Origin of the sequence: Paenochrobactrum pullorum (genome assembly GCF_041929845.1) — a bacterium.
GTDB lineage: Bacteria > Pseudomonadota > Alphaproteobacteria > Rhizobiales > Rhizobiaceae > Paenochrobactrum > Paenochrobactrum pullorum.
Window position 1 is genome coordinate 130023 of sequence record NZ_JBHEEH010000002.1, and the last position, 115343, is coordinate 245365.

Genomic DNA, 115343 nt, shown 5'->3' on the forward strand with positions numbered 1-115343 from the left:
GCGCGCAGCCTTTCGGCATTGGCGGTAAGAACGCCATTATCTTCCATCTTTCCGCTATGTGGCTTCACATCAATGCCTTCATAGCGCGGAATAATATGGAAGTGCAGGTGATAGACGGTTTGGCCAGCAGCTGGCTCATTAAACTGCATGATAGTGATGCCGTCTGCTTCAAAAGCTTTTTGAACGGCTTTTGCCACATGCTGCACTGCCACCATCAAAGAGCCCAGCGTTTCAGGCGCAGCATCCAGCAGATTGCGCGATGGCTTTTTCGGGATCACTAATGTGTGTCCGTTGCTCTGTGGCATTACATCCATAAATGCCACAACATCATCATTTTCATAAACACGATGTGCTGGAATTTCACCGCGCAGAATTTTTGCAAAAATATTATTATCGTCATAGACGGCAGTCATCGGGTCTTCTCCGTTTTATGGGTCAAGGACAGGAAGTTTGCGAAATGGCAATTGCTCTTGCAGCATTGCAGCCATGCGCATCACATCTTGACGCTCGATATCAAGGTAATCGGCCACAGCATCACGCAAACCATGATGGGTAATATAATGTGCGGAATGGGTAAGGACAGGTTGATAGCCGCGCGCAATTTTATGGTCACCTTGCGCGCCTGCTTCAACCTTATCGAGTTTGTGCTTTATCGCAAATTCGATAGCCTGATGGTAGCAGACTTCAAAATGCAAAAACGGGTGGTCTTCGATACAGCCCCAATGGCGGCCAAACAGCGTATCGGAGCCAATAAAATTGATCGCACCGGCAATGTAGCGGCCATCGCGTTTTGCCATCACCAGCAGAATATCATCGGCCATGGTTTTGCCGATCAGCGTATAAAACTCACGGGTTAAATAAGGGCGGCCCCATTTGCGGCTGCCGGTATCCATATAGAATGCAAAAAACTGATCAAGAATGTCAGGCGTTATTTCATCGCCTTGCAGCCATTCGATCGTGATGCCGTTGCTTAATGCTTCTTTACGTTCTTTTTTGATGAGTTTTCTTTTGCGGGATGAAAGCTCGCTTAAAAAATCATCATATTGCAAAAAGCCATTGTTTATAAAGTGAAATTGCAAATCGATTCTGCGAAGGAAGCCTGCCGTTTTCAAGGGGCTTAACTGCGCTTCATCGACAAAAGTGACATGGGCTGACGAGATGCCGAGCTGGTCGGTCAGTTGTTGCAGTCCGAGTGCCAGTGCCTGCCGGATGGCGGCTGGCTCATAGTCACGGTTGTGCAAAAGCCGAGAACCAGTCGCAGGCGTAAAGGGCACGCAAGACTGTAGTTTTGGATAATAGCGCCCGCCTGCGCGCTCATAGGCATCTGCCCAGCCATGATCGAAAACATATTCACCCTGGCTATGGCTTTTCAAATAGGCGGGTACTGCGCCCAGCAAAATGCCGTCAGACGTTTCAAGCCGCAAGTGATATGGCCGCCAGCCATTGGCAGCACTTGCGCTTTCCGATTTTTCGAGCGCGTTTAAAAAATGATAGGACAGGAACGGATTGTAATTTATATACTCTTTGGAAGTGCCAGCAAGGGAAGACCATTCTTCGGCCGTGAATTCATCAAATTGTCTGACGACACGGAGCTGAAATTCAGGGCTTTGATCTTCATCGTCCAACACCTTGCAGCCATCCTCCTCAAAGACTTTTTTGCTCGAAGCTCATCAAGCCAGCGCTGTTGCTTGTCCTGTTTGGCTGGTGCTTGTCCTGTTTGAATGTGAATTATCAGGCAAGCTGAGCGCGCGGGTCAAACCCCTCAAAGGTAATCTGGTCGGCATTCAGATCGCTGTGGGCTTTGGTCGCCTGATTTTTCACCGTCCATGTAATCACCGGCATATGCAGTTTTTCACGCACAAAGCTGATGAACGGATTTGGCAATTCATGCACATTATAGGACACAAAATCGATGCCGTGTGCCAGCATGGAAAAATGCGCTTCCATTGCATCGCGGTTCATGCCTTCAGCGGTCAGACCTGCCGGAATGCCCGGTGCATCGGAAGCAAATTGCCGAATGATGTGATGGTCAAAGGACATGATCGCGGCATGTCCCTGATAGTTTTTTAGCGCTTCGGCGGTTTTTTTGACGAGGCCGTCATCATGACCCAGTGTGCCCTTTACTTCGATAATAAGGGGCACACGACCATCAACGAGATTAAGCAGTTCCCGCAAAGATGGAATATGGTCTTGGGTGGTGCCGATGGTGAGCGCTTGCGCCTCTGCCAGTGTCAGTTTGTAAATATGCCCGGCGCGCCCTGCAACCCGTTTGAGTGTGGGGTCGTGAAATACGACAACTTCACCGTCTTTGGTGAGGTGAACATCACATTCAATGGAAAAACCTTGGGCGACGGCTGCTTGTGCAGCCGAAAGCGAGTTTTCCCAGCACTCATGGTTCAAGTCGTGCAAACCACGATGTGCAATAGGGGTTTCAGTTAACCAACGGGCAAATGACATCAGGCGACCTCAAAAATCGCTTCTACTTCCACAGGTGCATTAAACGGGAGGGCTGCTACACCAACAGCGGAGCGGGCATGTTTACCGGCATCGCCAAGTACATTGACGAGGAAATCCGATGCGCCGTTACCGACAACGTGCTGTTCGGTGAAGCCTGGCGCAGATGCCACAAAAATTGTGATCTTCACCAGACGCTTAATGCGGTTTAAATCGCCGAGCGCTGCTTTGGCCTGTGCCAGAACCTGAATTGCACACTGGCGTGCGGTTTCCTGTCCTTTGGCAATGTCGATTTCAGCGCCCAGAAGGCCGGTATGGATCAGTTTGCCCTGATCCATCGGCAGTTGGCCGGAGGTGAACAATAACTGGCCTGCCTGCATGTAAGGCAGGTAATTTGCAGCCGGTGCTGCAGAAGCTGGAATGGTTACACCCAGAGCGGCAAGACGGCTATCAATTGTATCAGTCATATTCAGATCCTTAATTCTTTTAGTGTTGTGTCGTGCAATTATAACAAGAGCAAGACAGAATCGGTGGAAAATATCGCAAGGTTGCGACTTTTGTCTCGATTCCGCCACGAGTTTTTTTATCATACTGCTTCTGCAGGGAGATATAGCATGCATTTTATGAAAAAGGCCATTTGCCAAACATGGTTAGAGGCAGGGTTCCGGTCAGGGGTCTGCTTAGGGCAAAGGCCTTTGCTTTCAGGCACTCTGGCAGGAATTTCCGGTGGCTTGATGGTTGCAGTTTTTGCATTGGAATCCGTGCCGGCGATGGCTGCACCTTCAGTGATGCTGGCACCGCATCGTGCAGTTTATGATCTCCAGCTTGATAAAGCGGATGACAAAACGGGAATCAGCGGTCTTAAGGGTCGTATGGTCTATGAATTCAATGGCTCCGCCTGTGAAGGCTATACAACTAATTTTCGCTTTGTGACGCAGATCGATATGGAAGAACAGCCGCAGCGGCTTACCGATCAGCAGACGACGACTTTTGAAGCGGCTGACGGCAAAGAGTTCAGTTTTGTCAACAAAACATTTGTGGATAAAGACCTGATCAAGGAAGTACGCGGCAGTGCCGAGCTGCAAGCCAAAAATTTGCAGGTCAAATTAAGTCAGCCGGAAAAGGCCGATATTGAACTGGGTAAAACCAATTTCCCAACCAAACACCTGACCGAAATTATCGGTAAGGCAGAAAAGGGCGAGAAATTTTACCAGACCACAATTTTTGATGGGTCGGAAGATGCCAATCGCGTGGTTTCTACCACCGTAATGCTGGGTAAAGAACAGGCGGCCAAAGATGATGAATATAAATCTTTGGGCACTATGGGCAAAGACAAATATTGGCCGGTCACGATTGCTTATTTTGATGACAAGGAAAATCAGGACGGTTTGCCGATTTACCGCATCAATTTCAAATTATACCGCAATGGCGTGACGCGTGATCTGTTTATGGATTACGGTGATTTTTCCATGCGTGGAAAACTGGTCAAGCTTGATCTCTATAACAGCCAGCCTGCGGATGCAAAATGTGACTAAAAGCATTCGAGCCAAAAGTGCGATGCGTATTTGCAGGGAAACAAGTTCACTGGACTGATTTCTTTTTTGGCTGTGATATGCGGGGCAATGCGCATGAAGAGATCATTTTCGGCACGGATAAACGGGCAGGGGTTGCATTTCTGTCCATCATCCGTTAAGTGCCGGAACATTCCACACACGGGCTAGTGGTTAATATCGGGAGAAATCCGATATGACCTCCGGTGGCGGTTCTTCCGCCTCTGTCCGTGGAGGTTAAACCGGAAAAGGAAAATTGAAATGGCATTGCCAGAATTCAGCATGCGCCAGCTTCTCGAAGCTGGTATCCACTTTGGTCACCAGACACACCGCTGGAACCCAAAGATGGCTCCATACATCTATGGCTCCCGCAACAACATCCACATCATGGATTTGGCTCAGACCGTTCCTCTGCTGCACAATGCGCTGAAGGTTGTATCTGACACTGTTGCCCGTGGCGGCCGCGTTCTGTTCGTTGGTACCAAGCGTCAGGCTTCTGACATTGTTGCTGATGCTGCAAACCGTTCAGCACAGTACTATGTCAATGCACGCTGGCTCGGCGGCATGATGACCAACTGGAAAACCATCTCCAACTCCATTCAGCGTCTGCGCAAGCTGGACGAACTGTTGGCAGGCGATGCACAGGGCTACTCCAAGAAGGAACGCCTGAACCTGGAACGCGAACGTGAAAAACTCGATCGCGCACTGGGCGGCATCAAGGATATGGGTTCGGTTCCTGACCTGATGTTCATCATCGACACCAACAAAGAATCAATTGCTATTCAGGAAGCCAAGCGCCTTGGTATCCCTGTTGTTGCAGTTATCGATAGTAACTGTGATCCAGACCAGATCGATTACCCAATTCCAGGTAACGATGATGCTGCACGCGCAATCTCGCTTTATTGCGATCTGATCGCCCGCGCTGCAATTGATGGTATTGCCCGTCAGCAGGGTGCACTCGGCATTGATATCGGCGCTCAGGTTGAAGCTCCGGTTGAGCCAGCACTCGAAGCTCCGGCAGAAGGCGCTTAAGCGCTGTAATAATTCATCCACCCGTTACAAAGCGGGTGGATAATTAATTTCGTTCCTATGTGATAACTCTCCAGAGTGCGTCACCACATAGGGGTCTAAAGTTGGCACACCCTTTGGTGTGCCTTCGCTTTCATGAAAGGCGACAATATGAGCGTTTCCGCATCACAGGTAAAACAGCTGCGCGACCTTACCGGCGCAGGCATGATGGATTGTAAAGCAGCATTGGCTGAAACCAATGGCGACATTGAAGCCGCTGTTGACTGGCTGCGTGCAAAGGGTATCGCAAAGGCCGACAAGAAAGCCGGCCGTACCGCTGCTGAAGGTCTCGTTGCAGTCGCTTCAGAAGGCAACAAGGCAGTTGTTGTTGAAGTGAACTCCGAAACAGACTTCGTTGCACGTAACGATGCCTTCCAGGAAATCGTTCGCAATGTTGCTCAGGTTGCTCTGACAACCGATGGTTCGACTGAAGCTGTTGCTGCTGCTATCTATCCTGGCGCAGACAAGAGCGTTACCGAAGTTATCAAGGACGCTGTCGGCACCATCGGTGAAAACATGAGCTTCCGTCGTTCGGCTGGTCTGAGCGTTAACAACGGTACTGTTGCAACATACATTCACAACGGCGTTTCCGACGGTCTCGGCAAACTGGGTGTTTTGGTTGCTATCGAAACCGATGGTGACAAAGAAGCTGCAAACGCATTCGGCCGTCAGGTTGCAATGCACGTTGCTGCGATCAACCCGCTGGCACTGACCAACGAAGAAGTTGATGCTTCTGCAGTTGAACGTGAAAAAGCAATCTTCATCGAACAGGCCCGCGAATCGGGCAAGCCGGACGCAATCATCGAAAAGATGATTGATGGCCGTATGCGCAAGTTCTTTGAAGAAGTTGTTCTTCTGTCCCAGTCTTTCGTTATCAATCCTGACCTGACTGTTGCTGCAGCTCTTAAAGAAGCTGAAAAGACAATCGGTGCTCCTGCAAAAATTACTGCTTTTGTACGTTTTGCACTCGGCGAAGGTATTGAGAAAGAAGAAACAGACTTCGCAGCTGAAGTTGCTGCAGCAGTTAAGAGCTAAATTTTTGCTCTAAACAGCCTGAACGGGGCTATAGGCAGTTATTTTGACTGTATGTGGCGCCTAAGGGCATGTTTGGCAAAAATATGATGACTTATGCTCTAAAAGCTTTTGATTATGGAGGGCATCGCGTGACAACGCGGTGCCCTTCGTGTATCGAACATCAGATTCATATGATCGTAACACAAGAGGGTATCATGACCGGAACGCCTGTATATAAGCGCATCATTTTAAAAGCATCCGGTGAAGCTTTAATGGGCGGGCAGGGCTTTGGTATTGATGTATCGGTTGCAGATCGTATTGCAAGCGACGTCAAACAAGCGCGTGCCCTAGGTGTTGAAGTTGGTATCGTCATCGGCGGCGGCAATATTTTCCGCGGCGTTGCGGTCGCTTCCAAGGGTGGTGATCGTATTACCGGCGACCATATGGGCATGTTGGCTACTGTCATCAATTCGCTGGCGCTGCGCACATCGCTCAATAAAGCGGGTGTCGATGCGGTTGTGCTTTCCGCAATTGCCATGCCGGAAATTTGCGAAAGCTTCACGCAGCGCAAAGCCACCGCTTATATGAATGCCGGCAAAGTCGTGATTTTTGCCGGTGGTACCGGCAACCCGTTCTTTACTACTGATTCTGCCGCAGCTTTGCGCGCGGCTGAAATCGGTGCGGATGCTTTGTTGAAAGGCACGCAGGTAGACGGTATCTATTCTGCCGATCCGAAGAAAGATCCGAATGCCACCCGTTTTGACCGGTTGACCCATAAGGAAGTGCTTGATCGTGGCCTGGCGGTGATGGATACCGCTGCTGTCGCGCTTGCACGCGAGAACAACATTCCGATAATAGTATATTCGATCCATGAAAATGGCGGATTGGCTGATATTTTGCAAGGTAAAGGGCGCAGCACAATCGTGTCGGATTCTTGACGTCTGCGCTGCCCGATTCTTAAATCTTCGCGCCAAGGAGAAAATCTATGAGCGATGTTTTTGACATCAACGACCTGAAGCGCCGCATGGACGGCGCGATCTCTTCGTTTAAACATGACTTAGGCGGTTTACGTACCGGTCGGGCATCGGCAAGCTTGCTGGAGCCGATCGTTGTGCAGGCTTACGGTTCAAGTATGCCGATCAATCAGGTGGCCAACATCACTGTACCGGAATCACGTATGCTGGCGGTTTCCGTCTGGGATAAGTCAATGGTTGGTGCAGTTGAACGTGCTATCCGTGAATCTGGTCTTGGTCTGAACCCGATTACAGATGGCACAAATCTGCGTATTCCTCTGCCGGAGCTTAATGAACAGCGCCGTAAAGAGCTGGTTAAAATTGCCAACCAATATGCTGAACAGGCACGTGTGGCTGCCCGTCACGTTCGCCGTGATGGTATGGATCAGTTGAAGAAACTGGAAAAAGACAGCCTTATGAGCCAGGATGACAGCCGTGTGATGTCGGACAAGGTTCAGAAGTTTACTGATGAAACCATTGCCGAGATCGACAAGCTCTTTGCATCTAAAGAAGTGGAGATCATGCAGGTTTAAGGCTTGTATGATTTTAGCATAATTTTTTGCTGAATGCAGATTGAAGAGGTAGCAACACGCATGTCGGATCCGCGCCACATCGCCATCATTATGGATGGAAACGGTCGTTGGGCAACCGCGCGTGGGCTGCCTCGCAGTGCAGGGCACAGGGCAGGCGTTGAAAGTCTGCGTTCAGTCGTCCATCATGCCGGTACTATCGGTATTGAATGGCTGACATTCTTTGCTTTTTCTTCCGAGAACTGGTCCCGTCCAGACGGGGAAGTGCGTGAACTTCTGACATTGTTGAAAATGTTTATCCGGCGAGACCTTGCTGATCTGCATCGCAAAAATGTGCATATCAGTATTATCGGCGAACGCGAAAATCTGTCGCCTGATGTACGTGCACTGTTGGTCGAGGCGGAAAGCCTGACCCGTGGCAATACCGGTCTCAATCTGGTGATTGCATTTAATTACGGCTCACGTGATGAAATTACCCGTGTGATGCGCAGTCTTGCCGCCGATGTGGCGGCAGGCAGACTTGACCCGCAATCCATTTCAGCCGATCTGATTTCGGCTAATCTTGATACATCCGGCATGCCGGATCCGGATTTGATCATCCGTACAAGCGGTGAGATGCGGCTTTCCAATTTCTTGCTTTGGCAGGCAGCTTACGCGGAGCTTTTGTTTTTGCCGTGTCTTTGGCCTGACTTTTCGCCGGAGGTTTTCGAGGAGGCGATTGCAACCTATCGCAATCGTGAACGCCGTTTTGGTGGCATCAAGTCACAAGCATCTTGCAATGAGAGCGTTGAACGAATGCCGGTTGCTGTGGCTTCCGACGGTGTTGCATCCTGAGATTTAGAACAAGTAGCCAGCCTTTGCGCACTTGGCAGATAATAAAAATGAAGGCCGAGAGGTGAGTATGTCAAATCTTCAAACCCGCATTATCACAGCGATTGTGCTGGGCGGTTTAACTTTGTGGCTGACATATATCGGCGGTCTTGGTTTCAGCTTGTTGATGATTGCCATGGGATTGGCGATTTTTTATGAGTGGACGACACTCAGCGCGTCGCGCCAAAGTGCCTTTACGAAGATTTTGGGCTGGCTGTGGCTGATCGGTACTTTTGCATTGCTGATCTGGGATGAGAATGCACTTTGGACGATCGGCTTTTTGGCAATCGGTTTTGTCGTATTGTTGGTTCTTGGCTGGAAAACCGGCAAAGCTTGGCCTGCCGCCGGGTTGCTTTATGCAGGTTTTCCGACGATTTCGCTGGCACTTTTACGCGGTGACGAGCCATTTGGCTTTACTGCAATCATTTTTCTTTTCGCCATTGTATGGTCAACCGATATTGCAGCTTATTTTACCGGCCGTTCATTGGGCGGGCCAAAGCTTGCGCCGAAGTTTTCGCCAAATAAAACATGGTCGGGCGCAATCGGCGGTATTGCTGCGGCTGTTGCAGGAGCCATTTTTGTGGCATCTCTTGTGGCAGAGTCCGGCAGTTTCATCGTGCCATTATTGGCGGTTCTGTTGTCGATTGTTTCGCAGATTGGTGACCTGGTCGAATCTTGGGTCAAGCGCCGCTTTGGTGCTAAGGATTCGGGCTGGTTATTGCCGGGGCATGGCGGGGTCATGGATCGCGTTGATGGTCTCATTGCTGCTGGCGCTTTGCTTTATATTATCGGCGCAATCATGGCTGATCCGGATGTGCCATCTGCGATATTTTTTAATCTTTAAGGTCGTCGAAATTTAAATATTATTTTGGCGGTCTCATAAGGCGGGTTACACTCAATTTGTCATCCGTCCCCATCAGGAGTTTTGTTTTGTCCGATATTTTCTCGCATCTGTTTGGGAGCAATAGTCTGCTGGTGGGAACGTTGATACCGTTCGTCTGTGTCCTTAGTGTTGTCGTTTTCGTCCACGAGATGGGGCATTATCTGGTCGGTCGCTGGTGCGGAATTGGTGTACAGGCATTTTCGATCGGTTTCGGCCCTGAATTGATCGGCTATACGGCAAAATCCGGCACACGCTGGAAACTGTCGGCTATTCCGCTCGGCGGTTATGTGAAATTTGCCGGTGATGAAAGCGTGACAAGCTCGCCTGTCGGAATCGATCACGTGCAAATGAGCGAAGATTACCGCAAAACTGCTTTTCACACCCAACCGGTATGGAAGCGTGCAGCAACAGTTTTTGCAGGGCCTGCTTTCAATATTTTGCTCACCATTGCGATTTTGAGCGTCTTCTTCAATATGTATGGCCGCACCATTGCTGACCCTTTGGTTGCAGAAGTAACCATCGGCAGCCCGGCGGAAGTGGCAGGCTTTCAGGCCGGTGACCGTTTCATCAGTGTTGAAGGCTCGAAAGTTACGACCTTTGCCGATGTGCAGCGCATCGTATCAGGGCGCACCGGTGATGCTTTGAAATTCGTTGTTGAGCGTGACGGGCGTGAGCTTGAGCTGGAAGCAATGCCGGTTGCCTCTGAGCAAACTGATGCGCTGGGCAACCAGATCAAGATCGGTGTTATTGGTGTTAAAACAACCAACGAAGTCGCGCAATTTCGTAAAGTTGAGTATGGGCCACTAGAATCAGTCGGGCAGGCGGTGAAGGAAACCGGTCATATTATTGCTCGTACGGGTGAATTTTTCTCGCGATTCTTTGCCGGACGCGAAGATAAGTGTCAGCTGGGCGGGCCGGTTAAAATTGCCAATATGGCAGGACAGGCTGCAAGTTTGGGTTTTGAATGGCTAGTGCAGCTCACTGCAATGCTCTCAATAGGCATTGGCTTGCTCAATTTATTCCCGTTACCGCCGCTGGATGGCGGACATTTGGTGTTTTATGCGGCAGAAGCGGTATTAGGACGACCGGTTTCGGTGAGAGCACAGGAGCTTTTCTATAAATTAGGCTTTTTGCTTGTTATGGGCTTTATGGCTTTTGTACTTTTCAATGATGTCTTTGCCTGCTAACAGTAAAATTGAATTTTGACGTCGATAAGACGGAAAATAAGAGGCGTTGGACTGGATAAGTAATATAATTTGTTTACCATAATCATGGATTCGCGTGGCATGTGTGCCACGGTTGACGATGAAGTAAACAGATTTTAACTGTCGTACTTGCTTGTATGTAAAAACAAGCTATGACGGTAATATGTGAATTTTCTGGGAAACGCGCCCGGGGATAGAAATAAACGAAGGTTTTGAAAGCCCATGACGGCAAGTTCTAAATTCTTTGGCGCCGCATCTGCGATCGCCATGTCCGTGGCTCTGGCAGCCTCAGGTTCTGCGGTTGTGTCACTGGCATCCGTTGCAAGTGCACAGGCAGCTGTTGCGAGCCGTATTGATGTTCGCGGCAATCAGCGCGTCGACGCGCAGACTATCCGTGATAATGTCAATATCCGTCCGGGTAAGGCATATACCAGTGCAGATGTGGACGAAGCTGTTAAACGCCTGTTCGGCATGGGATTGTTCTCCGATGTGAGAATCACCCAGTCCGGTGGCGCGCTTGTTGTTCATGTCAGTGAATATTCTGTCGTAAACAACGTTCTCTTCCAGGGAAACAAGAAGGTCAAAGATGCGCAGCTGGAACGTGCCGTTCAGTTGAAACCGCGCAGCACTTTTGATCCGGCCATCATGGAAGGTGACCGCGAAGCCATTAAGGCGGCCTATGGCCATGTTGGTCGTAGCGATGTGACGGTCAATGCCAGAACGGTTGATCTGGGTAGTGGACGCGTTAACGTCGTTTATGAAATCGGCGAAGGTACCCGCACGAAAATCGCTAATATCAATTTCGTCGGTAATAATGCTTATGGCGAACGTCGTCTGCGTGACGTGATCTCCACCAAGCGGTCTAATCCTTTGTCATGGCTGACACGCAGCGATATTTATGATGAAGGCCGCTTGCAGGCTGATGAAGAAGCGTTGCGTCGTTTCTATTACAACCGCGGCTATGCTGATTTCCGTGTCTTATCTTCAGAAGCAGTTCTGGACGAAGCCACGAATGAATACACCATCACAATTAATGTTGATGAAGGTCAGCGTTATACTTTCGGTGATGTGCAGATTGAAAGCAGTGTTGAAGGTATCGAGCCTGAAGCACTCAACAATTTGATCGCGACACGTTCAGGCCGTAATTACAGTGCCAAAGACGTTGAAAAAACTGTAGAGGCGATTACTGATCGCGTCGCCAGTAACGGTTATGCTTTTGCAAAAGTTGAACCACGCGGTGACCGTAACTTTGACGATCACACAATCTCTGTGGTTTACAATGTCGAGCAGGGGCCGCGCGCTTATGTAGAGCGCATTGAAATCCGCGGTAATGATAAGACACGTGATTATGTTATCCGCCGTGAATTTGATCTGAATGAAGGCGATGCTTTCAATCAGGCAATGATCCAACGTGCAAAACGTCGTCTTGAAGGTTTGGATTTCTTCCAGTCCGTCAATATTTCTACCGCACAGGGTTCGGAAGCGGATCAGGTTGTGCTTATTGTTGACGTGATGGAAAAATCAACCGGTGAATTCTCCATCGGTGCCGGTTATGCGACCGGTGGCGGTACGCCGGGTGCTTCTGTTGAAGGTTCTGTAACCGAGCGCAACTTCTTGGGTCGTGGTCAGTATATCCGTTTTGGTGCCGGTATCGGTCAGAACGATATGCGTAACTACAACTTCTCTTTCACAGAGCCTTATTTCCTCGGCAACCGTATTTCTGCAGGCTTTGATCTTTTCCGCCGCAGCCACCGCGTCGACCGTGATTATGATGTGACTCAGACCGGTGGTTCGATCCGCTTTGGCCTGCCTGTTACAGATAATTTCTCGGCCGGTATTTCCTATAATCTGGTTCAGGAAAAATATAAGCTTGATAAAGACAAAGTTGAAGCTGATTATGCTCCGGCTCTTTGGGAAGCTGCAAAGCTTAGCCCATGGGTGCGTTCTTCGATCAGCTATTCGCTTGTTTATGATAGCATCGATAATAGGCAGAACCCGCGTGATGGACTGTTTGCCCGCTTTACGCAGGAATTTGCAGGTCTTGGTGGTGATGCCAAGTTCTTGAAAACAACCTTTGACGGTAAATATTATCAGACGTTGCATGAAGATGCAGATCTGATCGGTTTGCTTGGCATCGGTGGTGGTTACATCCATGCCTTTAATGACGATGGCGTGCGTATGTTTGACCTGTTCAAGAACGATCAGGATCTGATCCGTGGCTTCAAATATAACAGCATGGGCCCTTATCAGGATGCAGGCAATGGTGATCGTTACTGGCTGGGTGGTACAACCTACCTGAAGGCAACGGCTGAATTGCAGTTCCCGATGCCGGTGATCCCTGAAAGCTTTGGTATCCGTGGTGCCGTGTTTGCTGATGCAGCAATGCTCTATGGTTCGAAAGAATCAGGTGTACTTGGTGATGACAAGAAGGTTCGTTCTTCTGTCGGTCTCAGCTTGATGTGGGCTTCACCGTTTGGTCCATTGCGTTTCGACTATGCTGTACCAACATCCAAAGCATCTACGGATAAAGTACAGAACTTCAACTTTGGTATTTCGAGCAAGTTCTGATCGATTTGCCTTCTCCCGGAGCCATATGGAGCCGGGAGAGAAAGTGTTTTGATGGCAGATCCTGTTTTTTTCTCGCTTGATCGTCCCGTAACTATCGGGGACGCTGCTGAATTAACCGGTGCCAAACTGCATGATATGCAGTTGGCATCGCGTTTTTTTGTGCGCCTTGCATCCATTGAAAATGCTTCGGCTGATACTGTTGTTTTTGTTGAAGGCAACAAAAACATTGGTTTGCTAAAAAATCTGCATGTTGCAGGTGTTTTTTGTACCGAGGAGATGGTTTCTTCAGTGCCTTCAGGCATTGCAGCTTTGGTTATCAAGCATCCGCACCGTGCTTTTGCCCTTCTGGGCCGCAAGCTTTTTCCAGCTGCTGCTTTTCCCGAAGTCTGGATGGGGGAAGAGGGGGTATCACCCAACGCAAATATTCACCAAACAGCAGTGATTGAAGAGGGCGCGACTGTAGAAGCAGGCGCGGTGGTCGGTAAAGGCGTAACCATCGGATCGGGCAGCAGAATTTGCGCCGGTGCGGTTATTGGTGCACATTGCCAGATTGGCCGGCACAGTTACATTGCTCCGCATGTTTCAGTGCAATATGCATTTATCGGCAATCATGTGATTTTGCATCCCGGTGTTTGCATCGGGCAAGATGGTTTTGGATATTTACCGGGGCCTGCCGGCCTTGAAAAAGTACCGCAATTGGGTCGCGTGATTATTCAGGATCACGTGGAAGTGGGTGCTAATACCACGATTGATCGCGGTTCTTTGAGCGATACAATTCTTGGCGAAGGCACCAAGATCGATAATCTGGTGCAGATTGCCCATAATGTCAAAATTGGACGTTACTGTGTTGTCGCCGCTCATTGCGGGATTTCCGGTAGCGTGACAATCGGTGACATGACCATGCTGGGCGGACGTGTCGGCCTGGCTGACCATCTGACTATCGGATCAAATGTGCAGATTGCTGCGGCAAGTGGCGTGATGCGCGATATACCGGATGGCGAAAAATGGGGAGGTTTCCCCGCCCGACCTATCAAGCAGTGGTTCCGTGAAGTAGCAACCCTGCGCAGCTTTGGACAACCTAAGAAGGAGCAATCCTCTGATGACTGAGATCAACGAGGTTAAGCTTGAAGCGGCAGACATTCACCAATTGTTGAGTGCACTGCCGCATCGTTATCCGTTTTTAATGATTGATCGCATTATTAATATTAATGGTGACCAGTCGGCGACCGGCGTTAAAAATGTGACTATTAACGAGCCGCATTTTATGGGGCATTTCCCCGAAAAGCCTGTAATGCCCGGCGTTTTGATCATTGAAGCAATGGCACAGACAGCTGGCGCGATCGTGCTTTTCGAGAGCGGAAAGGGCTGTCCGGGGTTGGTTTATTTCATGACCATTGATAATGCCAAGTTCCGTAAGCCTGTTGTTCCGGGTGATCAATTATTATTGCACGTCAACAAGTTGAAACAGCGCGGTAATATCTCTAAATACCAGTGCGTTGCTGAAGTTGACGGAGTCAAGGTTGCAGAAGCAGAAGTTTCTGCCATGACCCATGTCCCAGAAGGGAAAGAGTAAATAATTATGGCTGAGACCATTATTCACCCAACCGCATTGGTTGAAGACGGGGTGCAGCTTGGCGCAGGCGTTTCAGTCGGTGCTTTCTGCCACATTCAATCGGGCGCGGTAATCGGTGATGGTTCTCAATTGATGAGTCACGTTGTCGTGACCGGTGCGACAAGACTTGGTGCTCATGCGCAAGTCTTTCCGCATGCTGTGCTTGGATGTGAACCGCAAAACGGTAAGCATACCGGTGGGCCGACAACATTGGAAATCGGCACCCATTGCACCATCCGCGAAGGCGTGACCATGCATTGCGGGTCAGATACCAGCCGTGGCCGTACGATTGTTGGAAATCATTGTACATTTCTGGCCTATGCACATGTTGCACATGATTGCATCATTGAAGATCATGTAACTTTTGCCAATAATGTAATGGTGGGGGGCCACTGTGAAATCGGCCATCGGGCGATTTTGGGTGGCGGTTCTGCTGTGCATCAGTTCACCCGTATAGGTCACCATGCTTTTGTGGGTGGTATGGCAGCCGTTGCCGGTGATGTTATACCATTCGGCATGGTGATTGGTGTTCATGCCTATTTGGGTGGTTTGAACATTATCGGCATGAAACGTTCAGGCATTGAAAGAAAAGAGATCCATGCGCTACGTCACGCTTATCGCATGTTGTTTGATCGCACTAAACCGGTGCAGCAACGTGCCAAAGATGTAACGGAGGCTTATGCAGGCTCCCATGCAGTTGCCGATTTGATTGCATTCGTCACGAGTGATTCAAAACGTGCTTTCTGCACGCCGTTGATTAAATCGGCAAAAGGAATTCATGAGGATAATGGTGACGAGCAATAATCGTTTGCCCGTTACCGATCAGTCCGTTTCCCCGCGTACAGCGATTATCGCGGGAAACGGATTATTGCCGATTGAAGTTGCAAAATCTTTGTCTGCCAATGGCAATCCGCCATTTATCTTTGCCTTGCGAGGCGAGGCAGCGCCCGAGCTTTATCAGTTCGAGCATCAGGAACTTTCAATCGTTGAGTTTGCGAAATTTATTAAGGGCATGAAGTCGCGCAATATCAGCCAAGTCATTTTGGCTGGCGGGGTGCTTAATCGTCCGCATTTGTCTGATTTGCGCTTTGATATGCCGACATTACGTGCTTTGCCGAAAGTTATCGGTGCTTTGGGCAAAGGCGATGATGCTTTACTGCGCGCTTTTATCCGTTTGCTTGAAGGTTATGATATAAAAGTGATCGGGGCGCATGAAATTGTGCCTGATTTACTCTCGCCAACGCCGTCGCAATGTTTAACAATTGCTCATCCAGACAAGCGCGAACAGGAAAATATCCGCCTCGGTGCAGAGGCAGCACGCCTGCTTGGCGATCTTGATGTCGGGCAGGGCGGTGTGGCTGTTGGTGGTCGTGTGGTAGCGCTTGAGGGGGCGGAAGGCACGGATTTGATGTTGCTGCGTGTGGCAGAACTGCGTGCTTCGGGTCGTATTCCTCCGCGTGGCGGCGTATTGGTCAAATGTGCCAAGCCATCACAGGAAGAACGTGCGGATTTGCCGGCCATTGGTGTGATGACAGTTGTCAATGCTGATAAAGCCGGTTTGGCAGGAATTGCAGTTGAAGCAGGGCGCAGTTTTGTGCTTGGTTATCAGGAAACGATTAACGAGGCAAATAAGCGCGGCCTTTTTATTGAGACTTTTGTACGAACACCAGCTGAATGAGGTCTGACTTTGATGAGTAAGCAGGTGATAACACGTCCGCAATCGCAACTTGCTCCTCTCAAAATTGCACTTGTTGCAGGTGAAGAGTCCGGCGATTTGCTTGGCGCTGATTTGATTGATGCCTTGCGTCTGCAAACTGACAGGCTCGTTGAAATTGTCGGTGTCGGTGGTGCGCATTTACAGGAGCGCGGATTGAAGACTTTATTCAATCCGCATGAAATCTCGCTGATGGGTTTAGGCTCTGTTTTAAAAAACCTGCCAAAGCTGATTTTGCGTATCCGTCAAACAGCCAAGGCCATTGTTGCTGAAAAACCTGATTGTCTGGTGATCATCGATAGTCCGGACTTTACTCATCGTGTGGCGAAAAAAGTACGCCTTGCAGATCCTTCCATTCCGATTGTCAAATATATCGCGCCAACAGTTTGGGCATGGCGGCCGCGCCGTGCCAAAGAAATGCGCGATTATATTGACCACGTTTTGACAATTTTGCCGTTTGAAGTGGATGTGCTTAAGCAATTACACGGACCGGATGCGACTTATGTCGGGCACAGACTTGCCGGTTTGCAGCCGATATTGGAAGCACGTGCCAAACAAAAGAAACGCGCTGCGTTAAGTGATGCTGCTGCACCACGTCAAATTTTGATTTTGCCAGGTTCACGTCGTTCTGAAATCCAAGGTTTGATGCCGGTTTTTGGGGAAGCCTTAAAAGAGCTTGCACTGCGTTTTGAAACTGTCGAGGCTGTTTTGCCTACTTTGCCGCATCTGGAAACAATGGTGCGTGAGCAGTCTAAAAACTGGGCGGTGAAACCAAAAATCGTTGTTGGTGATGAAGCTAAATATCTGGCTTTTTCAGAAAGCGATGCTGCGCTGGCGGCTTCCGGTACTGTTTCACTGGAATTGGCCTTGGCGCAGGTGCCAACAGTCTTGGCTTATAAAACCGACTGGTTTGCACGTCAGTTTTTGTTGCCGCGCATTACCATTTGGAGTGCGGCACTGCCTAATATTATCACCGACGAGCCGATTTTGCCGGAATATTTTGATTATTATATGCGCCCGGGTGCCTTGGCGCGCCAATTGCAGCGCTTGTTGATTGAAGGGCCGGTTAGGGAGGCACAAATTAAAGGCTTTGAGGAGGTTGCAGAGCTAATGGCAACGGATCAGTCATCCGGTGAACTGGCGGCCTCTGTGGTGCTTAAATTAGCTTCTGCTCCACGTTAAAAAAATAAACAATAACAAAAGCCGCACATATCATGTACGGCTTTTTTATTTTCTGTCAGGCTCCGTCGGCAGGGGCGGCATTTAGCAAGCCGTAACGTTCTTCGCCAATTTTGCCGAGCAATTCCAGCTGGGTTTCAAGAAAGTCGATATGACCTTCCTCATCCTTGAGAAGCTCATCAAAAAGCTGTTTGGTCACATAGTCACCAAGCTGATCGCAGATTTCACGTGATTTTTTATAGGATGTGCGGGCATCAATTTCACCTTGCAAATCACATTCCAGCACTTCTTTTACATTCTGGCCGATGCGCAGCGGCGCAACGGACTGAAGGTTCGGGTGGCCTTCGAGGAAAATAATACGCTCGATAATACGATCGGCATGCTGCATTTCTTCAATGGATTCTTCGCGCTCTTTTTTTGCAAGACGCGCATAGCCCCAGTCGTCAAGCAGACGATAATGCAACCAATATTGATTGACGGCACCTAATTCGAGAAAGAGTGCTTCGTTAAGCCGCTCGATGACCTGTGGTTCGCCCTTCATGCTTTATTCTCCCAAATTTTTCACGTAGAGATCTGACCTGATCAATGAACAAGATCACATTCTCATCATTTTGATTATGACGAAGATGATATTCTTCAGTGACTTTTATGATCGTTTCAACAACATTTGGGAAGCAGCCGCTGCAACGGCCGCGGCGTGATAAAGCATGATAAATTGTTGCCGGCACAATCAATCTCCAGCAATCTTCATCAAGAAGTTCAATAATAGTGTCTTCAATTTGTTTTTGCGTAATAAAGTTGCAATGGCATACCAGCATATCAAAGTACTCCTGCCGTAAATGCCACATGTTTCCTAAGGAAATATGATCCAGATGCTATTTGCAATGAGAAAATAATATTTACAAAAGCAAAGCATTTTAATGCGTTACTTATTTTTCTATTATGAGTATTTAATTTAAACTTAGAACCAGTCATTGGTTCCTCCAATAGATCAGGGTAAAGGCCTGAATATTAAAGGTTTCATCTGTAATTTGGCTTATATGCGGAATTTTTATAAAACTTGTCAAATACAATGATTTGGAATTGTTCTAAAAAACAAAGACTTAGAATAAATCTAAACTTGAATTAAATGCCCATATTAACGTCATAAATCGGCATTCTTTGCCATCAAAAGGGGGCAAAAGATTTAAAAATTACTCATGTGGTATTTTGCCTCATATGCCTGTTTTTTCGAAAATGAGGCCGATATTCTTTATTCATGAAACAAGATAAGCCGACATTCTGTCTTTTTAGTCAGTCTGTTCAGACTGAGGTGATTCATCTTCCGGCGGGAATTCGTCCTCCTGCATATCTGGAATTGGACTACCACAGCGGCGGTACATCAAATCGGTTAGTGCGTTTTTTAAACCATTAGCGACTGGGAGTTGATAATGGGAAATCTCATCCACACCCATGCACCATTTTATCTGCTCTTCATTGAGGCCGTAATTGGTTTCAAGAAAAGCGATCACATAAGAAACACCTTCCTCGCAATTTTCTGTTTCACAAAAGCCGCCTTCTTTCGCCAGCAGTTTCAGCGAGTTTAACCCAAGTGTTTCTACATAAGGGCGCATGATAAAAGGAGTAGCGCCCAAGAGGGCAATAATAATCAGGCCGCCGATGGTCCATTTGACAGGTCTTTGCATCAGTGCATCTTTCATGGCATGCAGAAAAAAGGGAAGATGATGTGGCTTGGGCTGCATCGGGTATAATTATAGTGGCACCTTATCGTAATTTATCAAAAAAATTTTAACCGGTGCAAGTTTTCAAAATTGAAGTTCATTTTGATTGATTTAATTTGACTATTACGTAAAAGGAAGTTTTGCTTCTTCTATATCAGTTGGTAAATCCAGCTATTGGTATTTTCAGGCGAAAGGTCAAGCTTTGCGGCGCGAGTATTATACGATTACCGAATTAACGCGCGAATTTGGTATTTCGACACGAACCTTGCGCTTTTATGAGGATGAAGGCTTATTGCAGCCGGAAAGGCGTGGTCGTACGCGTTTATTTCGCCCTGCTGACAGGCATTTGCTGCGTCAGATTTTGCGCGGCAAAAGGCTTGGTTTTTCGATTGCCGAAATTCGCGATATTATTCGCATGTATAGCGAGCCGCCATCAGATACCGAGCAGCTGAAATTGCTGGTTCGTCATGTCAATGACAAGCGTGAAGAGCTGGTGCAGAAAAAACGCGATATTGAAGAAACGCTGAGTGAATTGGAACGAATTGAAGAAATCTGTATCGAGCGGATTGCCGAGCTTGGTGTTTCGACTTAATCCTCTATTGAAGTGCAGGGAAAGTTTTTGCTGAGCATAATTGCGCACTTTCCTGCAAAGATTGGCTCATCTCCTCTGTCGCCTGACCATTATAAATCTGCTTGGCGATATTTTTCTGATTGATATTTTCCGTCACACAGGTGCAGAACTTGGCACATAATTCTGGTGTGCCTTGTTGGGTGCAATTGCTTTGACATGCTTGTAAAAATGCGCGTTCAGGGCCGGCAGGTGGCAAGATGAAGGTGAGTGCGTAGATTATTGCCATCAACACCGGTTGGTGGATCAGGTAAAAAGCCAGACTATGTTTGCCGATAAAAGTGAGCGGCTTTGAAATTTGTACTTCTTTATCGGAGCTTTTAAGCCAGACATTGAGGTTATATGTCTGGCAGATTTTCGCCAGAGCAATACCGGTCAATACCGCGCTGAACCATGGAAACAGTGGCACATAATCATTGGATGTGGGGGGGATGGTGCCAAGACCGACAAATTTGAGCAGCGGTGCATTAAAGACATCAGATTTTGCATAATCGGGTGCAATGAAAAACAGCAATGCAAAAAGCAGAATGAGCAATGCAGGCAGACGCAAGAAGAGCAGGCCCAGCACGCTTGCCAATGCGATTTGATGCAAAATGCCAAAAAAGATAAATGAATTTGGTGATGTATAATATGTCAGGCCGCTAATTGCTGCAGCAGCAATGACAATCATAGTGAGGCGCTTGCCAAAAGAATGCCAGCGAATGGCTTTGCCATGGGCCAGATAAAGGCTGAAGCCAACCAGAATGAGAAAGCTGCTGGCAATAAGACGGGCAAAGAGTTTCCAGCCGCCATGTGATGCGGTGCCGGGTTCCATATAGCCAAAGAATTCCAGATCCCAGCCTGTATGATAAATCGCCATTGCAATGAGGGCGAGGCCGCGCGCAATATCAATGCGATTGAGGCGTGAGGGGGAGGTTGTGGCACTCATGGTGTAATTAAAACCGCCTTGGCAAGCTGCTGGAATATGAATGATTATTCGTAGCACGACACTATGTTGCAGATAAAGAGCGCAACCAGGAGCTTGCAATTACCATGATGAATTTTAAGTGAGACACGTAAAAAAGCCCCGGAAACTATCCGGGGCTTTTTTATTTTCAAACTTATTTGCGTTTTGCCACTGGCACGTAATCGCGTTCTGCTTCGCCGGTGTAAAGCTGACGCGGACGACCGATTTTCTGCTGGGGATCTTCGATCATTTCCTTCCATTGTGCGACCCAGCCAACAGTACGGGCAAGGGCGAACAGCACGGTGAACATTTCGGTCGGGAAGCCAAGAGCCTTCAGCGTAATACCGGAGTAGAAGTCGATATTCGGGTAGAGCTTCTTCTCGATGAAATATTCGTCGGTCAGCGCGATGCGTTCCAGTTCCATGGCTACGTCGAGCAACGGATCATCTTTGATGCCGAGCTCGGCCAGCACTTCATGCGTGGTTTTCTGCATGATTTTAGCGCGTGGATCGTAGTTCTTGTAGACACGGTGACCAAAGCCCATCAGACGGAACGGATCGTTCTTGTCTTTTGCTTTCGCAATATATTCAGGGATGCGGTCAACAGAGCCGATTTCAGCAAGCATGTTCAATGCTGCTTCGTTGGCGCCGCCATGTGCAGGGCCCCAGAGGCAGGCAACACCAGCTGCGATACATGCAAAAGGATTGGCGCCTGAAGAACCGGCCAGACGAACTGTTGAGGTCGATGCGTTCTGTTCGTGATCGGCGTGCAGAATGAAAATGCGATCCATTGCACGGGCAAGTACTGGGTTGACCTTGTATTCTTCACAAGGAACAGCAAAGCACATGTGCAGGAAGTTAGATGCGAAATCGAGATCGTTTTTCGGATAAACGAATGGCTGACCGATGTGGTATTTATAAGCCATTGCTGCCAATGTCGGCATTTTTGCGATCAGGCGGATGGAAGCAACCATGCGCTGATGCGGGTCGGTAATGTCTGTTGAATCGTGGTAGAAGGCGGACATTGCGCCGACGCAACCGACCATTACGGCCATTGGGTGGGCATCACGGCGGAAGCCGGTGAAGAAGCGTGTCATCTGCTCGTGGAGCATGGTGTGACGGGTCACACGGTAGTCGAAGTCGGCTTTTTGAGCCTGTGTCGGCAGTTCGCCGTAAAGAAGAAGATAGCAGGTTTCTAAGAAATCGCCATTTTCGGCTAATTGTTCAATCGGATAGCCCCGATAGAGAAGAACGCCTTCATCACCATCAATATAGGTGATTTTGGATTCACATGATGCGGTTGACGTAAAACCCGGATCGTATGTGAAGGAATTGGCATTCTTGTACAACGGACCGATATCGACAACATTTGGACCAACGGTGCCCGCTCGCACCGGCAGCTCAAAGGTTTTTCCGTCGAGGGTAAAACTAGCTGTCTTGTCAGACATCGGTATTCCTTTCATGTCCTCATTGCTTATGTCGCCGCTTGGGTGCGGCTCTTATTCAAGCAGATAAAGTGCATGTTTGTCCAATTATCACTTAGTCTGCTTCGTGAATAACTGGCCGCCAAACTATCCCAAAGAACCAATGTTGCAATGCTAAAAAGCTTCAACTTCAGCAAGTTTTCGTGTTTGGCGGCCATTTTTTCAAACTTAAACGATTTGATCGCGAATTCGTCCCAGAGCTTCCTCACGACCGAGCACTTCCAGCACATCAAAAACGCCGGGAGATGTCGATTTTCCCACTAGGGCTGCACGTAAAGGTTGTGCAACCTTGCCAAGTTTGAGGTTTTTTGCTTCAGAAAATGCGCGCGCAGTAGAATCAAGTGCTGCGGCAGTCCATTCTGTTGTTGCTTCCAGAGCCGGCAAAACATCTTTGAGAAGGGCACGACCTTCATCATTGAGAATGGCTGATGCTTTTTCATCTAATGCGAGCGGGCGCTGAGCAAACAAGAACTGCGCGCCTTCCATCAATTCGACCAATGTTTTGGCGCGATCTTTCAGGCCCGGCATAGCAGCTAAAAGCTGCACACGTTTTTGCTCATCAAGAGCGGCAAGCATTGTTTCACCACCTTCAAAATAAGGCAGATTTTCAATCAGTGTGTTGGTCAGCTCTTCACTGTCGCGGGCACGGATATATTGTCCGTTGATGGCTTCCAGTTTCTGGAAGTCAAAGCGCGCTGCCCCTTTATTAATGTCGACAATATCAAACCATTCGATCATCTGCGCGATCGACATGATTTCATCGTCGCCATGGCTCCAGCCAAGACGGGCGAGGTAATTGCAAAGCGCATCCGGCAGATAACCCATCGCGCGATAAGCATCGACACCCAAAGCGCCATGACGCTTGGAAAGCTTGGCACCATCCGCACCGTGAATAAGCGGGATATGCGACATGGACGGAACATCCCAGCCCATGGCATTGTAAATGACAGTCTGGCGGGCTGCGTTGGTGAGATGGTCGTCACCACGAATAATATGGGTGACGCCCATATCATGGTCATCGACAACCACTGCATGCATATAGGTTGGCGTGCCGTCGGAACGTAAAATAATGAAATCATCGAGATCTTTGTTCGGGAAGCGCACTTCGCCCTGAACCGCATCATCGACAACGGTTTCACCTGTTTGCGGTGCTTTAATACGGATAACCGGCTTGATGCCTTCAGGAGCCTCATCGGCCGAGCGATCTCTCCAACGACCATCATAACGAGGCGGGCGGCCTTCGGAGCGTGCCAGTTCGCGCATCGCATCCAGCTCTTCCGGTGTGGCATAACAATAATAAGCCTTGCCACTGGCAACCAGCTCTTCTGCGACTTCACGGTGACGGGGCGCGCGTTCAAATTGGGAAATAGCTTCGCCTTCCCATGTCAGACCAAGCCATGTCAAACCGTCCAGAATAGCGGTGGTGGCAGCATCGGTTGAACGTTCACGGTCGGTGTCTTCAATACGCAGCAACATTTTGCCGCCGCGGTTTTTGGCATAGAGCCAGTTGAAGAGTGCAGTGCGTGCACCACCGATGTGAAGATAACCGGTCGGGGATGGTGCAAAGCGGGTAATAACAGGCTTGGACATGACAGCTCCGCTGTAATTTTTTATCAACAGATAGCATAATCGCTCGCAATCTGCTGCATGGTAATTTGATTTTTTGTAAAACGCAGACCCAAATATCAGCGCTGGTCAAAGCGCATATAAGAATAGGCTTCGGTTTTATATAAAGCTCATGTAGCATAGGTAGCATCGTGCGCAAGGGCGTGCGGCTAAGTTTTTCTATAATCGTGCATGATATAGCGGAGGCAGATTAAGGGGAGGAAAGGGGCTGGGCCGGGGGGCAAATACGAACCAAAATGAGACGGTTGCGCCTGCTATTGATGAGCGTGCGTTATTAAAAGAGCTGCGCGGAAATCTTTCTTATTCGCCTTTTTTGCCCGATCCTGCCATTCACGATTATCCGCTTGAAGGGCCACCCGCTGAGCCATTTGAAAATCTGGATGAAACCGGGTTTCGGGTTCGTATCCAATTATATATTGTCCAACTGCAATCGGCTTTGCAGGCCGAGCGTGAGCGGGGCACCGGTTTTTTACTGTTGCCGGTCAGTGCCGGTGCGGGTGTAATCACCTATTTTACCCAAGCACAGGAAACCAGCTGGTTGTCGCTTATACTGCCATTGTGTTTATTGGTGGCGATGCGCTGGTGGGTGCGGGAGCGGTATTATTGGTCATCCATCCTGTTGTTGGCGATTTTTTTCCAGATTGGAATGTTTTGCGGCAAGCTGGAAACCTGGCGTTATTCCACGGCAATGGTTGGCTCGGATGTTACGACGCGGTTGACTGGGCGTGTTGTCGGCTTGGAAGCGCAATATACCGGTGGCTGGCGGTTGACGATAGACGTCTTGTCAACCGAGCGACCCGTTTTACGCTATGCACCGGAGAGATTGCGAATGACAGCACGCGATATCCCCGCGCAAACGGAAATCGGCTCCACACTTACCGGACTTGTACGCTTGCGTCCCCATTCCGGGCCAGTACGACCGGGTAATTACGACTTTGCCTTTAATGGTTATTTTAAAGGTAATGGTGGCAATGGTTTTTACATGGGCACGCCTGTTTTGGCGAAGACTGCTTCATTAAGTTGGGTGGGGGATACATTTTCTTATGCTATTGCCACACTTCGCCATATTGTCGGCACCCGTGTCACCAGTGTGGTGAGCGGGGAAGACGGCGCCATTGCTGCTGCATTGATTTCGGGGCAGCGCGACGGCATTAGCGAGCATACAAATGAAACTTTGCGCAATTCCGGCTTAGCACATGTTTTGTCAATTTCGGGTTTGCATCTGGCCTTGGCCGCAGGTGTTGTCATTATCGGTTTTCGCAGCGTTGCAGGCTTGTTCCCATCCTTTGCTGCAAGGCATCCGATTAAAAAATATGCAGCCGCCGCAGCATTGTTTAGCTCTGCGTTTTATTTGGCGCTATCGGGCTCTGATGTAGCGGCGCAGCGCAGTTTTGTGATGATTATGGTGATGCTTGTAGCTTTGCTTTTTGATCGCGCGGCACTCAGCATTCGCAATCTTGCAATCGCAGCACTCATTGCCTTTATCAGCTCGCCGCATGAAGTGCTGGGGCCAAGTTTTCAAATGTCTTTTTCAGCAACAGCTGGTTTGGTAGCGGCCTTTGCGTGGTGGAGTGATAGAAAATCAGCACTCCATAATCAGGGCAAGATCGCTAAAAGACAAAAGAACTCGAAGCTCAAAAAATGGTTCGTGCCAATTGTTGCAACTGCCGCCACATCAATTGTCGCTGGTATTGCAAGCGGCATTTACTCAGCCTATCACTTTAATAATACAGCACCTTTTGGTTTACTCGGCAATATATTGGCGATGCCGGTGATTTCCATCATTATCATGCCTTTTGCGGTTTTAAGCTTGTTGTTGATGCCGCTGCAGTTGGATTGGTTGCCGTTGCAGATCATGGGGCTTGGCGTTTGGGGCATGCGACAGATCGCCGAGTTGGTTTCATCAATCGCACCGGCAGGAAATCCCGGAATTATATCATCGGGGGCAATTATCAGCTGGACAATTGCGGTGGTGATTGCAGTCATCTGCACGACGCGCTTGCGCAATCTTTCGTTATTATTAGTGGCTATCGGCTTTTTCTTTTATTTCGTGGAGAATGATCCCGATATAATGATTTCCGAGGATGCCAAACTGGTGGCGGTTGGCCTTGCCGATGGACGACTTGCTGTCAACCGTTCGCGTCCGTCGCGTTTCACAATTCAAAATTGGGCAAAAGCTTATGATGTGAGCGAGATTGTTCCACCGGTAATAGCTGGTTCAAAGAAAAATGGCACTTATCAGGAAAATGCATTTTATTGTGAAGAAAACATCTGTTCAATCACACTCGCTGACGGGCGTATGCTGAGCTATACCGAAACACTAAGTGCAGTCGAAACGGCGTGTCATATTGGGGATGTGGTTATATTGGCAGTGGCGGGTAAAAAACCGGAATGCATGGCTGCAGATAAGCTCGTGATTACGCGGCGGGAGTTAGCTTTGAAGGGGGCGCTTGAGATCAGGCTTGGCGATCCAGTTATTCAAGAGGTTAATGCCAAAAATAATGTTTCGGCAGGTATGGGATTACATCCGGTCTTTGAAGACGAGAATGATGCTGACACTTTTGAGAGTGAGCTTGATGAACCAGAACCATATGATGCTATCACAAATGTGGCTGCTACTGACCTGCAATCTCAACAATCTGTTAGTAAGAATTTAGAAAATGATAATAAATTACTGAAATATAATGATAAATTGACATATTCGGTTGGTGATCCGCAACGCCCGTGGCATCTATATCGTCTATACTCCCGCGCGGGGCGTGGCCTTGCCGATTATGTGGCTCCAAAGGCAAAAGCTAATCAGAAAAATTCACCTATCAATGATGATAATTGATCATCCTGCATTATCGCTTACGGCTGTATTTATTCAAGAAAACCAAATTTCGATGAAGCTGTTATGATCCTAAAATTATGGCAATAATTTACGATCTCAATAGACGCTGAAAAACAAAGATGCCCATGAGCTTAATAATAAGATAACCGTTCGGCAGGCGTAAACTTTAGATCATATATGATTGCGTCTCGGTTTCATAAGCCACACAAATGTTATGAAAGGAACCAAACCAATTATCATTGTGACATAACGGTTTGGTTCGCATCGGGTTTAATAATTGCACTGGCCGGATTAGTAGCGGCGTATCAATCCGACCAGCTTGCCCTGAACCTGTACGCGGTCGGGGCCAAAAATTCTGGTTTCATAAGCAGGGTTGGCAGCTTCGAGTGCGATGGATGCGCCTTTGCGGCGGAAGCGTTTTAAGGTTGCTTCTTCGTCATCGACAAGGGCAACGACGATTTCTCCCGGATTGGCGTTATTGCCGCGGCGGATCACAACCGTGTCACCTTCAAAAATTCCGGCTTCGATCATCGAGTCGCCTTTCACTTCGAGTGCGTAATGCTCGCCAGAGCCGATCATATCCATCGGTAAAGTGATGGTACGTGTCTGGTTCTGAATGGCGGAAATGGGGACGCCGGCAGCAATGCGCCCCATGACAGGCACAGAAATTGTATCGCTGTTTTCAAAAGCAGCATCCACTGGTGCGGTTTCGGGTTTTGCTGGTGCAGCAGGTTTGCCCAGACTTCCTTCAATCACGCTTGGGGAGAACTTTTTTTGGGAGTTTAACCCCGGGGCAATGGAATCGGGCAGGCGGATGACTTCCAATGCGCGGGCGCGATTGGGAAGGCGGCGAATGAAGCCGCGCTCTTCCAATGCGGTGATCAGACGATGAATACCGGACTTGGAGGCCAAATCCAAAGCATCCTTCATTTCATCAAAAGAGGGCGGGATGCCGACTTCTTTCAGACGTTCGTGTATGAAAAGAAGTAATTCATGCTGCTTGCGGGTTAACATAAGCTAAAGCCCCCCAGAGTTAAGAATCAAATTTAAAAACAAATGCAGAACAAACACTATCTGTTCTTTGCTTGTTCTGCAAGTGTCTCTTAATCATATTTTAAGGTGGTAAAAAATGGATACTTGCCGCGAAGATTTTTTTGCATTAGAACAAAGTAGGAACTTAAAATTAAGTGGCATATCTCTTGTGGAAACAGGCTATAATTGCTGACATCTGCCGCAGGATGGATGTGCTAAATCATTGGCGGCTGTTATCTGTAGCAGTTAACCAAAGTTAAAAGATAAGGTGGAGTTAAGCGCATGGCAGGTAGTGTCAACAAGGTTATACTGGTCGGCAATCTTGGTGCGGATCCGGAAGTCAGACGGCTAAGCTCCGGTGACCCTGTCGTTAATTTGCGTATTGCGACTTCTGAAAGCTGGCGCGACCGCCAGTCCGGTGAGCGCCGCGAAAAGACCGAATGGCACAGTGTTGTGATTTTCAATGAAAATCTGGCCAAAGTCGCTGAACAATACTTGAAAAAAGGCGCGAAAGTTTATCTGGAAGGCGCTTTGCAGACCCGTAAATGGCAGGATCAGAACGGCAATGAACGCTATACGACTGAAATCGTGTTGCAGAAATTCCGTGGTGAATTGCAGATGCTCGACAGTCGCGGTGAAGGCGGCGGACAGGGCCGTTCTTTTGACGGTGGCGGTCGTTCGCAGATGTCTGATTATTCCGGTGGCGGTTCATCGGGCGGCTCTGATTTTGGTAGCTCAGGTCCATCATCCGGCGGCGGTTTCTCACGCGATCTGGACGATGAAATTCCATTTTAATGAAAGAAACCGATAAAAATGAGCATTTAATTGCAAAATTTTGATCGGTTTTTGCATGAAATTTAAGGAATATGCGCGAGTTTTGATAAAAACTCGCGCATTTTTTATATGTGTGGTTTATCTTTTCCAGCCGCTATGCTCGATATGACGACCGCTTTAAAAAAATTAAAAAACTTTAATCTGTTTGCTATTCGTCAATGTTCTGGGGTTAAAATCATTTTGGATGAATGGCGTTTATCGATTCCGTAACAAGTGTATAAGCACTTGCAAATGAGCCGGAAAGCCTGTGCGCTGAGGGAAGTTTGATGATTAAGAAAGTGATGATCGTTGAGGATAATGAGCTGAACATGAAGCTCTTTCGCGATCTCATAGAAGCCCATGGCTATGAAACTATCCGCACCCGCAACGGGCTTGAAGCGCTTGACTTGGCGCGCGAGCATCGCCCGAACCTGATTTTGATGGATATTCAGTTGCCGGAAGTCTCTGGTCTTGAAGTCACCAAATGGCTGAAGGATGATGAAGAACTGAAAGTTATCCCTGTTATCGCTGTCACTGCATTTGCGATGAAGGGTGACGAAGAGCGCATCAGGCAGGGCGGGTGTGAAGCTTATATTTCAAAACCGATTTCAGTACCGCGTTTTATCGAGACAATTAAATCTTATCTGGGTGATGCTTAAAGTGTATTTCGAAAAGTGTGAAGCGGTTTTCGGATGAGATACGCGGAAAAAATAAAATGTCAGAGCATTTCTAACGATTTAACTTAATTCGGAAATGCTCTGAAATCTAACGCAAAACCAGAATTTGGCAGTTTGCTCCGGCATCAATGGCCGGTGCATTGGCTTCTCTGATTATGAGAGCATTGGCGCGCGCCAACATTCCCAGCATGGACGAATCCTGTACGGGCAAAGGCTGCACGATTAAATCGCCTTGATCGTCAAGGATATATTCCGCACGTACATAATCACGGCGATGATCATTTTCCGGCATATGGATTGAGAGTGTCGCCTTGCGGATATCGGCGCGATAGCTGTGGCCGGTTAATTTGGCAATCAGCGGCAGCAAAAATAAATATCCGCAAACCATGCTGGAAACCGGATTTCCCGGCAGGCCGAGCACATGAATGATGCGGCCATTGGCGGCGGTCAGGCTGCCATGCATAAGTGGTTTGCCCGGACGCATAGCGATTTTCCAGAAATCCAGTTCCATGCCGCAGGCGGTGAGTGCTTTATGCACCAGATCATGATCGCCGACAGAGGCGCCGCCAAGTGTTACCAGCACATCGACATTATCATCCATCGCCCGCTTGATAGCAGCAATGATTAAATCTGTCTGATCCGGCACAATGCCTAAATCTATCGCTGTTGCATCTTGTGCACGCACCAGTTCGGCAATGCCGCTGGAATTGGACGAAATGATCTGGTCTTCTGCCGGAATTTTCCCCGGTGCGACAAGCTCGTCACCGGTTGCCAGAATAGCAACGCGTGGGCGGCGGGTGACTTGCAGCTCTGCATTGCCGCTGGCGGCGGCAAGCGCCAAGGCAGCTGCATCAAGTTTGCGCCCAGCTGGTAATAGTTCTTCGCCGAGTTTGAAATCCAGACCGGCGCGGCGGATATGTTTGTGTTTGATGATCTCGCCGCAGACTTCGATCATATCCCCATTGCGGGTGACATTTTCCTGAATAACCACGCTATCGGCGTCAGCCGGTACCGGTGCGCCGGTGAAAATGCGGATGGCTTCGCCTTTAGCAATTTGCCCAAGATAACGTTTTCCTGCAGCTGCTTCACCGATCACACGAAACTGACTGGGATAGCTGCCATCTTTGTTGGCGCGTACCGCATAGCCATCCATGGCGGAAGCATCAAAAGGGGATTGCAAGTAATGGGCGACCATAGGCGCGGCGAGGGTGCGCCCGCCTGCCTGATGGATGGAAACTGTTTCACTCAGGCCCGCTTGGACATTTTCAGTCAGACGCTTTAACGCCTCATCAACGGGTAAAAGTGCCATTTTTATTTATCCTTGGAGGATGTAAACCAATCGCCGGATTTACCGCCGTGCTTTTCAATCAAATGGATGTTTTGAATAGTCATGCCTTTATCAACGGCTTTCGCCATATCGTAAATGGTGAGGCATGTGACGGATGCTGCGGTGAGGGCTTCCATTTCAACGCCGGTGCGGCCTTTCAGGCGCGCATTCGCGGTGACTTTAAAACCTGGCAGATTTTCATCCGGCTCGATCTCGATACCAACTTTAGTGAGCATCAACGGATGGCAAAGCGGAATGAGATCAGCGGTTTTTTTGGCAGCCATAATGCCGGCAATGCGTGCAGTTGCCAGTACATCACCTTTGGCGGCATTGCCGGAGAGAATAAGAGCAAGCGTTTCAGGTCGCATGACAATCGAAGCTTCGGCGACAGCTAAACGCTCGGTTTCCTGCTTGTCGCCAACATCGACCATATGGGCCTGTCCGGATTGATCAAGATGGCTCAGCTTGCTCATAGGCTTCAACCTCAGGCTGTCTGACCGGTCAGAAGGGTGTGGGTTGCAGAACGCACATCCTGTTGACGCATCAAGCTTTCACCGATCAGGAAAGTTTCGATGCCGGATTTTTGTAAACGCAGGCAATCGTCATGGGTGAAGATACCGCTTTCGCCAACCAGTAGATAATCATCCGGAACCATTTTGGAAAGACGTTCACTGACGGCCAGATCCACTTCGAAATTGCGCAAGTTGCGGTTGTTAACGCCGAGCATTTTCGACTGCAATTTGAGCGCACGTTCCATTTCAGCTTCGTCATGCACCTCAATCAATGCATCCATGCCGAGCGAGAAAGCGGCCTGTTCAAGCTCTGCAGCCAGCTGATCATCAACACTTGCCATGATGATGAGGATGCAATCAGCACCCCAACTGCGTGCTTCATAAACCTGATAGATGTCAAAGAGGAAATCTTTGCGCAAAGCTGGCAGGGAACAGGCGTTGCGCGCGGTTGTCAAAAACTCCGGCGCACCCTGAAATGAAGGTGTGTCGGTGAGAACGGACAAGCAAGCCGCGCCACCTTCTTCATAGGCTTTGGCCAGCAATGGCGGGTCAAAATCCGGACGGATCAGTCCTTTGGACGGGCTGGCTTTTTTAATTTCGGCAATCAGGCCAAATTGTTTATTGGCTTTCTTTTGCAGCAAAGCATTGAAAAAACCGCGTGTCGGCAGCTGATCGGCAATTTTTGCCTCAAGCTCTGCAAGCGAGACTTTGGTTTTAGCTGCCGCAATTTCTTCCCGCTTATAGGCTTCAATTTTTTTCAAGATATCAGTGCTCATACCATATCCTTATTCCGCTTGCTCATTGGAAACCTGAACGAGCTTATTCAAGACATTGAGTGCTGCACCGCTGTCGATGGAAAGGGCAGCTTGCTCTACACCTTCTTTCAAAGTTGAGGCATGGCCGGCAATCAAAAGGGCTGCACCTGCATTCATCAGCACAATATCACGATAGGCATTTTGTGCGCCATTGAGCACGTCTCTCAACGCTTCAGCATTATATGCACCGTCGCCGCCTTTAAGTTCAGCCGGTTCTGCACGGCGAATGCCGACATCTTCAGGGCTGATTTCAAAGCTGCGGACTGTGCCATTTTCCAAGGCGCTGACATGGGTGACGCCGGTGGTGGTAATTTCATCAAGGCCGTCACCATAAACAACCCATGCGGCTTCAGAGCCTAGTTCTTTCAGCACATGTGCTAAAGGCTCCACCCATTCGCGCGCATAAACGCCGACAAGCTGACGCTTTACATGGGCAGGGTTGGAGAGGGGGCCGAGCAGGTTGAAAATTGTACGTGTGCCAAGTTCCACCCGTGACGGGCCGACATGGCGCATGGAGGAATGATGGTTGGGCGCAAACATAAAGCCCAAGCCCGCCTCATAGATGCAGCGGCTGATCAGATCGGCATCGGCTTCAATATTGACACCAAGTGCAAAAAGCGCATCGGCAGCACCGGAACGAGATGACAATGCACGATTGCCGTGTTTTGCCACCGGAATGCCAGCACCTGCCACCACAAATGCCGAGCAGGAGGAAACATTGTAGGAGCCTGATTGATCACCGCCGGTGCCGACAATATCAATGGCATTGGCAGGGGCTTTGACTTCCGTGACGCGGGACATCATCGAGGCGACAGCGCCGCTGATTTCAGGCACGGTTTCACCGCGTACGCGCAGAGCCATCAAAAAGGCGCCGATTTGAGAGGGCGTCGCGCGCCCTGTCATCATGATATCAAAAGCTTGTTTTGCTTCTTGCACATTGAGCTGCGTTCCGAGCGCAACTTTTGCAATGAAATCTTTAAAATCAACCATACTCACCTCTAAAATGCCATCGCATTGTTGATCGCGGTTTGATTGATTTTAACCGGATATTGTTTCTGCAATTCGGCAATGAGCTGTGTCAGAAGGTCATCAGACAAGCCATTGGCAGCAGCTTTGCGGCGATCTTCTGTGATTGATTCTGCACTGATACCGGCAGGTTCAACCACATCGGTGACTTTAAACAGGATTTGCGCATCATTGTTTGGTGTCGCGGCCGTGTCGACATGGCCGTTGGCACCACGGAAGATCGCAGCAACAGCGGCAGAGCCAAGCTCAATATCGTTGGCTGCACGGGTAACCCCACGTTTGGTGTTTTTTGTGACGCTCAGTTCTTCTGCCAGTGCATCGAGTGATGTACCGTCCTGAATTTTCTTTTTCATATCGTCAGTTTTAGCAATCAGATTTTTAATTGCTTCATCGGCCTTCCACGCCTCGACAACTGTATCTTTCACTTCATCAAGCGTGCGGTCACGGGCAGGAATGATATCATCGGCCTGATACCAGAGGAAACCATTGGTGCCCAACGAAAGCGGGTCATTATCAATGCCTTTGTCGGTTTGGAACAGATTTGCGACGAGCTGAGCCTGAGCAGGAAGGTTTTCAACCGGCTTTTCATTCATATCGTTGCCTTCGGCATCAATGGCATCAATGGTAATCGATTTCAAACCAGCCTTGGTTGCAGCTTCAGCCAGAGGCACCCCATTGGAAATGTCCTCTTCAAACTGATCGCGCACATTGGCAATGGCGGTCGCTGCAATGGTGGTTGCAAGGCTTAAGCGAATTTCTTCTTCAACTTCGGCAAGCGGCTTAGTGTGTGCGGCATCTATTTCGGTTACTCGGATAATCACAGGGCCAAACGCACCTTTGACAACTTCACTTGCCTGATTGTGGGGCAGGGCAAATGCTGCTTCTGCGAGTACCGGATCCGGCAGTGCGGTTTTTTCAAACGTACCGAGTTTGATGTCTTCAGCCGACTTGTTGAGTTCTTTGGCCAGATCATCGAAGCTCATGCCGGTTTTAATTTTTTCGGCAGCAGCATTGGCAGCTGCTTCATCAGTAAAGCTTAACTGTTCGATTGTGCGCTTTTCAGTGGTTGAATAGCGACTCTGGTTTTTTTCATAATAGTCGCTGACTTCTTCAGGTGTAATCTGGCTTGGATCAGCAATATCGGCTGGCTCCAGCTTGACATAAGTAAGCTTGCGATATTCAGGTGCTGCATATTGCGACTTATTGGTTTCAAAATAGGTTTTAAGCGCATCTTCGGAAGGGGCAGCAATATCGGCAACCTTTTCCGGCTGGATGGTGATGTAATCAACTGTGCGGCTTTCGCCTTCATAAAGTGCAAGTGCTTTCAGCAATGTATCAGGAACGCTGATGCCATCGGTGACAGCTTCAACAATTTGCTGACGGCGGGCTACTTGCGTGCGGCTGTCGAGATAATCCTGCGCACGAATATTGGCCTGACGCATCACGGCATCGAATTGTGCTGGGCTGAAACGGCCGGACACATCATGGAAGGACGGATCTTCGGCCACCAGACGGGCGATTCCGTCTTTAGTGATTCCCAGGTTCATCTGACGTGCTTCTTCATCAAGTACAACGCCGGCTGCCAGCTGTGAGAGCACCTGACTTTCCACACCCAATGCCTGAGCCTGTTCTTTGGTCAGGCGCTGCTGGAATTGTTGGGACAGACGCATCATCTGCTGTTCATAAGCAAAACGGTACTCAACCGCGCTAACTTCGGACTTTCCGGCGCTCAAAGCAGCCGAACTGGTCATGTTTTCACGGAAAATATCGGCGATACCCCAAGCGGCAAAGCTTAAGACGAGCATACCAAGCAATAGTTTTGCAATCCAGGTCTGAGTGGCGGCGCGCAAGCTGTCGAGCATGGAAGTACCTTTTATAAATTGAAAGCTTTGGTTCCAGAACTATGGGAATAGCCTTAAGCATAGGCGTGATGCAAGGCTCAATGACAGGAAAACTGCTTTCTTGACCCGTTAATGTGCACTCTTTAAGTGTTGCATTCGTGTGTGAATTTGTTAGTCAGGTGCAAATTCATGAAAACCGTCCGCCTGCGTTCCTAAAATAAAGCGCGACGACACGGTGGTAGAGCATTGCGAGGAGAAGCGCATGACACCGGGAATTCGCCCTTTGGTTGCGGGCAATTGGAAGATGAACGGCACAGGGGAATCCCTGACCGAATTACGTGCGATTGCTGCGGGCCTGAGCTCTGATTACGGCCGTAAACTGGATGCAGTCATCTGCGTTCCTGCAACTTTGCTTTCACGCGCTGCAGAAACGCTCGAAGGTGAAAACGTGGGGCTGGGCGGTGAAGATTGCCATATGGCGCAATCGGGTGCTCATACAGGTGATGTTTCAGCGCTTATGCTGAAAGATGCCGGTGCATCTCATGTGATTGTCGGTCATTCGGAGCGCCGCACCGATCACCGTGAAACCAATGAAATGGTGAAGGCAAAAGTGCTGGCTGCATGGCAGGCAGGACTGGTTGCCATTGTTTGTGTGGGTGAAACAGCTGATCAACGCCATGCCGAAACCACATTGAATGTTGTGGGCGAGCAGTTGGCAAATTCATTGCCGGATGGCGTGAATGCAGAAAACACGATCATTGCTTACGAGCCAGTCTGGGCAATTGGCACCGGTTTGACACCGACGGTTCAGGATGTGCGTATTGTTCACGCCTTCATGCGCGAAACATTGATTGAGCGTTTTGGTGCGCAGGGTGCGCATATGCGTTTACTTTATGGTGGTTCGGTTAAGCCTGCCAATTCTGTTGAACTGCTGGGGGTTGCCGATGTCGACGGTGCACTCGTTGGCGGTGCCAGCCTGAAAGCTGCCGACTTCCTCGCGATTTGTGAGGCCTATCGCAGCCTGTAAAATTGATGGACGATTGATCCGCCCCCTTTAAAAGCATCAGTTTGTGTTATAGATAAATAGACAGATATATAACCTTGCGTTGATAAGGCTTTTTAAATGGGGGTTGGATTATTCTCCAATACCGTGTAAAGAGCCGCGACATATTAAGACCGCGATCTATAAAGAAAGCAGACCAAATTCCATGCAGACTGTTCTCATAGTCATTCATCTTCTGATTGTTCTTGCGCTTGTCGGCGTTGTGCTTATCCAGCGTTCTGAGGGCGGCGGACTTGGTATCGGCGGCGGTTCTGGTTTCATGACTGCACGTGGTGCAGGTAATGCTCTGACACGCATGACAACGATTCTGGCGACTGCTTTTTTTGCAACGTCATTGCTTCTTGGCATCACGGCAAATTACGGCGAGCGTCCGACCGATATTCTGAACCGTATTCCGGCGGCAGGCGGTCAGGCTCCGGCAGCGGGTGAAGGTTCGACCGGCGGCGGCATTCTCAACCAGCTGGGCGGCGCTTCATCGCGTGGTGAAACACCAGCTCCTGCGACGGAAGATGTACCGGCTGCACCTGCCAATCCGGTTCCAAGTTCACAGTAATACTTTTCGCCATCAGGCTTTTGATTTTATAATCCCGATCTCTTTGAGGTCGGGATTTTTAGTTTGTGATGCTTGTTACAATTTTTGGGGAATGCAGTGTTGCAACCATGCCATAGCGGGCATGAAAACATGCTGTTGATAAAATCAAGCTGTTGAGTATGACGGGGCTTTGGCTTAATCACACATTATAGATTGGCATGCTAGGATGTGCCGTCACCCTGTGGTTTCGGGTTTATTTTCGGGAAATTCAAATGTTTTTACGCCATATCATTCTCGCTGGTATTGCAGGACTTTGCATGGCAATGCCTGTGCAGGCCGCGCCGAACGATGCAGTTCCGGCTAAAAAGTCTTATGTGTCTCAGGCGGAAAAGTATAAGATTGCACCGCGTTTCCACGCGCAGACCGTGGCCTTTAGCGGCTATAAACCGGGCACAATCGTTGTCGATCCGAAAAACTATTTTCTCTATTATGTAGAGACCCCGACCACGGCGCGCCGCTACGGCATTGCTGTTGGTAAAGTTGGTCTTGAATTTAAAGGCACCGGCACCATCAATGCCAAGCGCGAATGGCCGCGCTGGATTCCGACCAAGGAAATGGTTGAGCGCAATCCTGCTCATTACAGCCGCTTTAAAAACGGTATGGATGGTGGTCCGGGCAATCCGCTTGGTTCCCGCGCACTTTATTTATTTCAGGGCAATAAAGACACTTATATCCGTATTCACGGTACTGTGCAGCCTTGGACAATCGGAAGTGCGGCTTCAAACGGCTGCTTCCGTATGATTAATGAAGATGTGCTCGACCTTTATGAGCGCGTCAATCTTGGCACAGAAGTTGTTGTTCTGTGATCTTGTTATAAGGCGCTGATAAGCCGGGCGCAGGCCCGGCTTTTTTGTGTTTTATTAAGGCCATGTGAATGGCACGCAAACCGTTCCTGAGCCATTTTATGACGGGTTAGCCGGCAGGACAGGGCAATACAGTCAAGAGCGGGAAGCAAAACTTGGGCATGGAAAGTCGTCGGTTCTTTATAAAAAAAGAGACGGATTTTCGAAATTAATTTATTCCGCCAGCTGATGCGATATAGTCAGCAAACGACAAAAATTCTGTCTGTGGTTTTTATCCGGTGATTACGGGGATAAATGAATTATTTTTCACAGGCAGTCATTTTTTAGTGGCGGAATCAGTCAGGAGAGTCTAACGACATAAGCCCATGGCGCGATATGTTTTCATCACAGGCGGCGTGGTTTCTTCCCTTGGAAAAGGCATTGCCGCAGCAGCATTGGCTGCACTCCTTCAGGCACGCGGTTACCGCGTGCGGATCCGTAAACTCGACCCTTATCTGAACGTCGATCCGGGCACGATGTCTCCTTACCAGCATGGTGAGGTGTTTGTGACCGATGACGGGGCAGAGACAGATCTTGATCTGGGTCATTACGAGCGGTTCACCGGTCAGCCTGCTTCCAAGCAGGACAATATTACGACTGGTCGTATCTACCGCAATATCATCGAAAAAGAACGCCGCGGCGATTATCTCGGTGCGACGGTTCAGGTTATTCCTCATGTCACGGATGAAATCAAAAATTTCATCACGTCTGGCAATGATGATTATGATTTTGTTCTTTGTGAAATCGGCGGAACGGTTGGCGATATTGAAGCCATGCCGTTTCTGGAAGCAATCCGTCAGCTGGGCAATGAATTGCCACGCGGGATGGCGGTTTATATTCACCTGACTTTGATGCCGTATATTCCGACGGCCGGTGAATTGAAAACCAAACCGACGCAGCACTCTGTCAAAGAACTGCGTTCCATCGGTATTGCACCTGATATTCTGCTCATTCGTGCAGATCGTCCGATTCCGGAAAATGAACGTCGCAAGCTTTCCCTGTTCTGTAACGTGCGTGAAAGTGCCGTTATTCAGGCGCTGGATGTCAAGTCGATCTATGATGTGCCTATTGCTTATCATAATGAAGGCTTTGACGCGGAAGTGTTGCGTGCATTCGGCATTGATCCGGCTCCCAAGCCGCAGATCGAGCGCTGGGAAGAAGTGTCCCGTCTGATCCATAATCCGGAAGGCGAGGTAACGATTGCGGTTGTTGGTAAATATACCGAGCTGAAAGATGCTTATAAATCTCTGATTGAAGCATTGCAGCACGGTGGTATGGCCAACAAAGTACGCGTTAATCTCGAATGGATTGAAGCGGAAGTCTTTGAAGGCGAGGATCCTGCTCCGCATTTGGAAAAAGTACACGGCATTTTGGTGCCGGGTGGCTTTGGCGAGCGTGGTGCGGAAGGCAAAATCAAAGCTGCTAAATTTGCCCGCGAACGCAAGGTGCCATATTTTGGTATTTGCTTTGGTATGCAGATGGCTTGCATTGAAGCTGCCCGTAATCTGGCTGGTATTGAAGATGCCTCTTCAACAGAATTTGGCCCAACCAAAGAACCTGTTGTTGGTTTGATGACCGAATGGCTGAAGGGCGATCTGCTCGAAAAACGCAGCCAGTCAGGTGATCTGGGCGGAACCATGCGTCTTGGTGCATATGATTCCGTGTTAAAAGCCGGAACCCGTATTGCCGATATTTATGGCGATACCACCATTTCCGAGCGTCACCGTCACCGTTATGAAGTCAATGTCGATTATAAAGATCGTCTTGAACAATGCGGTCTGGTGTTCTCGGGTCTTTCACCGGATGGCGTATTGCCTGAAACCGTTGAATATGCTGATCATCCGTGGTTCATCGGGGTGCAGTATCACCCTGAACTGAAGTCACGCCCGTTCGAGCCGCATCCATTGTTTGCGTCCTTCATTGCCGCAGCATTGGAACAAAGCAGAATGGTTTGATTGCAAATGTGTGATTGCCTGATGTAATAATAAACAAGAAGCGCCATATGTGATAAACAGTGGCGCTTTTTTATATTATCGATGTAATTACAGTGACATTGGTTCTCTTTGCGGCGGAGTTGTGGAACTAAAGCTGCTTGAATGTATGATAATGAAGGTTGACCAACCATGACGACAGCAAATTCGATTATACGTGTAGGTAATGTGACCTTTGGTAATGATCAGCCATTGGCGCTGATTGCCGGTCCTTGCCAGATGGAAAGCCGTCAGCATGCGTTTGACATGGCGGGACGCTTGAAAGAACAGACCGACAAACTCGGCATTGGTTTGGTTTATAAATCCAGCTTTGACAAAGCCAACCGCACATCATTGAGTGGCAAGCGTGGTATTGGCCTTGAAACAGCGCTGGAAGTGTTCGCTGATCTCAAAAAAGAATATAATTTTCCGGTTCTGAGCGATGTTCACACCGAAGAGCAATGCGCGCTGGTGGCTGATGTCATCGACGTTTTACAAATCCCTGCTTTTTTGTGCCGACAGACAGATCTGTTGATTGCAGCTGCCAAAACCGGCCGTGCCGTCAATGTTAAAAAAGGCCAGTTTTTGGCACCTTGGGACATGAAGAATGTGCTGGCGAAAGTGACAGAAAGCGGCAATCCGAATGTGATGGCCTGTGAACGCGGTGCATCATTTGGCTATAATACGCTGGTGTCCGATATGCGCTCACTGCCGATTATGGCGAATTTTGGTTCGCCGGTCATTTTTGATGCAACTCATTCCGTGCAGCAGCCGGGCGGTCAGGGTGGTTCATCGGGTGGGCAGCGCGAATTTGTTGAAACATTGGCGCGTGCCGCTGTTGCCGTTGGGGTGGCTGGCGTCTTTATCGAGACCCATGAAGATCCGGACAATGCGCCGTCAGATGGCCCGAATATGGTGCAGATCGACAATATGCCGGCTTTGCTTGAAACTTTGATGGCATTTGATCGTCTGGCCAAAGGTTTGTGACTTTACTGCTATATTATTTCAGGCTTTTGCTCTGTGGAAGGGTGCGGTAATGTTTTACACGCACTCCCAGTTAGCATAAGTAGAACGGGTCAATCCGTATGCTCGTTACGGGCGTCAGATAAATTGGGTTTTGAGGCATGACTGATCGGGGCATCAGCCATGCAGGTGGTTTGCAAAAAGTGGAAGGACGAAGTCTCTATGACTGCGATTATTGATATTGTCGGCCGCGAAATTCTGGATAGCCGTGGCAATCCGACTGTTGAAGTTGATGTGTTGCTGGAAGATGGCGCGTTTGGCCGTGCAGCCGTTCCTTCCGGTGCATCCACCGGTGCGCATGAAGCGGTTGAACTGCGCGATGGCGGCAGCCGTTATCAGGGCAAAGGCGTTGAAAAGGCTGTTGCTGCGGTTAATGGTCAGATTTTTGACGTGCTCGCCGGTATGGATGCTGAAAACCAGATCCATATTGACCAGACTTTGATTGATCTTGACGGCACTGCCAATAAAAGCAATCTCGGCGCCAATGCGATCCTTGGTGTGTCATTGGCCGTTGCCAAAGCTGCCGCACAGTCATGCGACTTGCCGCTATACCGCTATGTCGGTGGTGCAAATGCCCACATTCTGCCAGTGCCGATGATGAACATCATTAATGGTGGCGCACATGCGGACAATCCGATTGATTTTCAGGAATTCATGATTCTGCCGGTTGGCGCGAATTCGATGCGTGAAGCTGTTCGTTATGGCGCGGAAGTATTTCACACCCTGAAATCCCGCCTCAAAAAGGCTGGTCACAATACTAATGTGGGTGACGAGGGTGGCTTTGCGCCTAATCTGCTTTCTGCTGAAGCTGCGCTTGATTTCGTGATGGAATCAATCACGCAGGCTGGCTTCAAGCCGGGCGAAGAAATTGCTATCGGCCTTGATTGCGCCGCGACGGAATTCTTCAAAGACGGTAATTACGTTTATGAAGGTGAAGGCCAAACCCGTGATCCGCGCACGCAGGCTGAATATCTGGCCAAACTGGTTGGTGCTTATCCGATTGTAACCATTGAAGATGGTATGAGCGAAGACGACTGGGAAGGTTGGAAATACCTGACTGAACTCGTCGGCACCAAAACCCAGCTCGTTGGCGATGACCTGTTCGTGACCAACTCCGCACGTCTGCGTGATGGTATCAAAATGGGCGTTGCCAACTCGATTCTGGTCAAAGTGAACCAGATCGGTACCTTGTCAGAGACTTTGGATGCGGTTGAAACCGCTCATAAGGCTGGTTACACAGCTGTGATGTCGCACCGCTCCGGTGAAACAGAAGATTCCACCATTGCGGATCTCGCTGTTGCCACCAATTGTGGTCAGATCAAAACCGGCTCACTGGCACGTTCAGACCGTACCGCAAAATACAACCAGCTTATCCGTATTGAAGAAGAACTGGGCTTGCAGGCACGCTATGCCGGCCGTTCGGTACTGAAGTTCCTTTAATACAGTTGTAGCGCAGTGAGGTCACAACTTCATCGCTTATGAAACATGAGGGCGGGGCAGCAATGCTCCGCTTTTTTATATTTAGAGCATAATTTCTTAAATTTGGAGCAGCTTAACGTGAAAACATGATCTGGTTTCAATGGGTTATTGTGATCTTTGAGTATCAAGTCTGGTGCACGGCGCTCTAATAAAGTTTTGGTTGCGCTGCCTTTGAGTAAGGCTCTGTTAAGCAAAATAATGTTTATTGTTAAAATCAGAATGCGGATGGATTTCGTGCAGCCTTGTATTGGGTGCGCCACCGTTTTTCTGATGCCGCCGCACAATTTTATCAGCGGTGTTGGACGATGTTGCGCGTAAAATGAGTAAAAAGAGCATTTTTGAGACGTTTCGACGGAAACTTAAAAAGGCTCAAAGGATGTGTTGAGTATGTGGACCAAGCAAAAGCGTAAGTCTATTCGGGGACGATTTGTGTTGCCGTTGCTGGCCACTGCTTTCTTGTCTTATTTTGGTTTTCACGCCTATCACGGCGAATATGGCATCGATTCAAGTGCGCGGTTGCAGCAGCAAGTGAGCCTTCTTACGGTCGAGCTAGATGAGCTGACCCATGAGCGTCGTGCAATGGAAAGACGCGTCTCGCTTTTGCGTGATGGCTCCATTGAAAAGGATATGCTTGACGAACAGGCGCGACGCGCGCTTAATCTCTCTCATGAAAATGAACTGACGATAATTATTTCTCGTGAAGATGCGTCTGATTAACTGAAAAACGGTTAATAGTCTTTTTAATGAGTGAAATTAAAGACTTAATAACATAGCTGCTATGCCCCCCATGCATATTGTAACTTGTTTGACACCCGTTTAAGGTTATTTCAGAAAGACAATAGGGAGCAAATTATGGCATCGAGGGCTAACAAGGCGCCTGTGACCAAATCACAGTCGGCTTCAAACACTGCACCTAAGACCCCCAAGCCTGCTGATTTCACTAAAGAACAAGAAATGAGCAGCTATCGCGAAATGTTGTTGATTCGACGCTTCGAAGAAAAAGCCGGTCAGCTTTACGGTATGGGTCTGATCGGTGGTTTCTGCCATCTCTATATCGGACAGGAAGCTGTCGTTGTTGGTATGCAGATGGCGCAGAAGGAAGGTGATCAGGTTATCACCGCCTATCGCGATCACGGACATATGCTGGCAACAGGCATGAGCGCCCGCGGCGTGATGGCTGAACTGACCGGACGTCGTGGCGGATTGTCGAAAGGCAAGGGCGGCTCGATGCACATGTTCTCGAAAGAGAAGCATTTCTATGGCGGTCACGGTATCGTTGGTGCGCAGGTGCCATTGGGCGCAGGTCTGGCTTTTGCCAACCGTTATCGCGGCAATGACAATGTATCCCTGACTTATTTCGGCGACGGCGCTTCCAATCAGGGCCAGGTCTACGAAACATTCAATATGGCAAAGCTTTGGAATTTGCCGGTTGTCTTCATCATTGAAAATAACCGCTATGCAATGGGTACATCGGTGACCCGTTCTTCTGCGGAAACAGATTTCTCCAAGCGCGGCTCGTCTTTCAACATTCCTGGTATTCAGGTTGATGGTATGGATGTGCGCGCGGTGAATGCGGCTGCTGAAATGGCGCTCGAATGGGCACGTTCGGGCAAAGGTCCGATCATTCTTGATATGCAGACCTACCGCTATCGCGGCCACTCCATGTCCGATCCGGCAAAATACCGCTCGAAGGAAGAAGTTCAGAAGATACGTGCCGAGCACGATCCGATTGAACAGGTCAGACAGCGTTTGCTTGAAAAAGGCTGGGCAACCGAAGAAGAGCTGAAAAATATCGATAAGGAAGTGCGTGAAATCGTTGCCGATTCGGCTGATTTTGCGACGCACGATCCGGAGCCGGATGTATCCGAGCTCTACACAGATATTTTGCTTTGATTCGAGGAAGGTGTAGAAATGCCTGTAGAAATTCTCATGCCCGCCCTTTCTCCGACAATGGAAGAAGGCAAGCTCTCCAAATGGTTGGTGAAAGAAGGCGATAAAGTTACCTCCGGTGACATTCTGGCCGAAATCGAAACCGACAAGGCAACAATGGAAGTTGAAGCTGTTGACGAAGGCACCATTGGCAAGCTCGTGGTTGCTGAAGGCACCGAGGGTGTCAAAGTGAACTCCGTGATCGCAGTTCTGCTTGGCGACGGCGAAAGCGCCGAAGATGCAAGCGCATCTGCTGCTCCGGCTGCGGCTGATGCACCTGCCGCGACTGTGTCTGCAACTGCTGCTGCAACACCACAGGCGCCTGTTCTGGATGTTGCCAATGATCCGGATATTCCGGCTGGTACCAAGATGGTTTCGACCACTGTTCGTGAAGCATTGCGCGATGCAATGGCGGAAGAAATGCGCCGCGACCCTAACGTATTCGTGATGGGTGAAGAAGTTGCTGAATATCAGGGTGCTTATAAAGTAACCCAAGGCCTTCTCGACGAATTCGGCGATAAGCGCGTGGTTGATACACCAATTACCGAACATGGCTTTGCCGGTATCGGTGTCGGTGCAGCATTTGCCGGTCTGCGTCCGATCGTTGAATTCATGACCTTCAACTTTGCGATGCAGGCAATTGACCAGATCGTAAACTCGGCTGCCAAGACACTTTATATGTCCGGTGGTCAGATGGGTGCGCCTATGGTGTTCCGCGGTCCAAGTGGTGCAGCTGCCCGCGTTGGTGCCCAGCACTCCCAGTGCTATGCGGCATGGTACAGCCATATTCCGGGCCTTAAAGTTGTGATGCCTTATTCGGCAGCTGATGCTAAAGGCTTGCTGAAAGCGGCGATCCGCGATCCAAATCCGGTTGTGTTCCTGGAAAACGAAATTCTCTACGGTCAGCATTTCGATGTGCCGGATATGGAAGATTTCGTACTGCCAATCGGTAAGGCACGTATCCACAAGGTTGGTAGCGATGCAACGATCGTATCCTTTGGTATCGGTATGACCTATGCGATCAAAGCTGCCGAGCAGCTGGCCGCGGAAGGTATTGATGTGGAGATCATTGATCTGCGCACCATTCGTCCGATGGATATTCCAACCGTGATTGAATCGGTCAAGAAGACCGGTCGTCTGGTAACCGTTGAAGAAGGCTTCCCGCAGTCATCCGTTGGTACGGAAATTGCCGCCCGTGTGATGCAGCAGGCATTTGATTATCTTGATGCGCCAATCATGACCATCGCAGGTAAAGATGTGCCGATGCCATATGCAGCGAATTTGGAAAAACTGGCTCTGCCAAGTGTGGCGGAAGTTGTCGAGGCGGTGAAAGCCGTCACATACACCGCCTGAGGAGGCTCTTAGGACATGCCGATTAAAATCACCATGCCTGCGCTTTCCCCAACCATGGAAGAGGGCAACCTCTCCAAATGGTTGGTCAAGGAAGGCGACAAGGTATCGTCCGGCGATGTGATCGCCGAGATCGAAACCGATAAAGCAACGATGGAAGTCGAAGCTGTTGATGAAGGTGTTGTGGCCAAGCTGATGGTTCCGGCCGGCACCGAAGGTGTGAAGGTCAATGCGGTTATCGCCATCCTTGCCGAAGAAGGTGAAGATGTAGCGGAAGCTGCAAAGGGCGGCGATGCTGCGCCAGCTCCAGCAGCAACTCCAGAACCGGCAGCAACTCCAGAACCGACCGCTGCATCGAAAGCAGAAGCACCAAAGGCCGAAGCTGCACCACAACAGCCTGCACCAGTTGCATCAACAGGTGAGCGCGTTTTTGCTTCACCGCTTGCACGCCGTATTGCTAAAGAAGCCGGTCTTGATATTGCTGACGTGACAGGTAGTGGTCCGCGTGGCCGTATCATCCAGAAGGATGTGGAAAAAGCATTAAGCTCCGGTGCAACAAAAGCACCAAGTGCTGCTCAGGCACCTGCTGCTGCTCCGCAGGGTATGTCGGATGAAACCGTTCTCAAATTGTTTGAGGAAGGTTCATATGATGTGGTTCCACATGACGGTATGCGTAAAGTTATTGCGCGCCGCCTGATGGAATCGAAGCTGACAGTGCCGCATTTCTACCTGACCATTGATTGTAATCTGGATGCATTGCTAGCATTGCGCAGTGAAATCAACGCGTCGGCACCGCTGGTTAAAACCGAAAAGGGCGAAGTGCCTGCTTACAAGCTTTCCGTCAATGACATGGTTATCAAGGCAACTGCACTTGCGTTGCGAGATGTGCCGGATGCCAACGTATCATGGACAGATAGCGGCATGATCGTGCACAAGCATGCGGATGTTGGTGTTGCTGTTTCCATTCCGGGCGGTCTGATCACGCCGATCGTTCGCAATGCAGAAATCAAAACCCTGTCGGTCATTTCCAATGAAATGAAAGACTTGGCCAAGCGCGCCCGTGACCGCAAGCTGAAGCCTGAAGAATATCAGGGCGGCAGCACTTCGGTGTCAAACCTTGGTATGTTCGGCGTGAAAGACTTTGCGGCCATCATCAATCCGCCACATGCAACTATCTTTGCAGTGGGCGCTGGTGAACAGCGTGCAATCGTTGAAAACGGCGAAGTGAAAGTGGCAACTGTCATGTCCGTGACATTGTCGACCGATCACCGCGCTGTTGACGGTGCATTGGCTGCCGAACTTGCTCAGGCCTTCAAGCGCCGCATCGAAAATCCGATGGGCATGCTGGTATAAGCATTAAAATCAGTGCTGCGCTTTGGAAAATACTCATAAGCGCAGCACCGGAGACGCTTTGATGACACAACAAATTTCCATCCGTCCGGCGCATAAACGTGATGCGGCAGAGATCGCCATTCTGGTTGATCTGTCGTCGCATGGTTTTGCCAGTTGGATTTGGAACAAGGCTGTGTTGGAAGGCGAAGCCGATACGCCATTGGAATATGGTGCATGGGCACTGGCGCAAGCTGGATCAGAGGGTTGGGAGAACACCGCTATAGCGGAAGTTGACTATGAAACAGCCGGTCTTTCAGTGGGTTATACGATTGAGGCCGGTATTCTCGATCAGGAAGCCGATCATCCGGTTTTTGCGCCTTTGCTGCAATTGCAACAGCAAATGATCGGCCATCGTTTTATTGACAGTGTGGGCGTTTATAAGCGCTTTCGCGGCAAGGGACTTGGCCGGTTGCTGGTGGCACATGAGATTGAGCAGGCTGAAAAGCAAGGCAATATTGCTGCCAGCCTGATTACGGAAAGCGACAATCATGCGGCACTTTCCCTCTACAAATCAATGAATTTCAAGGAAGTCAGCAGGCTCGCTCAGGTGCCGCACTTCGAAGATTGTAACAAACACGACTGGGTGTTTTTGACCCGCAGCGTGATGTGAACAAAGGCAGGAACGATATGGCCGACATTTATGATGTGATTGTTATCGGATCTGGCCCTGGCGGCTATATAACTGCGATCCGCGCAGCTCAGTTGGGTTTGAAAACCGCAATCGTTGAGCGCGAACATTTGGGCGGTATCTGCCTCAACTGGGGGTGTATCCCGACCAAAGCTTTGTTGCGTTCTGCTGAAGTGCTGCACTTAGGCGAAAATGCCAAAGATTACGGCCTTGTGCTCGATGGCAAGATTTCAGCCGATGTTAAGGCTGTTGTTGACCGTTCACGCGGGGTTTCTGCGCGTTTGAACGGCGGCATTTCTTATTTGATGAAGAAAAACAAGATCGATGTGATCTGGGGCGAAGCCAAGCTTGAAAAAGCAGCTTCCGGCAACAGCCCTGTTGAAATTTCTGTTGGTAAAAGCACCAAAGTGCCGATGCAGCCACAGCATCCAGCACCAAAGGGTGTGCTTGGTGAAGGCAAATATCAGGCCAAGCATGTGATCGTTGCAACCGGTGCTCGTCCGCGTGCATTGCCGGGTATCGAGCCGGACGGCAAGCTGATCTGGACCTATTTTGAGGCTATGGTGCCGCAAGAATTCCCTAAAACCATGCTCGTTATGGGTTCCGGTGCGATCGGTATCGAATTTGCTTCTTTCTACCATGATATGGGCGTTGATGTGACAGTGGTTGAGCTGATGTCACAGATCATGCCGGTGGAAGATGTGGAAATCTCTACATTTGCGCGCAAGCGTTTGGAAAAGCGCGGGCTTAAAATCATTACTGATGCCAAGGTTTCGAAAGTCGAGAAGGGCACCAATAATGTGACTGCTCATATCGAAACCAAAGACGGCAAAGTGCAGACCTTGACCGTTGACCGGATGATTTCGGCGGTTGGTGTGCAGGGCAATATCGAGAATCTCGGCCTTGAAAAGCTTGGCGTTAAAACAGACCGCGGTTGCGTGGTGATTGACGGTTTCGGTAAAACCAATGTGGCTGGTATTTATGCGATTGGTGACGTAGCAGGCCCACCAATGCTGGCACACAAGGCCGAGCATGAAGGTGTTATCTGCGTTGAGAAAATTGCCGGTGTGCCAAATGTACACCCACTTGATAAAAGCATGATCCCAGGCTGCACCTATTGCAACCCGCAAGTAGCATCCGTTGGTTTGACCGAAGCCAAAGCCAAAGAGCAGGGCTATGATATCCGCGTTGGCCGCTATCAGTTTGCCGCCAATGGTAAAGCTATTGCATTGGGCGAAGATCAGGGCATGGTTAAAACCATCTTTGATAAGAAAACCGGTCAGTTGCTTGGTGCCCATATGGTTGGTGCGGAAGTCACCGAGCTTATTCAGGGCTTTGTGATTGCCATGAATTTGGAAACCACCGAAGAAGAACTGATGCACTCAGTCTTCCCGCATCCGACCTTGTCAGAAATGATGAAGGAAAGCGTGCTGGATGCCTATGGCAAAGTGTTGAACGCTTAATAACGCAGGAGAAGCGCTATTCCGCTTATTAAAAACGGCCATCCGTGGCGTGCTATGGCATGGCCGATATTGAAATGGGCAACAGTCATCGGTCTGGCACTGGGATTTGGTGCGGGGACCTTGAGTATGCTGTCCGGCAATATTATATCGATGAACGGAACGGCGCTTTCCGGTTGGTACGGCGTTTGGTCGCTGACACTGGCACTTGGAATTGGTGGATTTTTCTTTGGTCTGATTGGCGCATTATTGGTGCGCGCAATCGGTATTGCTGCCGAAAAGTGAGGAAAAGCCGATGGAAAATCAATTAGTTGTTTTTGATGGCTATGGGTTTTTCGGCACGCTGCTGATCGGCTTTCTGGCAGGCTATATCGCCAATAAAGCAATGAAGCGAAACTATGGATTCCTGATCAGTATTCTGTTAGGGATCGCCGGAGCATTTGTGGGTACGGCATTGGCGCAAGCTTTGTCGTTTCAGGTTTGGGGTTTTGCCGGCAATTTGATTGCCGCAACCGCAGGTGCCATTATTATTCTTTGGTTTTTTGATCTGTTGAACGGTCAACGGTCAAAATAGAGGACAGGCAGGATTTAACTTATGGTCACAGTTCTTGATACGGTTGCCAGAGACATGCGTCCGCGCCATCCTGAGAAGGCGCATCGTCCGGATAATGTCATTCTGAAAAAACCGGATTGGATCCGCGTTAAAGCGCCTGTTACCAAAGGCTATAATGAAACACGCGAGATTGTCCGCTCGCACAAGCTGGTGACGGTTTGTGAAGAAGCTGGTTGCCCGAATATCGGCGAATGCTGGGACAAGAAACACGCAACTTTCATGATTATGGGTGAAATCTGCACCCGTGCCTGTGCTTTCTGTAATGTTGCAACCGGTATTCCTAAAGCGCTTGACCGCAGTGAGCCAGCCAGTGTTGCCAAGGCCGTGAAAGAGATGGGCTTGAAGCATGTGGTGATCACGTCTGTTGACCGTGATGATCTGGCGGATGGCGGCGCACAGCATTTTGCCGAAGTGATCCATGCCATTCGTGAAGCCGCACCTGGCACGACCATTGAAATTCTGACACCGGATTTCCTGCGCAAAGAAGGCGCATTGGAAATTGTGGTTAAGGCGCGTCCTGATGTATTCAACCATAATCTGGAAACAGTGCCGTCGAAATATCTGAAAGTGCGCCCGGGTGCGCGTTATTTCCACTCCATTCGCTTACTTCAGCGCGTCAAGGAACTGGATCCGACCATTTTCACCAAATCCGGCATCATGGTTGGTTTGGGTGAAGAGCGTAATGAAATTCTGCAATTGATGGATGATTTGCGTTCGGCTGATGTGGATTTCATGACCATCGGTCAGTATTTGCAGCCAACCCGTAAACACCATCCGGTCATTCGTTTTGTGAAGCCTGATGAATTTAAATCATTTGAAACCATCGGCCGCACCAAAGGCTTCCTGCTGGTGGCCTCAAGCCCGTTGACCCGTTCCTCGCACCATGCGGGTGATGATTTTGCGAAACTGAAAGCTGCGCGTGAAGCGCAGGTGATGGCGCGAGCATAAGAACCGCATGCCTAGTTTTACCAATACACGGCGCGTCGCGCATCGCGCCGAAAACATGTTCAAGCTGGTTGCGGATGTGGAGAGCTATCCGCAATTTCTGCCGATGTGTGAAGCGCTGACCATCCGTTCGCGCAAAGAGCGTGATGATAAAACATTGCTTATTGCCGATATGACAGTGGGCTATAAACTTATCCGCGAAACATTTACCAGTCAGGTTTTATTGAAGCCTGACAACAATGTGATTGAGGTCAAATATATCGACGGGCCATTCCGCTATCTCGACAACCGCTGGACATTTATTCCGGTGGGCGATGGCGAAGCATGTGATGTCGAGTTCTTCATCGATTATGAGTTTAAAAGCCGCACACTCGGGCTTTTGATGGGCTCAATGTTTGATCTGGCATTCCGCAAATTTTCGGAAGCCTTTGAAAAGCGTGCCGATCAGATTTTTAAAGCTTGATCAGTCTTTCTCGCTGATATTTTCCAAGACTAAATCAAGTGCTGCCAGCACGGTCAATTGCCGGATTTCTGCGCGCGTTTTGTCGGTACCAAAACGGCATTCACGGTGCAAAATAATGTCTTTGCCATGAATGGCACTGGCAATATGGACAAGGCCAACCGGCTTGGCTTCAGAACCGCCGCTCGGGCCAGCAACGCCCGTTACGGCAACGCTCACACTCGCATCGGAATTTTTCAATGCGCCTTTTGCCATGCTAAGTGCTACTTCTTTGGAAACCGCACCTTTATCGTCAATAAGTGCTGCGGGTACGCCAATCATCGCGGTTTTGGCCGCATTGGAATAGGTGATAAAGCCGCGATCAACGACATCTGATGAACCGGCAATATCGGTAAGGCTGGCACTAATCATGCCGCCAGTGCAGGATTCAGCCGTTGCCAGCGTGAGGCCCGCTTTGCGGCAGGCTTCCAAAACTTCAATAGCTTTGCTTTCTGCGATCAATTCACTCATGAGATTTCCTCGCTGGCTGGCACTTCACCGGGATAGACGACAGTTGCGGTAACAAGTGCTGCGATACCTTCACCGCGGCCTAAAAAGCCGAGCTTTTCATTGGTGGTGGCTTTAACCGAAATACGATCTGCACTGATCTTGAGAATTTTAGCGAGGCTTTCTGTCATTGCAGGGCGATGCGGGCCAATCTTCGGTTCTTCGCAGATCAGCGTCACATCCGTGTTGGTGATACGACCGCCTGCTTCACGCACCAGTTTGACGGCAAAACGTAAGAAAATATGCGAAGCTGCACCTTTCCATTGCGGGTCGGATGGCGGAAAATGTGTGCCGATATCGCCAGCACCACGGGTTGCAAGGAGCGCATCGGTGAGGGCATGAAAACCAACATCGGCATCGGAGTGGCCGGAGAGCTTTTTATCAAACGGAATTTCAACACCGCATAAAGTGACAAAATCCCCTTCTTCAAAGGCATGCACATCATAGCCATTGCCGGTGCGCACATCAGGAAAAAAACCTTGCGCATTGTTCAAGCGTTGGTTGGCCATTTCAATATCCTTTGCCCATGTCAGTTTGGTGTTGTCGGCGGAGCCTTCAATGATAGTTACATCCAGCCCGTGCCATTCGGCAATGGTGGCATCATCGGTAAAATTGGTCAAACCTGCTTTGAGCGCTTTACTATGGGCTTCAAAAATTGGTGCATAAGGAAAGGCTTGCGGGGTTTGGGCGGCATAGAGGCCAGCGCGCGGCACGGTTTTTTGTACCATGCCATTTGTATCCGCTTGTTTCAGCGTGTCGGAAACAGCAAGGGCTGGTAATACGCCGCTTGAAGGCGACAGATTGGCCATGATGCGGGCGAGCAAATCTTGGGTCACGAATGGGCGCACGCCATCATGGATCATCACATAATCAGGCTTATCAACTTCCAGTGCCAAAAGGCCAAGTTGCGTTGATTCCTGACGGGTCGGGCCACCGGTCACAGTGATGATGCGCGGATCTGCCAACGGACAGGCTGCCTGATAAAGCGCTTTGTCATCGGCATGGATAACAACAACAATACGCGCAATCGCATCACATTGCAGAAATGTGGCCAGCGTGCGCATTAAAACTGCCTGATTGCCGATGTGACGGTATTGTTTCGGACCTTCAATGCTCTGTCCGGCGCGTTCTCCGCGTCCGGCAGCGACGACCACTGCTGCTGTTTTCAAAGTTGCATTGCCTTCAATTAAATTAAGCCTTTCCAGTGATTTAAAGCGGGAGGATAAAAAATGCCAGCCAATGAATGCATTAACTGCATTTCTGTGGGTGTTTTCTTGCGCATTAATAGTGTATTGCTTAAATAATAGGCATTATAAAAATGCCTAAATAATAGGCAATCTCTTAAAGGGCTTTAAATGGCACTGCTGAATCACCCGATCTCTATTGCAGGTGTAGAACTGCCGAACCGTGTGTTTTTGGCTCCGATGTCGGGTGTGTCTGACTTGCCGTTCCGTCGTCGTGCGGCAGCAGCGGGCGCCGGTGTGGTGGTCTCGGAAATGGTGGCCAGTGCCGAACTTTGTGCACGTCATTCAGAAAGCATGTTGCGGCTGAATGGCGATGGCCTTGGCACCCATGTGGTGCAATTGGCCGGACGTGAAGCGCATTGGATGGGGGAGGCTGCCAAAATTGCTGAAGGCGAAGGTGCTGATATTATTGATATCAATATGGGCTGCCCTGCCAAGAAGGTGACGGGCGGTTATTCCGGCTCGGCTTTGATGCGTGATCTTGATCATGCAATGACACTGGTGGAGGCAACGGTTGCAGCCGTGAAAGTGCCTGTTACTTTAAAAATGCGCCTTGGATGGGATGAAAACAGCATCAATGCGCCTGAACTGGCACGGCGTGCTGAAGCCGCCGGTATTGCGATGATTACTGTGCATGGGCGCACCCGCAACCAGTTTTATGAAGGCCATGCCGATTGGGATGCGATTGCTGCCGTGCGGGCGGAAATCAAAGTGCCGCTGGTTGCCAATGGTGATGTGACCAGCACTGCGGATGCAGACGAGATTTTACGCCGCTCTGGCGCAGATGCGGTGATGGTCGGGCGTGCAAGCTATGGCCAGCCGTGGCTGGCGGGTGCCATTGCTACAAATGCGCGTAAGCAGTTTGCTGATAAAAATGAAATTTTATCTTATATTATAATGCATTACGAAGATATGTTGAAGCATTATGGTGACCGAACAGGTATTCGCCATTCGCGCAAGCACTTAGGCTGGTATCTTGATCGCCATATCGGTGATGCGCTTGTTCCGGCAGATCGCGCCAGCATTATGACGATGACTGATCCGGCACAAGTGATTGCTCTGCTCACCGATATTTTCAATAAATCCAATAAGATGGCGGCGTGACATGGACACTGTTCCTTTAAGCCTGCTTGTTCTTGATAATCTTAATCAGGCGATCTTGGTGCTCGATGGGCAAGATCATATTATTTATGCCAATCAGGAGGCAGAGCTTTTTTTCAAAAGTAGTGTGACGATGCTGCGCCGTCAGGAATTGGCACAGCTTTTACCTGTTGGCTCTCCATTGATGTCGATGGTGGCGCAATCGCGTGCGCGTGATGTGCCATTACAGGAAAACCGGCTTGATTTATCCTGCCCACGTTTGGGTGATGATAAAATTAGCGATATTTACATGCGTCCGCTGGCCGAAATGCCGATGCATATGCTGCTTGTTTTTAAAGAGAAAACACTGGCTGAAAAGATCGAGCGGCAATTGTCTTATCGGGGTGCTGCCCAATCGGTCACTGGTTTGGCTTCGATGTTGGCGCATGAAATTAAAAACCCGCTGTCAGGTATCCGTGGTGCCGCGCAATTGCTCGAAACAGTGGTAGAGCCGGATGATCAGGCGCTGGCCGTTCTCATCCGCGACGAAGCTGACCGGATTGTCAAACTTGTTGACCGGATGGAGGTTTTCTCCGACGAACGGCCGGTGGAAAAAGCGCCGGTCAATATTCATAATATTCTCAGCCATGTGCGCTCATTGGCGGTGCACGGCTTTGCCAAGCATATTCATTTTAATGAGGATTATGATCCTTCGCTGCCACCGGTTTTTGCCAATCACGATCAGTTAGTACAAGTGATTCTCAATCTCGTTAAAAATGCAGCTGAAGCCATTGGTAAACGTGGTGACGGCGAGATTATTTTAAGAAGCACTTATAAGCCAGGGTTGCATTTTGTGGAGATGCAAAAGTACCAGAAAATTGCTCCCAGAGTTGCATTGCCATTGGAATTCAGCGTCACTGATAATGGTGGCGGTGTGCCTGCTGATATGATGCCGCATTTGTTTGATCCGTTTATTACCGGCAAAACCAACGGGTCTGGCTTGGGGCTGGCGCTGGTTGCAAAAATCGTGGGAGACCATGGTGGCGTGATTGAATGCGACAGCCAGAGCGGACGCACTATTTTTCGTATTTTAATGCCGATGTGGACGGGTGAAAACATCAAGGATCAGCGCAGTGAGGGGCAAAAATGAGTGATAAAGATCACCTGAATACAATCATTGTTGCAGATGATGACGGTGCGATCCGGACAGTTTTAAACCATGCTCTGACCCGTGCCGGTTACCGCGTTTTACTGGCAGAAAACGCCGCTGCACTGTGGCAATTAATGCTGGCCGGTGAGGGAGATTTGGTGATCACCGATGTGGTGATGCCGGATGAAAACGTGTTTGATGTTATCCCGCGCATTAAAACTTTGCGGCCTGATTTGCCGATTGTGGTGATGAGTGCACAAAATACCTTCATGACGGCGGTGCAGGCGAATGAAGCCGGTGCTTATGAATATTTGCCAAAGCCTTTTGATTTGAACGAATTATTGCAGGTGGTCGAGCGCGCATTGGCAATGAAGGCGCAAAAACTGAGCGCTGATGCAAATGATGAAGCCGCTGAACAAATGCCGCTGGTGGGGCGCTCCCAAGCCATGCAGGAGGTTTACCGTGTTGTGGCGCGGATGATGCCGTCCGATTTGACGGTTTTGATTACCGGCGAGTCAGGCACGGGCAAGGAACTGATTGCACGTGCACTGCATGATTTTGGCCGGCGTTCCAAAGCGCCTTTTGTGGCGGTTAATATGGCGGCCATTCCGCGCGATTTGATTGAATCCGAGTTGTTTGGCCATGAAAAAGGGGCATTTACCGGAGCTTTTCAGCGTGCCAGCGGCCGTTTTGAACAAGCGGAAGGCGGTACATTGTTTTTGGATGAAATCGGCGATATGCCGATGGAGGCGCAAACGCGTTTGTTACGCGTGTTGCAGCAGGGTGAATATACGTCTGTCGGCGGGGACAAGCCGATTAAAACCAATGTACGCATTGTGGCAGCGACCAATCAGAATTTGCTGCATTTGATGAGCCGTAATCTTTTTCGAGAAGATCTTTATTACCGGCTGAATGTGGTGCCGCTAAAAGTACCGAGCCTGCGCGAGCGGCGAGACGATATTCCTGATTTGATCCGGCATTTTTTCCGGCTCGGACGCACGCAAAATCTCGAAGAAAAGCAGATATCTTCTCAAGCTATGACCTTGCTGCAAAAGCACAATTGGCCCGGCAATGTACGCGAATTGGAAAACCTGGTGCGCCGTCTAAGCGTGCTTTATCCGCAAAATGAAATGGGCGAAGATGTGATTAAGGCGGAACTGAGCGCAGGTGTTGCGGGGCAGGGTATTGCTGCATTTGACGGGGACACCGGAGCGGTCAATTTTTCCGAACTTTTAGAGCGGCATATGCAGGCTTTCTTTGATGATGGCTTACCGGAAAGCGGACTTTATCAACGTGTTTTGGAAGAGCTGGAGCGTCCGTTGATTGCTGCCTGTTTGACTGCGACCCGCGGTAATCAAATCAAAGCGGCAGAGGTGCTCGGGCTTAACCGCAATACATTGCGGAAAAAAATTCGTGATCTGGATATCGATATTTATCGTGAAAACGGAGCTGAATAATTCAAAAAGCGTTTTTTCTACAAAGCGGCTCTTCTGAAGAGAATCATTCTTTTAAAATGAGTCGAACGTCATCCTTATGATTCCATCACTATTTAGAGCGCTGCTGTTTGCAACTCTGCTAAGCGTTGTATAGGTACGCGCAATAAAATTACAAAAAACAAACTTATCAACGCAAAGCTCCATTTTGGGGTTGCGTTTTGTTTTTTATAATCCTATAAAAACAGTGTCATTAAGAGGTTTATGTGTAACTCCTTGTTAAATAAGGAGATTGTACATTTACCTCATTTTGCAATGCACGTATTGCATGAGTTTAAAATATCGCTTCGGCGGAATTTGAATAAAAAAAAGCAAGGCTTTCGCCTTGCTATTAAATTCGCGCCCGATCTGTATCCGTTTCCGGCGGCTGCGATGACCGCGCCTAGATCAATCCTCCCAAGACTTTGACCGCGTAGTAAGAGTAGTTTGTTCTACTCCCTCAGTTGTATTTAGAAATTAGCCCACATTTTCATGTTTGTCACGGAAAATCTTTAGTAGTGTCACATTTTAGACATGATTAAACTATGATGCGGCTTATGCACAAGATATTAGCATTCGCTTAAATTGTGTTTATTCAAATAGTTGATCAGCTTTATAAGCATAGAGCCAGTCAAGATCGCTAAGCAGGCTTTCCGGGGCGCGCAATTTGAAAACCAGATTGCGCGCAAGGGCTATAGGCCCGCTGGCATTATAAACAAATTTATTGAATGCGCCGCGTTTGGCGACAGCTTCTATGCGTTTCAATCGCGTGGCATTATAAGTTTTAAGCGCTAGCGGCCACTGTTTTTGATCTGGTGATAAATGAGCCGCAAGACTGAAGGCGTCTTCAATCGCCATTGCAGCGCCTTGGGCGGCAAATGGGGTGACGGCATGGGACGCGTCACCCAGCAGTACAAAACGGTTGCTGATGACAAAATGCGGCTCTGTCATTTGGAAAAGCGGCCAGTAAGTCCATTGTATATTTTGTGCAATAATATCGCGAATGGCCGGATGCCAGTTTTGATATTCTGTGATGAGTTTTTGATGGTCGCCAACTTTGTTCCAGCTTTTATCGCTGACCTGACCGCGCGTAATGGCGACAAAATTATAGGCACTACCTGCTTTAACCGGATAGGCGATGAAATGACGATCTGCGCCAAGCCATGCAGAGACCGCAGTTTGTTGATTGATGGCTTTTGAAAAACTTTGCGGCAGCGCTGCTTTATCAACCGATAAACGCCAGGCAATATGGCCGCTGAATTCCGGTGCTTTTAATGGTTGGCGCAGTTTAGACCAGACACCATCACAGCCAAGCAGCAGGGTACCTTCAATTTTGGCCTCTTTGTTACCATCACGGATGCTAACGCTGATACTATTTTCATGTTCTTGAAATTGAACTGCTTCACAGCCAAGCCTGATGGTAATATCGGGATTTTCCTGACAGGCGCTTAACAAGGCTGATTGCAAATCGGCACGGTGGCACACCACATAAGGCGCACCCCATCGATGCGTGGCCGCATCCAAAGACATCGACGTTAATGTTTTAGCGCTTTTACCGTCTAAGAGCAGCAGGGCTTTTGGTGTGACCGCAGAAAGCGCCAATTTTTCCATCACGCCAAGGCGCTGAAGCAGCCTTGTCGCATTGGGTGCCAGTTGCAGACCGGCACCGACTTCGGAAAATTCCACCGCTTTATCAAAAAGACAAACGGAAAAACCTTTATGCGCAAAAGCCAGTGCTGCTGTTAGGCCGGCAACGCCGCCACCGGCAATAAGAACAGTTGGTTTTGCACTGTCTGTCATTTGTATTGATATTGCTGTTTAAGCAACCTTTGCCGCATCGCTTACATAAGCGCAGCCAGCCGGAATGGTGGTGGTCGCATCAAGCTTGTTGTTATAGCGATAATGGGTCGAGCAATAAGGGCAAACAGCTTCGGCATCTGCGCCCATATCGATAAAGACATGCGGATGATCAAATGGCGGATTGGCACCAACGCACATAAATTCCTTAACACCGATTTCAATAGCACGATGGCCGTCGCTGTTTTGAAAGTGAGGGATGATATGATCTGACATTGCTGGCTCCGTTGTTTTAACCACGGTCATGATAAAGTCTGTTGCTTGCCTGTAACCTGCTTGTAACCCGCCTGCAACCAGGTTGACTTGTTTTGGTAAGCGATTTTATCTCTTCTAACTATTATTTGTTATTTTTGCTATAAAACTGTCATATGAAATGTCCATAGGTTGCAAACATAACCCAAATCAGGTTGCAACGGGATGGTTAAATCATGAATGATACGACAGTGATGCAAAATTCGGAGCTGGACATGGTGAATTCTGCTGAAAGCGTCGTTGCGCAGGAACCGGTCTTACTGGCACATAGCCCGGCGAGATTTGTAAACCGGGAGTTTTCCTGGTTGCAGTTCAATCATCGGGTGCTGGAAGAGGCCTCCAACAAATGCCAGCCATTACTGGAGCGGGTGCGTTTTCTCTCAATTTCGGCTGCTAATCTGGACGAGTTTTTCATGGTGCGCATTGCAGGCCTTGCGGCACAAGTGCGCGAAGGTGTGGTAACACGTACGCCCGATGGCCGCACGCCGGAAGAACAGCTTGATTTTATATTATGCGAAGTGGGTAAATTACAGCATGCCCAGCAAGTTTGTCTGGCAAGCTTGCGTCAGGAATTGCTGGCGGAAAAGATCGAGATTGTCCGCCCCAATACGATGACCAAAAAAGAGCAGAAATGGCTTGAAATCCATTTTCAGGAAACGATCTTTCCGGTTCTCACTCCATTGTCGATTGATCCGGCGCATCCGTTTCCGTTTATCCCGAATTTGGGCTTTTCCATTGCGCTGCAATTGGTGCGCAAAAAAGACAAACACAATATGACGGCGCTTTTGCGTTTGCCGGTGGCACTAAAGCGCTTCATTCAATTGCCAACTGAGAAAAGCTACCGCTTCGTGACATTGGAAGACACTGTCAGCCTGTTCATCGGTAAGTTGTTCCCGGGTTATGAGGTGAACGAGGCAGGGACGTTCCGCATCATTCGTGACAGCGATATCGAATTGCAGGAAGAGGCGGAAGATCTGGTACGTTTGTTTGAAAGCGCGCTGAAACGTCGTCGTCATGGCGAAGTGATCCGCATTGAGTTTGATTCCGACATTTCGGAAAATTTACGCGATTTGGTTGGTCATGAACTTGGTGTTTCGCAAAAGCGCGTCAGTGTTTTGGAGGGTTTGCTGGCACTCAACACCATCTCGGAACTGATTAATGTTCCGCGCAATGACCTAAAATTTGTGACTTATAATCCACGCTTTCCGGAGCGCATTCGAGAACACGGCGGCAATTGCATGGCCGCTATTCGTGAAAAAGATATTATCGTCCACCATCCATATGAGTCGTTTGATGTGGTGGTGCAGTTCTTGCGCCAAGCAGCACAAGACCCTGATGTTTTGGCGATCAAGCAAACGCTTTACCGTACCTCCAATGACAGCCCGATCGTCCGCGCTTTAATCGATGCGGCAGAGGCCGGAAAATCTGTTACAGCTCTTGTTGAGTTGAAAGCCCGATTTGATGAAGAGGCCAATATTCGCTGGGCGCGTGATATGGAACGTGCGGGTGTGCAGGTGGTTTTTGGTTTTATCGATTGGAAAACACACTCCAAAATGTCGCTGGTGGTGCGTCGAGAAAATCAGAAATTGCGCACCTATGTGCATTTGGGCACCGGCAATTATCACCCTGTGACGGCTAAAGTGTATACCGATTTGTCGTTCTTTACCTCTGATCCGGTGATTGCAGGTGATGTCGCCAATATTTTCAATTTTATCACCGGTTATACGCAGCCATCCGACGAGATGCAGATTGCGATTTCGCCGTTGACTTTGCGCGGTCGTATCCTCAAACATATTGAGGATGAGATTGCTCACGCCAAAGCTGGGCGTAAAGGTTCAATCTGGATGAAGATGAATGCGCTGGTTGATCCGCAAATCATCGATGCGCTTTATCGGGCAAGTTCGGCAGATGTGCAAATCGAGCTGGTTGTGCGCGGTATTTGTTGTTTGCGTCCGGGCGTGCCCGGTTTGTCTGAGAATATCCGCGCCAAATCTATTGTCGGTCGTTTTTTAGAACACAGCCGGATATTCTGCTTTGGTAATGGTCATGAACTGCCCTCCGATCACGCTATCGTCTATATCGGCTCGGCCGATATGATGCCGCGTAATCTGGATCGCCGCGTTGAAACTTTGGTGCCGATTACCAATGCAACGGTGCATCAGCAGATTTTATCGCAGATCATGCTGGCCAATATTGTCGATAATCAGCAAAGTTATCAACTTCTGGCCGATGGGACCTCACGCCGGATAGAAACGGCAGAAGGCGAGGTGGCTTTCAACGCACAGGAATATTTCATGACGAATCCGAGCCTGTCGGGTCGTGGCAAGTCGCTCAAATCGTCTGCACCGCGCTTGATTGCGCTGCGAAAACGGGTTCAAGCTGCCCAAGCTGCCCAAGCTGAAAGAACGCAAAGCTAATGTCCAACCCTCCGTCTGCTCAAGGGCGCCTTAAAGGTTTACGTCCGGTTGCTGTGATTGATATCGGATCCAACTCCATCCGCGTTGTGGTTTATGAAGGGGTGGTGCGTTCTCCGACCGTGCTGTTCAACGAAAAAATCCTGTGCGGACTGGGCAAGGGATTGGCCAAAACCGGACGGTTGAACGACAAGTCTGTGCAGGATGCTTTGAGGGCGCTCAAGCGTTTTCGGGCTCTGGCCGAGCAGGCGGGCGCTATTTCATTGCATGCGATTGCAACGGCTGCGGCGCGAGAAGCAGAAAACGGGCCGGATTTTATCGCACAGGCCGAAGCGATCCTCGGCCGCCATATTGAAGTGCTAACCGGCAAGGAAGAAGCAACCTATTCAGCTGATGGTGTGATTTCCGGCTTTTACAACCCGCATGGCATTACCGGCGACTTTGGTGGCGGTTCACTGGAACTGGTACAAGTGAGCGGCCATGATATTGGTGACGGTATTACCTTACCGCTTGGTGGCCTGCGTTTGCAGGATATGTCGAACGATAATTTGGAAGAGGCCGCCAAAATTGCCCGTTCACATTTGGGCAAAGCTGATTTGCTCAAAAAAGCGCAAGGCCAGATTTTCTATGCGGTTGGGGGGACATGGCGTAACCTTGCCAAGCTTTATATGACATCGAAAAAATATCCGCTCAATGTCATGCATGGTTATGAAATTCCGCTGAAAGAAGCGCAGACTTTTTTAACGCGTGTGGCTAAAGGCGATGTCGACAAAATGCGCGGCATTGAAGCCGTCTCCAAAAATCGACGTCAATTGCTGGCTTTTGGTGCGACGGTGCTTTTGGAAGTGCTGCGCCGTATGAAACCTTCAAAGATTGTCTTTTCGGCGCTGGGTGTGCGTGAAGGCTATCTTTATTCACTCTTGCCTAAAAATGAGCAGCGGCTTGACCCGCTCTTGGCTTCTGCGGAAGAGCTCGCCATTTTGCGTTCCCGTTCGCCGCGTCATGCCCGCGAGCTTGCTGCTTGGACAACCCTTTCGCTGAACTCGCTAGGCTATGATGAAACCGAAGACGAGGGGCGTTATCGACAGGCTGCCTGTTTGTTGGCTGATATCAGTTGGCGCGCCCATCCCGATTATCGCGGCTCGCAGGCTTTAAACATTATCGCACATAGTTCTTTTGGCGGCATTGATCATGCAGGGCGCTCATTCATGGCGCTTGCCAATTATTACCGCCATGAAGGCTTGGTGGATGATGATCTGGCGCCGGAAATTTTGACACTTGCAACACCGCGTCTGCGTGAAAGAGCCAGATTGCTTGGCGCTTTGCTGCGTGTTGTTTATCTATTGTCTGCATCCATGCCGGGCGTTATTCCACGTCTTTATTGGGTTGGGAGCGGCGATGAATATGCGCTGATGGTGCCGGCTGATCTGGCAGATCTTGTCTCGGATCGCCCGCTTGGCAGATTGCAACAATTGGCGAAAGTAACCGGCAAAAAGCTGTCATTTGAAATAGAAGTCGAGCTTGAAAAAGCTGAATAAAGCATAATTCCTTAAACTGATCCAAGTCTAAGGTAAAATTATACTCTAATTTTAAAGTTTTAGAGCGACCTTTGTGTGCCAAGTCTGGCACACGGCGCTCTAATGAAAAAGCCGCATCAAGATGCGGCTTTTTTCATGACCCGATTGCTTATTTTAAATCAAGCTTCAACCGTGGTGATGGTGCGGTTTTCAAATTTGATGCTGAGTTTACCATTAATCAGATCAATTGCTTTTTGACCAAAAACTTCCCGACGCCAACCGCTCAATGCGGCCACATTGGCTTTTTCGCCTTCACTGGCAATCTTGTCGATGTCATCCGAATTGGCAACGATCTTGGCGGCTACACCGTGTTTTTCAGTCGTCAGTTTCAAGAGGACTTTGAGAAGATCGGCGGCAGCGGCTGAACCTTCCTGCGAATGGGTTTGCTTCGGTAATTTAGGCAGTTCCTCTTTAGGGATTGCCAGCGCTGCCTGAATTGCAATCAGCAGGCTTGCGCCTTGTGCCGAGCGTTCCCAGCCTTTTGGAATGGTGCGCAACCGACCCAAAGCTTCCAGATCACGTGGCTGTTGCTGGGCAATTTCGCCGATCGCATCATCTTTGATAATACGGCCACGCGGTACATTGCGTTCGCGGGCTTCGCGTTCACGCCATGCTGCAACGGATTTCAAAATTGCCAGCTCTATCGGCTTGCGAACGCGATATTTAACGCGTTTCCAAGCATCGTCCGGATGGAGGTCATAGGTTCCAACAGCGGTCAAAATCGCCATTTCTTCCTTGACCCAGTCGCTGCGGCCGTCTTTTTCGAGCTGTTCTTTGAGATACAGATAAACATCACGCAAATGGGTGACATCGGCCAGCGCATAATCTAGCTGTTTGTCGGTCAGCGGGCGGCGGCGCCAATCGGTAAAGCGTGATGTTTTGTCAATATGGGCACCGGTAATTTTTGACACCAATGCGTCATAAGAAATGGCATCACCAAAGCCGCAAACCATCGCCGCAACCTGTGAATCAAACACCGGTTCGGGGATGAGGTTGCCTAAATGATAAATGATTTCGATGTCCTGGCGCGCGGCATGAAAGACTTTGACGATGTCTTTATTGCCCATCAGCTTGAAGAACGAGCTAAGATCAAGGCCGGGTGCCAGCGCATCCACCAGAGCGGTCGCATCAGGCGAAGCCATCTGGATCAGGCACAATTCCGGCCAGAAGGTTGTTTCACGGATAAATTCCGTATCAACTGTGACGAAATCAGATTTCGACAGCGTTTCAATTGCCTCTTGGAGGTCTTGTGTAGTGGTGATCAGTGTCATGACATTTTCTATAAAGAAAGCGGAGTGCTTTGTCGCGCCCGTTTGAATAAAAATGGTGTATTATGCACTTTATAAGGTAAAACTGCTAAACTTCACAAGGTAAGATAAGCACTGCGCACTTGACAAAAGTGAGCCAAAATGCGCTTGTCCGACTGAATTTGCAGCCTCTTGCCTGCACAGAGTTTTTTATATTTAAAAGGCAGACATCATGCACCCTTATCGCAGCCATACCTGCGCAGCCCTTCGTAAAGAGGATGTTGGTTCCAACGTCCGTTTGTCCGGCTGGGTTCATCGCGTCCGAGACCATGGCGGGATTCTTTTTATCGATCTTCGTGATCATTATGGTCTGACCCAGATTGTAGCCGATCCTGAATCACCTGCATTTAAAGTCGCTGAAACAGTTCGCGGCGAGTGGGTTATCCGTGTGGACGGTGAAGTTGTTGCTCGTGCAGACGATGCAGTGAATGAAAATCTGCCAACCGGTGCCATTGAAATTGTCGCCACTAATATCGAAGTTCTGGCCGCTGCCAAAGAGCTGCCATTGCCGGTCTTCGGTGAGCCAGATTATCCGGAAGACATTCGTCTGAAATATCGTTTCCTCGATTTGCGCCGCGAGACGCTGCACAAAAACATGATGAAGCGCAGCAAGATCATTGCTTCCATGCGCCGCCATATGAACGAACTCGGCTTCAACGAATTTTCGACGCCGATTCTGACCGCTTCATCACCGGAAGGTGCGCGTGACTTCCTCGTGCCAAGTCGTCTGCATGAAGGTGAGTTTTACGCACTGCCACAGGCACCGCAACAGTATAAGCAGCTGTTGATGGTCGCAGGCTTTGACCGTTATTTCCAGATTGCACCATGCTTCCGCGATGAAGATCCGCGTGCTGACCGCTTCTACGGCGAATTCTACCAGCTCGATCTGGAAATGAGCTTTGTAACTCAGGAAGAAGTCTGGGATACAATGGAACCTGTGATGCGCGGCATTTTCGAAGAATTTGCTGAAGGCAAGCCGGTTACACAGCAATTCCGTCGTATTGCTTATGATGACGCAATCCGCACCTATGGTTCGGACAAGCCAGACTTGCGTAACCCGATCGAAATTCAGCAGGTGACGACACACTTTGCCGGTTCCGGCTTTAAAGTTTTCGCCAATATGATTGCGAACGATCCGAAAGTGGAAGTTTGGGCAATTCCTGCGAAAACCGGTGGTTCACGTGCATTCTGTGACCGCATGAATTCATGGGCGCAGAGCGAAGGCCAGCCGGGTCTTGGCTATATCTTCTGGCGCAAAGAAGGCGACAAGCTGGAAGGCGCGGGCCCGATTGCCAAGAATATCGGCGAGGAACGCACTGAAGCGATCCGCGTTCAGATGGGGCTTGGTGACGGTGATGCCTGCTTCTTCGTGGCTGGTGATCCTGCCAAGTTCTACTCCTTTGCAGGTGCAGCACGCACACGCGCTGGTGAAGAACTGAACCTCGTTGACCGTGATCGTTTTGAACTGGCTTGGATCATCGATTTCCCGTTCTACGAATGGGACGAGGACAATAAGAAGCTCGACTTCGCGCATAACCCGTTCTCCATGCCGCAGGGCGGTTTGGATGCGCTGGAAAACCAAGATCCGCTCAGCATTAAAGCATACCAGTATGATCTGGTCTGTAACGGTTATGAGCTGGCTTCCGGTTCGATCCGTAACCAGCTGCCGGAAGTGATGGTTAAAGCCTTTGAAAAAGTGGGCTTGAGCCAGCAGGATGTGGAAGAGCGCTTTGGCGGTCTTTACCGTGCGTTCCAGTATGGCGCACCTCCGCATGGTGGTATGGCTGCTGGTATCGATCGTGTTGTGATGCTGCTTTGCGGCGTGCAGAACTTGCGCGAAATCGCACTGTTCCCGATGAACCAGCAGGCTGTAGATTTGCTGATGGGTGCACCTGCACCAGCAACGCCGGCACAGCTGCGTGATCTGCATATTCGTCTCAATCCGGCTCAGAAGAATTGATTGTAAATAACTGATTTTACAAAATAAAATGGCCGCGAAAGCGGCCATTTTTTTAAATAATTTTGCTTATAAAAAACCTCCGCCTTGTGAGCGGAGGTTTTTTTAGAGAGAGCATGTTTCCCAAAATTGGGTACCTGTTTTGGGGTAAAGACATGCGTAAAAATAAAAGGTTAGAGCGAGCGCAGTGCATGCGATTAAGTGCGACACGCTCTAACGGATCGATTAGTCGTTAGCCGAGATCGAAACTTTGAGAAGCTGGATGATCTTGGTCGGATCAATCGTTGCTGTTGCAACAATGGATGCGATCGAAACAGCTTTGTCTGGCGAAGCCTTCAGGGTGAAGGATTTTGGATCGTCAAAGTATTTTTCAGCTGCAACTTTTACGCTTTCGGCAAATTCAGGATTATTAAGCTGCATTGCCATCAAAGGCACCAGCATCTTGGCCTGTTCGCGAAGCATCTGCGGTTCTGTGCCTTGCTGTTCTGCGTAGAAGTCAAACAGTTTGTTGGTCAGTGACTTGTCATCAAAGCGGATGGTGATGTCTTTGATGGTCAGCTGTTCGGCAAGGCCGAGAAGTGCAAGGCCGCTGGCAGCATCATCTGTGCCGGCTTCCAGCATTTCTTCCTGTGTTTTCTGTACAGCTTCAACAAAGGCCAGATCATAGCCACCAATTTCGGTGGTCATTGACAGCTTGCCGAGATCTTTGATGTCTGCATCAAATTTGTCGAGGGTGGCAACGCCGGTTTCAGGCAACCATGTACCATTGGAGGTAATGGTTGCGTCAATGGCGTCCATGCCGAAATCAGGCATACTGCCGTCTTTTTCGATATTTTCCAAGTTCATGTGAATGCGGCCGACATTCCAGCTATAGTCGATTTTTTTACCGTCTTTGTTGCTGAAAGTGGCATCGATACCTTCCATCAACAGGCTGACATCTTCATCTCCGATGATTTCCAGCTTTTTGATGGTTGCTGTGTCATAAAATGACATCTTGTCGAGAGCGGATTTTGCATTTTCAGAAGGAATGGTGAAACCGGTCGAGCTGACACCTTCAATGACCAGCTTGCCGGTTTTTTTGCCTTCATCCTGAAGGTCGGCTGTCATGTCCGGAATGAGTAGCTCACCGATGTGGTAGCCGCCATCTTTGGTTTCTTCAACATTCTTCAAAGTGACATCGCCGACTTCGAAAGTTTCGTCAGGCAATGCGGTCAATGAAACTTTAACACCACGCAACTGAATAGCTGAAGCATCGCCTTCAACGGAGCTGTAGCTGATTTCGCCGCCCTGTTTTGAATATAAAGATTTGATGCGTTCAGCGACTGCATTGGCGTCCAGCGCAAATGCTGAAGTGCTCATCAGCAGGGATGCTGCTGTGGCTGAAATAAAATATTTCATTTTCATTTTTATGACCTGTTATTATTGGAAGGATGTCAAAGTCGAATTGTTTGATAGTAACATATTTACTTTTTTCCTACTCATAAATTGGGATGAGTTGTTAACTGTCGTGATCTTTTATCAGTTTCTCCCATAGAATACGAAGTTAGAAACAGATTTATGACTTTAAACTGTTCGTGGACGGGGTTCTTGACTTGCCGTCGAATCGCCGAATTGGTATTCATTTCGTATGGGAAAAAGTTTGATTCCGCCTGGTGGCGGCGATAATCACATTGAGCCGATTAATTTAAAATCAGCTCTGGAAGAGCGGTATCTCGCTTATGCACTGTCCACGATCATGCATCGTGCACTGCCGGATGTACGCGACGGTTTGAAGCCCGTTCATCGGCGCATCATCCATGCCATGCGCCTGCTGCGTCTTAATCCGGATCAGGCCTATGCGAAATGCGCCCGTATTGTCGGTGATGTGATGGGTAAATTCCATCCGCACGGCGATGCGTCGATTTATGATGCATTGGTGCGTTTGGCGCAGGATTTTGCCGTGCGCTATCCATTGGTGGACGGGCAGGGCAATTTCGGTAATATCGATGGCGATAATGCGGCGGCGATGCGTTATACCGAAGCGCGTATGACGGAAGTGGCAACACTCCTGATGGAAGGCATTCAGGAAAATGCCATTGATTTCCGCCCGACCTATAATGAAGAAGATGAAGAGCCGATTGTTTTGCCCGGTGCTTTTCCAAATCTTCTGGCCAACGGGTCTTCGGGTATTGCTGTGGGCATGGCGACATCCATTCCGCCGCACAATGTGGCAGAGCTTTGCTCGTCAGCGCTTTATCTGATCAATCATCCGGATGCGACAGTTGAAGACTTGATGACCACTGAAGAACAGTGGGAAGAGATCAAGCGTGAAGCGTTGACCGACCCTGATGCTTTGCTGAAAACCAAAGTGCGCGGACCGGATTTCCCGACTGGCGGTGTGCTGGTTGAAACGCCGGATAATATACTGGAAGCCTATCGCACTGGACGCGGTGCTTTCCGTACCCGTGCGAAATGGGAAAAGGAAGAGGGCAATCGCGGCACTTGGGTGATTGTGGTCACCGAAATTCCGTATCAGGTGCAAAAATCGCGCCTGATCGAGAAGATCGCCGAACTGCTGATTGCTAAAAAACTGCCGCTGCTTGACGATGTGCGCGATGAATCCGCGGAAGATATCCGTCTTGTGCTGGAACCTAAGAACCGTACCGTTGATCCGGAATTGTTGATGGAATCACTTTTCAAGCTCACCGAGCTTGAAAGCCGGTTCTCGCTCAATCTCAACGTGCTGTCGCATGGTAAAGTGCCCAATGTACTTTCGCTTGATGGTGTGCTGCGCGAATGGCTTGCGCATCGCAAGGAAGTTCTGATCCGGCGTTCGGAACACCGCAAGGCCGAAATTGAACGGCGTCTCGAAATCTTGAGCGGCTATCTGGTGGCTTATCTTAATCTGGATGAAGTGATCCGGATTATCCGTGAGGAAGACGAGCCGAAACAGGAGCTGATGCGGGTTTTTGAGCTGAGCGATTTGCAGGCAGAATCGATCCTCAACATGCGCTTACGCTCTTTACGCAAACTCGAAGAGTTTGAAATCCGTAAAGAGCACGACGGCTTGTCGAAAGAGAAAAAAGAGATCGAAGAACTGTTGGCTTCCGGCACCAAGCAGTGGAAGAAAATCAGCAGCGAGATCAAAGCGGTGCGCGAAAAATATGGACCTAAAACACCATTAGGTGCGCGCCGTACGCATTTTGCCGAAGCGCCGAACCATGACTTACAAGAAATCCAGCAAGCGATGATCGAAAAAGAACCGGTCACGATTGTTGTGTCTGAAAAAGGCTGGTTGCGTGCGATGAAAGGGCATTTACCCGATTTCAGCACATTGACCTTCAAGGAAGGCGACAAGCTGAAGCTGGCTTTCCATGCGGAAACCACAGACAAAATTTTGTTCTTCACGACGGGCGGCAAATTTTACACGTTGGGTGCCAACACGCTGCCGGGTGGACGTGGTCATGGTGATCCGATCCGTATTCTGGTGGATATGGAGAATGATCAGGATATTCTGACTGCTTTTGTGCATGATCCATCGGCCAAATTGCTGCTGTCGTCGCATCTGGGCTATGGTTTCATCATTCCGGAAAGCGATACAGTTGCCAATACCCGTAAGGGCAAGCAGATCATGAATGTCAAAGCGCCGGATGAAGCAAAAATCTGTATGCGCGTTGCAGGCGATCATGTGGCTGTTATCGGTGAAAACCGCAAGATGGTGGTGTTCCCGATGAGCGAAATTCCGGAACTGACCCGTGGTAAAGGTGTTCGATTGCAGCGTTATAAGGATGGCGGCGTGTCCGATATCCGTGGCTTTGCGATAGAAAACGGCCTGTCATGGCAGGATTCGGCCGGACGAACATTTACCCGCAGCAAAGACGAGTTGCTGGAATGGATGGGCGCACGTGCAATTGCCGGCCGTGTGGTGCCGAAAGGCTTTCCGCGTTCTGGCAAGTTCTGATCACTATTTATGAGCATAAAAAAGCGGGGCATGATGACATGTCCCGTTTTTTTATATGCTTTTTCAGGCAAATGCTTTGCGGCGCGCCCGATAGGTGCGCAACTGCCATGTAGAGTGGCTAAGCAGTGCCGTAATCATGATGGCGCCGCCGGTGAGTGTGGCAGGGCTTGGCACTTCCTGAAAGATCATCCAGACCCAGATCGGCGCTAATATCGTTTCAAGTAAATAGAACATCGCAACTTCGGGGCCTGAGAGATAGCGTGGACCTGTTGCAAGACAGATGAAGGCGACAGGCAAAATCAATGCACCGTCAAGAGCTAACCATTTGATGTCGTTGATCTGATAGCCGGTTTTTGTCACCACGAAGTAAATTGCCACGGCACAGGGCAGGCAAGTGGCAACAATGGCCGCAAGTCCCATTTCTTTGTTGGTGGTGCGGCTGATGGTAATGGCTGTCGCAAGACAGGTGGTGGCAAGCAGTGCCACCATATCACCAAACCAGCCACCGGAAGTGACACCGTCGCTTACAATAATCAACACGCCTATAACCATGAAGAACATGGTGATGAAGGTTGCGCGTTGCGGACGTTCTTTTAAAAATACCCAGCCCAAAATGGCTGAGACCATCGGGTTGAGAGCAAGAATGAAAACCAGATTGGCGGTGGATGTATTAAAAACGGCGGTAACGAAACAAGTGGCGGAGATGCCATAGAGCAGGGCAACAATCAGGCCGGTTTTACCCGGTATCAATGTTTGTTTTTTGCCTGTCAGTAATGACCATACCGTCCATATGATGATGCTTGCGATAAAGGTTAATCCTGCGCGCACCATAATGACAGACCATGCATTGCCGTCTGCCAGTTTGATCAGCGGAATATCTACGGTTAAAAACAAGCCGCCTATCGCGGTGATGAGCAAACCCTTGGCATGATTGCCACTTTTCTGAACCGAGCCAGACAAATCTCCCCCTCATTATTTTTTGGATATTGCGCCTTTTCCTCAGATCGATGCGTTTGATCGAATTTTATGTAATTAATCCACGCGCTGCCAGCCGCGGGGCCCCAGTTGCTCCTGCGGACGAAAACGAATTTTATACTCCATTTTGCGCGAACCATTGACCCAATAGCCGAGATAGACATGCGGCAAGCCATATTGGCGCGCACGGTGCAAATGGTCGAGGATCATGTATGTGCCAAGCGAGCGCGAATGCAATTCCGGTTTGTAGAAAGAGTAAACCATCGAAAGACCGTCGGAAAGAACATCAGTAAGGGCAACCGCAATCAGCTCGCCTTCACCCTTTCCGGTGATGAAGCTATCGGGGCCACGGCGACGATATTCAATCATCTTGGTCGTGACGTGGGTATCCTCCACCATCATGGTGTAATCTTGAACCGACATGCCCGACATGCCGCCATCGCGGTGGCGCGCTTCGAGATATTCGTGAAACAGAGCATATTGATCGTTATTGGTGTCGGGATTATTGACCGTGCCGATCAGATCTTTATTATTTTGCCAGATACGCTTCATCGAACGGTTCATTTTGAAATCGTCGGCGATAATACGCACAGAGACGCAAGCCTGACAATTTTCACAGACGGGACGGTAGGCAATATTTTGTGAGCGCCGGAAACCGCCTTGGGTGAGCAGATCATTGATCTCGGATGCTTTGGAGCCGGTGAGATGTGTAAAGACCTTGCGCTCAACCTTATCTTCCAAATAAGGGCAAGGAGCGGGAGCCGTCAGAAAAAACTGCGGCGTGTTTTGAATGTGCTGGGTCATGTATTATCCGCGATAATTGCCAACACTGCCATCATAATAGTTGCCCGTTCTTAGATAAGTTCACCCTAATTTATTATTATATTATAATAAGATAAGCGGGATGAACGGCACTTTCCTCCCGTTTAAACTTATCTGCCTAGAATGATACGACTATTTAAAAGGTCAAGTAGGAATTGTTTTTTTAAACGCCATATGAGTTGGTTTCTTATCTTTAGCGTCTGTCCAACCGGTCAGAACGTACAACGACTGTTCCAAGCAACAGGTCATGAAGTGTACGTTTACGATCCAGAAACAGGGAGGCAAAGAGAATCAAAGGGGTCAAAACTGTATTGAGTGCCCAGAATAAAATGCTGTGAACGATCGCAAGCATGCTGTCCACGCGCAGACCATCAAGACGCATCAAACGGATATTCATTGCACGCATGCCCAAAGTTGCCTGTTGCTCACCGCCCATGGTGAAAGCAATATAACTAAGCGCAACCAACGGGAAAATGATGGCATAAAGCATCCAGCCAAGGCCGAGGGTTAAAACACCTAAAATGGCGATGATAATGGCTGCCGGAATGGTCAGCATGAAAATGATGGCATAGTCGATCAGAAAGGCAAAAATTCTGCGCGTACGTACGCCGTCAAATAACCGGTAATCGGTCAGTTGAGCGCCCTGCATGTCATTTGTGTATGTCTGATAAGACATGATCCATCTTTCATAAAAGCAGCCGCACCAATCGTACGGCTGTTTAAAGATGGTTCACTTATGCACCAATTTCAAGAGAATGTGTATGAACAGGCCAGCAATTCCGGCATTGGTTCAATTGCCGATATGCCAGCCCTGATGGATTTTCTCAGCTGCTTCAAAGGCATAATAGGTCAAAATACCATCACAACCTGCACGTTTAAAGGCCATCAGACTTTCCATCATCGCCGCTTCTTCATTGATCCAGCCATTGCGGCCGGCGGCTTTGATCATCGAATATTCACCGGAGACCTGATAGGCGAAGGTCGGCACATGGAAAGTGCTTTTCAAGCGATGGATAATATCAAGATAAGGCAGGCCAGGCTTGACCATCAGCATATCCGCACCCTCCATCAGATCTTGTTCGGCCTCGCGTACCGCTTCGTCTGTGTTGGCTGGTGAGATATAATAGGTTTTCTTGTCGCCCTTCAAAAGGCCAAGTGTGCCGATGGCATCACGGTAGGGGCCATAGAAAGCGGAGGCAAACTTTGTGGCATAAGACAGGATCGGAATATCCTGAAAACCATTGGCGTCGAGTGCATCGCGGATAAGGCCGATACGGCCATCCATCATATCGGAAGGAGCGATAATGTCGGTGCCGGCTTCAGCCTGTGCCAAGGCGCCTTTGACGATCATTTCTGCCGATTCATCATTGATGATGATACCTTCACGCAAAATGCCGTCGTGGCCATGGGTGGTGAACGGATCAAGGGCGGCATCGGTGATGATGCCCAGTTCCGGAACTTCTTTTTTAATCGCACGGATGGCGCGGTTAATCAGATTGTCGGGATGAGCGATATGGTTGCCGTCTTCGGTTTTTACATCGGCGCTTTCACGCGGGAAAGGGGCAATGGCGGGAATACCAAGTTTTGCAGCTTTTTCAGCCATGCGCACAGCCATATCAACCGAATAACGCGAAACGCCCGGCATGGCTTCAATCGGTTCTTCAACTTTTTCGCCACCGGTGAGGAAGAAAGGCAAAATCAGATCATCAACCGACAAGTGGTTTTCCTGCACCATACGACGTGACCAGCCGGTTTTACGCATACGGCGCAATCTGCGGCCCTGCGTTGCTTCGTCAATGGCCTTGGTGGTTGCGGATGGTGTTTTCATGGAAGCGGGCTTAGTCATTATCGGTCCCCCGGTAGATGATGGGATACAATGTCAAACTGCTGCAAAAAAATTGCGAGCTCATTTTGGCGTGAAAAAACAATAAAAAGAACCAGTCAATTCTTTTGTGATATGCGAGTCCGGTTCAATTGCCCCTTGCTTATCATGGGAAAACTGCATTATCCAAGGATTAATATTTTTAGCGGCATTGGCACAGTAAAGTTTGCTTTTTACTCCCGCAGTTTAAATCATGAGAGGAAAAAATGCAGATTAACTTTGGCGCAGACAATCAGATCCTCTTTGAACAGCATGGTACAATCGGCTTGATCCGGTTACAGCGGCCAAAATCTTTGAACGCACTTACCCATGAAATGATCAAGGCGATCAGGCGCGCTTTACAAGCATGGAAAGACGATCATTCCATCGCGGCTGTTTTGATTGAGGGCGAGGGGCGCGCTTTTTGTGCCGGTGGCGATGTGGTCGAGGTTTATCATCTTGGCCGTGAGGGCAAATATAAATTCCAGATGTTTGCCGACGAATATGCAATGAATGCAGAAATTGCATCTTTTCCAAAGCCTTATATTTCACTGCTTGATGGCATTACGATGGGCGGTGGCGCTGGTGTTTCGGTGCATGGAACACATCGTATTGTCACCGAAAACACCATGTTTGCCATGCCTGAATCTGCTATCGGATTTTTCACCGATGTGGGGGCGAGCGTTTTCTTGCCACCCTTGGAGGGCAATTTCGGTATTTATCTGGCATTGACCGGCAATATTATCCGCTGGGGTGATTGCTTGCAAAGCGGGATAGCCACCCATGCGATGAAAAGTGAACATTTAGCCGAGTTTCGTCGTGTTCTTTTTGCCACCGGTGATCTTGATCAGGCGCTGGTGCATCTGGATTATCCGGATTTTGAGACATCCGTCGATGATCGTGCATTGATTGCCGATTGTTTTGGGTTTGATACGCTGGCTGAATGTCTTTCAGCTTTAGAAGCTGTTGCCAAAGAAAACGTTTTTGCGGCTGATGCCCTGACTGTTCTGGCTAAACGTTCGCCGACAAGTCTGGCCGTTATTTTTGAGCAAATGAAACGCGCGAAGGTACTTGGATTTGATGAACGCATGCAGATGGAATATCGCATTGCTTGCCATATGATCAAGAAACCTGATTTTTATGAAGGTGTGCGGGCAGCATTGGTTGAAAAAGGCACGCAACCGGTTTGGAGACCGGAGAAACTGGAAGACGTGAGTGATGAAGATGTTGGCCAGTGTTTTTCTCCTTTAAGCCATGGGGAACTTGAGCTTTGATGCATGAAGAAAGATTGCGCCAAAGTTTGCGCCCCACATTGACTGAAACCGGCATGCTCTGGTTTGTCCGTTTGCTTGCGATTTATTCGATTGCGTGCGGTCTTTATTATTGGGTGCGGCTGATCGGTGTTTATCCGGGGCTGCTGTGGCGCTTTGATTTGATGCCTTGGCAGTGGCAAACCGCCTTTGTCGGGCTGGCGATTTTGTTTCCTGTTGCGGCAACAGGCTTATGGTTGCGTGCTGCATGGGGGCCGGTGATCTGGTTTTTCGCTGCCGCAATTGAAATCGGTATTTATAGTTATTGGTCGCGTCTGTTTGAATACAGGCCTGAAATTGTTGCTATCAATCTTGGTTGTATTTTGGTTTACATTATTTTGCGTGGTTTTTTGTTTTGGCAAAGAAGACAGCAAAATAATTTCCGTTTTACAGATTAGGTTCCGTCCGAACATTTAACGGGCAATTATGTGTCAGTTTTGCAACAAGTTGCAGGTACATTATAGAATTACACTTATGCAGAGGCGCGTTATGATGCTTGCCGCTTGAAACCTGCATGGCAGACATTATTAAGCCATAAAATAGGGTATGGATTTTTTCATATTTCGACATGCAGCGCAGGGGAGCGCGGGTCTGACAAGCTTTTTTCAAAGCTGTTGTTGAACTTCAGGAATTTGCAATAATTAAGTCCGGGGTTAAATCAGGCATGAAATCAGGAAAGACTACCGCTATGTCACAATTGGACAGACGCATGTTTTTGCGCGGTGCCGCCAGTCTTGGTGCAGCAGGGCTCGGGCTATCAATCGCCGGAACATCGGCTTTTGCGCAAAATGCGCTCAATGATATTATTTCTGCTCCGCGGCGTGGTAATTGGGATGATCAGTTTGATGCGCGTGCCAGCACCAGCAGCCATCAGCAAGTTGCAACCAACCAGCCTGTGATGAGCCCGCAGACAGTTTCCTATGTGCAGAATGCTATTTCACAATATAGCAATATTGCCATGCAGGGGGGCTGGCCGCAGGTGCCGGGCAACGCCAAGCTGAAACTGGGTACAAGCGATCCGGCAGTTTCTGTGTTGCGCAAGCGTCTGATGATTACCGGTGATTTGCCACAAAGTGCGGGATTATCTGCTTCATATGACTCATATGTTGATGCAGGTGTGAAGCGTTTTCAATCGCGTCATGGTTTGCCTGCTGACGGTGTAATGGGGCAATTTACCTATTCCGCCATGAATATTCCGGTGGATGTGCGCCTTGGTCAGTTGCAGACCAATCTTGGGCGTTTGAACGAAATTGCCAATGTCAACGAGCAGCGCTTTGTGATGGTCAATATTCCGGCTGCACTCATTGAAGCCAATGAAAATGGCCGCGTTTCACAGCGCCATACTGCGGTTGTCGGCAAGATTGACCGTCAGACACCGTTGCTTGTTTCCAAAATTCACGAAGTTATTCTCAATCCGTTCTGGACGGCACCGAAGTCGATTATCCTCAAAGATATTATCCCTGTGATGCGCAAAGACCCGACTTATCTGACGCGCAATAAAATCCGTCTCTATGATGCGCAGGGGCAGGAAGTGCCGCCGGAAAGCGTTGACTGGAACACGGATGAGGCTGTTCGCCTGATGTTCCGTCAGGATCCGGGCAAGATCAATGCGATGTCCTCGACCAAGATCAACTTCCATAACAATCATGCAGTCTACATGCATGATACGCCGCAACAGAGCTATTTCAACAAGATGATGCGTTTTGACTCGTCCGGTTGTGTGCGCGTGCAGAATGTGCGTGATCTGGATGTCTGGCTGTTGAAAAACACGCCGGGCTGGGATCGTCAGACCATCGAAAACACGATCAAGTCGGGCGAAAACCATCCGATTCTGCTTGCTGATCCGGTTCCGTTACATTTTGTCTATGTTTCGGCCTGGTCAACCGGCGATGGTGTCGTGCAGTTCCGCGATGATATTTATAAGATGGATGGTGCGGCAGAATTGGCAATCGGTACTGATGTCTGATTGGTTCTGAGCAAAATTGATCAAATCAAAGCCTGTGTGAGAATAAGTCGCACAGGCTTTTTTGTTTCTTTTGTCGGAAACCCGTTTTTCACGAAGCTTTGGATTGGCGCTTGTCGGGCAAATATGATAATCCGCGCTCTTACCAAGCAGCTTTGATCGGCAACCGGAGGGATTAAACCATGTCGCAGGCAAATCTAGATGCTTTTTTCAACAAGCCACTTGAAGAAGTTGATCCGGATATTTTTGGTGCAATTCGCAATGAACTTGGCCGTCAGCGCCATGAAATCGAGCTGATTGCTTCGGAAAATATCGTTTCACGCGCAGTTCTTGAAGCGCAGGGTTCAATTCTCACCAACAAATATGCTGAAGGCTATCCGGGCAAGCGCTATTATGGCGGCTGCCAATATGTCGACGTGGTTGAAGAACTGGCGATTGAACGTGCGAAGAAGCTGTTCAATGTTGAATATGTCAACGTACAGCCAAATTCCGGCAGTCAGATGAATCAGGCCGTTTTCCTCGCGCTGTTGCAGCCGGGTGATACATTCATGGGGCTGGATCTGAACTCCGGTGGTCACCTGACCCATGGTTCACCGGTCAACATGTCCGGTAAATGGTTTAATGTTATTTCTTATGGTGTAAGCGAAGAAGATCACCTGATCGATATGGATGAAGTTGAGCGTATTGCGCGCGAAACCAAGCCTAAGTTGATCCTTGCAGGTGGTACTGCTTATTCCCGCGTTTGGGACTGGGAACGTTTCCGCAAAATTGCTGATGAAGTCGGCGCTTATTTGATGGTTGATATGGCGCATATTGCTGGTCTTGTGGCCGGTGGCCAGCATCCGTCACCAGTGCCGCATGCGCATGTTTGCACCACCACGACGCATAAATCCCTGCGTGGCCCGCGTGGCGGCATGATCATGACCAATGATGCCGATCTGGCCAAGAAGTTCAATATGGCTGTATTTCCTGGTCTTCAGGGTGGCCCGCTGATGCATGTGATTGCCGGTAAGGCGATTGCATTGGGCGAAGCTTTGCAGCCTGAATTTAAAACCTATGCCAAAAATGTGGTCGATAATGCCCGCACATTGGCAAAGGCTTTGCAGGGCAGCGGCCTTGATATCGTTTCTGGCGGCACGGACAACCATTTGATGTTGGTTGACCTGCGCCCTAAAAACGCAACCGGCAAGCGTGCTGAGGCTGCTCTTGGCCGTGCTAACATTACCTGTAACAAAAACGGTATTCCTTTCGATCCTGAAAAACCTTTTGTCACTTCCGGTATCCGTCTGGGTACGCCGGCTGGTACAACCCGCGGCTTTGGCGCAGCAGAATTTACTGAGATTGGTAATCTGATCGGCGAAGTGCTGGATGGTTTGAAAGCTTCCAACTCCGACGAAGGAAATGCTGCTGTTGAGGAAGCTGTTAAGAACAAGGTCGTAAGTTTGACCGAACGCTTCCCGATGTATGGTTATCAGGGCTGATTTTTAAGTGACTGATTGATTGCAAATCCCCGCGTGATCTGATTGGTTGCGCGGGGATTTTCTTCTCCACATTATTTTGCCGCGAAGATTATGTGCTGGGTCGTTGATCGGTTATCTTGGGATACCAGAATCACAAGCAGTATTTATGCTGAGCGGTTATGAAAGATTGCCATGCGCTGTCCTTTTTGCCAGTCTGATGACACACAGGTTAAAGATTCCCGCCCCGCAGAGGATGGTGCCGTTATTCGTCGCCGTCGTGTCTGTCCGGTCTGTGCGGGGCGTTTTACCACTTTCGAGCGCGTCCAGTTGCGCGATTTGATGGTGCTGAAAAAGAGCGGTCGAAAAGTGCCTTTTGATCGTGAAAAACTTACGCGTTCCATTCAGGTGGCTCTGCGCAAGCGTGATGCCGATCCGGAGCGCGTGGAGCGCGCGATATCAGGCATAGTGCGCCAGCTCGAGAGTTCAGGTGAGGCGGAAATCCATTCCGATGAAATCGGTCGCTTGGCTATGCATGCATTGAAGGGCATTGATGATATTGCCTATATCCGTTTTGCATCTGTCTATCGCAATTTCAGCGAAGCACATGATTTTCATAATGTGATTGACGAGCTGAATGATGATGCGTCTGCAGCTCCGGCTGTGAAACTTTCGGACGATTAAATGTCGGATAGTGAAGGGCTTTTTGAAGATAAAATTACGGCGCAAGATTTGCGTTTTATGGCGGCTGCGATTCGTTATTCGCGGCGCAATCTCGGATTGACCTCCACAAATCCGTCGGTCGGCACATTAATTGTCAAAGATAATGGTTTTGGCCCTGTCATTATCGGACGCGGTGTAACCGCCCTTGGCGGACGTCCACATGCAGAACGTGAAGCATTGCGTGAAGCGGGCGAAAATGCGCGCGGCGCTACCGCTTATGTGACATTAGAGCCATGCGCCCATCATGGCAAAACGCCGCCTTGTGCCGAAGCACTCATCAGTGCCGGAATTGCGCGTGTGGTGGCGGCTGCCAATGACCCCGATGATCGGGTGAGCGGCAAAGGCTATGCAATGCTGCGTGCAGCGGGCATCGAAGTGCAGGAAAATGTGCTTGGAAAAATGGCGGCCAATCAGCTTGCAGGATACCTCGTTCGTTCTTTTAAGAAACGTCCGGAAGTTATTGTAAAATTGGCACTTTCTTTTGATGGTTTTATCGGTGTTGACGGGCAGGGGCAGGTGCCAATCACCGGTTCTGTTGCCCGTTCACAAAGTCATTTGATGCGTGCGGAGACGGATGCCATTTTAATCGGTATCGCAACGGCGCTGGAAGATGATCCGGAGCTTACTTGTCGTTTGGATGGTATGGCGCATCGCTCGCCAATCCGCATCGTGCTGGATAGCGCTTTGCGTTTGCCGCTATCCTCAAAGCTGGTGCAGTCGGCCGCGCGCGTGCCGTTATGGATTGCTTGCGGCGTTGATGTGCCACTTGAAAAGCGCATTCAATATCAAAATGCCGGGTGTCATATCATTGCAACCGATACAAGCGAAGGTGTGATTGCCTTGCCGGAATTGCTCAATGATTTAGGCGAGCTTGGCGTTGCCACTTTACTGGTGGAGGGAGGCGCTTCGATTGCGGCCTCATTCCTGCGTGAAGGTTTGGTTGATCGTTTGGCGCTGTTTCAGGCACCTGTCAAAATTGGTGCGGGTGGTATTCCTGTTCAGGGTTTACAACACTATATAGAGACTGAATTTACATTGTTACGCAGTGCTGATTTTGGTGCTGATCATTATGCAGAATATGTGAGGAAGTGCTGATATGTTTACGGGTATCGTCACAGATGTGGGTAAAGTGGGGCGCATTAAACCTTTGAATGAAGGTGTCTTGCTGCGCATTGAAACAGCCTACGATCCGACGACAATTGAACTGGGTGCTTCCATTGCTTGTTCAGGTGTTTGTCTGACTGTGGTTTCCTTGCCTGAAAAGGGTAGCAATGCCCGTTGGTTTGAAGTGGAAGCATGGGAAGAGGCATTGCGTCTGACGACTATTTCTGAGTGGAAGGCTGGTACGCCGATCAATCTTGAACGCTCATTGAAGCTTGGCGACGAGATGGGCGGCCATCTGGTTTCCGGCCATGTCGATGGCAAGGCAGAGATTATTGCATGCGAAGAAGAGGGCGATGCTGTTCGCTTCACCTTGCGGGCGCCGGAAGCCTTGGCTCCATTTATTGCCCAAAAAGGTTCAGTGGCGCTGGATGGTACGTCTTTGACTGTCAATGGTGTTGATGGTCATGAGTTTGACGTGCTTTTGATCCGTCATTCGCTCTCTGTCACCACTTGGGGTGAGCGAAAAGTGGGTGATTTGGTCAATATTGAGATAGATCAGCTGGCCCGCTACGCGGCACGTCTTGCACAATTTTCAAAATCGGCTTAGAGCCTGTTTAAAATTGGCGCAGCCTGTTACCGGCATGCCGTATTAATGAATTAACGCATCCCGAAAACTGTAAAACGGTTTTTGGGTAAAATGCGTTTTTGTATCAATAGAGCATTTAAGAGGAAGTCTAAATACTCTAGCAAATAAGGTATGCTGTTTTTCAGCATGGGTTATAATGAGATTTTACAAGAAGTTTTGGAGCGCGTAATAATGACATCCTCTCATGATGGGCAACCTGTAGCCTCCGCTCCACGTACAGCAAATAAGCGTGGCGTTGCACGTTTGGCCGCCGTGCAGGCACTTTATCAAATGGATGTGGCCGGAACGGGTATTTCGGAAGTTGTAGCCGAATATGAAGCTTTCCGTTTGGGCAAAGAAGTGGATGGCACACAATATCTGGATGCCGATCCGCAATGGTTCCGCGCAATTCTGGCCGGTGTTGTGGCCGAACAGCGCGTGATTGACCCGATGATTCACGAAGCGTTGAACGAAGATTGGCCATTATCACGCCTTGATTCTACTCTGCGAGCCATTTTGCGTGCCGGTATTTGGGAATTGAAAAACCGCAAAGATGTTCCGACTGCGGTGATTGTTTCGGAATATGTTGATATTGCCAAGGCTTTTTATGGCGAAGAAGAGCCAAAACTAACCAACGCTGTATTGGATCGTCTGGCCTTTACATTGCGTGGCGAAAGCCGCGGTGCGGTCAACCGCAACAAAAGATAATATCTGCTGCCAGCATTAATAGCTGGCGAAGCTGCCTTTGGCGCTTCGCTTAAGTTCAGCTTGACCTTTGGTTCCAAGTTCCGCATCTTTCATCTGTAACGGCATGTGAAAGATGCGGAAATGATGGATTGGAACAAGTTTTTGTCTTTTCTCATGAAATTTCAAATCCATTAATCAAATGATGGCCTGATCAGGGTTTATCATCAAGGCTCTCTCATGCCGATAAACCGATCCGCTTAAAGGCAAACGGATCGCAAGGAAATGGGAGTTGGCTTAATGGAAGTTGGCATAGGGGTTCTTCTTCTTGTTATCGCATGCGGCTTATTTTCAGTGGTTTATGCCGTATTTGCGACCCGTTCAGTTCTTGCAGCAGATCAGGGCAATGCCCGGATGCAGGAAATTGCCGGTGCCATACGTGAAGGCGCGCAGGCTTATCTGACACGACAATATACAACAATAGCAATTGTGGGCGCGGTGGTCTTTCTGGCCGTATGGTATCTTCTTTCCATCACAGCCGCCATCGGCTTTCTGATCGGTGCGGTGCTTTCAGGTGTTACCGGTTTTATCGGTATGCATGTCTCGGTGCGTGCCAATGTGCGCACCGCGCAGGCGGCATCATTTAGTCTGGCCAGCGGCTTGGAGCTTGCTTTCAAGTCCGGTGCAATTACCGGCATGTTGGTGGCGGGATTGGCGTTGCTTGGCGTGTCGCTTTATTATTTCGTGCTGACTTATTATCTGGGCTATGCACCCTCTGACCGTGTAGTGATTGATGCGCTGGTATCACTCGGTTTTGGTGCTTCGCTGATTTCCATTTTTGCGCGATTGGGCGGCGGTATTTTCACCAAAGGTGCGGATGTCGGCGGTGATCTGGTCGGCAAGGTGGAAGCTGGTATTCCTGAAGATGATCCCCGCAATCCCGCAACCATTGCCGATAATGTCGGCGATAATGTCGGTGACTGTGCCGGTATGGCAGCGGATTTATTTGAAACCTATGCGGTGACAGTCGTTGCAACCATGGTGTTGGCAGCGATTTTCTTTGGTGGTGGCGATCAGCTTGCCATCATTATGCTTTACCCATTGGCGATTTGTGGTGTCTGCGTTTTAACATCAATTGCCGGCACATTTTTTGTCAAACTCGGTGTATCCGGCTCAATTATGGGTGCGCTTTATAAAGGGCTGATCGCAACAGGCATTCTGTCGGTTCTCGGTATTGCTGTTGCCAATATGCTGACCATTGGTTGGGGCGAGGTGGGTGTTGTGGATGGGCAGATCATCACCGGTACCAATCTGTTTATCTGCGGTATTATCGGATTGATTGTCACCGGTTTGATTGTGGTGATTACCGAATATTATACCGGTACCAACAAGAGACCGGTCAATTCCATCGCGCAGGCTTCTGTGAGTGGTCACGGCACCAATGTTATTCAGGGGCTGGCAGTCTCGCTGGAAGCAACAGCATTGCCGGCATTGGTAATTGTTGGCGGTATTATTGCCACCTATCAGTTGGCAGGTCTTTTCGGTACAGCAATTGCCGTTACTGCGATGCTGGGCATTGCCGGAATGATTGTGGCGCTTGATGCATTCGGGCCGGTGACAGATAATGCCGGTGGCATTGCAGAAATGTCCGGTCTTGATGGTGAGGTTCGCAAGGCAACCGATGCACTGGATGCGGTGGGCAATACGACCAAAGCGGTCACCAAAGGCTATGCGATTGGTTCGGCCGGGCTTGGGGCATTGGTGCTCTTTGCAGCTTACTCTAATGATCTGGCTTATTTTGCCGCGCATGGTGACCAATATCCGTATTTTGCCAATATGGGCGAAGTGTCGTTTGATCTCTCCAATCCTTATGTGGTGGCGGGGTTGATTTTTGGCGGGCTTATTCCCTATCTCTTTGGCGGCATGGCCATGACCGCGGTGGGGCGGGCGGCCAGTTCTGTGGTGCATGAAGTGCGCCGTCAATTCCGCGAGCATCCGGGCATCATGACCGGTGAGGAACGGCCTGATTATGCGCGTGCAGTCGATATTCTAACCAAAGCAGCTATCCGAGAAATGATACTGCCATCTTTGTTGCCGGTGCTTGCTCCATTGGTAGTTTATTTCGGTGTATTGATGATTTCCGGCTCCAAATCGGCGGCTTTTGCAGCGCTCGGCGCTTCTTTACTCGGTGTGATCGTCAATGGCTTGTTTGTGGCCATTTCCATGACATCAGGTGGCGGCGCGTGGGATAATGCCAAGAAAAGCTTTGAGGACGGCTTTACCGATAAAGACGGTGTGCTGCATTTAAAGGGATCAGAAGCACATAAAGCATCGGTCACCGGCGACACTGTAGGCGATCCTTATAAGGATACGGCAGGGCCTGCGGTTAATCCGGCGATCAAGATCACCAATATTGTGGCGCTGTTGCTTTTGGCGGTGCTGGCGCATTCGGTGTGAGGGACTGAAATAATAAAAAACCCCGCTTTTTAAAGCGGGGTTTGACAGTTTTGTCGATTATTGACGTATCAGCCGCCTGGAAGCGAAGTCGGTGCCTTGCTTACACCTTGAATAACCTGTGTGAGGAAGGTTTGATCTTTACCGCCTGTTGGTGTCGTGCGGGAGATGAAATCAAATAATTTGCCGTCTTGCAGGCCATAATTGGCAATCTTGCTGACTTTTTCATCTTTATCAAAATAGATTGCGAGAATCTGTCGATCGGTAATTTTAGGCGGCATAAATTGAGCCGCACGGTAACGTTTTTGTGAAATATAATAGAATACTTCATTATCAAACGTGGCAGTCGAGGATGGAGTACCCATCGCCATCATAACCTGTTCACGGCTTGAACCGACCGGAATGGAATCCAGTGCTTCTTTATCGAGTACATAGCCTTCGGTCATTATTTCAGACGGGTTCAGGGTTGATGCGGTATTACATCCTGCTAAACCTGCTGATAAGAGAACCACAGTGCTAGCAAGCATCGCGCCTCTTGTTCGGGGGCTTGTTAAAAATCGCTGCAACAATGACATCTCCATGATCTAAATCAGGGCGGCACTTTCGCCGTTAAAAGAACTTCGGTAAACCACCTTGCAACTGGATGCAATAAGAACGGTCGCTAGATTATGATTCTTCAACTTTTTCGACGTAAATCGAAGGCTAATGAAGCCATTAAACTGCATATTTATGAAAATATCGTGTTGGCAACACGTCAAAAATATTTTTATGCACAGTTTCAGGTGCCAGATACGCCGCTTGGTCGCTATGAAATGTTGTCGTTACATATGTTTTTGACCCTTCATCGCTTCAAATCAGATAATATCGAAAATAAAGCGCTTACCGCGCTGGGGCAGGACTTGGCTGATGAATTCTTTAAAGATATTGATCATTCATTGCGTGAATTCGGTATTGGTGACCAATCTGTGCCAAAACGCATGAAAAAATTGGCGAGGATGTTTTACGGTCGTGTCGGCTCTTATGGAGCCGCACTTGATTCTAATGATCGTGAAGCTTTAAGCATTGCCTTGGCACGCAATATACAGCCTGATCTTGAAAACTGGCCGCAAGCGGACGACCTTTGTAGGTATGTGTTTGCGAGTCGTGATCATTTGTCAAAATTGCAGGATCAGGATATTGCAGCAGGCAATCTAACATTTTTGAATGCGGAAGATTTAAAATCGACCGTGCAAATTGAGACAGCATAATGCGAGAAGCAGTTTTGAGTTTTCCGGTTTCGGTGCAGCATGTGCCCCAGAAAGGCATTGAAGTGACACTGAAAAGCGACGACAATGAGCGTGCGGCTTTGGCTGAAGCCCACGGTCTGGATCGGGTTTTGGCCTTTTCTGCCGGTTTTACCATTACGCCCTGGAAAAAGAGCGGCATTAAAATTCGTGGTAAAATTCAGGCGCATATCGTGCAGGCTTGTGTCGCTACATTGGAGCCGATTGAGAATCAGATCGACGAAGATGTCGAAATTGTGCTGGTGCCGGAGCATTCACGCCTTGCCCGAGTTCCGCTGGATGAAAGCGGTGAAATGCTGATTTCAGCCGATGGTCCCGATATTCCAGAAACTTTTTCGGGAGATAAAATTGATATAGGCGCAATTGCTGAAGAGTTTTTTGATCTGGCAATTGATCCTTATCCGCGCAAAAGCGATTTGGCTGATTCTGTTATTGTCAGTGTTGGCGAGGTCGAAGACGAGAGCGACAGTGACACTGTCTCACCATTTGCAAGTCTTGGGAATTGGCAGAAGAAGAACTGAATTAAGCTATTTGCCAAATTTAAGTTGTATGGCGGTGTAAAAAAGCTATTTTCGCGTAAATCTTAAAGCGTGATCGCTGATTTTTTGTAAAAAGCTATACGAGCAACAGGGACCGCACAGGACATTCCAGAGTGATAAGAATTTCGATTGACGCCATGGGTGGCGATTTTGGCCCTGAAGTAGTCATACCCGGAGCGGCAACTGCGCTTGAGCGTCATCCGGATATCCGTTTTGTAATTTATGGGCTGGCAGAGCAGGTAGAACCGGTTCTGGCCAAATATCCTAAACTTCAGGCCGCATCCAAGTTTCGCGTCAGTGAAATGGCAGTGCGTATGGATGAAAAACCGGGGCAGGCTTTGCGCAATGGTCGGGGAAAATCGTCGATGTGGCAGGCACTTGAGGCCGTTAAAGACGGTGAAGCGGATGCTTGCGTCTCGGCCGGCAATACCGGTGCGCTGATGGCGATGTCCAAGTTTTGTCTGCGGATGATGCCGCAGATCGAGCGTCCGGCAATTGCAGCAATCTGGCCGAATTTGCGCGGCGAGGGCATTGTGCTGGATGTGGGGGCAACTATTGGTGCCGATGCGCCGCAATTGGTCAATTATGCAGTGATGGGTGCCGGAATGGCGCGCGCACTTTTTGAAGTGAAGCGTCCGACGGTTGGCCTTCTCAATGTGGGCGTTGAGGATGTGAAAGGTCTTGATGAAATCAAGGAAGCCGGACAGATCCTGCGGGATACACCATTGGACGGCCTGGAATATTATGGCTTTGTTGAAGGCAATGATATCGGTAGCGGCACGGTTGATGTGGTGGTGACCGAAGGATTTACCGGCAATATCGCACTTAAAACAGCTGAAGGAACTGCTCGTCAGATTGCAACACTGCTGCGTCAATCAATGAGCCGGACATGGCTTGCCAAAATCGGTTATTTGTTTGCCAAAGGTGCTTTTGATCGCCTGCGCGAGAAAATGGATCCGAACAAGGTCAATGGCGGCGTGTTCTTGGGGCTCAATGGCGTCGTGATCAAAAGTCACGGTGGTGCGAATGCCGATGGTATCGCTGCTGCCATCGAAGTGGGCTATGATATGGTGCGTAATAAACTTTTAGAGAAAATTACCGCAGATCTGTCGCATTTCCAGCATAGCGCTCCCGTCAATACAAAAGTGGAAGAGGCTGGCATGTCTGATGAAAATCAGGCGTGACCGCCCGGATTTAATGTAAGAAACTTGGCGTTTTTCATAAATAATGCTAGCTGAGATCAGCTGAGTTAATTTCGTGAAAAAAGCATACAGGCTATAGAGCCTATGACTTAATGATAAGCGCTCCCCCATCAGGGATGTCGATGTCTTGGAAAATGGAAAAAGCGATGATCAGATCTGTCGTTAAGGGTATCGGAACCGCACTGCCGGAGCGTATCGTTAAGAATTCTGACTTGGAAAATATGGTTGAAACGTCGGATGAGTGGATTGTGCAGCGCACAGGTATTCGTCAGCGTCATATTGCCAATGAAAATGAAACAACGGTTTCGCTTGGTGCGGCTGCAGCACGTGCTGCATTGGAAAATGCCGGCCTGACACCTGATGATATTGATCTGATTGTTGTTGCGACTTCCACACCTAATAATACATTTCCGGCCAGCGCTGTTGAAATTCAAAAAGAACTCGGTATGACACATGGCTTTGCATTTGACATGCAGGCTGTTTGCTCCGGTTTCATTTATGCGATCAGCACCGCTGATCTTTATATCCGCGGCGGTATGGCTAACCGCGTTCTGGTGATTGGTGCTGAAACCTTCTCACGTATTCTCGATTGGAATGACCGCAGCACTTGCGTTCTTTTCGGCGATGGTGCCGGTGCGGTTGTGCTTGAAGCCGGCGAAGGTAAGGGTTTGACCTCGGATCGCGGTATTCTGTCGTCCAATTTGCGCTCCGATGGTTCGCACAAGCACAAGCTTTTTGTGGATGGTGGCCCTTCAACCACACAGACCGTTGGTCATTTGCGCATGGAAGGCCGTGAAGTTTTCAAACATGCAGTTGGTATGATCACCGATGTGATTGAAGCTTCATTTGAAGAAACCGGTCTGACTGCTAATGATATCGACTGGTTTGTGCCGCATCAGGCTAATAAACGCATTATTGATGCTTCGGCCAAAAAGCTGAACATAGCTGATGAGAAAGTTGTGATCACCGTTGATCAACACGGCAATACTTCTGCGGCGTCAGTGCCATTGGCATTGGCAACTGCAGTAAAAGATGGCCGTATCAAACAAGGTGATCTGATCCTTTTGGAAGCCATGGGCGGTGGTTTTACTTGGGGCGCGGTGTTGTTGCGCTGGTAAAGTTACGGTTTAATTTCTGTCGCGTGAAAATGGCTGCTTGACCAAAACCATTTTATTTGTGTAACCTGCTGGCAGTTAAGGATAATATTAGTCCAACGCTAACCAGGTAGGTTCCGTCATGGGGGGTAAGACAGTCACACGCGCAGATCTGGCAGAGGCTGTTTACCGTAAGGTAGGTCTTTCGCGCACAGAGTCAGCAGCACTTGTCGAAATGATTCTCGATGAAGTGTGTGATGCAATTGTGAATGGAGAAACCGTCAAACTTTCATCTTTTGCCACTTTTCAGGTGCGCGAGAAGAATGAACGTATTGGCCGCAATCCGAAAACCGGCGAAGAAGTTCCCATTTTGCCGCGCAGGGTTATGACATTCAAGGCTTCCAACGTCTTGAAGCAGCGTATTCTTGAAGAGCACCAAAAGCGAAACAAGCAGGCTGCAAGCGCGAAATAATTAGCTGCAATCCATATTGCCCATTAACAGCGTGCTTAAATGCTTGCCTGTAAATAGTTGATATTGCATGTTCATTATATAAATGATTCGTATGGTTTTTAGCGGTTGATGTGACATTTCGTTTCATCATTGGCTGGCCATCATGTATAATGAAAATTCTGAAGCTTTGTGATTTGTTGCAAATATAAGGCTGATGAAGAGACTGTAATATCAGAAGGGGCAGTATATGGATAAAGGTCCAGATGCTTTCAGGACAATCAGTGAAGTTGCTGATGATCTTGATTTGCCGCAGCATGTTTTGCGCTTTTGGGAAACGCGGTTTACACAGATCAAGCCTTTAAAACGCGGTGGCGGTCGTCGTTATTACCGCCCGCTCGACGTTGAATTGCTCAAAGGCATCCGTCATCTGCTTTATGATCAGGGCTATACGATTAAAGGCGTTCAGAAGCTTTTACGTGAAAATAATGTGCAGTTTATCATTGCACTCGGCAATGGTGATGTCGCTGCTATTGACGCGATTACCAAGCAAAAGCAATTAGATGCGAGCCGTCATGCCGAAGTGGACGGATTTGACGAATCATCGCTTCCATCCGGCATTAAAGCGCCGGCTGCACCGCGTAAATTATTTGGGTTGCTGAAGGGGGAGGAATCGGGGCCGGTGGGCGCTGATGATCGTCGTGCATCCAAAGATAATCGCAGCCTGTTACAGGAAGCCTTGTTTGATTTGCTGGAATGCAAACGTTTGCTTGATCAGGTGCGTTAAACAGATCACCTGATAAATCGGTGCCGGTGCTAGGTTAGCTATTGCGCCACAAAAAATGGCAGAGCACGCTGCTTGGTTAAGGTTAAGCATGGCTATCTTAAACTGGTAAGACGTGTATTTAAAGTTCTGAAACGGCCTTAAGCTTTGTTTGAAAGAACAGCTTGAGGCTATTTTTTTAAAGGTGATGAGCATGAGTGATGACGTTATTGTAAGAGATAGCAATGGTACGCAGATTTTGGAAGGTGATTCTGTTACCTTGATTAAAGATTTGAAAGTTAAAGGTACGTCTGAAACCATCAAGCGCGGTACATTGGTTAAAAATGTACGCCTGAACGGTAATCCGGGTGAAGTCGAATGCAATACCAAGCAGGTTAAAGGTTTGGTGCTGAAAACCGAGTTTTTGAAGAAAGCTTAAGCTTTTAAAAAACTATTTAAATAAAAAGAGCATTTGCGGTTTTCGCAAATGCTCTTTTTGTTATTTTACTGTCGAGTGGTTTTGAATTTTTCAGCTTTCACCAAAAATGGTGCGAAATGTTTTGGCCAAGGCTAAATCAAGATCATCCATCGTCACAGGAAGGCCAAGATCAACCAAACTGGTGACACCGTGCTCAGTAACGCCGCACGGGACAATGCCGTTGAAATTTTCCAATTCCGGCTCCACATTCAAAGCAATACCGTGAAAACTGACCCAACGGCGCAGGCGTATGCCGATGGCGGCAATTTTATCTTCCGACATGGCGCCATTGGCAAGGCGCGGCTTTTCAGGACGTGTGACCCAAACGCCGACGCGATCTTCGCGGCGCTCACCTTTGATATTGAACTCGGCTAATGTCTGAATGATCCATTCTTCGAGTGCCGCTACAAAGGCGCGCACATCTTCACGACGGCGTTTTAAATCCAGCATCACATAGACCACCCTCTGGCCGGGGCCATGATAGGTATATTCACCGCCGCGTCCGGTTTCATATACCGGAAAACGATCTGGGGTCAAAAGATCGGCTGCATTGGCACTGGTGCCGCTTGTGTAAAGTGGCGGGTGTTCTATCAACCAGACTAATTCAGGTGCGCTATTATCACGGATGTTTTTCACCCGTTCTTCCATGAATTTAAGCGCATATTCGTAATCTGTCAGTCCCTCTGTGACAAGCCATTCAACCGGACGGATATCGTCATTGGTGGCATGGAAATATGTATTAATATAGTCGCGGGAAAAATCAGACATAAAAAGCTCGGTTATGAATGCGGGGTATTGAACTTTATATATGGGCGTTCAAGCCGATTGATGCCAGACGGCAATTTGCCTCTGTTGGTGCAAATTGTGGCTGGCTCTTAAAAGATAAAGGCTGCGATTTGAAGCGCAGCCTCTTGTTTTCCTAATCAAATATTCTTTATTCGGCAGCTTCAATGCCGTTCATGTAGTTCGGGAACCAACCTTCATAGGCTGATTTCAGAGCATCGACAGAGGTTTTGCAAGCGTCCCCGAAGTTGAGCTCATCGCCACCGACAATACCGAGGATACGGAACGGAATGCCGGAACCTTCTGCATTGAGTGCCAAAAGATTGGCAGTTTCAGCAGACGTTGAAACAACATAACGCGCCTGATCTTCACCAAACATCAGTGCATGGCGTGCGCCTTCACCGATATCAAGCGTAGCACCTTTACCGGATTTGATTGCCATTTCAGCAACTGCCAGCGCCAGACCACCATCGGACAGATCGTGACAAGCGGTAACCTGACCGTTGCGGATGGCGGAGCGGACGAAATCACCGTTACGCTTTTCAATGCTCAAATCAACGGATGGAGGCGGGCCATCGGCACGGTCAAACAGATCGCGCAGGTAAATCGACTGGCCAAGATGGGTACCATCGCCACCGAGCAGGATCAGCACATCGCCATCCTGCATGCCGCCGATTTTAGCCATCTGCTTCCAATCAGGAATGAGGCCGACACCGGCAATGGTTGGCGTTGGTAAAATCGCCTGACCATTGGTTTCGTTATAAAGCGATACGTTACCCGAAACGATCGGGAAGGCGAGGCTACGGCATGCTTCGCCAATGCCTTCAATGGCTTTAACCAGCTGACCCATCACTTCAGGCTTTTCAGGATTGCCGAAATTGAGGTTGTCGGTGGAGGCCAAAGGCTCTGCGCCAACAGCGGTCAGGTTGCGCCAGCATTCTGCAACAGCCTGTTTACCGCCTTCAAACGGATCAGCTTCGCAATAGCGCGGCGTTACGTCTGACGAGAACGCGAGCGCCTTGGTTTCATGGCCGTCAATGCGGATAACACCGGCATCACCACCAGGGATTTGCAAAGAATTACCCTGAATGATGGTGTCGAATTGTTCGTAAACCCAGCGACGTGAAGACTGATCGGCAGAACCTACCAGTTTTAAAAGAGCGTCGGCATAATCTTCAACTTCCGGCACAGCGCTGGCTGCAAGCGGAGCATGGCGGCCTGGCTCTTTCCAAGGGCGATCATATTCAGGTGCTTCATCGCCGAGTTCTTTAATCGGCAGATTGGCAACTTCAACGCCCTGATGGATCACGCGGAAGCGCAGATCATCAGTGGTTTTACCAACAATAGCGAAATCCAGACCCCACTTGACGAAAATTGCTTCTGCTTCTTCTGCCTTTTCAGGTTTTAGAACCATCAGCATGCGTTCCTGACTTTCAGAAAGCATCATTTCGTAAGCGGTCATGTTTTCTTCGCGCACTGGCACATGATCAAGGATCAGTTCAATGCCGAGGTCGCCTTTGGCACCCATTTCAACAGCCGAACAGGTAAGGCCTGCTGCACCCATATCCTGAATAGCGATAACCGCACCGGATGCCATCAGCTCAAGGCAAGCTTCGAGCAGGCATTTTTCAGTAAACGGATCACCAACCTGAACGGTTGGGCGCTTTTCTTCGATGGTTTCATCGAATTCAGCTGATGCCATTGTCGCGCCGCCAACACCGTCACGACCGGTTTTTGCACCCAAATAAACAACCGGCAGGCCAACGCCTTCAGCCTTTGAGTAGAAGATTGCGTCGGTTTTAGCTAAGCCCGCAGCAAAAGCATTGACGAGGATATTGTCGTTGTAACGCTTGTCGAAATTAACCTCACCGCCAACAGTCGGCACGCCGAATGCGTTGCCGTAACCACCAATACCGGAAACAACGCCAGAGACGAGATGGCGGGTTTTTGGATGGGTTGGCTCACCAAAGCGCAGCGCATTCATGGCAGCAACGGGACGTGCACCCATGGTGAAGACGTCACGCAGAATACCGCCAACACCGGTCGCCGCACCCTGATAAGGCTCGATATAGGAAGGGTGGTTGTGGCTTTCCATCTTGAAGACGATGCAGTCGCCATCGCCGATATCAACAACACCGGCGTTTTCGCCAGGGCCTTGAATAACGCGCGGGCCAGTTGTCGGCAGCGTGCGCAGCCATTTCTTAGATGATTTATAAGAGCAGTGCTCATTCCACATGGCAGAGAAAATACCAAGCTCTGTATAGCTTGGCTCGCGACCAATAAGACCGAGGATGCGCTGATATTCATCCGGCTTCAGGCCGTGCGCTTCGATCAGTTCTGGCGTGATTGCCTGATTGTTTGTGATATTGGATGAGGAATTGGTCATGGAAACAGAAAACCCACCGAAAATCTAGTGTTTCAAGCGGCTTCTTTACCGCAAGATGAGGAGGAGTGCGAGTATAAAAAGCCTGAAGTTCAGGCTTTATCGCGGTTTATTCAGGAACATTGTTTTTGCCCTTCAGCCCAAAGCTTTACATCATGGGCAATTTTTGAACCGACAGGTTGCCCCATCATTGGCCCGAAAACTTCAATTTTGGCCGGATTGCCTTCCGCTTGCACAACGAGCAATGGGCGGGCAGTCGGATTTTTAACCGGCACTAATAAAAAACGTGGTCTTCCGGAGAAAGAATTAAGCTCTGCGGCCATCTTATAGGCGCGGAAATCTTTATCTTTTGACTTGAACCAGCAAGCTGTTGCGGACTGACTCATCATCTCCATTGTCGGCAAAGCTGGCTTGGACGAGTTAAGCATCAAAGGACCCGGTCCAGCCTGACGGGCTGACTGACATGATGATAAGAACAATAAAGCTGACAGACCCAAGGTTGTCGCGAGATTAAACTTTAACAAGTGCGCGCTCCGCCAGCTTATAAATTCTAGGCCAGTTGTGGTTTGAAGGCGACCAGACCATCCTGCATTTCGTTCCAGACGGTTGCGAGTGCATCATCTTGACGGGCATTGGCAGCATAGGCTTCAAACTTTGGATAATCATTAAAAAGCGTTGGGTAATTGCTGAGCTTTTTGATTGGTTCCAAGAAGAAACGGATCGGCAACAACCAGCAATCCGCAAGGGTTGCATGATCGCCCAAAGCATAGGCTTCACCGGTTAAACGCTCTTCAATAATGGCAAGGCCACGTTTGATGATCGCGATTTGCTCATCGATTTTTTGCTGATGATCGGCAGCATCGGCAGGCAATTTGAAAATGGTAAGTGCAGGTACAAACACTTCCAACTCGGCCATGCGCGCCAATAAGCGGACCAGTGCACGATCTTTGGGATCTTGTGGCAGCAGTGGTATTTCAGGGAATTTTTCTTCCAGATATTCGGCAATAATAATGGCTTCAAAAAGCGAAGTGCCGGAACCTGTGACGAACACTGGTACACGCTGTACCGGCGTAATATCAGCAATCTGCTCTTGAAACGGGTAAGGCAGATCAATCAGTTTGAGCGGAACATTTTTCAGATAAGCAGCCGCGCGCACTGCCGCCGCATAAGGAGAAAGAGGCCGGGAATAAAGTTTCATGGGTCGCAATCTCCTTGATGCTTAAGCGCTGTAATGGTGAGGTTTGATGCTCACTCAGTTTGAAACGAAAACAAGTTTATCTGTCCTGAAAGACAGTTTTGTCAATCAGGCAGCCAGTCCAAGGGCACCGGCAAACAATGCGCGTCCGTCGTCACCGCCGTGGGCTGCTTCGATCAGATTTTCCGGATGTGGCATCATGCCGAGCACATTGCCACGCTCGTTCATAATACCGGCAATATTATTGACGGAACCGTTCGGGTTCGTGCCTTCCGCATAACGGAACAGAACCTGACCATTATCTTCCAAGCGCTTCAATGTTTCCGCATCGGCAAAATAATTGCCATCATGATGGGCTACAGGGCAGCGAATGATCTGGCCTGCCTGATAGGCACGGGTAAAGACGGAAGTCGCATTGGCAACTTCGAGTTTCACTTCACGGCAGACAAATTTCAGCGATGTGTTGCGCATCAACGCACCTGGCAACAGACCTGCTTCAAGCAAAATCTGGAAACCATTGCAGACGCCCATAACTTTGACGCCTTTTTCAGCTTTTTCACGCACAGCCTGCATAACAGGCATACGCGCAGCAATAGCTCCGCAACGCAGATAGTCGCCGTAAGAAAAACCACCCGGAATGACGATCAGATCCACATCATCAGGGATGCTGGTATCCGTCTGCCAGACAGTGACAGGTGCCTGACCGGAGATTTTTGTTAAAGCGGCAATCATATCGCGGTCGCGATTGAGGCCCGGAAGGAGAATGACAGCGGATTTCATGACACCAATCGTCCTGTTGTTCATATAACAAAAGTGAAAAGATCAGCTTGATAACTTCCAAGAGATCTCATCAATGGTCAGAGAATAGTAATACTATAATCTTCGATGACGGTATTGGCGAGAAGCTTTTCGCACATTGCTTTGATATTGGCTTCGGCAGCAGCTTTGTCGGCGCCTTCCAGCTCAACATCAAAAACTTTGCCCTGACGAACAGAGTTGACGCCGTCAAAACCAAGGCTGCCCAATGCGCCAACAATTGCCTTGCCCTGAGGGTCGAGAACGCCGTTTTTCAATGTAACGGTGACACGTGCTTTGATCACTGTTTTATCCTGTAAAAAAAGATTGCCGTAAAAGCTGTTTTATAAATCACAGAGCCCGCCTGCAGGCAGACGGGCTTTGCGAAATTTTATTTCACCAGAACGGGGCCGGTCGGACGCGATGGCTCATTTTCATTCATGATGCCAAGGCGACGTGCCACTTCCTGATAGGCTTCAACCAAACCACCCATATCGCGGCGGAAACGGTCTTTGTCCATCTTGTCGTTGGTGTTGATGTCCCATAGACGCGCGGAATCAGGGGAGATTTCATCCGCAATGACAACACGCATCAGCTCGCCTTCAAAGAGGCGGCCGCATTCAATTTTGAAATCCACCAACTGGATACCGATGCCGAGAAACAGGCCGGTGAGGAAATCATTGACGCGGATTGCAAGCGTCATAATATCATCGAGTTCCTGAGGGGTAGCCCATCCGAAAGCGGTGATATGTTCCTCTGAGACCATCGGATCATCAAGTTCGTCGGCTTTATAGTAAAACTCGACAATGGAGCGTGGAAGAATAGTGCCTTCTTCAAGGCCGAGACGTTTTGCCAGCGAACCGGCAGCAACGTTACGGATCACAACTTCCAAAGGAATAATCTCGACTTCTTTGATCAATTGTTCACGCATATTGATGCGCTTGATGAAGTGGGTCGGGATATTGATCCGGTTCAAGAGCTGGAAAATATGTTCGGAAATGCGGTTGTTCAACACGCCCTTTCCGTCAATGACTTCGTGCTTCTTGTTGTTGAACGCGGTTGCGTCATCCTTGAAAAACTGGATGAGAGTACCTGGCTCAGGTCCTTCATAAAGAATCTTGGCCTTACCCTCGTATATACGGCGGCGACGGTTCATGGCTGTTCCCGGATATGGAAATCTGTGATGAGCGGGAGATAAGTTCCGCAGGGTACGCGGGCTAAGTATAACAATTAAGGGATTTTAACAATGGTGCATTGGGCTGTTTGTTAAAATTTAATGAATAAGCGGTGATCTGTCGCGTAAGATGACGCGATCCATACTATGATGCATTATATTCCATGCTACAAACGGGATGATTTCTTCTGTTTTTCGTCATCTATGGGGCAATATGTTTTTTAGTCTGTCCAAAATTATCTGGCTTTTTGTGCAGCCTTTGTCGGTGCTGCTTTTTTTATGCACTTTGATCATTGTTGCATTTTATTGCGGCTGGAAAATTCTGGCCGTTTCATTGGCAGTGCTTGCTTGCGTTATTATTATTTTATGTGGATTTACGACCTTGGGCGCGGTGCTTCTCAATCCTTTGGAAGAGCGGTTCCAGCGACCACAAAACTATCCTGATAAAATTGCAGGCATTATTGTCTTGGGTGGTTATATGAGTGGTGAAATTAATGCTGCACGTGGTGGGACAGAATTGAACAGTGCCGGCGACCGGATCATTGAAACCATGCGCCTTGCTAAAATCTATCCGGAGGCTAAAATTATCGTAACGGGCGGTGAGGGAACTTATTTTAGCCAGTCAAAGCCGGATGCAGATAGTACAAAGCAGCTTTTTGAAGCGTTTCAGATCGCCGATGATCATGTGGTATATGAGGCGAAATCCCGCAATACGGTTGAAAATGCTCTCTTTACCCGTGATTTGGTGCAGCCTAAGGGCGGCGAGCAATGGCTGCTGGTGACATCGGCTTTTCATATGCCGCGCTCTGTCGGCGTGTTTAGGAAAACGGGTTTTGATATTATTGCATGGCCGGTTGATTATAAAACCGTACCGGAAACGAAATTCCGTCTTTACTTCCAAAATGCCAATGAAGCCTTCGCGCGAACCTCAACTGCGCTGCATGAATGGTTGGGATTGGTGATCTATTGGTGGAAAGGAAAGACTGAAGAGCTCTTTCCCAAGCCGTGACAGGCATATTTTTGCCGCAAATTTTAAGGAAATGCTAATAAATAATATATCATTAAGGAGTTGTTTTTATACGATTTTTAATCGTCAATGTATTTTTTTGCATAGCTTGCGCCATATTTATGCCGCAAAGAAAGATTGCGTAAACGCAAAGCTAACCATATATCTGGTGGAGAATTCTCAATCAGCAGAAAAGATGCGATTATAAAATGGACGAAACAGTTCAAAAATCTTGCTGGGGCGTGACGCTCTGGGGCGTCGTGGCATTGTTTTCAGTTATTATTCTGGCTTATTTATTTTCAATTTAAGTTTTTTAAAAAACGGGTGATTGCAGCGCCCGTTTTTTCATGTCCATATTTTGGCGAATCGCTGGCGGATGTTGAATTTATTAATAAATGATAAATCTGTGAGTTTGCGGTTTGGATTGTCGCTTAGGGATTCTCAAATCATTAATAGTTCGTTACTTTAGTCCGGTAAGATTCGCTTCCACCAGCGAGAATATGGGATCGTTAAGATTATGGCACAGGCATCAAGCGCGGCTCGTGAGCCTTCAATGGAAGAAATCCTCGCTTCTATCCGTCGTATTATTGAGGATAGCGATGTGACCCGGCAAGTCTCTGCTGAAGAGGCGCCGGTTGAAAAGCCGATTATGCGTAATGAGCAGCCGGTGCGCGGTGAAGTTGCGCCTTTCCGGCGTCCTGCTGCCGAGGTGAGTGAGCCTGTTGTTTCGGCGCCGCCACGTAATTTTGAGCGTCCTTTATTGCAGGAAAAGGTAGCTGATACATCGGCATCTCATTCAGAGCCTGTCCGTAATTCCGTTATTTCCGCGGTTTCGGCAGCACTTGAAAATCCGGACGCTCCTGTTTTTGATACAAATATCAATCTGCGCGGCTCATTTGATGCCGAAGAAACGCATGCTGAATATGTGGCTGTAAAGCCGGTTCCGGCGAATGATGCAGCTGTCGCGGTTGATAGCCTGCAAGAGCCGGATGAACAAGCTGATCCTGCTTTGGTTTCCCAATCGGCTGTGCAGTCTTCATTGGAAGCGGAATCTGCTGATTTCAACATCAGAGAGAAAGTCGAAGAGAGCGTGGAAAACGATATTCAGAAGATTATCTCGGAAATGATGGAAAAGCAGCCGGAAGAACAAGAAAAACCTTCAGCCGCTTTGGCATCGGATGCGACCAAGCAGCAGGTAGCTGCTTCTTTTGACCAATTGTCGGAAGCGGTTCGTCAGGAACGCATCCGCTCATTGGAAGAGCAGGCAGAAGCGCTGTTACGTCCGATGCTGCAAAATTGGCTTGATGAAAATCTGCCGTCCATGGTCGAGCGCTTGGTGCGTGAGGAAATCGAACGGATGGTGCGCGGCGAACAACTCTGATTGGAACTAATTAAGTTGGAATGCGATGATCCCGTCATTATATATGGCGGGATTATTGTTTTTTGACACAAAACCCATGGCGGTTTAAGAGATCAATCAAAGTGACTCTCATTTAGACTTTATTATTGAGTGAAGGCGGCGAACTGCTGGATTAATCTTCATTCTTTGCACAACGACCGGACAGTTTGATGCTAGAAAAAACATATGATGCAGCGGCAACAGAGCCGAAAATTGCTGAGCGATGGGAAGAGGCAGGCGCATTTAAAGCGGGTGCCGGTGCTAAAGAGGGTGCCGAGCCATTTACAATCGTTATTCCGCCGCCAAATGTCACCGGTTCTTTGCATATGGGCCATGCGCTGAACAATACGATTCAGGATATTCTGGTTCGTTTTGAACGTATGCGCGGCAAAAACGTGCTGTGGCAGCCGGGCTTTGACCATGCCGGTATTGCAACGCAGATGGTTGTCGAGCGTCAGCTGGCCGAGCGTAAAGAGCCAAACCGTCATGCGATGGGGCGTGAGAAATTCGTCGAACGCATCTGGCAGTGGAAAAGTGAATCCGGTGGCATGATTTCCAATCAGCTGCGCCGTCTTGGTGCATCTTGCGATTGGTCACGTGAACGTTTTACCATGGATGAAGGTCTGTCCAAGGCGGTTTTGGAAGTGTTTGTAACACTTCACCGCGAAGGTTTGATTTATAAAGACAAACGTTTGGTCAATTGGGATCCGAAATTGCTGACCGCGATTTCCGATATTGAAGTTGAGCAGCGTGAACTTAAGGGCAATCTCTGGCACTTCCGCTATCCGCTGGAAGGTGTGACCTTTAACGCAGAAGACCCAAGCACTTATATCGTTGTTGCCACCACACGCCCTGAAACCATGCTGGGTGATAGTGGTGTTGCGGTTAATCCGGAAGATGAGCGCTATCAGGCACGTATCGGCAAGTCCGTTATTCTCCCGCTGGTTGGCCGTGCAATTCCGATTGTTGGTGATGATTATGCGGATCCGGAAGCTGGTTCCGGTGCGGTTAAAATCACGCCTGCTCATGATTTCAATGATGCGGAAGTTGGCAAGCGTAATAATCTGCGCCAAATAAATATTATGGCGCCGGATGCCACCATCTGCCTGAAAGACAATGAAGATTTTCTGGAAGGCGTGGCTGCAAGTGCCGAGCTTGATGCATTGATTACCGAGCTTGATGGTCAGGACAGATTTGCTGCTCGCAAAGCCATTGTCACCAAGATGGAAGAGGGTGGTTATCTCGAGAAAATCGAAGATCACATCCATATGGTTCCGCATGGTGACCGTGGCGGCGTGCCGATTGAACCGCTATTGACCGACCAGTGGTACGTTAATGCTGCTGAAATGGCCAAGCCTGCCATCGACAGCGTTCGTGAAGGACGCACTGCGATCGTACCAAAGACATGGGAAAAAACCTATTATGACTGGATGGATAATATTCAGCCGTGGTGTATTTCCCGCCAATTGTGGTGGGGGCACCAGATCCCAGCCTGGTATGGTCCAGATGGTGAGATTTTCGTCGAGAAAAGCGAAGCTGAAGCTTTGGCTTCAGCCGAAAAACATTATGGCAAGCCGACAGAACTGACCCGTGATCCTGATGTTCTGGATACATGGTTCTCTTCTGCGTTGTGGCCGTTCTCGACGCTTGGCTGGCCTGACAAAACACCGGAACTCGCCACCTATTACCAAACAGATGTTCTGGTAACGGGTTTTGACATTATCTTCTTCTGGGTCGCCAGAATGATGATGATGGGCCTTCATTTCATGCATGAAGAGCCGTTCCATACTGTTTATGTTCACGCGCTGGTGCGTGATAAAAACGGTGCGAAAATGTCGAAGTCGAAGGGCAACGTCATTGATCCGCTGGAACTGATTGAAGAATATGGTGCTGATGCGCTGCGCTTTACGCTGGCTATTATGGCCGCACAGGGACGTGACGTGAAGCTCGATCCAGCACGTATTGCCGGTTACCGTAATTTTGGCACCAAGCTTTGGAATGCGACCCGTTTTGCGCAGATGAACGGCGTGAAACGCGATCCGAATTTCAAGCCGGAACAGGCAAAACTGGCGGTTAACCGCTGGATTTTGACCGAGCTGACTGAAGCCTCAAACGCGATCACTGCCGGCATTACCAGTTACCGCTTCAATGAAGCAGCGTCTGCTGCCTACCGTTTTGTCTGGAACCAGTTCTGTGACTGGTATCTGGAATTGCTTAAACCCATTTTCATGGGCGATGATGAAGCAGAAAAAGCGGAAGCACAGGCATGTGCGGCTTATTGCTTGGACGAAATCTATCGTTTGTTGCATCCGTTTATGCCGTTTATGACCGAAGAGCTTTGGGATCTGACCGCTGGTGAAGGCGAAAAGCGTGAAAGCGTTTTGGCTTTGGCTCGGTGGCCTGAATTGTCCTTTGAGGATAATGACGCTGCCACAGACGTGAATTGGTTGATTGACCTGGTCAATGGTATTCGTTCGGTTCGCTCTGAAATGAACGTACCGCCATCAGCCAAAGCACCTTTGATCGTGTTGGAAGCAAATGCTCAAACCAAAGAGCGTTTTGAGCGTCATGATGCGGCGATCAAGCGTCTGGCGCGGGTGGAAAATGTTGAATTTTCCGATGCAGCGCCAAAAGGTTCGGCGCAGCTGGTTATCGGCGAAGCAACAGCATGTATGCCGCTTGGCAGCTTGATTGACCTGAGTGCAGAAACTGCACGTCTGAGCAAGGAAGCAGGCAAGATTGATGCAGAAATGCAGAAGATCAATGCCAAGCTTTCGAATGAGAAATTTGTTGCCAATGCGCGCGAAGATGTTGTGGCGGCAGAGCGTGCGCGTCTTGTTGAATTGCAGGAAGCGGCTGAAAAAGTGGCACTGGCGCAGAAGCGTATTCAGGAAGCCGGTTAAGCTCATCTGAGACTTTTAAAGCCCGCGATGTAATTTTTATAAAATTGCATCGCGGGCTTTTTTGTGTGCAAATTTGGGTTTGGCATTTAATTTATTGTTTTAATTGTGTGATTTATTGCCTCATCTACAACTAAAGTTTGAAAGTCTTTTGACTATCATTCATGGTGTGCTGGGGATTTATGAAAACATGCATGTTACGAAATAGGACCGCAGGGGACAAATGCGCTTGATAACAACAAAGGCTGCAAAGATTTCGTGCGTTTTGACTGCTGCACTTATAGGCGGCACATTCTATGCGCAAGCGGGTGGTTTTGAGCGCAGTTCGCAGGATTTTGATATTCTGTTTGAAGAAGGCAATCTGGCTGAAAGTGGCGTAACCTATGTGATGCCACAGCGTAAACTTAAAAATATTCGCCAGATTGCGCCTGATTTACAGTCGGTGACTGTCGCCAAAGATAATGTCAATGAAGGAAAATCTTATTGGGTTCCGAAAGTTTCAGCACGTTTTCAACTCAATGATGATTTGGCTTGTGCCGCACAATATCGCCGTCCTTGGGGTATCGTTATGGATGTTGGTACGGATACTTTGCGCGCTTATAGTTCAATTGAACAAGAAATTTCATCACATGATTTTGGTTTGAACTGTTCTTACCGACTCGCGGTAGGTGAGAAGGGCTTTGTCCGTTTGCTTGGTGGCTTAAGTTATCAGGAGTTGAGTGGTTATCAAACAAAACTGTTGCCAAATCAGTCAATTGCTACTTTGGATGTCGATGGACGTGGTTACGGGTGGCGATTGGGCGCGGCTTATGAGGTGCCGGAAATCGCATTGCGTGGCAGTGTCGTTTATCAATCGAAGGTCAAATATGATTTGAACGGAACGATTGCGGGCGTCATACCAACAATGGCGCTTGATGTCGGTTCCGATGTCAGTCTGCCGCAATCTGTTGAATTTAAATTTCAAACCGGCATTGCGCCTGATTGGGTGGCGCTGGCGTCGGTGAAATGGACAGATTGGAAAAGCATCCAAGTGGTGCCTTTCACGCTGAGTGATGATGTTCCGGCATTCGGATTGCTGAAAGGAAGGGTCATGAGTTCCCTTGACCTTTATTTCCGCGATGGCTGGACGGTAAGTGGCGGTGTCGCGCATAAATTTAATGATCATTGGTCGGGTGCTGCCACTTTAACGTGGGATAGGGGAACCTCGACCGGATGGACATCACAGACCGATGTCTGGTTATTGGGTGCGGGAGCCAATTATAAAGTCACAGATCATTTTGATATCAAGCTTTCCGGTGCGCTTGGTTTGTTACGATCAGGTGAATTTCACGATAAGGTCAGTACCAGTGATTTTGGTACGGATTTAGTAAAAGCTTTTTCCGTGGCAGTTAAGCTGAAACTTTAAAAGAAAACACTCTGCACAAAAAAAAGCCTCCGGTTTCATCAACCGGAGGCTTTTTTGTGCGCTGAAGCAAAATTTATTGTGCAGGCTTTGGCTCTTCTGACGCAGGAGCGGCAGCTTTTGCTTGTTCGGCAAGCGTTTCACCAACGCCAACAGCCAGATCGCGGGCAATACCATTTTGCCAGATGCCTGCTGCTTTGATCACTTCACGGGTGACGATCGGGCCTTCAGCAATCAGCTTCTTGCCGCTTTCTGAATTATAGAAAGTTGCAATGGCTTCAAGATCAGCTTGCGAGAAAGAATTTGCATAGGCGCGTGCAGCTTCTGTTTCCAGATCGGCGCGACGTGCAGCCAATGCAATCGCCTTATCATCAACAGTTTTGGTGATCAGTTCTTCAAGATTCGGATCTTTCTGAATCAGTTCAGCTTTCAGCGATGCTGCAGCCTGAGGCAGAATGGCATCGAACTGCTCTGTCGCGCCAATGGCGGCAATTGCAGAACGTGCAGCATTGAGATGGGCTTCTGAAACGTCCTGAGCATTTGCGCCTTGCAAACCAGCCAGAATACCAAGCGCAGCCAGTGGCGCTATCAGACGGTGTAAGCCTGTTGTCTTGGTCATAAGGTCGTCACTCCGTAATTTAATTTTTAGACGGTTTAATTGTCCGGATACCATCAGCGCCCGCTATAATAGTGGTTTCCGAAAGTCCGATGAAAAGTCCGTGCTCTACAACACCCGGAATGGCGAAGAGAGCGTCTGATAATGCTTTTGAATCGGGAATGCGGCTAAAAGATGCATCAATGATGTAATGACCGCCATCAGTCACAAAAGTTTTTCCGTCTTGTTGACGAAGAACCAATTCGCCGCTCAAACCGAGGCTGTCGGCTGCTTTTTGGATGGCAAGTTTAGTGGCGCCAAGACCAAAAATATTGACTTCAATCGGCAGAGGAAAACGTCCCAATGTGTCAACCAGCTTGCTCTCGTCGGCAATAACAATCATTGCATCGGAGGCTGCAGCCACGATCTTTTCGCGCAGCAATGCACCGCCGCCGCCTTTGATAAGGGTAAGGGCCGCGTCAACTTCATCCGCACCATCAATGGTGAGATCAAGATGTGGCGTTTCTTCCAAGGTGGTGAGCGGAATATTCAACTCTTTGCAAAGTGCAGCAGTGCGCTCTGAAGTTGGCACGCCGATGACTTTAAATCCGTTGGCGGTTTTTTCACCCAGCAGACGAACGAATTCTTCTGCGGTTGAACCCGTGCCGATTCCAAGACGCATGCCATCTTTGACATGTGTCAAAGCTTCTGCTGCGGCCGCGATCTTAAGTCGACGGGCTTCATCCATAGTTACATTCCTCTTGAGAGCGGCTCTTTATAAAAGCCGTAAGGATTCTCGATATTTTGAACCTTACATTTAGCATGGACTGATCAAGACACAAAAGCACATATTCACTTTGTTTTGAAAATGCGCGGCGAAGATTGAGAAAATTTGAGTGTATTTTGCAAGAAAACATGTGAATTTTTTAAAAATCAAAACGAAAACCGTATTTTGTCATTTTATTTGCCAACATCAGGTAATGGGAACGAATCCGGCTTGAGAGCAGGGCGTTCATCGGCTAGGCATAGAAATGAATTTGATCACCGTTATCGGATATATGAATGTTGAAACCTATAATAGTCTTTGACCTTGACGGCACTCTTGTCGACACGGCAACAGATCTTCTGGAAAGTCTCAATCATTGTCTTGATGTGGGAGGATTACAACAAGCTGATCCTGTTTCACTGCGTCGCTATGTTGGTTTGGGCGCACGGGTGATGATCGAGCGCGCTTATCAGGCGCAGCAAAAACAATTGAAATCCGATGAGCTGGATCAGTTGGTTGCAGTTTTTCTGGAGCATTACGCATATAATATGCCCGGTAAGGCCAGAATTTTTGATGGCGCAATCGAAGCGCTGGATCGTTTTGCCAGCCGCGGCTATCTTTTGGCAATCTGTACCAATAAATTTGAAGGGCTGGCTGTCAAATTATTGGATGGTCTCAATTTGTCTGACCGTTTCGGTGCCATCAGCGGCTCCGACAGTTTTGCTTTCCGCAAACCGGATCCGCGCCACTTGACGCAGACCATTGCCGCTGCCGGTGGCGATGCCGACCGTGCGGTGATGATTGGTGACAGCCGCACCGATATTGATACGGCAAAGGCAGCGGGTATTCCTGTTGTAGCAGTGGATTTTGGTTATACGGATGTGCCGGTTAATGTTTTGGGCCCAAGCCGGATTATTTCCCATTATGACGAATTGACCATCTCAATGGTCGAGCAGCTGACTGGTGCGGTGATGCCGCGCCTCTAATACACTTGGAACAAGATTCAGCCTGATTGTTTGAACAGGCATAAAAAAGAGGCGCTCGAAGCGCCTCTTTTTTGATTGAAGAAATACAAGCTTATTTGCCGGCTTTGGCTTTATCCTGCTCGGCCTTCATCTTGGCTTCAAATTCTTTCTGACGCTTTTGAACTGCATCCTGCAATTCTTTCTGGCGTTCTTCCAGTTCGTTCTGCTGCAGGCCGGGGCCCGTCAATGCATCGGAGAAGCCTGTCAGCGAAACAGAAATCGGGTTAGGCTGGTTCTGGAAGTTGACCGAGGTCAGAACCATTTTGCCGCCTTTTTTGAATGAATTTACCAATTCATCTGTCAAAGGTGCTTCAGCGATACAACGATCCGGGAAGCAGATGCCGTATTCGACTTTAACTGCTTTGTTGTTGTCGATCTGGAGGCCTACGCCTGCAGGAATCAGACGACCGGTCGGAACGGAAACCTGAAAGATTTTGCGGTTAATCTTACCTTTGATTTCGATCAGATTAACGGCGGTCAGCAGCTGGCCGGAATTGGCGGTTACGATATTCTGCGTGTTGCAGATATCGTTGTCTTCCTGCTTGGAGCATACTTTAAACCAGCCTTCAGGCGGCTGCTGGGCAGAGGCCGGGATGGATGAAGCTGCAAGCAAAGCGAACACGCCAGCCAGTGCAGATGAGGCCGCGATCGTCTTTTTGCTGGACATGATCAACAGGTTCCTTTCAATGCTTTTGTTTTGGGCTTTAATCCCGATTACCCTTTGTTAGGGCGGTCAGCTACTGCTTAAACATCTGCAAACTCAATTGTTTAAAAATGCGGCGAGAGCGTGACCAATATGCTTAATGTTGTGTTACACTGACTTTTCGGTGTAATCCAGTGGCGCTTTAAGCACAATTCATTGCAATTGTTAAAAAAAACACATTCCTTGGCGAATGTCACTCTATTGACACGCTTTATAAAGATCAAAAGCCTTAATTTAGGGCTGATTGTTTACGAATCGTTCCGATTGAAAATATTTTACGGAGCTCATGTCGGGTGAATTTGAGGATAATGAAAACGCTAACCTATTCCGCTTTGCTGACGGCGGCTATGTCATTGAATTTGACTTCGTTTACATGGGCTGAGCCAACCCACTCACTTGCCATGCATGGCACGGCTGCACTGCCTGCCGATTATCAGTATTTTCCTTATGTAAATCCGGATGCGCCGAAAGGCGGGCAGGTGCGCTACGGGGTTGTCGGTACATTCGATAGTCTTAATCCGTTTGTCTTGAAAAGTATGCGCACCACTGCACGCGGATTGTTTATGGACGGCGATTTCGGCAATCTTGTCTATGAAAGTCTGATGCAGCGCTCGCGCGATGAAGCTTTTGCGCTTTACGGATTGCTGGCTGAAAAAGTTGAAAGTGATGAAGATCGCCATTGGGTTGAATTTACACTGAATCCCTTGGCCAAATGGTCGGACGGTGAGCCTGTCACCATTGAGGATGTCATCTTTACCTATGAGCTGCTCACTGAAAAAGGCCGCCCGCCTTATAGCAGCCGTATGAGTCGCATCGAGAAAATTGAAAAAACCGGCGAGCGTAAAGTGCGCTTCACCTTCAATGATCAGTCGGATCGTGAATTTCCGTTGCTGATTGCGTCCACGATGCCGGTTTTGCCCAAACATGCCATTGATGTGGACAGTTTCGGCAACGCTTCCTTAAAAGCGCCGGTTGGCAGCGGACCTTATAAAGTGGCGCGCGTTTCACCTGGACAATCAATTCTTTATGAACGCAATGATGATTATTGGGCGAAAGATCTTCCCGTCAAGCGCGGCTTTGATAATTTCGACAAAATAAGCATTGAATATTTCCGCAACGAAACGGCAATGTTCGAAGCTTTTAAAAAAGGTGTGGTGGATGTTTTTCTGGAGGGCAATCCGACCCGATGGCAGACATCTTATAATTTCCCTGCGGTTAAGGACGGACGCATTATCAAGGCAGGCTTTAGCCGTGGTATTCCGGTTAATCTGTTGGGCTTTACTTTTAATACCAGGCGCGAAATTTTTGCCGACAGCCAAGTGCGCCACGCCATAAGCCTGTTGTTTGATTTTGAATGGGCTAACCGCAGCCTGTTTTCCGATCAATATAAACGTACGGAAGGCTATTGGTTCGGTTCCAATCTTTCGGCGGTGGGTATAAAGGCGGATGAGCGCGAGCGGTCATTATTGGCGCCTTTCCCCAATGCCGTGCGCAGTGATGTGATGGAGGGGAAATGGCATGCGTCGAGAACCGATGGCAGTGGTCATGATCGCAAATTAGTGCGCGAAGCGATGCGATTGCTTAAACAGGCCGGTTTCCGTTTTGAAAAAGGTAAGGCCATTGGCAAAGATGGCAAGCCCTTCGAATTTGAAATCATGACCCGTTCGGTGGACGAGGAAAAAGTCTCGCTTGCCTTTAAACGTAATCTGGAGCGTCTTGGCATTGAAGTGAGTGTGCGAACTGTTGATGATGCGCAATACCAGCATCGTATGCAGACCTATGATTATGATATGATGCTTGGCGCATTGACCGGAACGCTTTCACCCGGCAATGAACAATGGAACCGATGGGGGAGTGCATCGCGTGATGCACAGGGCAGTTTCAATTATGCAGGTGCTGCCGATCCGGCGATTGATGCGATGATTGAGGCAATGCTTGCCGCGCGAAGTCAGGAAGATTTTGTCAGTGCGGTGCGTGCGATGGATCGGGTGCTGATTTCCGGTGATTATTATGTGCCGCTTTATCATCTGCCGCAGCAATGGCTGGCGCATTGGGGGCGGGTAAAATATCCTGAAAAGACATCGCTGTTTGGTTATCAGCTACCTACCTGGTGGGCTGAGGATGCAACCAAATAAAACCAGAATTTAAATAGGCCTGAAGACTATGTTCTTCAGGCCTTTTTTGATTGATTAGCCGGCAATCAGCGATTTAACACCGTCTGCCACAAATTGCACCGCAAGGGCTGCCAGAATGACACCGAGGAGGCGGGTGAGGATCGAGCGACCGGTTTCGCCTAAGAAACGGTCAACACGCTCGGCCAGCAAAAGCGTGACATAAGTAATTGCCATACAGGCCAGAATGACCACAATGAGCATGGAGCGCTCAACGGGCGCATGAAAACCGTCGGAGAGGAGGATCACCGCCGAAATCGCACCGGGGCCCGCAATCAGCGGAATGGCAAGCGGGAAGGCGGCGATATTGTGGATATGATCTTTGGTGATAGCGACTTCAGCACTTTTCTCTTTGCGCTCGGTGCGTTTCTCAAAAATCATTTCAAACGCAATCCAGAACAGGAGCAAACCACCGGCCACGCGGAAGGCACCGATACTGATGCCGAACAGGCTCATTATTTGCGCGCCCGCAATGGCGAAGATGGTGAGCAGAATAAAACCGATGATGGTGGCGCGTTTGGCAACCTGATTGCGTGCCTGACGGTTCATGCCCGGTGTGAGTGCTAAAAACAATGGTGCCAGGCCGGGAGGGTCAATTGTTACAAGCAGTGTGACCAGAGCACTCAAAATTGTATCAATGAAACCCATGGGGTTTTAGTCCTCCGGTTGAATTTGCGACTCAAATTGTTGTAAGAACATTAATCTAGCTTAGTTGCCGCCGCAGGTCGATGAGCCGAGCTTTCGACTATGGAATGAAGTTACAGCATATCCTGTGGATAGGTGATTGGGCATAACTTCTTGTATAGGCGATGATTTGTGAATATCTTTCAAGGCGTTGAATTTCATTCACATTTCAGCGGGCGCAAAAAGTTGGTAAATTGGTGTTTTGCGAGTTTTTCCTATATAAGTTGAGTTTACCGATTCTGTTAAGAAAGACCTTTGAATAGTGTCAAATCTAACTCCGCCACCCGGTTCAGATGATGCCAATGGTCCAATTGGGCCGAGCGGTATCGAGCCGATTTCAATCGTTGAGGAAATGCAGCGTTCCTATCTCGATTATGCGATGAGCGTAATCGTGAGTCGCGCGCTTCCTGATGTGCGCGACGGGCTGAAACCTGTTCATCGTCGTATCATGCATGCGATGAATGAAATGGGGCTTGCCTGGAACAAACCATATCGTAAATCCGCCGGTGTCGTCGGTGAGGTTATGGGTAAGTATCACCCGCATGGTGATGCTTCTATCTATGACGCGCTTGTGCGTATGGCGCAGGATTTCTCGCTGCGCGAACCGCTGATCAACGGGCAGGGGAACTTCGGTTCCATCGACGGTGATCCGCCGGCTGCGATGCGTTATACCGAGTGCCGTCTGCAAAAAGTGTCCGAATATTTGCTGGCCGATATCGATAAAGATACGGTTGATTTTCAGGATAACTATGATGGCCGCGAGCATGAGCCACGCGTTTTGCCTGCCCGTTTTCCAAATCTTCTGGTCAATGGTTCGGGTGGTATTGCTGTTGGTATGGCTACCAATATTCCACCGCATAACTTGGGCGAAATTATCGATGGTTGTATCGCGCTGATCGACAATCCGGAAATCAGCCTCGAAGAAATGATGGAAATCATTCCGGGGCCTGATTTTCCGACCGGCGGTATCATCCTTGGTCGCTCCGGTATTCATTCAGCTTATAGCACAGGTCGCGGCTCTGTTATTATGCGTGGCCGCACAGCTATCGAGCCGATGCGCGGTGATCGTGAAGCCATTATTATCACTGAAGTTCCTTATCAGGTAAATAAGGCGACAATGATCGAGAAAATGGCCGAATTGGTGCGCGACAAGCGTATCGAAGGCATTTCTGATCTGCGTGACGAATCCGACCGTGACGGCTACCGTGTTGTGGTGGAATTGAAGCGTGATGCTGTTGCTGATGTGGTACTGAACCAGTTGTTCCGTTACACGCCGCTGCAAACATCTTTCGGCTGCAACATGGTTGCGCTGAATGGCGGTAAGCCGGAACTGATGGTGCTGCTGGATATGCTGCGCGCATTTGTGGCGTTCCGTGAGGAAGTTGTTACCCGACGCACCAAATTCCTGCTCAATAAAGTCCGCGAACGCGCCCATGTCTTGGTTGGTTTGGCCATTGCTGTTGCCAATATTGATGAGATCATTGCTCTGATCCGCCGTGCGCCGGATCCGACAACTGCACGTGAGCAGTTGATGGAGCGTCGCTGGCCTGCTGCTGATGTGGCACCGTTGATCCGTTTGATCGATGATCCACGTCACAAAATTAATGAAGACACTACTTACAATCTGTCTGAAGAACAGGCTCGTGCAATTCTTGAATTGCGCTTGCAGCGTCTGACCGCTTTGGGTCGTGATGAAATTGCCGATGAATTGAACAAAATCGGTGAAGAAATCCGTGAATTCCTTGCTATTTTGGCCTCGCGTGAGCGCGTGATGGGCATTGTGAAGGACGAACTCAAAGCTGTTCATGATGAATTTGCCACACCACGCCGTACTGAACTTGGTATGGGTGGCGCTGAAATGGATGATGAAGATCTGATTGCGCGTGAAGATATGGTGGTGACTGTCAGTCACGCCGGTTATATCAAGCGCGTGCCATTGGCGACTTATCGTGCGCAGCGTCGTGGCGGTAAAGGGCGTTCAGGTATGACAACGCGCGATGAAGATTCGGTCACACGTCTCTTTGTTGCCAATACGCATACGCCCGTTCTGTTCTTCTCTTCACGCGGGATCGTTTATAAAGAAAAGGTCTGGCGTCTGCCGATCGGTACGCCGCAATCACGCGGCAAGGCACTGATCAATATGCTGCCATTGCAGCAGGGCGAACGTATCACCACCATTATGCCATTGCCTGAGGATGAAGATTCATGGGCAAATCTGGATGTGATGTTTGCAACAACGCGCGGTACTGTGCGTCGTAACAAGCTGAGCGACTTTGTTCAGGTTAATCGCAACGGTAAAATTGCGATGAAACTGGAAGATGACGGTGATGAAATTCTCTCGGTTGATACCTGTACCGAATTTGATGATGTATTGCTGACAGCCGCTGGCGGCCAGTGTATCCGCTTCTCTGTGACGGATGTCCGCGTCTTTGCCGGACGTAATTCTATCGGTGTGCGTGGTATTAATCTTGCCGAAGGTGATCGTATCATTTCAATGGCAATTCTCGGCCATGTGGATGCAACACCGGCTGAGCGTTCTGCCTATCTGAAGCGTGTCATTGCGGAGCGCAGAAATGCATCCGGAGACGAGGCTGAAGATGTGGTGGATACACTTGAAGAAGCCGTAGAAGATGCGGAACTCAGTGATGAGCGCTTTGAAGAGCTGAAAGCCCGCGAGCAAACTGTTTTGACCGTGAGCGAGTTTGGTTACGGCAAACGTTCTTCGTCTTATGAGTTCCGGATTTCGGGTCGTGGCGGTAAGGGTATTCGCGCAACCGATACATCGAAAACAGATGAAATCGGCAAGCTGATTGCTCTGTTCCCGGTTGAGCCAAGTGATCAGATTTTGCTGGTTTCTGATGGTGGTCAGCTGATCCGCGTTCCGGTTGAAGGTATTCGCATTGCCGGTCGTTCCACCAAGGGCGTAACGATCTTCAACACCGCTGATGGTGAAAAGGTTGTGTCCGTCGAGCGCATTTCAGAAACTGAAAGCGACGATGAAGACGAGGGTGATGCGGTAGTTCAAGGTGACGAGGGGGAGCAGGCCAGTGCTCCTGAAGTGTCTGAGCCAACACCGGATGCAGAATAAAAATTAAATAAAAAAAGAAGGGCGGCGCTTTAAAAGCGTCGCCCTTTTTAAATGCCAAGACTGGAGGGAATTGGCGTTTCATCGGGAGGTCAGCTTTCTTCTCTTTCGAGGAGAAATATGTAAAATTGTTTTAAATCAGTAATTTATGAATTTTACTTCATAAATACGTTTGATTTTAACGGTGACAGCATGCCCGGACATTTAGAAGTTCCGGTTATTATGCATTGCATGCCAAGAGATAGCGCCTCTTGATTTGTTCTGACGCTTGGATGCACGTTCTTCCAGGAGCAAAATAATTGCCGAGGCTGTCATTGCGATCATCATGGATAAAGCGAGTAGAAAAATCATCATCTCCGTTTCCTTTCATTTGGAAAACGCGAGATGTGCGATTTGGTTTCATCTTCGTTAAAATTTATTGTAAAAAAATTCTTAAAATTAAAATGATTTGTCAAATTGAAGCATCCTTTAATTAATAATATTCAGGCCATTTCCGCACAGTTTGTGAATTTTGATTGAAACCTTGCCGCATTTGCATGATAGATTTGTTTTTCCTTATTCGGCATGTTGAAAATGGTGCGTAAAAAGGCTAGCTGGAAGATATGACAACAGCGATTTATGCGGGCTCTTTTGACCCGGTCACCAATGGCCATATGGATGTTTTGAAAGGTGCACTGCGTCTTTCCGAGCGTGTGATCGTCGCAATCGGTGTTCATCCTGGAAAAAAGCCGCTTTTTACGTTTGATGAGCGTCTGTCGCTCATTGAACAGGCCGTTTTTGATGTTTTGGGTCAAGATGCCAAATCGCGTATTTCTGTCATTTCATTTGATGGTTTGGTGATCGATGCAGCCCGCATGTACAATGCACAATTGATGATGCGTGGCCTTCGTGACGGCACCGACCTTGACTATGAAATGCAGATGGCCGGTATGAACGGCATTATGGCACCGGATTTACAGACAGTATTTTTACCGGCCGATCCGGCTGTTCGAACGATTACTGCCACATTGGTTCGTCAAATTGCAGCGATGAAGGGTGATATTTCACCCTTTGTACCCGCTTGTGTGGCAAGTGCTTTAAAAGCCAAATTTCAATCCTGACATCAGGGAGATCATATAATATGTCATTTCTGCATTCGGCTCTGGCCGCAACAACTCTCATGGCGATGGCTTTTACCTCGTCAATCAGCGCTTATGCGGCAGATCCAGAAAATACCGTTGTTTTGACCCTGAAAGACGGCGATGTAGAGATTGCACTCAAGCCTGATGTTGCACCAAAGCATGTTGAGCAGATTAAAAAGCTCGTGCGTGAAGGTGCTTATGACGGTGTTGCATTCCACCGCGTGATTCCAGGTTTTATGGCGCAGACCGGTGATGTGAAATTCGGCAATCTTGACAAGAATTATAACGCCACCCGTGTTGGCACTGGTGGCTCGCAATATGCCGATATTCCGGCTGAATTTTCCGACAAGCCATTTGTGCGCGGTACAGTTGGCATGGCTCGCAGCCAGAATCCGAACTCAGCCAATTCGCAGTTTTTTATCATGTTCGATGAAGGGTCTTTCCTCAATGGCCAATATACGGTCATTGGTGAAGTTACCAGCGGCATGGAAGCTGTCGATAAGATAAAGAAGGGTAATGAAGCTGATAATGGTTCAGTCGAAAATCCGGACAAGATCGTCAAAGCAATTGTTTTGAGTGATCGTAAATAAGATTTATGCGGCCAGCTTGTTTGGCCGTATGAACGATTAAATTTTCGCCGCTGATGCAGATGCTGAATGAAAGCGGTAAAGATAAAACAAACAGGAGAGGCCAGATGGCTTACAAAGATCCAGAAAATATGCTCATTCTCGAAACCACCAAAGGTACAGTAGCAATTGAGCTTTTCCCAGATTTGGCACCTGGCCATGTTGCACGTATCAAAGAGCTGGCACGTGAAGGTGCTTATGACGGCGTTGTTTTCCACCGCGTTATCAATGATTTCATGGCGCAGACCGGCGACGTGAAATTCGGCAAGCAGGGTGGCGCAAGCTTCAACCCTTCACGTGCTGGTATGGGCGGTTCCGACAAGCCGGATTTGAAGGCCGAGTTTTCGAATGTAAACCACAAGCGTGGTACCGCTTCGATGGCACGCAGCCAGAACCCGAACTCCGCCAACTCCCAGTTCTTTATCTGTCTGGCGGATTCCCCGTGGCTCGACCGTCAGTACTCCGTATGGGGTCAGGTTGTTGAAGGTATGGATGTGGTTGACCAGATCAAAAAAGGTGAGCCTGTTGTTGATCCGGACAGCATTGTATCGGCTAAAATTGCTGCTGACGTTAAATAAAGCTCACATTAGATAAGTGTGGCATTCAATTAGAATTGCATAAAAAATACTGGATGGCTCCGACAGTTGCTTTATAAGCACTGTCGGAGCCGTTTCTTTTTGATGTTTCTTTTTGGATGAAAAATAATGCGTGTTGATTTGTTTGATTTTGAACTTCCGGAGCAAAATATTGCACTGCGCCCGATGGAACCGCGTGATCACGCGCGGTTGCTTTATGTGCAGCCGGATCAGGATCAGGCGAATATTTTACAAGATTTGCGCGTTGATGGTCTGGCTGATTTATTACAGCCGGGCGATGCTTTGGTTTTCAATGATACTAAAGTTATTCCGGCGCAGCTGGAAGGTATACGTGAGCGGGACGGCAATGTGGCACAAGTAAGTGCCACTCTGCATATGCGCGTGGGGCCTGATCGCTGGAAAGCATTTTTACGCCCCGCGAAACGGGTGAAACAAGGTGAACGTATTCGCTTCGGCCATAAGGGCGAAGCATGCAGCTACGGAACCTTGGAAGCAACAGTTGCAGAAAAGAGCGAAAGCGGCGAAGCGCTGCTGGTTTTTGATTATTCCGGTGTGTTTCTTGATGAAGCAATTGCGCTTGTCGGCCATATTCCGCTGCCGCCTTATATTGCTTCAAAGCGCCGTGAAGATGAGCGTGATCTGACCGATTATCAAACCGTATATGCACGCGAAAAAGGTGCAGTTGCGGCTCCTACGGCCGGATTGCACTTTACGCCGGAATTGTTGAACGCTTTGAAAGAACGCGGCATTGAGCAGCATTTTGTCACGCTGCATGTGGGCGCCGGCACATTTTTACCGGTTAAAACCGATGATACGGCTGACCATAAAATGCATTTGGAAATCGGTTATGTGTCAGAAGAAACAGCTTCTGCGCTTAATGCGGTTCATGCACGTGGAGGACGGGTGATTTGTGTTGGCACCACATCTTTGCGCCTGATTGAAAGTGCGGCAACAAAAGACGGGCAAATCAAGCCTTGGTCGGGTGCGACTGATATTTTCATCACACCCGGTTATAAGTTTAAGGCGGTAGATTTATTGATGACCAATTTCCATCTGCCGCGCTCGACCTTGTTTATGTTGGTTTCAGCTTTTGCTGGAATGGATATCATGCATCAAGCTTATAAACACGCGATTGAAAACAGCTATCGCTTCTATTCCTATGGCGATGCGAGCCTGTTGAAGCGCGCCTGAGCAGGGCTGAGGCTTTGGCACTTTCAAACCATTTGTAAATGCGGTATGGCGTGATTTATGACAAGCGAAAATTTTACTTTTAAAGTTCTGGCTCGTGACGGAAATGCCCGTCAGGGCGAGGTTTCCATGCCGCGCGGCACCGTACGTACCCCTGCATTTATGCCGGTGGGGACGGCAGGTACTGTGAAAGCCATGTATATGAATCAGGTGAAGGATTTGGGCGCGGATATTATCCTCGGCAATACCTATCATCTGATGCTGCGTCCCGGTGCAGAGCGCGTTGCCCGCCTTGGTGGTTTGCATGAATTTGGCGGTTGGAAAGGCCCGATTCTTACTGATTCCGGTGGTTTTCAGGTGATGTCGCTGGCCAAATTGCGAAAATTGAACGAGCAGGGCGTAACTTTCCGCTCGCATATTGACGGGCGCGCATATGAAATGTCGCCGGAGCGTTCTATTGAAATTCAGGGGCTGCTGGA

107 protein-coding genes (2 of these 107 cut by a window edge) are annotated in these 115343 nt (G+C 48.9%); 69 read left to right on the plus strand and 38 right to left on the minus strand.

Features of this window, described 5'->3' with window-relative positions; genetic code table 11:
- From JNC77_RS06845 to JNC77_RS06860, 4 genes are all read right to left on the minus strand, one after another.
- On the minus strand, window positions 1-413 hold the 5' portion of the coding sequence (locus JNC77_RS06845; RefSeq protein WP_374830786.1) for an HIT family protein. It extends 13 nt beyond the left edge of the window; 413 of the gene's 426 nt are visible here — the first part of the coding sequence; the start codon lies at window positions 411-413; the stop codon falls past the left edge of the window.
- A gap of 15 nt (window positions 414-428) precedes the next feature.
- Entirely contained in the window at window positions 429-1625 is a 1197-nt protein-coding gene (locus JNC77_RS06850; protein WP_374831133.1) for a GNAT family N-acetyltransferase, read from the minus strand.
- 106 nt (window positions 1626-1731) lie between these two features.
- A complete protein-coding gene (locus JNC77_RS06855; RefSeq protein WP_374830788.1) occupies window positions 1732-2457 on the minus strand; it encodes a glycerophosphodiester phosphodiesterase in 726 nt (241 codons plus the stop codon).
- On the minus strand, window positions 2457-2921 hold the full coding sequence (locus tag JNC77_RS06860; RefSeq protein ID WP_374830790.1) for a RidA family protein: 465 nt from the start codon (window positions 2919-2921) through the stop codon (window positions 2457-2459). The genes JNC77_RS06855 and JNC77_RS06860 overlap by 1 nt, the downstream gene beginning before the upstream one ends.
- Before the next feature lie 267 nt (window positions 2922-3188).
- Here JNC77_RS06860 and JNC77_RS06865 point away from each other — a divergent pair, with 267 nt between their 5' ends.
- From JNC77_RS06865 to lpxB, 14 genes are all read left to right on the plus strand, one after another.
- A complete protein-coding gene (locus tag JNC77_RS06865) occupies window positions 3189-3989 on the plus strand; it encodes a cell envelope integrity EipB family protein (RefSeq protein ID WP_374831135.1) in 801 nt (266 codons plus the stop codon).
- A 276-nt stretch (window positions 3990-4265) separates the two neighbouring features.
- The gene (gene rpsB / locus JNC77_RS06870; RefSeq protein WP_343804337.1) at window positions 4266-5036 is read left to right on the plus strand and encodes a 30S ribosomal protein S2; all 771 of its coding nucleotides are present in this window, start codon (window positions 4266-4268) and stop codon (window positions 5034-5036) included.
- A gap of 147 nt (window positions 5037-5183) precedes the next feature.
- Window positions 5184-6107: a translation elongation factor Ts gene (gene tsf, locus JNC77_RS06875; RefSeq protein ID WP_374830793.1), complete on the plus strand. Its 924-nt coding sequence runs from the start codon at window positions 5184-5186 to the stop codon at window positions 6105-6107.
- Between the two features lie 194 nt (window positions 6108-6301).
- Window positions 6302-7024: a UMP kinase gene (gene pyrH / locus JNC77_RS06880; protein ID WP_374831137.1), complete on the plus strand. Its 723-nt coding sequence runs from the start codon at window positions 6302-6304 to the stop codon at window positions 7022-7024.
- 47 nt (window positions 7025-7071) lie between these two features.
- On the plus strand, window positions 7072-7632 hold the full coding sequence (gene frr / locus JNC77_RS06885; RefSeq protein ID WP_374830795.1) for a ribosome recycling factor: 561 nt from the start codon (window positions 7072-7074) through the stop codon (window positions 7630-7632).
- A gap of 33 nt (window positions 7633-7665) precedes the next feature.
- On the plus strand, window positions 7666-8463 hold the full coding sequence (locus JNC77_RS06890; protein ID WP_374830797.1) for an isoprenyl transferase: 798 nt from the start codon (window positions 7666-7668) through the stop codon (window positions 8461-8463).
- A 67-nt stretch (window positions 8464-8530) separates the two neighbouring features.
- A complete protein-coding gene (locus JNC77_RS06895) occupies window positions 8531-9343 on the plus strand; it encodes a phosphatidate cytidylyltransferase (protein ID WP_374830799.1) in 813 nt (270 codons plus the stop codon).
- A gap of 86 nt (window positions 9344-9429) precedes the next feature.
- Complete coding sequence (rseP, locus tag JNC77_RS06900; protein ID WP_374830801.1) at window positions 9430-10569, plus strand: RIP metalloprotease RseP; 1140 nt, start codon at window positions 9430-9432, stop codon at window positions 10567-10569.
- A 240-nt stretch (window positions 10570-10809) separates the two neighbouring features.
- Window positions 10810-13155, plus strand: a complete 2346-nt coding sequence (gene bamA, locus JNC77_RS06905) for an outer membrane protein assembly factor BamA (protein ID WP_374830803.1) — start codon at window positions 10810-10812, stop codon at window positions 13153-13155.
- A gap of 51 nt (window positions 13156-13206) precedes the next feature.
- Window positions 13207-14262 carry a UDP-3-O-(3-hydroxymyristoyl)glucosamine N-acyltransferase gene (gene lpxD, locus JNC77_RS06910; protein WP_374830805.1) on the plus strand — a complete coding sequence of 352 codons (1056 nt, stop codon included), beginning with the start codon at window positions 13207-13209 and terminating at the stop codon, window positions 14260-14262.
- The gene (gene fabZ, locus JNC77_RS06915; RefSeq protein WP_374830807.1) at window positions 14255-14728 is read left to right on the plus strand and encodes a 3-hydroxyacyl-ACP dehydratase FabZ; all 474 of its coding nucleotides are present in this window, start codon (window positions 14255-14257) and stop codon (window positions 14726-14728) included. The genes lpxD and fabZ overlap by 8 nt, the downstream gene beginning before the upstream one ends.
- A 6-nt stretch (window positions 14729-14734) precedes the next feature.
- Window positions 14735-15571, plus strand: a complete 837-nt coding sequence (gene lpxA / locus JNC77_RS06920; protein WP_374830809.1) for an acyl-ACP--UDP-N-acetylglucosamine O-acyltransferase — start codon at window positions 14735-14737, stop codon at window positions 15569-15571.
- Window positions 15558-16445 carry an LpxI family protein gene (locus JNC77_RS06925; RefSeq protein ID WP_374830811.1) on the plus strand — a complete coding sequence of 296 codons (888 nt, stop codon included), beginning with the start codon at window positions 15558-15560 and terminating at the stop codon, window positions 16443-16445. Before lpxA ends, JNC77_RS06925 begins: the two co-directional genes overlap by 14 nt.
- A gap of 12 nt (window positions 16446-16457) precedes the next feature.
- Window positions 16458-17663 carry a lipid-A-disaccharide synthase gene (gene lpxB / locus JNC77_RS06930; protein WP_374830812.1) on the plus strand — a complete coding sequence of 402 codons (1206 nt, stop codon included), beginning with the start codon at window positions 16458-16460 and terminating at the stop codon, window positions 17661-17663.
- Window positions 17664-17718: 55 nt separating this feature from the next.
- On the opposite strand, the gene bfr is transcribed toward lpxB, so the two are convergent.
- The 3 genes from bfr to JNC77_RS06945 all read right to left on the minus strand — a co-directional run bounded on the left by bfr (window position 17719) and on the right by JNC77_RS06945 (window position 19345).
- The gene (gene bfr, locus JNC77_RS06935; RefSeq protein ID WP_374830814.1) at window positions 17719-18201 is read right to left on the minus strand and encodes a bacterioferritin; all 483 of its coding nucleotides are present in this window, start codon (window positions 18199-18201) and stop codon (window positions 17719-17721) included.
- On the minus strand, window positions 18167-18478 hold the full coding sequence (locus tag JNC77_RS06940; RefSeq protein WP_374830816.1) for a (2Fe-2S)-binding protein: 312 nt from the start codon (window positions 18476-18478) through the stop codon (window positions 18167-18169). Before JNC77_RS06940 ends, bfr begins: the two co-directional genes overlap by 35 nt.
- A 471-nt stretch (window positions 18479-18949) precedes the next feature.
- A complete protein-coding gene (locus tag JNC77_RS06945) occupies window positions 18950-19345 on the minus strand; it encodes a hypothetical protein (protein WP_374830818.1) in 396 nt (131 codons plus the stop codon).
- Window positions 19346-19583: 238 nt separating this feature from the next.
- On the opposite strand from JNC77_RS06945, the gene JNC77_RS06950 reads away from it, so the two are divergent.
- Window positions 19584-19973, plus strand: a complete 390-nt coding sequence (locus JNC77_RS06950) for a MerR family transcriptional regulator (protein WP_374830820.1) — start codon at window positions 19584-19586, stop codon at window positions 19971-19973.
- A gap of 4 nt (window positions 19974-19977) precedes the next feature.
- Here the strand turns inward: JNC77_RS06950 and JNC77_RS06955 are convergent, their stop codons facing one another.
- The 3 genes from JNC77_RS06955 to gltX all read right to left on the minus strand — a co-directional run bounded on the left by JNC77_RS06955 (window position 19978) and on the right by gltX (window position 24028).
- The gene (locus JNC77_RS06955) at window positions 19978-20937 is read right to left on the minus strand and encodes a heparan-alpha-glucosaminide N-acetyltransferase (RefSeq protein WP_374830822.1); all 960 of its coding nucleotides are present in this window, start codon (window positions 20935-20937) and stop codon (window positions 19978-19980) included.
- A gap of 172 nt (window positions 20938-21109) precedes the next feature.
- Entirely contained in the window at window positions 21110-22402 is a 1293-nt protein-coding gene (gene gltA / locus JNC77_RS06960) for a citrate synthase (protein ID WP_374830824.1), read from the minus strand.
- Window positions 22403-22606: 204 nt separating this feature from the next.
- Window positions 22607-24028, minus strand: a complete 1422-nt coding sequence (gltX, locus tag JNC77_RS06965) for a glutamate--tRNA ligase (RefSeq protein WP_374830826.1) — start codon at window positions 24026-24028, stop codon at window positions 22607-22609.
- A 349-nt stretch (window positions 24029-24377) separates the two neighbouring features.
- Here gltX and JNC77_RS06970 point away from each other — a divergent pair, with 349 nt between their 5' ends.
- On the plus strand, window positions 24378-26897 hold the full coding sequence (locus JNC77_RS06970) for a ComEC/Rec2 family competence protein (protein WP_374830828.1): 2520 nt from the start codon (window positions 24378-24380) through the stop codon (window positions 26895-26897).
- A gap of 291 nt (window positions 26898-27188) precedes the next feature.
- Here JNC77_RS06970 and lexA read toward each other — a convergent pair whose 3' ends face one another.
- Window positions 27189-27911 carry a transcriptional repressor LexA gene (lexA, locus tag JNC77_RS06975; RefSeq protein ID WP_374830830.1) on the minus strand — a complete coding sequence of 241 codons (723 nt, stop codon included), beginning with the start codon at window positions 27909-27911 and terminating at the stop codon, window positions 27189-27191.
- Window positions 27912-28211: 300 nt separating this feature from the next.
- Here lexA and JNC77_RS06980 point away from each other — a divergent pair, with 300 nt between their 5' ends.
- Window positions 28212-28724, plus strand: coding sequence for a single-stranded DNA-binding protein (locus JNC77_RS06980; protein WP_374830832.1), 513 nt, complete (start codon window positions 28212-28214; stop codon window positions 28722-28724).
- A 305-nt stretch (window positions 28725-29029) separates the two neighbouring features.
- Window positions 29030-29401, plus strand: a complete 372-nt coding sequence (locus JNC77_RS06985; RefSeq protein ID WP_184218521.1) for a response regulator — start codon at window positions 29030-29032, stop codon at window positions 29399-29401.
- 106 nt (window positions 29402-29507) lie between these two features.
- On the opposite strand, the gene JNC77_RS06990 is transcribed toward JNC77_RS06985, so the two are convergent.
- Genes JNC77_RS06990 through JNC77_RS07010 form a run of 5 tightly spaced genes read right to left on the minus strand, consistent with a single transcriptional unit; the run spans window position 29508 to window position 34961 of the window.
- Window positions 29508-30728 (minus strand): molybdopterin molybdotransferase MoeA, encoded by a 1221-nt coding sequence (locus JNC77_RS06990; protein WP_374830834.1) that lies wholly within the window; start codon window positions 30726-30728, stop codon window positions 29508-29510.
- Between the two features lie 2 nt (window positions 30729-30730).
- On the minus strand, window positions 30731-31219 hold the full coding sequence (gene moaC / locus JNC77_RS06995) for a cyclic pyranopterin monophosphate synthase MoaC (RefSeq protein WP_374830836.1): 489 nt from the start codon (window positions 31217-31219) through the stop codon (window positions 30731-30733).
- Window positions 31220-31230: 11 nt separating this feature from the next.
- On the minus strand, window positions 31231-32034 hold the full coding sequence (gene trpC / locus JNC77_RS07000) for an indole-3-glycerol phosphate synthase TrpC (protein WP_374830838.1): 804 nt from the start codon (window positions 32032-32034) through the stop codon (window positions 31231-31233).
- Window positions 32035-32043: 9 nt separating this feature from the next.
- The gene (gene trpD, locus JNC77_RS07005; protein ID WP_374830840.1) at window positions 32044-33063 is read right to left on the minus strand and encodes an anthranilate phosphoribosyltransferase; all 1020 of its coding nucleotides are present in this window, start codon (window positions 33061-33063) and stop codon (window positions 32044-32046) included.
- Between the two features lie 8 nt (window positions 33064-33071).
- Window positions 33072-34961 carry a SurA N-terminal domain-containing protein gene (locus JNC77_RS07010; protein WP_374830842.1) on the minus strand — a complete coding sequence of 630 codons (1890 nt, stop codon included), beginning with the start codon at window positions 34959-34961 and terminating at the stop codon, window positions 33072-33074.
- A 241-nt stretch (window positions 34962-35202) separates the two neighbouring features.
- On the opposite strand from JNC77_RS07010, the gene tpiA reads away from it, so the two are divergent.
- From tpiA to JNC77_RS07090, 16 genes are all read left to right on the plus strand, one after another.
- Window positions 35203-35967: a triose-phosphate isomerase gene (gene tpiA, locus JNC77_RS07015; RefSeq protein ID WP_374830844.1), complete on the plus strand. Its 765-nt coding sequence runs from the start codon at window positions 35203-35205 to the stop codon at window positions 35965-35967.
- 181 nt (window positions 35968-36148) lie between these two features.
- Complete coding sequence (secG, locus tag JNC77_RS07020) at window positions 36149-36556, plus strand: preprotein translocase subunit SecG (RefSeq protein WP_374830846.1); 408 nt, start codon at window positions 36149-36151, stop codon at window positions 36554-36556.
- 302 nt (window positions 36557-36858) lie between these two features.
- Window positions 36859-37401, plus strand: a complete 543-nt coding sequence (locus tag JNC77_RS07025) for a L,D-transpeptidase (RefSeq protein WP_374831139.1) — start codon at window positions 36859-36861, stop codon at window positions 37399-37401.
- Between the two features lie 362 nt (window positions 37402-37763).
- Window positions 37764-39392 (plus strand): CTP synthase, encoded by a 1629-nt coding sequence (gene pyrG, locus JNC77_RS07030; protein ID WP_374830848.1) that lies wholly within the window; start codon window positions 37764-37766, stop codon window positions 39390-39392.
- Between the two features lie 168 nt (window positions 39393-39560).
- Window positions 39561-40394 (plus strand): 3-deoxy-8-phosphooctulonate synthase, encoded by an 834-nt coding sequence (gene kdsA, locus JNC77_RS07035; protein ID WP_374830850.1) that lies wholly within the window; start codon window positions 39561-39563, stop codon window positions 40392-40394.
- A 198-nt stretch (window positions 40395-40592) separates the two neighbouring features.
- Window positions 40593-41870, plus strand: coding sequence for a phosphopyruvate hydratase (eno, locus tag JNC77_RS07040; protein WP_374830852.1), 1278 nt, complete (start codon window positions 40593-40595; stop codon window positions 41868-41870).
- Between the two features lie 426 nt (window positions 41871-42296).
- Entirely contained in the window at window positions 42297-42626 is a 330-nt protein-coding gene (locus JNC77_RS07045; protein ID WP_374830854.1) for an FtsB family cell division protein, read from the plus strand.
- A gap of 135 nt (window positions 42627-42761) precedes the next feature.
- The gene (pdhA, locus tag JNC77_RS07050) at window positions 42762-43802 is read left to right on the plus strand and encodes a pyruvate dehydrogenase (acetyl-transferring) E1 component subunit alpha (RefSeq protein WP_374830856.1); all 1041 of its coding nucleotides are present in this window, start codon (window positions 42762-42764) and stop codon (window positions 43800-43802) included.
- A gap of 18 nt (window positions 43803-43820) precedes the next feature.
- Window positions 43821-45191 (plus strand): pyruvate dehydrogenase complex E1 component subunit beta, encoded by a 1371-nt coding sequence (locus JNC77_RS07055; RefSeq protein WP_374830858.1) that lies wholly within the window; start codon window positions 43821-43823, stop codon window positions 45189-45191.
- 15 nt (window positions 45192-45206) lie between these two features.
- On the plus strand, window positions 45207-46541 hold the full coding sequence (locus JNC77_RS07060) for a pyruvate dehydrogenase complex dihydrolipoamide acetyltransferase (RefSeq protein WP_374830860.1): 1335 nt from the start codon (window positions 45207-45209) through the stop codon (window positions 46539-46541).
- Between the two features lie 61 nt (window positions 46542-46602).
- Entirely contained in the window at window positions 46603-47190 is a 588-nt protein-coding gene (locus JNC77_RS07065; RefSeq protein ID WP_374830862.1) for a GNAT family N-acetyltransferase, read from the plus strand.
- 17 nt (window positions 47191-47207) lie between these two features.
- On the plus strand, window positions 47208-48671 hold the full coding sequence (gene lpdA / locus JNC77_RS07070) for a dihydrolipoyl dehydrogenase (protein ID WP_374830864.1): 1464 nt from the start codon (window positions 47208-47210) through the stop codon (window positions 48669-48671).
- 54 nt (window positions 48672-48725) lie between these two features.
- Complete coding sequence (locus tag JNC77_RS07075) at window positions 48726-48953, plus strand: hypothetical protein (RefSeq protein WP_374831155.1); 228 nt, start codon at window positions 48726-48728, stop codon at window positions 48951-48953.
- 10 nt (window positions 48954-48963) lie between these two features.
- Window positions 48964-49242: a GlsB/YeaQ/YmgE family stress response membrane protein gene (locus JNC77_RS07080; protein WP_374830866.1), complete on the plus strand. Its 279-nt coding sequence runs from the start codon at window positions 48964-48966 to the stop codon at window positions 49240-49242.
- A 21-nt stretch (window positions 49243-49263) separates the two neighbouring features.
- The gene (gene lipA / locus JNC77_RS07085; protein ID WP_374830868.1) at window positions 49264-50229 is read left to right on the plus strand and encodes a lipoyl synthase; all 966 of its coding nucleotides are present in this window, start codon (window positions 49264-49266) and stop codon (window positions 50227-50229) included.
- A 7-nt stretch (window positions 50230-50236) separates the two neighbouring features.
- Window positions 50237-50689: a type II toxin-antitoxin system RatA family toxin gene (locus tag JNC77_RS07090; protein WP_374830870.1), complete on the plus strand. Its 453-nt coding sequence runs from the start codon at window positions 50237-50239 to the stop codon at window positions 50687-50689.
- On the opposite strand, the gene JNC77_RS07095 is transcribed toward JNC77_RS07090, so the two are convergent.
- Both JNC77_RS07095 and JNC77_RS07100 read right to left on the minus strand, forming a co-directional pair.
- The gene (locus tag JNC77_RS07095; protein ID WP_374830872.1) at window positions 50690-51196 is read right to left on the minus strand and encodes a CinA family protein; all 507 of its coding nucleotides are present in this window, start codon (window positions 51194-51196) and stop codon (window positions 50690-50692) included.
- A complete protein-coding gene (locus JNC77_RS07100; RefSeq protein WP_374831141.1) occupies window positions 51193-52419 on the minus strand; it encodes a bifunctional 2-C-methyl-D-erythritol 4-phosphate cytidylyltransferase/2-C-methyl-D-erythritol 2,4-cyclodiphosphate synthase in 1227 nt (408 codons plus the stop codon). The genes JNC77_RS07095 and JNC77_RS07100 overlap by 4 nt, the downstream gene beginning before the upstream one ends.
- Before the next feature lie 168 nt (window positions 52420-52587).
- Between JNC77_RS07100 and dusB the strand changes: the two genes are divergently transcribed.
- From dusB to ntrC, 3 genes are read left to right on the plus strand one after another with little or no spacing between them, the layout of a single operon-like run.
- Window positions 52588-53580 carry a tRNA dihydrouridine synthase DusB gene (gene dusB, locus JNC77_RS07105; protein WP_374830874.1) on the plus strand — a complete coding sequence of 331 codons (993 nt, stop codon included), beginning with the start codon at window positions 52588-52590 and terminating at the stop codon, window positions 53578-53580.
- 1 nt (window position 53581) lies between these two features.
- On the plus strand, window positions 53582-54706 hold the full coding sequence (locus JNC77_RS07110) for a two-component system sensor histidine kinase NtrB (RefSeq protein ID WP_374830876.1): 1125 nt from the start codon (window positions 53582-53584) through the stop codon (window positions 54704-54706).
- A complete protein-coding gene (gene ntrC / locus JNC77_RS07115; RefSeq protein WP_374830878.1) occupies window positions 54703-56163 on the plus strand; it encodes a nitrogen regulation protein NR(I) in 1461 nt (486 codons plus the stop codon). Before JNC77_RS07110 ends, ntrC begins: the two co-directional genes overlap by 4 nt.
- 606 nt (window positions 56164-56769) lie before the next feature.
- Here the strand turns inward: ntrC and JNC77_RS07120 are convergent.
- Together JNC77_RS07120 and JNC77_RS07125 are read right to left on the minus strand one after the other, a co-directional pair.
- Window positions 56770-57978, minus strand: coding sequence for an FAD-dependent monooxygenase (locus tag JNC77_RS07120; protein WP_374830880.1), 1209 nt, complete (start codon window positions 57976-57978; stop codon window positions 56770-56772).
- A gap of 18 nt (window positions 57979-57996) precedes the next feature.
- Window positions 57997-58251 carry a zinc-finger domain-containing protein gene (locus JNC77_RS07125; RefSeq protein WP_374830882.1) on the minus strand — a complete coding sequence of 85 codons (255 nt, stop codon included), beginning with the start codon at window positions 58249-58251 and terminating at the stop codon, window positions 57997-57999.
- 251 nt (window positions 58252-58502) lie between these two features.
- Between JNC77_RS07125 and JNC77_RS07130 the strand changes: the two genes are divergently transcribed.
- Together JNC77_RS07130 and ppx are read left to right on the plus strand one after the other, a co-directional pair.
- On the plus strand, window positions 58503-60704 hold the full coding sequence (locus JNC77_RS07130) for an RNA degradosome polyphosphate kinase (RefSeq protein ID WP_374831143.1): 2202 nt from the start codon (window positions 58503-58505) through the stop codon (window positions 60702-60704).
- Window positions 60704-62239 (plus strand): exopolyphosphatase, encoded by a 1536-nt coding sequence (gene ppx, locus JNC77_RS07135; protein WP_374830884.1) that lies wholly within the window; start codon window positions 60704-60706, stop codon window positions 62237-62239. The genes JNC77_RS07130 and ppx overlap by 1 nt, the downstream gene beginning before the upstream one ends.
- 158 nt (window positions 62240-62397) lie before the next feature.
- On the opposite strand, the gene rnd is transcribed toward ppx, so the two are convergent.
- Window positions 62398-63549 carry a ribonuclease D gene (gene rnd, locus JNC77_RS07140; RefSeq protein WP_374830886.1) on the minus strand — a complete coding sequence of 384 codons (1152 nt, stop codon included), beginning with the start codon at window positions 63547-63549 and terminating at the stop codon, window positions 62398-62400.
- A gap of 208 nt (window positions 63550-63757) precedes the next feature.
- Between rnd and aspS the strand changes: the two genes are divergently transcribed.
- Window positions 63758-65545 (plus strand): aspartate--tRNA ligase, encoded by a 1788-nt coding sequence (gene aspS / locus JNC77_RS07145; RefSeq protein ID WP_374830888.1) that lies wholly within the window; start codon window positions 63758-63760, stop codon window positions 65543-65545.
- Between the two features lie 222 nt (window positions 65546-65767).
- Here the strand turns inward: aspS and JNC77_RS07150 are convergent, their stop codons facing one another.
- Window positions 65768-66901, minus strand: coding sequence for an aq_1923 C-terminal domain (locus JNC77_RS07150; RefSeq protein ID WP_374830890.1), 1134 nt, complete (start codon window positions 66899-66901; stop codon window positions 65768-65770).
- A gap of 268 nt (window positions 66902-67169) precedes the next feature.
- On the opposite strand from JNC77_RS07150, the gene JNC77_RS07155 reads away from it, so the two are divergent.
- The gene (locus tag JNC77_RS07155; RefSeq protein WP_374830892.1) at window positions 67170-69482 is read left to right on the plus strand and encodes a DNA topoisomerase IV subunit A; all 2313 of its coding nucleotides are present in this window, start codon (window positions 67170-67172) and stop codon (window positions 69480-69482) included.
- 63 nt (window positions 69483-69545) lie between these two features.
- On the opposite strand, the gene JNC77_RS07160 is transcribed toward JNC77_RS07155, so the two are convergent.
- From JNC77_RS07160 to hemB, 4 genes are all read right to left on the minus strand, one after another.
- Complete coding sequence (locus JNC77_RS07160) at window positions 69546-70442, minus strand: DMT family transporter (protein WP_374830894.1); 897 nt, start codon at window positions 70440-70442, stop codon at window positions 69546-69548.
- 72 nt (window positions 70443-70514) lie between these two features.
- The gene (locus JNC77_RS07165; RefSeq protein WP_374830896.1) at window positions 70515-71261 is read right to left on the minus strand and encodes an arginyltransferase; all 747 of its coding nucleotides are present in this window, start codon (window positions 71259-71261) and stop codon (window positions 70515-70517) included.
- A 211-nt stretch (window positions 71262-71472) separates the two neighbouring features.
- A complete protein-coding gene (locus tag JNC77_RS07170; protein ID WP_374830898.1) occupies window positions 71473-71955 on the minus strand; it encodes an RDD family protein in 483 nt (160 codons plus the stop codon).
- A gap of 114 nt (window positions 71956-72069) precedes the next feature.
- Complete coding sequence (hemB, locus tag JNC77_RS07175; protein ID WP_374830900.1) at window positions 72070-73125, minus strand: porphobilinogen synthase; 1056 nt, start codon at window positions 73123-73125, stop codon at window positions 72070-72072.
- 242 nt (window positions 73126-73367) lie between these two features.
- Here hemB and JNC77_RS07180 point away from each other — a divergent pair, with 242 nt between their 5' ends.
- The 9 genes from JNC77_RS07180 (at window position 73368) to JNC77_RS07220 (ending at window position 83463) form a co-directional block, all read left to right on the plus strand.
- Window positions 73368-74414: an enoyl-CoA hydratase/isomerase family protein gene (locus JNC77_RS07180; RefSeq protein ID WP_374830902.1), complete on the plus strand. Its 1047-nt coding sequence runs from the start codon at window positions 73368-73370 to the stop codon at window positions 74412-74414.
- Window positions 74414-74848 (plus strand): DUF6163 family protein, encoded by a 435-nt coding sequence (locus JNC77_RS07185; RefSeq protein ID WP_374830904.1) that lies wholly within the window; start codon window positions 74414-74416, stop codon window positions 74846-74848. The genes JNC77_RS07180 and JNC77_RS07185 overlap by 1 nt, the downstream gene beginning before the upstream one ends.
- A gap of 266 nt (window positions 74849-75114) precedes the next feature.
- Window positions 75115-76416 carry a L,D-transpeptidase family protein gene (locus JNC77_RS07190; protein WP_374830906.1) on the plus strand — a complete coding sequence of 434 codons (1302 nt, stop codon included), beginning with the start codon at window positions 75115-75117 and terminating at the stop codon, window positions 76414-76416.
- A 179-nt stretch (window positions 76417-76595) separates the two neighbouring features.
- Window positions 76596-77894 carry a serine hydroxymethyltransferase gene (gene glyA / locus JNC77_RS07195; protein WP_374830908.1) on the plus strand — a complete coding sequence of 433 codons (1299 nt, stop codon included), beginning with the start codon at window positions 76596-76598 and terminating at the stop codon, window positions 77892-77894.
- 171 nt (window positions 77895-78065) lie between these two features.
- Entirely contained in the window at window positions 78066-78554 is a 489-nt protein-coding gene (gene nrdR / locus JNC77_RS07200) for a transcriptional regulator NrdR (RefSeq protein ID WP_374830910.1), read from the plus strand.
- The gene (ribD, locus tag JNC77_RS07205; RefSeq protein ID WP_374830912.1) at window positions 78555-79688 is read left to right on the plus strand and encodes a bifunctional diaminohydroxyphosphoribosylaminopyrimidine deaminase/5-amino-6-(5-phosphoribosylamino)uracil reductase RibD; all 1134 of its coding nucleotides are present in this window, start codon (window positions 78555-78557) and stop codon (window positions 79686-79688) included.
- Window position 79689: 1 nt separating this feature from the next.
- Entirely contained in the window at window positions 79690-80304 is a 615-nt protein-coding gene (locus JNC77_RS07210) for a riboflavin synthase (protein WP_374830914.1), read from the plus strand.
- 210 nt (window positions 80305-80514) lie between these two features.
- Window positions 80515-81030, plus strand: a complete 516-nt coding sequence (gene nusB / locus JNC77_RS07215) for a transcription antitermination factor NusB (RefSeq protein WP_374830916.1) — start codon at window positions 80515-80517, stop codon at window positions 81028-81030.
- Window positions 81031-81306: 276 nt separating this feature from the next.
- Window positions 81307-83463 (plus strand): sodium-translocating pyrophosphatase, encoded by a 2157-nt coding sequence (locus tag JNC77_RS07220; RefSeq protein WP_374830918.1) that lies wholly within the window; start codon window positions 81307-81309, stop codon window positions 83461-83463.
- Between the two features lie 68 nt (window positions 83464-83531).
- Here JNC77_RS07220 and JNC77_RS07225 read toward each other — a convergent pair whose 3' ends face one another.
- Window positions 83532-84029: an outer membrane protein assembly factor BamE gene (locus JNC77_RS07225; RefSeq protein WP_374830920.1), complete on the minus strand. Its 498-nt coding sequence runs from the start codon at window positions 84027-84029 to the stop codon at window positions 83532-83534.
- 99 nt (window positions 84030-84128) lie between these two features.
- Here JNC77_RS07225 and JNC77_RS07230 point away from each other — a divergent pair, with 99 nt between their 5' ends.
- The 7 genes from JNC77_RS07230 to JNC77_RS07260 all read left to right on the plus strand — a co-directional run bounded on the left by JNC77_RS07230 (window position 84129) and on the right by JNC77_RS07260 (window position 89228).
- Window positions 84129-84707 (plus strand): ubiquinol-cytochrome C chaperone family protein, encoded by a 579-nt coding sequence (locus tag JNC77_RS07230; protein WP_374830922.1) that lies wholly within the window; start codon window positions 84129-84131, stop codon window positions 84705-84707.
- Entirely contained in the window at window positions 84707-85264 is a 558-nt protein-coding gene (locus tag JNC77_RS07235; RefSeq protein ID WP_374830924.1) for a DUF177 domain-containing protein, read from the plus strand. Before JNC77_RS07230 ends, JNC77_RS07235 begins: the two co-directional genes overlap by 1 nt.
- A 131-nt stretch (window positions 85265-85395) precedes the next feature.
- A complete protein-coding gene (plsX, locus tag JNC77_RS07240) occupies window positions 85396-86466 on the plus strand; it encodes a phosphate acyltransferase PlsX (RefSeq protein ID WP_374830926.1) in 1071 nt (356 codons plus the stop codon).
- 164 nt (window positions 86467-86630) lie between these two features.
- Window positions 86631-87602, plus strand: a complete 972-nt coding sequence (locus JNC77_RS07245; protein WP_374831145.1) for a beta-ketoacyl-ACP synthase III — start codon at window positions 86631-86633, stop codon at window positions 87600-87602.
- A 118-nt stretch (window positions 87603-87720) separates the two neighbouring features.
- Entirely contained in the window at window positions 87721-88050 is a 330-nt protein-coding gene (locus tag JNC77_RS07250) for an integration host factor subunit alpha (RefSeq protein ID WP_374830928.1), read from the plus strand.
- 226 nt (window positions 88051-88276) lie between these two features.
- On the plus strand, window positions 88277-88813 hold the full coding sequence (locus JNC77_RS07255; RefSeq protein ID WP_374830930.1) for a MerR family transcriptional regulator: 537 nt from the start codon (window positions 88277-88279) through the stop codon (window positions 88811-88813).
- 190 nt (window positions 88814-89003) lie between these two features.
- Window positions 89004-89228 carry an alkylphosphonate utilization protein gene (locus JNC77_RS07260; RefSeq protein WP_374830932.1) on the plus strand — a complete coding sequence of 75 codons (225 nt, stop codon included), beginning with the start codon at window positions 89004-89006 and terminating at the stop codon, window positions 89226-89228.
- Between the two features lie 90 nt (window positions 89229-89318).
- Here JNC77_RS07260 and lipB read toward each other — a convergent pair whose 3' ends face one another.
- From lipB to purC, 7 genes are all read right to left on the minus strand, one after another.
- Window positions 89319-90035 (minus strand): lipoyl(octanoyl) transferase LipB, encoded by a 717-nt coding sequence (gene lipB / locus JNC77_RS07265; protein ID WP_374830934.1) that lies wholly within the window; start codon window positions 90033-90035, stop codon window positions 89319-89321.
- 166 nt (window positions 90036-90201) lie between these two features.
- On the minus strand, window positions 90202-92436 hold the full coding sequence (purL, locus tag JNC77_RS07270) for a phosphoribosylformylglycinamidine synthase subunit PurL (RefSeq protein WP_374830936.1): 2235 nt from the start codon (window positions 92434-92436) through the stop codon (window positions 90202-90204).
- 110 nt (window positions 92437-92546) lie between these two features.
- A complete protein-coding gene (locus JNC77_RS07275) occupies window positions 92547-92957 on the minus strand; it encodes a hypothetical protein (protein ID WP_374830938.1) in 411 nt (136 codons plus the stop codon).
- A 26-nt stretch (window positions 92958-92983) separates the two neighbouring features.
- Complete coding sequence (locus JNC77_RS07280) at window positions 92984-93631, minus strand: glutathione S-transferase family protein (RefSeq protein WP_374830940.1); 648 nt, start codon at window positions 93629-93631, stop codon at window positions 92984-92986.
- Between the two features lie 105 nt (window positions 93632-93736).
- On the minus strand, window positions 93737-94408 hold the full coding sequence (gene purQ, locus JNC77_RS07285; RefSeq protein WP_374830942.1) for a phosphoribosylformylglycinamidine synthase subunit PurQ: 672 nt from the start codon (window positions 94406-94408) through the stop codon (window positions 93737-93739).
- 77 nt (window positions 94409-94485) lie between these two features.
- Window positions 94486-94728, minus strand: a complete 243-nt coding sequence (purS, locus tag JNC77_RS07290; protein ID WP_374830944.1) for a phosphoribosylformylglycinamidine synthase subunit PurS — start codon at window positions 94726-94728, stop codon at window positions 94486-94488.
- A gap of 86 nt (window positions 94729-94814) precedes the next feature.
- Window positions 94815-95579 (minus strand): phosphoribosylaminoimidazolesuccinocarboxamide synthase, encoded by a 765-nt coding sequence (gene purC, locus JNC77_RS07295; RefSeq protein WP_374830946.1) that lies wholly within the window; start codon window positions 95577-95579, stop codon window positions 94815-94817.
- A gap of 232 nt (window positions 95580-95811) precedes the next feature.
- Between purC and JNC77_RS07300 the strand changes: the two genes are divergently transcribed.
- The 4 genes from JNC77_RS07300 to JNC77_RS07315 all read left to right on the plus strand — a co-directional run bounded on the left by JNC77_RS07300 (window position 95812) and on the right by JNC77_RS07315 (window position 102307).
- Window positions 95812-96606, plus strand: coding sequence for a YdcF family protein (locus JNC77_RS07300; RefSeq protein ID WP_374830948.1), 795 nt, complete (start codon window positions 95812-95814; stop codon window positions 96604-96606).
- A gap of 514 nt (window positions 96607-97120) precedes the next feature.
- Window positions 97121-97984, plus strand: coding sequence for a PopZ family protein (locus JNC77_RS07305; RefSeq protein WP_374830950.1), 864 nt, complete (start codon window positions 97121-97123; stop codon window positions 97982-97984).
- Window positions 97985-98172: 188 nt separating this feature from the next.
- Window positions 98173-100905 (plus strand): valine--tRNA ligase, encoded by a 2733-nt coding sequence (locus JNC77_RS07310; protein ID WP_374830952.1) that lies wholly within the window; start codon window positions 98173-98175, stop codon window positions 100903-100905.
- A 220-nt stretch (window positions 100906-101125) separates the two neighbouring features.
- The gene (locus tag JNC77_RS07315) at window positions 101126-102307 is read left to right on the plus strand and encodes an OmpP1/FadL family transporter (protein ID WP_374830954.1); all 1182 of its coding nucleotides are present in this window, start codon (window positions 101126-101128) and stop codon (window positions 102305-102307) included.
- 73 nt (window positions 102308-102380) lie between these two features.
- Here JNC77_RS07315 and JNC77_RS07320 read toward each other — a convergent pair whose 3' ends face one another.
- Together JNC77_RS07320 and rpiA are read right to left on the minus strand one after the other, a co-directional pair.
- Window positions 102381-102923: a DUF2059 domain-containing protein gene (locus JNC77_RS07320; RefSeq protein WP_374830956.1), complete on the minus strand. Its 543-nt coding sequence runs from the start codon at window positions 102921-102923 to the stop codon at window positions 102381-102383.
- Window positions 102924-102942: 19 nt separating this feature from the next.
- On the minus strand, window positions 102943-103647 hold the full coding sequence (gene rpiA / locus JNC77_RS07325; protein WP_374830958.1) for a ribose-5-phosphate isomerase RpiA: 705 nt from the start codon (window positions 103645-103647) through the stop codon (window positions 102943-102945).
- Window positions 103648-103961: 314 nt separating this feature from the next.
- Here rpiA and JNC77_RS07330 point away from each other — a divergent pair, with 314 nt between their 5' ends.
- Entirely contained in the window at window positions 103962-104651 is a 690-nt protein-coding gene (locus JNC77_RS07330; RefSeq protein WP_374830960.1) for an HAD-IA family hydrolase, read from the plus strand.
- 91 nt (window positions 104652-104742) lie between these two features.
- On the opposite strand, the gene JNC77_RS07335 is transcribed toward JNC77_RS07330, so the two are convergent.
- The gene (locus tag JNC77_RS07335; RefSeq protein WP_374830962.1) at window positions 104743-105357 is read right to left on the minus strand and encodes an invasion associated locus B family protein; all 615 of its coding nucleotides are present in this window, start codon (window positions 105355-105357) and stop codon (window positions 104743-104745) included.
- Window positions 105358-105740: 383 nt separating this feature from the next.
- Between JNC77_RS07335 and JNC77_RS07340 the strand changes: the two genes are divergently transcribed.
- The gene (locus JNC77_RS07340; RefSeq protein WP_374831147.1) at window positions 105741-107528 is read left to right on the plus strand and encodes an extracellular solute-binding protein; all 1788 of its coding nucleotides are present in this window, start codon (window positions 105741-105743) and stop codon (window positions 107526-107528) included.
- A 54-nt stretch (window positions 107529-107582) separates the two neighbouring features.
- On the opposite strand, the gene JNC77_RS07345 is transcribed toward JNC77_RS07340, so the two are convergent.
- Window positions 107583-108212: a MarC family protein gene (locus JNC77_RS07345; RefSeq protein ID WP_374830964.1), complete on the minus strand. Its 630-nt coding sequence runs from the start codon at window positions 108210-108212 to the stop codon at window positions 107583-107585.
- A 298-nt stretch (window positions 108213-108510) separates the two neighbouring features.
- Here JNC77_RS07345 and gyrA point away from each other — a divergent pair, with 298 nt between their 5' ends.
- From gyrA to tgt, 6 genes are all read left to right on the plus strand, one after another.
- Entirely contained in the window at window positions 108511-111336 is a 2826-nt protein-coding gene (gene gyrA, locus JNC77_RS07350) for a DNA gyrase subunit A (RefSeq protein WP_374830966.1), read from the plus strand.
- A 599-nt stretch (window positions 111337-111935) separates the two neighbouring features.
- The gene (gene coaD / locus JNC77_RS07355; RefSeq protein ID WP_374830968.1) at window positions 111936-112433 is read left to right on the plus strand and encodes a pantetheine-phosphate adenylyltransferase; all 498 of its coding nucleotides are present in this window, start codon (window positions 111936-111938) and stop codon (window positions 112431-112433) included.
- 20 nt (window positions 112434-112453) lie between these two features.
- Window positions 112454-113044 (plus strand): peptidylprolyl isomerase, encoded by a 591-nt coding sequence (locus JNC77_RS07360; RefSeq protein WP_374830970.1) that lies wholly within the window; start codon window positions 112454-112456, stop codon window positions 113042-113044.
- Between the two features lie 104 nt (window positions 113045-113148).
- On the plus strand, window positions 113149-113658 hold the full coding sequence (locus JNC77_RS07365; protein ID WP_374830972.1) for a peptidylprolyl isomerase: 510 nt from the start codon (window positions 113149-113151) through the stop codon (window positions 113656-113658).
- A gap of 126 nt (window positions 113659-113784) precedes the next feature.
- Window positions 113785-114867 carry a tRNA preQ1(34) S-adenosylmethionine ribosyltransferase-isomerase QueA gene (queA, locus tag JNC77_RS07370; RefSeq protein WP_374830974.1) on the plus strand — a complete coding sequence of 361 codons (1083 nt, stop codon included), beginning with the start codon at window positions 113785-113787 and terminating at the stop codon, window positions 114865-114867.
- 57 nt (window positions 114868-114924) lie between these two features.
- Window positions 114925-115343: the start of a tRNA guanosine(34) transglycosylase Tgt gene (tgt, locus tag JNC77_RS07375; protein ID WP_374830976.1), read on the plus strand. The gene runs 715 nt beyond the window's last position; 419 of the gene's 1134 nt are visible here — the first part of the coding sequence; the start codon lies at window positions 114925-114927; its stop codon lies beyond the right edge, outside the window.

Bases quoted from the DNA above. Each gene is read 5' to 3' on its own strand.
- JNC77_RS06855 (WP_374830788.1), bottom strand. From the start codon at position 2,457: ATGTCATTTGCCCGTTGGTTAACTGAAACCCCTATTGCACATCGTGGT.
- JNC77_RS06860 (WP_374830790.1), bottom strand. From the start codon at position 2,921: ATGACTGATACAATTGATAGCCGTCTTGCCGCTCTGGGTGTAACCATT.
- JNC77_RS06865 (WP_374831135.1), top strand. From the start codon at position 3,189: ATGGTTGCAGTTTTTGCATTGGAATCCGTGCCGGCGATGGCTGCACCT.
- rpsB (WP_343804337.1), top strand. From the start codon at position 4,266: ATGGCATTGCCAGAATTCAGCATGCGCCAGCTTCTCGAAGCTGGTATC.
- tsf (WP_374830793.1), top strand. From the start codon at position 5,184: ATGAGCGTTTCCGCATCACAGGTAAAACAGCTGCGCGACCTTACCGGC.
- pyrH (WP_374831137.1), top strand. From the start codon at position 6,302: ATGACCGGAACGCCTGTATATAAGCGCATCATTTTAAAAGCATCCGGT.
- frr (WP_374830795.1), top strand. From the start codon at position 7,072: ATGAGCGATGTTTTTGACATCAACGACCTGAAGCGCCGCATGGACGGC.
- JNC77_RS06890 (WP_374830797.1), top strand. From the start codon at position 7,666: ATGCAGATTGAAGAGGTAGCAACACGCATGTCGGATCCGCGCCACATC.
- JNC77_RS06895 (WP_374830799.1), top strand. From the start codon at position 8,531: ATGTCAAATCTTCAAACCCGCATTATCACAGCGATTGTGCTGGGCGGT.
- bamA (WP_374830803.1), top strand. From the start codon at position 10,810: ATGACGGCAAGTTCTAAATTCTTTGGCGCCGCATCTGCGATCGCCATG.
- lpxD (WP_374830805.1), top strand. From the start codon at position 13,207: ATGGCAGATCCTGTTTTTTTCTCGCTTGATCGTCCCGTAACTATCGGG.
- fabZ (WP_374830807.1), top strand. From the start codon at position 14,255: ATGACTGAGATCAACGAGGTTAAGCTTGAAGCGGCAGACATTCACCAA.
- lpxA (WP_374830809.1), top strand. From the start codon at position 14,735: ATGGCTGAGACCATTATTCACCCAACCGCATTGGTTGAAGACGGGGTG.
- lpxB (WP_374830812.1), top strand. From the start codon at position 16,458: ATGAGTAAGCAGGTGATAACACGTCCGCAATCGCAACTTGCTCCTCTC.
- bfr (WP_374830814.1), bottom strand. From the start codon at position 18,201: ATGAAGGGCGAACCACAGGTCATCGAGCGGCTTAACGAAGCACTCTTT.
- JNC77_RS06940 (WP_374830816.1), bottom strand. From the start codon at position 18,478: ATGCTGGTATGCCATTGCAACTTTATTACGCAAAAACAAATTGAAGAC.
- JNC77_RS06945 (WP_374830818.1), bottom strand. From the start codon at position 19,345: ATGCAAAGACCTGTCAAATGGACCATCGGCGGCCTGATTATTATTGCC.
- JNC77_RS06955 (WP_374830822.1), bottom strand. From the start codon at position 20,937: ATGAGTGCCACAACCTCCCCCTCACGCCTCAATCGCATTGATATTGCG.
- gltA (WP_374830824.1), bottom strand. From the start codon at position 22,402: ATGTCTGACAAGACAGCTAGTTTTACCCTCGACGGAAAAACCTTTGAG.
- gltX (WP_374830826.1), bottom strand. From the start codon at position 24,028: ATGTCCAAGCCTGTTATTACCCGCTTTGCACCATCCCCGACCGGTTAT.
- lexA (WP_374830830.1), bottom strand. From the start codon at position 27,911: ATGTTAACCCGCAAGCAGCATGAATTACTTCTTTTCATACACGAACGT.
- JNC77_RS06980 (WP_374830832.1), top strand. From the start codon at position 28,212: ATGGCAGGTAGTGTCAACAAGGTTATACTGGTCGGCAATCTTGGTGCG.
- JNC77_RS06985 (WP_184218521.1), top strand. From the start codon at position 29,030: ATGATTAAGAAAGTGATGATCGTTGAGGATAATGAGCTGAACATGAAG.
- JNC77_RS06990 (WP_374830834.1), bottom strand. From the start codon at position 30,728: ATGGCACTTTTACCCGTTGATGAGGCGTTAAAGCGTCTGACTGAAAAT.
- moaC (WP_374830836.1), bottom strand. From the start codon at position 31,219: ATGAGCAAGCTGAGCCATCTTGATCAATCCGGACAGGCCCATATGGTC.
- trpC (WP_374830838.1), bottom strand. From the start codon at position 32,034: ATGAGCACTGATATCTTGAAAAAAATTGAAGCCTATAAGCGGGAAGAA.
- trpD (WP_374830840.1), bottom strand. From the start codon at position 33,063: ATGGTTGATTTTAAAGATTTCATTGCAAAAGTTGCGCTCGGAACGCAG.
- JNC77_RS07010 (WP_374830842.1), bottom strand. From the start codon at position 34,961: ATGCTCGACAGCTTGCGCGCCGCCACTCAGACCTGGATTGCAAAACTA.
- tpiA (WP_374830844.1), top strand. From the start codon at position 35,203: ATGACACCGGGAATTCGCCCTTTGGTTGCGGGCAATTGGAAGATGAAC.
- secG (WP_374830846.1), top strand. From the start codon at position 36,149: ATGCAGACTGTTCTCATAGTCATTCATCTTCTGATTGTTCTTGCGCTT.
- JNC77_RS07025 (WP_374831139.1), top strand. From the start codon at position 36,859: ATGCCTGTGCAGGCCGCGCCGAACGATGCAGTTCCGGCTAAAAAGTCT.
- pyrG (WP_374830848.1), top strand. From the start codon at position 37,764: ATGGCGCGATATGTTTTCATCACAGGCGGCGTGGTTTCTTCCCTTGGA.
- kdsA (WP_374830850.1), top strand. From the start codon at position 39,561: ATGACGACAGCAAATTCGATTATACGTGTAGGTAATGTGACCTTTGGT.
- eno (WP_374830852.1), top strand. From the start codon at position 40,593: ATGACTGCGATTATTGATATTGTCGGCCGCGAAATTCTGGATAGCCGT.
- JNC77_RS07045 (WP_374830854.1), top strand. From the start codon at position 42,297: ATGTGGACCAAGCAAAAGCGTAAGTCTATTCGGGGACGATTTGTGTTG.
- pdhA (WP_374830856.1), top strand. From the start codon at position 42,762: ATGGCATCGAGGGCTAACAAGGCGCCTGTGACCAAATCACAGTCGGCT.
- JNC77_RS07055 (WP_374830858.1), top strand. From the start codon at position 43,821: ATGCCTGTAGAAATTCTCATGCCCGCCCTTTCTCCGACAATGGAAGAA.
- JNC77_RS07060 (WP_374830860.1), top strand. From the start codon at position 45,207: ATGCCGATTAAAATCACCATGCCTGCGCTTTCCCCAACCATGGAAGAG.
- JNC77_RS07065 (WP_374830862.1), top strand. From the start codon at position 46,603: ATGACACAACAAATTTCCATCCGTCCGGCGCATAAACGTGATGCGGCA.
- lpdA (WP_374830864.1), top strand. From the start codon at position 47,208: ATGGCCGACATTTATGATGTGATTGTTATCGGATCTGGCCCTGGCGGC.
- JNC77_RS07075 (WP_374831155.1), top strand. From the start codon at position 48,726: ATGGCATGGCCGATATTGAAATGGGCAACAGTCATCGGTCTGGCACTG.
- JNC77_RS07080 (WP_374830866.1), top strand. From the start codon at position 48,964: ATGGAAAATCAATTAGTTGTTTTTGATGGCTATGGGTTTTTCGGCACG.
- lipA (WP_374830868.1), top strand. From the start codon at position 49,264: ATGGTCACAGTTCTTGATACGGTTGCCAGAGACATGCGTCCGCGCCAT.
- JNC77_RS07090 (WP_374830870.1), top strand. From the start codon at position 50,237: ATGCCTAGTTTTACCAATACACGGCGCGTCGCGCATCGCGCCGAAAAC.
- JNC77_RS07095 (WP_374830872.1), bottom strand. From the start codon at position 51,196: ATGAGTGAATTGATCGCAGAAAGCAAAGCTATTGAAGTTTTGGAAGCC.
- dusB (WP_374830874.1), top strand. From the start codon at position 52,588: ATGGCACTGCTGAATCACCCGATCTCTATTGCAGGTGTAGAACTGCCG.
- JNC77_RS07110 (WP_374830876.1), top strand. From the start codon at position 53,582: ATGGACACTGTTCCTTTAAGCCTGCTTGTTCTTGATAATCTTAATCAG.
- ntrC (WP_374830878.1), top strand. From the start codon at position 54,703: ATGAGTGATAAAGATCACCTGAATACAATCATTGTTGCAGATGATGAC.
- JNC77_RS07120 (WP_374830880.1), bottom strand. From the start codon at position 57,978: ATGACAGACAGTGCAAAACCAACTGTTCTTATTGCCGGTGGCGGCGTT.
- JNC77_RS07125 (WP_374830882.1), bottom strand. From the start codon at position 58,251: ATGTCAGATCATATCATCCCTCACTTTCAAAACAGCGACGGCCATCGT.
- JNC77_RS07130 (WP_374831143.1), top strand. From the start codon at position 58,503: ATGGTGAATTCTGCTGAAAGCGTCGTTGCGCAGGAACCGGTCTTACTG.
- ppx (WP_374830884.1), top strand. From the start codon at position 60,704: ATGTCCAACCCTCCGTCTGCTCAAGGGCGCCTTAAAGGTTTACGTCCG.
- rnd (WP_374830886.1), bottom strand. From the start codon at position 63,549: ATGACACTGATCACCACTACACAAGACCTCCAAGAGGCAATTGAAACG.
- aspS (WP_374830888.1), top strand. From the start codon at position 63,758: ATGCACCCTTATCGCAGCCATACCTGCGCAGCCCTTCGTAAAGAGGAT.
- JNC77_RS07150 (WP_374830890.1), bottom strand. From the start codon at position 66,901: ATGAGCACTTCAGCATTTGCGCTGGACGCCAATGCAGTCGCTGAACGC.
- JNC77_RS07155 (WP_374830892.1), top strand. From the start codon at position 67,170: ATGGGAAAAAGTTTGATTCCGCCTGGTGGCGGCGATAATCACATTGAG.
- JNC77_RS07165 (WP_374830896.1), bottom strand. From the start codon at position 71,261: ATGACCCAGCACATTCAAAACACGCCGCAGTTTTTTCTGACGGCTCCC.
- JNC77_RS07170 (WP_374830898.1), bottom strand. From the start codon at position 71,955: ATGTCTTATCAGACATACACAAATGACATGCAGGGCGCTCAACTGACC.
- hemB (WP_374830900.1), bottom strand. From the start codon at position 73,125: ATGACTAAGCCCGCTTCCATGAAAACACCATCCGCAACCACCAAGGCC.
- JNC77_RS07180 (WP_374830902.1), top strand. From the start codon at position 73,368: ATGCAGATTAACTTTGGCGCAGACAATCAGATCCTCTTTGAACAGCAT.
- JNC77_RS07185 (WP_374830904.1), top strand. From the start codon at position 74,414: ATGCATGAAGAAAGATTGCGCCAAAGTTTGCGCCCCACATTGACTGAA.
- JNC77_RS07190 (WP_374830906.1), top strand. From the start codon at position 75,115: ATGAAATCAGGAAAGACTACCGCTATGTCACAATTGGACAGACGCATG.
- glyA (WP_374830908.1), top strand. From the start codon at position 76,596: ATGTCGCAGGCAAATCTAGATGCTTTTTTCAACAAGCCACTTGAAGAA.
- nrdR (WP_374830910.1), top strand. From the start codon at position 78,066: ATGCGCTGTCCTTTTTGCCAGTCTGATGACACACAGGTTAAAGATTCC.
- ribD (WP_374830912.1), top strand. From the start codon at position 78,555: ATGTCGGATAGTGAAGGGCTTTTTGAAGATAAAATTACGGCGCAAGAT.
- JNC77_RS07210 (WP_374830914.1), top strand. From the start codon at position 79,690: ATGTTTACGGGTATCGTCACAGATGTGGGTAAAGTGGGGCGCATTAAA.
- nusB (WP_374830916.1), top strand. From the start codon at position 80,515: ATGACATCCTCTCATGATGGGCAACCTGTAGCCTCCGCTCCACGTACA.
- JNC77_RS07220 (WP_374830918.1), top strand. From the start codon at position 81,307: ATGGAAGTTGGCATAGGGGTTCTTCTTCTTGTTATCGCATGCGGCTTA.
- JNC77_RS07230 (WP_374830922.1), top strand. From the start codon at position 84,129: ATGATTCTTCAACTTTTTCGACGTAAATCGAAGGCTAATGAAGCCATT.
- JNC77_RS07235 (WP_374830924.1), top strand. From the start codon at position 84,707: ATGCGAGAAGCAGTTTTGAGTTTTCCGGTTTCGGTGCAGCATGTGCCC.
- JNC77_RS07245 (WP_374831145.1), top strand. From the start codon at position 86,631: ATGATCAGATCTGTCGTTAAGGGTATCGGAACCGCACTGCCGGAGCGT.
- JNC77_RS07250 (WP_374830928.1), top strand. From the start codon at position 87,721: ATGGGGGGTAAGACAGTCACACGCGCAGATCTGGCAGAGGCTGTTTAC.
- JNC77_RS07255 (WP_374830930.1), top strand. From the start codon at position 88,277: ATGGATAAAGGTCCAGATGCTTTCAGGACAATCAGTGAAGTTGCTGAT.
- JNC77_RS07260 (WP_374830932.1), top strand. From the start codon at position 89,004: ATGAGTGATGACGTTATTGTAAGAGATAGCAATGGTACGCAGATTTTG.
- lipB (WP_374830934.1), bottom strand. From the start codon at position 90,035: ATGTCTGATTTTTCCCGCGACTATATTAATACATATTTCCATGCCACC.
- purL (WP_374830936.1), bottom strand. From the start codon at position 92,436: ATGACCAATTCCTCATCCAATATCACAAACAATCAGGCAATCACGCCA.
- JNC77_RS07280 (WP_374830940.1), bottom strand. From the start codon at position 93,631: ATGAAACTTTATTCCCGGCCTCTTTCTCCTTATGCGGCGGCAGTGCGC.
- purQ (WP_374830942.1), bottom strand. From the start codon at position 94,408: ATGAAATCCGCTGTCATTCTCCTTCCGGGCCTCAATCGCGACCGCGAT.
- purC (WP_374830946.1), bottom strand. From the start codon at position 95,579: ATGAACCGTCGCCGCCGTATATACGAGGGTAAGGCCAAGATTCTTTAT.
- JNC77_RS07300 (WP_374830948.1), top strand. From the start codon at position 95,812: ATGTTTTTTAGTCTGTCCAAAATTATCTGGCTTTTTGTGCAGCCTTTG.
- JNC77_RS07305 (WP_374830950.1), top strand. From the start codon at position 97,121: ATGGCACAGGCATCAAGCGCGGCTCGTGAGCCTTCAATGGAAGAAATC.
- JNC77_RS07310 (WP_374830952.1), top strand. From the start codon at position 98,173: ATGCTAGAAAAAACATATGATGCAGCGGCAACAGAGCCGAAAATTGCT.
- JNC77_RS07315 (WP_374830954.1), top strand. From the start codon at position 101,126: ATGCGCTTGATAACAACAAAGGCTGCAAAGATTTCGTGCGTTTTGACT.
- JNC77_RS07320 (WP_374830956.1), bottom strand. From the start codon at position 102,923: ATGACCAAGACAACAGGCTTACACCGTCTGATAGCGCCACTGGCTGCG.
- rpiA (WP_374830958.1), bottom strand. From the start codon at position 103,647: ATGGATGAAGCCCGTCGACTTAAGATCGCGGCCGCAGCAGAAGCTTTG.
- JNC77_RS07330 (WP_374830960.1), top strand. From the start codon at position 103,962: ATGTTGAAACCTATAATAGTCTTTGACCTTGACGGCACTCTTGTCGAC.
- JNC77_RS07335 (WP_374830962.1), bottom strand. From the start codon at position 105,357: ATGTCCAGCAAAAAGACGATCGCGGCCTCATCTGCACTGGCTGGCGTG.
- JNC77_RS07340 (WP_374831147.1), top strand. From the start codon at position 105,741: ATGTCATTGAATTTGACTTCGTTTACATGGGCTGAGCCAACCCACTCA.
- JNC77_RS07345 (WP_374830964.1), bottom strand. From the start codon at position 108,212: ATGGGTTTCATTGATACAATTTTGAGTGCTCTGGTCACACTGCTTGTA.
- coaD (WP_374830968.1), top strand. From the start codon at position 111,936: ATGACAACAGCGATTTATGCGGGCTCTTTTGACCCGGTCACCAATGGC.
- JNC77_RS07360 (WP_374830970.1), top strand. From the start codon at position 112,454: ATGTCATTTCTGCATTCGGCTCTGGCCGCAACAACTCTCATGGCGATG.
- JNC77_RS07365 (WP_374830972.1), top strand. From the start codon at position 113,149: ATGGCTTACAAAGATCCAGAAAATATGCTCATTCTCGAAACCACCAAA.
- queA (WP_374830974.1), top strand. From the start codon at position 113,785: ATGCGTGTTGATTTGTTTGATTTTGAACTTCCGGAGCAAAATATTGCA.